This window comes from Streptomyces sp. NPDC059010 (genome assembly GCF_042740355.1).
In the GTDB taxonomy this organism is placed as follows: domain Bacteria; phylum Actinomycetota; class Actinomycetes; order Streptomycetales; family Streptomycetaceae; genus Streptomyces.
This window is the reverse complement of sequence record NZ_JBHYJA010000037.1, coordinates 1-104,749: the sequence shown is the minus strand read 5'-3', so window position 1 is coordinate 104,749 and position 104,749 is coordinate 1. Positions and strand designations below refer to the sequence as shown.

General features: G+C 69.8%; 104 protein-coding genes, 2 tRNA genes and 7 pseudogenes. 48 read left to right on the top strand and 65 right to left on the bottom strand.

The features are described 5' to 3' along the window. Positions 1-55: 55 nt before the first annotated feature. The 4 genes from ACFWYS_RS33135 to ACFWYS_RS33120 all read right to left on the bottom strand — a co-directional run bounded on the left by ACFWYS_RS33135 (position 56) and on the right by ACFWYS_RS33120 (position 1,867). Entirely contained in the window at positions 56-376 is a 321-nt protein-coding gene (locus ACFWYS_RS33135; RefSeq protein WP_384776718.1) for a hypothetical protein, read from the bottom strand. 61 nt (positions 377-437) lie between these two features. Further along, positions 438-758: a hypothetical protein gene (locus tag ACFWYS_RS33130; RefSeq protein WP_384776716.1), complete on the bottom strand. Its 321-nt coding sequence runs from the start codon at positions 756-758 to the stop codon at positions 438-440. 63 nt (positions 759-821) lie between these two features. Beyond that, positions 822-1,190, bottom strand: coding sequence for a hypothetical protein (locus ACFWYS_RS33125; protein WP_384776714.1), 369 nt, complete (start codon positions 1,188-1,190; stop codon positions 822-824). Positions 1,191-1,465: 275 nt separating this feature from the next. After that, a complete protein-coding gene (locus ACFWYS_RS33120) occupies positions 1,466-1,867 on the bottom strand; it encodes a hypothetical protein (RefSeq protein ID WP_384776712.1) in 402 nt (133 codons plus the stop codon). Between the two features lie 259 nt (positions 1,868-2,126). Between ACFWYS_RS33120 and ACFWYS_RS33115 the strand changes: the two genes are divergently transcribed. The 4 genes from ACFWYS_RS33115 to ACFWYS_RS33100 all read left to right on the top strand — a co-directional run bounded on the left by ACFWYS_RS33115 (position 2,127) and on the right by ACFWYS_RS33100 (position 4,895). Further along, positions 2,127-2,849, top strand: a complete 723-nt coding sequence (locus ACFWYS_RS33115; RefSeq protein ID WP_384776710.1) for a beta-glucanase — start codon at positions 2,127-2,129, stop codon at positions 2,847-2,849. Continuing rightward, positions 2,843-3,466, top strand: coding sequence for a vitamin K epoxide reductase family protein (locus ACFWYS_RS33110; RefSeq protein WP_384776709.1), 624 nt, complete (start codon positions 2,843-2,845; stop codon positions 3,464-3,466). The genes ACFWYS_RS33115 and ACFWYS_RS33110 overlap by 7 nt, the downstream gene beginning before the upstream one ends. 90 nt (positions 3,467-3,556) lie before the next feature. Then, a complete protein-coding gene (locus ACFWYS_RS33105; RefSeq protein ID WP_384776707.1) occupies positions 3,557-4,051 on the top strand; it encodes a tyrosinase family oxidase copper chaperone in 495 nt (164 codons plus the stop codon). Further along, complete coding sequence (locus ACFWYS_RS33100; protein ID WP_384776705.1) at positions 4,035-4,895, top strand: tyrosinase family protein; 861 nt, start codon at positions 4,035-4,037, stop codon at positions 4,893-4,895. The genes ACFWYS_RS33105 and ACFWYS_RS33100 overlap by 17 nt, the downstream gene beginning before the upstream one ends. A 45-nt stretch (positions 4,896-4,940) precedes the next feature. On the opposite strand, the gene ACFWYS_RS33095 is transcribed toward ACFWYS_RS33100, so the two are convergent. Further along, positions 4,941-5,900 carry a D-2-hydroxyacid dehydrogenase family protein gene (locus tag ACFWYS_RS33095; protein ID WP_384776703.1) on the bottom strand — a complete coding sequence of 320 codons (960 nt, stop codon included), beginning with the start codon at positions 5,898-5,900 and terminating at the stop codon, positions 4,941-4,943. A 49-nt stretch (positions 5,901-5,949) separates the two neighbouring features. Between ACFWYS_RS33095 and ACFWYS_RS33090 the strand changes: the two genes are divergently transcribed. Next, positions 5,950-6,921 (top strand): NAD-dependent epimerase/dehydratase family protein, encoded by a 972-nt coding sequence (locus ACFWYS_RS33090; protein WP_384776701.1) that lies wholly within the window; start codon positions 5,950-5,952, stop codon positions 6,919-6,921. A 68-nt stretch (positions 6,922-6,989) separates the two neighbouring features. After that, entirely contained in the window at positions 6,990-7,823 is an 834-nt protein-coding gene (locus ACFWYS_RS33085) for an SDR family oxidoreductase (protein ID WP_384776699.1), read from the top strand. A 25-nt stretch (positions 7,824-7,848) separates the two neighbouring features. On the opposite strand, the gene ACFWYS_RS33080 is transcribed toward ACFWYS_RS33085, so the two are convergent. Then, positions 7,849-8,508, bottom strand: a complete 660-nt coding sequence (locus ACFWYS_RS33080; protein WP_384776698.1) for a TetR/AcrR family transcriptional regulator — start codon at positions 8,506-8,508, stop codon at positions 7,849-7,851. Positions 8,509-8,604: 96 nt separating this feature from the next. On the opposite strand from ACFWYS_RS33080, the gene ACFWYS_RS33075 reads away from it, so the two are divergent. Together ACFWYS_RS33075 and ACFWYS_RS33070 are read left to right on the top strand one after the other, a co-directional pair. Continuing rightward, the gene (locus tag ACFWYS_RS33075; RefSeq protein WP_384776696.1) at positions 8,605-9,210 is read left to right on the top strand and encodes an NADPH-dependent FMN reductase; all 606 of its coding nucleotides are present in this window, start codon (positions 8,605-8,607) and stop codon (positions 9,208-9,210) included. Between the two features lie 101 nt (positions 9,211-9,311). Continuing rightward, a complete protein-coding gene (locus ACFWYS_RS33070) occupies positions 9,312-10,130 on the top strand; it encodes an SDR family NAD(P)-dependent oxidoreductase (RefSeq protein ID WP_384776694.1) in 819 nt (272 codons plus the stop codon). 153 nt (positions 10,131-10,283) lie between these two features. On the opposite strand, the gene ACFWYS_RS33065 is transcribed toward ACFWYS_RS33070, so the two are convergent. The 6 genes from ACFWYS_RS33065 to ACFWYS_RS33040 all read right to left on the bottom strand — a co-directional run bounded on the left by ACFWYS_RS33065 (position 10,284) and on the right by ACFWYS_RS33040 (position 16,673). Next, positions 10,284-10,493: a hypothetical protein gene (locus ACFWYS_RS33065; RefSeq protein ID WP_384776692.1), complete on the bottom strand. Its 210-nt coding sequence runs from the start codon at positions 10,491-10,493 to the stop codon at positions 10,284-10,286. 89 nt (positions 10,494-10,582) lie between these two features. Next, positions 10,583-11,086 carry a UTRA domain-containing protein gene (locus ACFWYS_RS33060; RefSeq protein ID WP_384776726.1) on the bottom strand — a complete coding sequence of 168 codons (504 nt, stop codon included), beginning with the start codon at positions 11,084-11,086 and terminating at the stop codon, positions 10,583-10,585. A gap of 219 nt (positions 11,087-11,305) precedes the next feature. Further along, a complete protein-coding gene (locus tag ACFWYS_RS33055) occupies positions 11,306-13,216 on the bottom strand; it encodes a TerD family protein (protein WP_384776690.1) in 1,911 nt (636 codons plus the stop codon). Positions 13,217-13,352: 136 nt separating this feature from the next. Continuing rightward, positions 13,353-14,459: a hypothetical protein gene (locus tag ACFWYS_RS33050; protein WP_384776688.1), complete on the bottom strand. Its 1,107-nt coding sequence runs from the start codon at positions 14,457-14,459 to the stop codon at positions 13,353-13,355. A 416-nt stretch (positions 14,460-14,875) separates the two neighbouring features. Beyond that, positions 14,876-14,951, bottom strand: a tRNA-Arg gene (locus ACFWYS_RS33045). Positions 14,952-15,134: 183 nt separating this feature from the next. Next, positions 15,135-16,673 carry an alanine/glycine:cation symporter family protein gene (locus tag ACFWYS_RS33040; RefSeq protein ID WP_384776686.1) on the bottom strand — a complete coding sequence of 513 codons (1,539 nt, stop codon included), beginning with the start codon at positions 16,671-16,673 and terminating at the stop codon, positions 15,135-15,137. A 461-nt stretch (positions 16,674-17,134) separates the two neighbouring features. Between ACFWYS_RS33040 and ACFWYS_RS33035 the strand changes: the two genes are divergently transcribed. Then, complete coding sequence (locus ACFWYS_RS33035; RefSeq protein ID WP_384776684.1) at positions 17,135-17,707, top strand: DM13 domain-containing protein; 573 nt, start codon at positions 17,135-17,137, stop codon at positions 17,705-17,707. A gap of 46 nt (positions 17,708-17,753) precedes the next feature. Here the strand turns inward: ACFWYS_RS33035 and ACFWYS_RS33030 are convergent, their stop codons facing one another. Continuing rightward, positions 17,754-18,812: a PucR family transcriptional regulator gene (locus ACFWYS_RS33030; protein ID WP_384776682.1), complete on the bottom strand. Its 1,059-nt coding sequence runs from the start codon at positions 18,810-18,812 to the stop codon at positions 17,754-17,756. A gap of 249 nt (positions 18,813-19,061) precedes the next feature. Between ACFWYS_RS33030 and ACFWYS_RS33025 the strand changes: the two genes are divergently transcribed. The 4 genes from ACFWYS_RS33025 (at position 19,062) to ACFWYS_RS33010 (ending at position 27,292) form a co-directional block, all read left to right on the top strand. Continuing rightward, positions 19,062-19,484 (top strand): hypothetical protein, encoded by a 423-nt coding sequence (locus ACFWYS_RS33025; protein WP_384776680.1) that lies wholly within the window; start codon positions 19,062-19,064, stop codon positions 19,482-19,484. 81 nt (positions 19,485-19,565) lie between these two features. Next, complete coding sequence (locus ACFWYS_RS33020; protein ID WP_384776678.1) at positions 19,566-21,602, top strand: SPFH domain-containing protein; 2,037 nt, start codon at positions 19,566-19,568, stop codon at positions 21,600-21,602. Between the two features lie 78 nt (positions 21,603-21,680). Then, entirely contained in the window at positions 21,681-26,600 is a 4,920-nt protein-coding gene (locus ACFWYS_RS33015; RefSeq protein WP_384776676.1) for a DNA repair ATPase, read from the top strand. Between the two features lie 197 nt (positions 26,601-26,797). Further along, positions 26,798-27,292: a hypothetical protein gene (locus ACFWYS_RS33010; protein WP_384776674.1), complete on the top strand. Its 495-nt coding sequence runs from the start codon at positions 26,798-26,800 to the stop codon at positions 27,290-27,292. A 9-nt stretch (positions 27,293-27,301) separates the two neighbouring features. Here ACFWYS_RS33010 and ACFWYS_RS33005 read toward each other — a convergent pair whose 3' ends face one another. Continuing rightward, positions 27,302-27,778, bottom strand: a complete 477-nt coding sequence (locus ACFWYS_RS33005) for a CBS domain-containing protein (protein WP_384776672.1) — start codon at positions 27,776-27,778, stop codon at positions 27,302-27,304. A 159-nt stretch (positions 27,779-27,937) separates the two neighbouring features. Here ACFWYS_RS33005 and ACFWYS_RS33000 point away from each other — a divergent pair, with 159 nt between their 5' ends. Beyond that, positions 27,938-28,513 (top strand): hypothetical protein, encoded by a 576-nt coding sequence (locus tag ACFWYS_RS33000; RefSeq protein ID WP_384776671.1) that lies wholly within the window; start codon positions 27,938-27,940, stop codon positions 28,511-28,513. 1 nt (position 28,514) lies between these two features. On the opposite strand, the gene ACFWYS_RS32995 is transcribed toward ACFWYS_RS33000, so the two are convergent. From ACFWYS_RS32995 to ACFWYS_RS32945, 11 genes are all read right to left on the bottom strand, one after another. Beyond that, entirely contained in the window at positions 28,515-28,889 is a 375-nt protein-coding gene (locus ACFWYS_RS32995; RefSeq protein WP_384776669.1) for a hypothetical protein, read from the bottom strand. 139 nt (positions 28,890-29,028) lie between these two features. Continuing rightward, complete coding sequence (locus tag ACFWYS_RS32990; RefSeq protein WP_384776667.1) at positions 29,029-30,975, bottom strand: NAD-binding protein; 1,947 nt, start codon at positions 30,973-30,975, stop codon at positions 29,029-29,031. Between the two features lie 19 nt (positions 30,976-30,994). Next, positions 30,995-32,293, bottom strand: a complete 1,299-nt coding sequence (locus ACFWYS_RS32985; protein ID WP_384776665.1) for an ArsB/NhaD family transporter — start codon at positions 32,291-32,293, stop codon at positions 30,995-30,997. After that, the gene (locus ACFWYS_RS32980; protein ID WP_384776663.1) at positions 32,290-32,748 is read right to left on the bottom strand and encodes a CBS domain-containing protein; all 459 of its coding nucleotides are present in this window, start codon (positions 32,746-32,748) and stop codon (positions 32,290-32,292) included. The genes ACFWYS_RS32985 and ACFWYS_RS32980 overlap by 4 nt, the downstream gene beginning before the upstream one ends. After that, positions 32,735-33,976, bottom strand: coding sequence for a cation:proton antiporter (locus ACFWYS_RS32975; protein ID WP_384776661.1), 1,242 nt, complete (start codon positions 33,974-33,976; stop codon positions 32,735-32,737). Before ACFWYS_RS32975 ends, ACFWYS_RS32980 begins: the two co-directional genes overlap by 14 nt. A 167-nt stretch (positions 33,977-34,143) precedes the next feature. Beyond that, on the bottom strand, positions 34,144-34,491 hold the full coding sequence (locus tag ACFWYS_RS32970; protein WP_384776659.1) for an STAS domain-containing protein: 348 nt from the start codon (positions 34,489-34,491) through the stop codon (positions 34,144-34,146). A gap of 299 nt (positions 34,492-34,790) precedes the next feature. Continuing rightward, a complete protein-coding gene (locus ACFWYS_RS32965; RefSeq protein ID WP_384776657.1) occupies positions 34,791-35,048 on the bottom strand; it encodes a hypothetical protein in 258 nt (85 codons plus the stop codon). Beyond that, positions 35,045-36,292, bottom strand: coding sequence for a cation:proton antiporter (locus ACFWYS_RS32960; RefSeq protein ID WP_384776655.1), 1,248 nt, complete (start codon positions 36,290-36,292; stop codon positions 35,045-35,047). The genes ACFWYS_RS32965 and ACFWYS_RS32960 overlap by 4 nt, the downstream gene beginning before the upstream one ends. Positions 36,293-36,298: 6 nt before the next feature. Then, positions 36,299-36,784 (bottom strand): cation:proton antiporter regulatory subunit, encoded by a 486-nt coding sequence (locus ACFWYS_RS32955; protein ID WP_384776653.1) that lies wholly within the window; start codon positions 36,782-36,784, stop codon positions 36,299-36,301. A gap of 176 nt (positions 36,785-36,960) precedes the next feature. After that, positions 36,961-37,329, bottom strand: a complete 369-nt coding sequence (locus tag ACFWYS_RS32950) for a hypothetical protein (RefSeq protein ID WP_384776651.1) — start codon at positions 37,327-37,329, stop codon at positions 36,961-36,963. Positions 37,330-38,072: 743 nt separating this feature from the next. Beyond that, positions 38,073-38,588: a nitroreductase family deazaflavin-dependent oxidoreductase gene (locus tag ACFWYS_RS32945; RefSeq protein WP_384776649.1), complete on the bottom strand. Its 516-nt coding sequence runs from the start codon at positions 38,586-38,588 to the stop codon at positions 38,073-38,075. 175 nt (positions 38,589-38,763) lie between these two features. Between ACFWYS_RS32945 and ACFWYS_RS32940 the strand changes: the two genes are divergently transcribed. The 3 genes from ACFWYS_RS32940 (at position 38,764) to ACFWYS_RS32930 (ending at position 41,356) form a co-directional block, all read left to right on the top strand. Then, entirely contained in the window at positions 38,764-39,852 is a 1,089-nt protein-coding gene (locus ACFWYS_RS32940; RefSeq protein ID WP_384776647.1) for a PP2C family protein-serine/threonine phosphatase, read from the top strand. 34 nt (positions 39,853-39,886) lie between these two features. Beyond that, entirely contained in the window at positions 39,887-40,423 is a 537-nt protein-coding gene (locus tag ACFWYS_RS32935) for a MarR family winged helix-turn-helix transcriptional regulator (protein WP_384776646.1), read from the top strand. 213 nt (positions 40,424-40,636) lie between these two features. Then, positions 40,637-41,356 carry a hypothetical protein gene (locus ACFWYS_RS32930; protein ID WP_384776644.1) on the top strand — a complete coding sequence of 240 codons (720 nt, stop codon included), beginning with the start codon at positions 40,637-40,639 and terminating at the stop codon, positions 41,354-41,356. 3 nt (positions 41,357-41,359) lie between these two features. Here the strand turns inward: ACFWYS_RS32930 and ACFWYS_RS32925 are convergent, their stop codons facing one another. After that, positions 41,360-42,100 (bottom strand): DUF4142 domain-containing protein, encoded by a 741-nt coding sequence (locus tag ACFWYS_RS32925; protein WP_384776642.1) that lies wholly within the window; start codon positions 42,098-42,100, stop codon positions 41,360-41,362. Between the two features lie 449 nt (positions 42,101-42,549). Here ACFWYS_RS32925 and ACFWYS_RS32920 point away from each other — a divergent pair, with 449 nt between their 5' ends. Next, entirely contained in the window at positions 42,550-42,771 is a 222-nt protein-coding gene (locus ACFWYS_RS32920) for a hypothetical protein (RefSeq protein WP_384776640.1), read from the top strand. 23 nt (positions 42,772-42,794) lie between these two features. Here the strand turns inward: ACFWYS_RS32920 and ACFWYS_RS32915 are convergent. Next, positions 42,795-43,016: pseudogene (locus ACFWYS_RS32915) on the bottom strand (transposase); the annotation flags it as partial. A gap of 271 nt (positions 43,017-43,287) precedes the next feature. On the opposite strand from ACFWYS_RS32915, the gene ACFWYS_RS32910 reads away from it, so the two are divergent. Continuing rightward, positions 43,288-44,763, top strand: a complete 1,476-nt coding sequence (locus ACFWYS_RS32910) for a SulP family inorganic anion transporter (protein WP_384776638.1) — start codon at positions 43,288-43,290, stop codon at positions 44,761-44,763. Positions 44,764-45,008: 245 nt separating this feature from the next. On the opposite strand, the pseudogene ACFWYS_RS32905 reads toward ACFWYS_RS32910, so the two are convergent. Further along, positions 45,009-45,257: pseudogene (locus ACFWYS_RS32905) on the bottom strand (PucR family transcriptional regulator); the annotation flags it as partial. Between ACFWYS_RS32905 and ACFWYS_RS32900 the strand changes: the two are divergent. After that, positions 45,243-45,461 (top strand): annotated as a pseudogene (locus tag ACFWYS_RS32900) (sodium:solute symporter); the annotation flags it as partial. The pseudogenes ACFWYS_RS32905 and ACFWYS_RS32900 sit on opposite strands and share 15 nt — an antisense overlap. Positions 45,462-45,529: 68 nt before the next feature. Here the strand turns inward: ACFWYS_RS32900 and ACFWYS_RS32895 are convergent. After that, complete coding sequence (locus ACFWYS_RS32895; protein ID WP_384776636.1) at positions 45,530-46,129, bottom strand: TetR/AcrR family transcriptional regulator; 600 nt, start codon at positions 46,127-46,129, stop codon at positions 45,530-45,532. Positions 46,130-46,295: 166 nt separating this feature from the next. On the opposite strand from ACFWYS_RS32895, the gene ACFWYS_RS32890 reads away from it, so the two are divergent. Both ACFWYS_RS32890 and ACFWYS_RS32885 read left to right on the top strand, forming a co-directional pair. Continuing rightward, positions 46,296-46,442 (top strand): hypothetical protein, encoded by a 147-nt coding sequence (locus ACFWYS_RS32890; RefSeq protein WP_384776634.1) that lies wholly within the window; start codon positions 46,296-46,298, stop codon positions 46,440-46,442. Between the two features lie 145 nt (positions 46,443-46,587). Further along, entirely contained in the window at positions 46,588-47,238 is a 651-nt protein-coding gene (locus ACFWYS_RS32885) for a peroxiredoxin-like family protein (RefSeq protein ID WP_384776632.1), read from the top strand. Positions 47,239-47,277: 39 nt separating this feature from the next. Here ACFWYS_RS32885 and ACFWYS_RS32880 read toward each other — a convergent pair. After that, positions 47,278-47,657, bottom strand: a pseudogene (locus tag ACFWYS_RS32880) (DM13 domain-containing protein). 362 nt (positions 47,658-48,019) lie between these two features. Here ACFWYS_RS32880 and ACFWYS_RS32875 point away from each other — a divergent pair. Beyond that, positions 48,020-48,670, top strand: a complete 651-nt coding sequence (locus tag ACFWYS_RS32875; RefSeq protein WP_384776630.1) for a hypothetical protein — start codon at positions 48,020-48,022, stop codon at positions 48,668-48,670. Positions 48,671-49,286: 616 nt separating this feature from the next. Continuing rightward, positions 49,287-50,783: a vanadium-dependent haloperoxidase gene (locus ACFWYS_RS32870; protein ID WP_384776628.1), complete on the top strand. Its 1,497-nt coding sequence runs from the start codon at positions 49,287-49,289 to the stop codon at positions 50,781-50,783. A gap of 132 nt (positions 50,784-50,915) precedes the next feature. On the opposite strand, the gene ACFWYS_RS32865 is transcribed toward ACFWYS_RS32870, so the two are convergent. From ACFWYS_RS32865 to ACFWYS_RS32855, 3 genes are all read right to left on the bottom strand, one after another. After that, entirely contained in the window at positions 50,916-51,809 is an 894-nt protein-coding gene (locus tag ACFWYS_RS32865; RefSeq protein ID WP_384776626.1) for a cytochrome c biogenesis CcdA family protein, read from the bottom strand. A gap of 7 nt (positions 51,810-51,816) precedes the next feature. After that, positions 51,817-52,392, bottom strand: a complete 576-nt coding sequence (locus ACFWYS_RS32860; RefSeq protein ID WP_384776624.1) for a redoxin family protein — start codon at positions 52,390-52,392, stop codon at positions 51,817-51,819. 184 nt (positions 52,393-52,576) lie between these two features. Then, positions 52,577-54,034 (bottom strand): hypothetical protein, encoded by a 1,458-nt coding sequence (locus ACFWYS_RS32855; protein ID WP_384776622.1) that lies wholly within the window; start codon positions 54,032-54,034, stop codon positions 52,577-52,579. Positions 54,035-54,147: 113 nt separating this feature from the next. Between ACFWYS_RS32855 and ACFWYS_RS32850 the strand changes: the two genes are divergently transcribed. Together ACFWYS_RS32850 and ACFWYS_RS32845 are read left to right on the top strand one after the other, a co-directional pair. Continuing rightward, entirely contained in the window at positions 54,148-55,413 is a 1,266-nt protein-coding gene (locus tag ACFWYS_RS32850; protein ID WP_384776620.1) for a molybdopterin-dependent oxidoreductase, read from the top strand. 11 nt (positions 55,414-55,424) lie between these two features. Next, on the top strand, positions 55,425-55,910 hold the full coding sequence (locus ACFWYS_RS32845; RefSeq protein ID WP_384776618.1) for a hypothetical protein: 486 nt from the start codon (positions 55,425-55,427) through the stop codon (positions 55,908-55,910). A 185-nt stretch (positions 55,911-56,095) separates the two neighbouring features. Here ACFWYS_RS32845 and ACFWYS_RS32840 read toward each other — a convergent pair. From ACFWYS_RS32840 to ACFWYS_RS32830, 3 genes and pseudogenes are all read right to left on the bottom strand, one after another. Further along, a pseudogene (locus ACFWYS_RS32840) lies at positions 56,096-56,545 on the bottom strand (class I SAM-dependent methyltransferase); the annotation flags it as partial. Beyond that, positions 56,542-57,165 (bottom strand): DUF2064 domain-containing protein, encoded by a 624-nt coding sequence (locus ACFWYS_RS32835; RefSeq protein ID WP_384776616.1) that lies wholly within the window; start codon positions 57,163-57,165, stop codon positions 56,542-56,544. The gene ACFWYS_RS32835 and the pseudogene ACFWYS_RS32840, both read right to left, overlap by 4 nt. Continuing rightward, positions 57,162-57,871, bottom strand: a pseudogene (locus tag ACFWYS_RS32830) (glycosyltransferase). Before ACFWYS_RS32830 ends, ACFWYS_RS32835 begins: the two are co-directional and overlap by 4 nt. Before the next feature lie 125 nt (positions 57,872-57,996). Between ACFWYS_RS32830 and ACFWYS_RS32825 the strand changes: the two are divergent. Further along, entirely contained in the window at positions 57,997-58,245 is a 249-nt protein-coding gene (locus ACFWYS_RS32825; RefSeq protein WP_384776614.1) for a hypothetical protein, read from the top strand. Then, positions 58,238-59,440: a glycosyltransferase gene (locus ACFWYS_RS32820; protein WP_384776612.1), complete on the top strand. Its 1,203-nt coding sequence runs from the start codon at positions 58,238-58,240 to the stop codon at positions 59,438-59,440. The genes ACFWYS_RS32825 and ACFWYS_RS32820 overlap by 8 nt, the downstream gene beginning before the upstream one ends. Here the strand turns inward: ACFWYS_RS32820 and ACFWYS_RS32815 are convergent. The 5 genes from ACFWYS_RS32815 to ACFWYS_RS32795 all read right to left on the bottom strand — a co-directional run bounded on the left by ACFWYS_RS32815 (position 59,422) and on the right by ACFWYS_RS32795 (position 63,444). Next, positions 59,422-59,859, bottom strand: a complete 438-nt coding sequence (locus tag ACFWYS_RS32815) for a low molecular weight protein-tyrosine-phosphatase (protein ID WP_384776610.1) — start codon at positions 59,857-59,859, stop codon at positions 59,422-59,424. The genes ACFWYS_RS32820 and ACFWYS_RS32815 overlap by 19 nt on opposite strands. Further along, entirely contained in the window at positions 59,856-60,974 is a 1,119-nt protein-coding gene (locus ACFWYS_RS32810) for a DegT/DnrJ/EryC1/StrS family aminotransferase (RefSeq protein ID WP_384776609.1), read from the bottom strand. Before ACFWYS_RS32810 ends, ACFWYS_RS32815 begins: the two co-directional genes overlap by 4 nt. Continuing rightward, positions 60,971-61,927: an ATP-grasp domain-containing protein gene (locus ACFWYS_RS32805; RefSeq protein WP_384776607.1), complete on the bottom strand. Its 957-nt coding sequence runs from the start codon at positions 61,925-61,927 to the stop codon at positions 60,971-60,973. The genes ACFWYS_RS32810 and ACFWYS_RS32805 overlap by 4 nt, the downstream gene beginning before the upstream one ends. 5 nt (positions 61,928-61,932) lie before the next feature. Next, positions 61,933-62,946, bottom strand: a complete 1,014-nt coding sequence (gene rfbB, locus ACFWYS_RS32800; protein WP_384776605.1) for a dTDP-glucose 4,6-dehydratase — start codon at positions 62,944-62,946, stop codon at positions 61,933-61,935. A 234-nt stretch (positions 62,947-63,180) separates the two neighbouring features. Continuing rightward, positions 63,181-63,444, bottom strand: coding sequence for a DUF6415 family natural product biosynthesis protein (locus ACFWYS_RS32795; RefSeq protein WP_384776724.1), 264 nt, complete (start codon positions 63,442-63,444; stop codon positions 63,181-63,183). Between ACFWYS_RS32795 and ACFWYS_RS32790 the strand changes: the two genes are divergently transcribed. After that, positions 63,340-63,552 carry a hypothetical protein gene (locus tag ACFWYS_RS32790; RefSeq protein WP_384776728.1) on the top strand — a complete coding sequence of 71 codons (213 nt, stop codon included), beginning with the start codon at positions 63,340-63,342 and terminating at the stop codon, positions 63,550-63,552. The genes ACFWYS_RS32795 and ACFWYS_RS32790 overlap by 105 nt on opposite strands. Positions 63,553-63,620: 68 nt before the next feature. Here the strand turns inward: ACFWYS_RS32790 and ACFWYS_RS32785 are convergent, their stop codons facing one another. Together ACFWYS_RS32785 and ACFWYS_RS32780 are read right to left on the bottom strand one after the other, a co-directional pair. After that, on the bottom strand, positions 63,621-64,040 hold the full coding sequence (locus tag ACFWYS_RS32785) for a hypothetical protein (protein WP_384776603.1): 420 nt from the start codon (positions 64,038-64,040) through the stop codon (positions 63,621-63,623). Between the two features lie 147 nt (positions 64,041-64,187). Then, positions 64,188-64,787: a hypothetical protein gene (locus ACFWYS_RS32780; RefSeq protein ID WP_384776601.1), complete on the bottom strand. Its 600-nt coding sequence runs from the start codon at positions 64,785-64,787 to the stop codon at positions 64,188-64,190. 222 nt (positions 64,788-65,009) lie between these two features. Here ACFWYS_RS32780 and ACFWYS_RS32775 point away from each other — a divergent pair, with 222 nt between their 5' ends. Then, a complete protein-coding gene (locus ACFWYS_RS32775) occupies positions 65,010-66,371 on the top strand; it encodes a hypothetical protein (protein ID WP_384776599.1) in 1,362 nt (453 codons plus the stop codon). Positions 66,372-66,381: 10 nt separating this feature from the next. Beyond that, positions 66,382-66,939: a GNAT family N-acetyltransferase gene (locus tag ACFWYS_RS32770; RefSeq protein WP_384776597.1), complete on the top strand. Its 558-nt coding sequence runs from the start codon at positions 66,382-66,384 to the stop codon at positions 66,937-66,939. Between the two features lie 432 nt (positions 66,940-67,371). Here ACFWYS_RS32770 and ACFWYS_RS32765 read toward each other — a convergent pair. The 3 genes and pseudogenes from ACFWYS_RS32765 to ACFWYS_RS32755 form a co-directional block, all read right to left on the bottom strand. Beyond that, a pseudogene (locus tag ACFWYS_RS32765) lies at positions 67,372-67,769 on the bottom strand (hypothetical protein). A 39-nt stretch (positions 67,770-67,808) separates the two neighbouring features. Further along, positions 67,809-68,111 carry a hypothetical protein gene (locus ACFWYS_RS32760; protein ID WP_037818656.1) on the bottom strand — a complete coding sequence of 101 codons (303 nt, stop codon included), beginning with the start codon at positions 68,109-68,111 and terminating at the stop codon, positions 67,809-67,811. 58 nt (positions 68,112-68,169) lie between these two features. Further along, the gene (locus tag ACFWYS_RS32755) at positions 68,170-68,505 is read right to left on the bottom strand and encodes a hypothetical protein (RefSeq protein WP_384776595.1); all 336 of its coding nucleotides are present in this window, start codon (positions 68,503-68,505) and stop codon (positions 68,170-68,172) included. Between the two features lie 199 nt (positions 68,506-68,704). Here ACFWYS_RS32755 and ACFWYS_RS32750 point away from each other — a divergent pair, with 199 nt between their 5' ends. The 3 genes from ACFWYS_RS32750 (at position 68,705) to ACFWYS_RS32740 (ending at position 71,511) form a co-directional block, all read left to right on the top strand. After that, positions 68,705-69,946: a hypothetical protein gene (locus ACFWYS_RS32750; RefSeq protein ID WP_384776593.1), complete on the top strand. Its 1,242-nt coding sequence runs from the start codon at positions 68,705-68,707 to the stop codon at positions 69,944-69,946. Positions 69,947-70,269: 323 nt separating this feature from the next. Continuing rightward, the gene (locus ACFWYS_RS32745) at positions 70,270-70,956 is read left to right on the top strand and encodes a DUF317 domain-containing protein (RefSeq protein WP_384776591.1); all 687 of its coding nucleotides are present in this window, start codon (positions 70,270-70,272) and stop codon (positions 70,954-70,956) included. 114 nt (positions 70,957-71,070) lie between these two features. Then, on the top strand, positions 71,071-71,511 hold the full coding sequence (locus ACFWYS_RS32740; RefSeq protein ID WP_384776589.1) for a hypothetical protein: 441 nt from the start codon (positions 71,071-71,073) through the stop codon (positions 71,509-71,511). A gap of 96 nt (positions 71,512-71,607) precedes the next feature. On the opposite strand, the gene ACFWYS_RS32735 is transcribed toward ACFWYS_RS32740, so the two are convergent. Next, positions 71,608-71,766: a hypothetical protein gene (locus tag ACFWYS_RS32735; protein ID WP_384776588.1), complete on the bottom strand. Its 159-nt coding sequence runs from the start codon at positions 71,764-71,766 to the stop codon at positions 71,608-71,610. 334 nt (positions 71,767-72,100) lie between these two features. After that, positions 72,101-72,835, bottom strand: a complete 735-nt coding sequence (locus ACFWYS_RS32730; protein ID WP_384776586.1) for a flavodoxin family protein — start codon at positions 72,833-72,835, stop codon at positions 72,101-72,103. 151 nt (positions 72,836-72,986) lie between these two features. On the opposite strand from ACFWYS_RS32730, the gene ACFWYS_RS32725 reads away from it, so the two are divergent. Further along, complete coding sequence (locus ACFWYS_RS32725) at positions 72,987-73,883, top strand: LysR substrate-binding domain-containing protein (protein ID WP_384776722.1); 897 nt, start codon at positions 72,987-72,989, stop codon at positions 73,881-73,883. Positions 73,884-73,903: 20 nt separating this feature from the next. Here ACFWYS_RS32725 and ACFWYS_RS32720 read toward each other — a convergent pair whose 3' ends face one another. Next, positions 73,904-75,082, bottom strand: coding sequence for a hypothetical protein (locus ACFWYS_RS32720; RefSeq protein ID WP_384776584.1), 1,179 nt, complete (start codon positions 75,080-75,082; stop codon positions 73,904-73,906). Between the two features lie 555 nt (positions 75,083-75,637). Between ACFWYS_RS32720 and ACFWYS_RS32715 the strand changes: the two genes are divergently transcribed. After that, positions 75,638-76,111, top strand: a complete 474-nt coding sequence (locus ACFWYS_RS32715; RefSeq protein ID WP_384776582.1) for a hypothetical protein — start codon at positions 75,638-75,640, stop codon at positions 76,109-76,111. A 309-nt stretch (positions 76,112-76,420) separates the two neighbouring features. Here ACFWYS_RS32715 and ACFWYS_RS32710 read toward each other — a convergent pair whose 3' ends face one another. Next, the gene (locus ACFWYS_RS32710) at positions 76,421-76,762 is read right to left on the bottom strand and encodes a helix-turn-helix domain-containing protein (protein ID WP_384776580.1); all 342 of its coding nucleotides are present in this window, start codon (positions 76,760-76,762) and stop codon (positions 76,421-76,423) included. A gap of 9 nt (positions 76,763-76,771) precedes the next feature. Then, the gene (locus tag ACFWYS_RS32705) at positions 76,772-77,863 is read right to left on the bottom strand and encodes a tyrosine-type recombinase/integrase (protein WP_384776578.1); all 1,092 of its coding nucleotides are present in this window, start codon (positions 77,861-77,863) and stop codon (positions 76,772-76,774) included. A 247-nt stretch (positions 77,864-78,110) separates the two neighbouring features. Between ACFWYS_RS32705 and ACFWYS_RS32700 the strand changes: the two genes are divergently transcribed. Continuing rightward, on the top strand, positions 78,111-78,314 hold the full coding sequence (locus tag ACFWYS_RS32700; RefSeq protein WP_384776576.1) for a hypothetical protein: 204 nt from the start codon (positions 78,111-78,113) through the stop codon (positions 78,312-78,314). A gap of 70 nt (positions 78,315-78,384) precedes the next feature. On the opposite strand, the gene ACFWYS_RS32695 is transcribed toward ACFWYS_RS32700, so the two are convergent. The 6 genes from ACFWYS_RS32695 to ACFWYS_RS32670 all read right to left on the bottom strand — a co-directional run bounded on the left by ACFWYS_RS32695 (position 78,385) and on the right by ACFWYS_RS32670 (position 84,188). Then, a complete protein-coding gene (locus ACFWYS_RS32695; protein ID WP_384776574.1) occupies positions 78,385-80,091 on the bottom strand; it encodes a relaxase/mobilization nuclease domain-containing protein in 1,707 nt (568 codons plus the stop codon). Continuing rightward, a complete protein-coding gene (locus ACFWYS_RS32690; RefSeq protein WP_384776572.1) occupies positions 80,088-80,579 on the bottom strand; it encodes a mobilization protein in 492 nt (163 codons plus the stop codon). The genes ACFWYS_RS32695 and ACFWYS_RS32690 overlap by 4 nt, the downstream gene beginning before the upstream one ends. Positions 80,580-80,955: 376 nt before the next feature. Then, complete coding sequence (locus ACFWYS_RS32685; protein WP_384776570.1) at positions 80,956-81,795, bottom strand: DUF2637 domain-containing protein; 840 nt, start codon at positions 81,793-81,795, stop codon at positions 80,956-80,958. 128 nt (positions 81,796-81,923) lie between these two features. Further along, the gene (locus ACFWYS_RS32680; protein ID WP_384776568.1) at positions 81,924-82,484 is read right to left on the bottom strand and encodes a hypothetical protein; all 561 of its coding nucleotides are present in this window, start codon (positions 82,482-82,484) and stop codon (positions 81,924-81,926) included. A gap of 91 nt (positions 82,485-82,575) precedes the next feature. After that, positions 82,576-83,271 (bottom strand): ATP-binding protein, encoded by a 696-nt coding sequence (locus ACFWYS_RS32675; protein WP_384776720.1) that lies wholly within the window; start codon positions 83,269-83,271, stop codon positions 82,576-82,578. Further along, on the bottom strand, positions 83,268-84,188 hold the full coding sequence (locus ACFWYS_RS32670; protein ID WP_384776566.1) for a hypothetical protein: 921 nt from the start codon (positions 84,186-84,188) through the stop codon (positions 83,268-83,270). The genes ACFWYS_RS32675 and ACFWYS_RS32670 overlap by 4 nt, the downstream gene beginning before the upstream one ends. A 536-nt stretch (positions 84,189-84,724) precedes the next feature. Between ACFWYS_RS32670 and ACFWYS_RS32665 the strand changes: the two genes are divergently transcribed. Further along, a complete protein-coding gene (locus ACFWYS_RS32665) occupies positions 84,725-84,925 on the top strand; it encodes an AlpA family transcriptional regulator (RefSeq protein ID WP_124442202.1) in 201 nt (66 codons plus the stop codon). Then, complete coding sequence (locus tag ACFWYS_RS32660) at positions 84,922-86,358, top strand: tyrosine-type recombinase/integrase (protein WP_384776564.1); 1,437 nt, start codon at positions 84,922-84,924, stop codon at positions 86,356-86,358. Before ACFWYS_RS32665 ends, ACFWYS_RS32660 begins: the two co-directional genes overlap by 4 nt. Before the next feature lie 45 nt (positions 86,359-86,403). Here the strand turns inward: ACFWYS_RS32660 and ACFWYS_RS32655 are convergent, their stop codons facing one another. From ACFWYS_RS32655 to ACFWYS_RS32645, 3 genes are all read right to left on the bottom strand, one after another. Then, positions 86,404-88,314, bottom strand: a complete 1,911-nt coding sequence (locus ACFWYS_RS32655; protein ID WP_384776562.1) for a TerD family protein — start codon at positions 88,312-88,314, stop codon at positions 86,404-86,406. A 136-nt stretch (positions 88,315-88,450) separates the two neighbouring features. Beyond that, entirely contained in the window at positions 88,451-89,560 is a 1,110-nt protein-coding gene (locus tag ACFWYS_RS32650; protein ID WP_384776560.1) for a hypothetical protein, read from the bottom strand. A gap of 411 nt (positions 89,561-89,971) precedes the next feature. Next, positions 89,972-90,044 (bottom strand) — tRNA-Arg (locus ACFWYS_RS32645). 321 nt (positions 90,045-90,365) lie between these two features. Here ACFWYS_RS32645 and ACFWYS_RS32640 point away from each other — a divergent pair. The 4 genes from ACFWYS_RS32640 (at position 90,366) to ACFWYS_RS32625 (ending at position 96,916) form a co-directional block, all read left to right on the top strand. Then, a complete protein-coding gene (locus ACFWYS_RS32640) occupies positions 90,366-91,973 on the top strand; it encodes a dynamin family protein (protein WP_384776558.1) in 1,608 nt (535 codons plus the stop codon). Between the two features lie 3 nt (positions 91,974-91,976). After that, positions 91,977-94,193 carry a GTPase gene (locus ACFWYS_RS32635; RefSeq protein WP_384776556.1) on the top strand — a complete coding sequence of 739 codons (2,217 nt, stop codon included), beginning with the start codon at positions 91,977-91,979 and terminating at the stop codon, positions 94,191-94,193. 532 nt (positions 94,194-94,725) lie between these two features. Continuing rightward, a complete protein-coding gene (locus tag ACFWYS_RS32630; RefSeq protein ID WP_384776554.1) occupies positions 94,726-95,190 on the top strand; it encodes a single-stranded DNA-binding protein in 465 nt (154 codons plus the stop codon). A gap of 307 nt (positions 95,191-95,497) precedes the next feature. Beyond that, positions 95,498-96,916, top strand: a complete 1,419-nt coding sequence (locus ACFWYS_RS32625) for a Cys-Gln thioester bond-forming surface protein (protein ID WP_384776552.1) — start codon at positions 95,498-95,500, stop codon at positions 96,914-96,916. Between the two features lie 293 nt (positions 96,917-97,209). Here the strand turns inward: ACFWYS_RS32625 and ACFWYS_RS32620 are convergent, their stop codons facing one another. The 3 genes from ACFWYS_RS32620 to ACFWYS_RS32610 form a co-directional block, all read right to left on the bottom strand. Then, positions 97,210-97,485, bottom strand: coding sequence for a hypothetical protein (locus ACFWYS_RS32620; RefSeq protein ID WP_384776550.1), 276 nt, complete (start codon positions 97,483-97,485; stop codon positions 97,210-97,212). 143 nt (positions 97,486-97,628) lie between these two features. Continuing rightward, positions 97,629-98,219 (bottom strand): GNAT family N-acetyltransferase, encoded by a 591-nt coding sequence (locus tag ACFWYS_RS32615; protein WP_384776548.1) that lies wholly within the window; start codon positions 98,217-98,219, stop codon positions 97,629-97,631. Next, a complete protein-coding gene (locus ACFWYS_RS32610; protein ID WP_384776546.1) occupies positions 98,216-99,160 on the bottom strand; it encodes a MerR family transcriptional regulator in 945 nt (314 codons plus the stop codon). Before ACFWYS_RS32610 ends, ACFWYS_RS32615 begins: the two co-directional genes overlap by 4 nt. Positions 99,161-99,372: 212 nt before the next feature. On the opposite strand from ACFWYS_RS32610, the gene ACFWYS_RS32605 reads away from it, so the two are divergent. The 4 genes from ACFWYS_RS32605 to ACFWYS_RS32590 all read left to right on the top strand — a co-directional run bounded on the left by ACFWYS_RS32605 (position 99,373) and on the right by ACFWYS_RS32590 (position 102,672). Continuing rightward, positions 99,373-99,687 carry a hypothetical protein gene (locus ACFWYS_RS32605; protein ID WP_384776544.1) on the top strand — a complete coding sequence of 105 codons (315 nt, stop codon included), beginning with the start codon at positions 99,373-99,375 and terminating at the stop codon, positions 99,685-99,687. Positions 99,688-99,892: 205 nt separating this feature from the next. After that, positions 99,893-101,557, top strand: a complete 1,665-nt coding sequence (gene ettA / locus ACFWYS_RS32600) for an energy-dependent translational throttle protein EttA (protein WP_384776542.1) — start codon at positions 99,893-99,895, stop codon at positions 101,555-101,557. 6 nt (positions 101,558-101,563) lie between these two features. After that, positions 101,564-102,007 carry an acyl-CoA thioesterase gene (locus ACFWYS_RS32595; RefSeq protein ID WP_384776540.1) on the top strand — a complete coding sequence of 148 codons (444 nt, stop codon included), beginning with the start codon at positions 101,564-101,566 and terminating at the stop codon, positions 102,005-102,007. Then, complete coding sequence (locus ACFWYS_RS32590) at positions 102,004-102,672, top strand: hypothetical protein (RefSeq protein ID WP_384776538.1); 669 nt, start codon at positions 102,004-102,006, stop codon at positions 102,670-102,672. The genes ACFWYS_RS32595 and ACFWYS_RS32590 overlap by 4 nt, the downstream gene beginning before the upstream one ends. A 56-nt stretch (positions 102,673-102,728) precedes the next feature. Here the strand turns inward: ACFWYS_RS32590 and ACFWYS_RS32585 are convergent, their stop codons facing one another. Next, a complete protein-coding gene (locus ACFWYS_RS32585) occupies positions 102,729-102,971 on the bottom strand; it encodes a hypothetical protein (protein ID WP_384776536.1) in 243 nt (80 codons plus the stop codon). A 125-nt stretch (positions 102,972-103,096) separates the two neighbouring features. Then, positions 103,097-103,510: a globin gene (locus ACFWYS_RS32580; RefSeq protein ID WP_384776534.1), complete on the bottom strand. Its 414-nt coding sequence runs from the start codon at positions 103,508-103,510 to the stop codon at positions 103,097-103,099. A gap of 160 nt (positions 103,511-103,670) precedes the next feature. On the opposite strand from ACFWYS_RS32580, the gene ACFWYS_RS32575 reads away from it, so the two are divergent. Next, entirely contained in the window at positions 103,671-104,657 is a 987-nt protein-coding gene (locus ACFWYS_RS32575) for a methyltransferase domain-containing protein (protein WP_384776532.1), read from the top strand. Positions 104,658-104,749 lie beyond the last annotated feature (92 nt).

Below are 104,749 nucleotides of genomic sequence, written 5' to 3'. Positions count from 1 at the left end.
CCCCGGGGGCGGCCCGCGGGACATCGGGCGGCCCGCCCTCGGCGTGAGGCACCGATCAGAACAGCAGGCCGCCGACGTACGGGGCGTTCTGCTGCTGGTTGACCGTGGCCGTGTCGCAAGCCGCGTAGTGCGAGTTCGGCGCGGCCACGCCGCCGAGGACGGCACCGTTGGACCACGGGGCCAGGCAGCGGGCGTCGAGGAGGGCGCCGTTGACGACGGCGATCCCCTGCTGCGGTTCGTTCACGACGACCGGGGCCGACGAGAAGCCGCTACCGCCCTTGACGGTGGTGGTGTCGTTGTCCGCGGCGGCGGTGCCGCCGGCCGCGAGGACGATACCCGCGGCGATGGCGGAAATGGCCGTAACCTTGTTACGCATGAGCTGAGCCTTTCCGGGCTGCGTATGGGGGTTACCTGCTCCGAATTGCTCGGATCAGGAGTCAGAACAGCAAGCCGCCCTTGTAACCGGCGTTCTGCTGCTGGTTGACAGTGGCGGTGTCGCACGCGGCGTAGTGCGAGTTCGGTGCGACGACGCCGGCGAGGACGGCCCCGTTCGACCACGGCGCGGCACAGCGGAGGTCTACGACCGTGCCGTTGGCGACGAGGAGCCCCTGCTGGGGGGCGTTCACGACGACAGGGGACTGCGAGAAGCCACTACCACCCTTCACGGTGGTGGTGTTGCTGTCCGCAGCGGCGGTACCACCAGCCGCGAGGGCGATACCGGCCGCGAGGGCAGAGATGGCCGTAACCTTGTTACGCATGTTTGCGCCTTTCAGGGCTGCGTTGGGGGATTAACCTGCTGCCGAATCACTCGGAGCAGAAGGTCAGAACAGCAGGCCGCCGACGTACGGGGCGTTCTGCTGCTGGTTGACCGTGGCCGTGTCGCACGCGGCGTAGTGCGAGTTGGGCGCGGGGACGCCGCCGAGGACGGCACCGTTGGACCACGGGGCCAGGCAACGACCGTCGACAAGGCTGCCGTTGAGGACGACAACACCCTGCTGGGGCTCGTTGACGACGACCGGAGCCGACGAGAAGCCAGTACCCCCGGTGACGGTGGTCTTGTTGCCACCGTTGGTGCCGGTGCCGCCGCCGTTGCCAGTTCCGCCGCCGTAGCCACCGGCGGAGGCGATGCCGGCGGTGCTGATGACGGTGCTGAGGGCGAGGGCCGTGATGACCGCGAACTTCCTGGGCAACTCGGTTCCTTCCTGAATTCACGGTTGCGCACGCTTACGAAAAGGAAACCCGTATATGCATGCATAAGTCACGGCGGGAACATTCAAACCTGGGCAGATTCCATCGGATGGCGCAACCTTACGTGCCCGAAATCCGTGTGGAGTTCCGGGGGAGACATGCATCCGGCCCACCGGCAGGGTGCGGGCCGGTGGGCCGGAGTGTGGTTCGCGGGTGCCGAGAACCGGATCAGAGTGTCAGAATTCTGGGGCCAGAGACTTGTACGGTTGCCGCGTCGTCACTGGGACTTGGGAAGGAAGGAGCCGATGCCGGACGCGGTCGGCGCCTTCAAAGGGTGGACCTGGACGGAACCGCTTCCGATCGCGTTCTTCACCGGAATCGTGGGCCGCTTGGCGGCATCCGGGTCCATTCCGTCCAGGTACACGCCGGACATTCCCACGGCACTCTTGCTGTTCTTGTCGAACGCGCTGCCCTTCGCGACCCCGCCATCGCGGGCCAGCCGCGTCACGGTGTCGGCCGCGGGCAGGATCGCCGGGCTCACCTTGGTCGGGGACATGAGCCCGAGCGGGCTGGTGGAGATTCCCGAACCTCCCGTGGCGGCCACCGCAGCCGCGGCGGAGCCGCCCACAAGACCCGCACCGATGGCCAATGCCGCAGTGGTGAAAACTGCCTTCTTCATGATTCACCTCGCTGGAAAGTACCTCTGATCCGACGGTTGGAGAACATAGCAGTCCAAGGCCCCTGTAAAAGCGACGCGTTGCTCCATACGTGTGAAAGTAGCGGGAGTGAAGAATGGAATGCACAGAGGCATTCGGAGGGATTGGCATCTGGTCGGCGAATCGATTGATCGTATGGTGCACCCGGCCCAATTCGATCGCCTGAACGAGCTGTATAGGGCATGAATTGGGAAATGTGGCAGGTGGCCTACCCTCGCCGCCATGACCATCGACACCGCCACGTACACGCCGACTTGGTCGGAGGAGTTCGACGCCCCGATCGCCTGGGGCGCCAAATGGGTCGGCGACCGGTCCAGCGCCTACCGCTACGGCGATCACAACCCGGACGACGACAAACTCGACTGGCTCGACCCCGCCTGTGTGACCGTCGCGAACGGGGTGGCCGTCTTCACCGCCACCCCGGCCGGCCGCACCCTTGAGAACGGCCGCCCCGCCTGGCGCACCGGGCTGCTCACCACCGAGTACTCCGCCGAGGGCTTCCAGGTGCGCACCGGCGACCACGTCGAGACCCGCGTCAGACTGCCCTCGGCCACCGGGGCCTGGCCGGCGCTGTGGACCTGGAAGGACGGCGCGAACGAGATCGACTCCTTCGAGTACCACCCGGACAACCCCGACCTGCTGGAGCTGTCCAACCACGTCACCTGCTCCCCGGCCTCCTCGGCGTACCACACCGACGCCGGCGCGATCGGCCCCGACCGGTGGGTGACCATCGGCACCCGCTACGGCGCCCGGTGCGTCGACTGGTACGTCAACGGCGACCACGTCCACTCCGACGGCACCGGCGTCGGCACCGACTGGTCGGCGTACCTGATCCTGAACCTGTCGCTCAGCGCCGGCGAACACCACCCGGCCCCCTGCGCCCCGGAGCCGGTCACGTTCGCCGTCGACCACCTCCGTGTCTACCGCGAGGCCGACCGATGGTGACCCCGACTCCGCCCCCGGACCCGGCCCCGACCCCGGCCCAGGACCCACCCCCATCCCGTGCCTTCGCCCTGCTGCTCGTCCTCACCGGGGCGGCCGGGCTGCTCGCCTCCTGGGTCATCACGCTCGACAAGTTCAAGCTCCTGGAGGACCCGGACTTCACCCCGGGCTGCAGCCTCAACCCGGTGCTGTCCTGCGGCAGCGTGATGGAGAGCGACCAGGCCGAGGCCTTCGGGTTCCCCAACCCGATGCTGGGTCTGGTGGCGTACGCCGTCGTGATCTGTGTCGGCGTCAGTCTGCTGGCCGGGGCCGCCTTTCCGCGCTGGTACTGGCTGACCTTCGAGGCCGGGTGTCTCTTCGGGATCGGGTTCGTGTCCTGGCTGCAGTTCGAGTCGCTGTACCGGATCAACGCCCTGTGCCTGTGGTGCTGTCTGGCCTGGATCGCGACGATCTTGCTGTTCTGGTACGTGACGTCCTTCGTCGTGCGCAGCGGCTTCCTGCCCGCGCCGGCCCCGGTGCGGACCTTCTTCGCGGAGTTCACCTGGATGCTGCCGGTGCTGCACATCGGGATCGTCGGGATGCTGATCCTGACCCGCTGGTGGGACTTCTGGACCAGTTGACGATTGCACCGTATGGGCGCTTGCGCGGTGACCGTGGGGAGCCCCGGACGGTTACTCGTACGAACAGCCGAACCGTACGAGGAGTGAGCGATGGCCGTCAGTGCAGACGGGATGTCGGTGGGTCCGGCGCAGGGGGCGGGCACCCCGAGGAGCGGTGAGCCGGAGCGGCGGACACGGCGGGAGCTGGCGCGGCTGCTGTTCGGCTCCGCGGCGGTGGCCCTCACGCCGGTGCTCGCCGCCTCCCGGCCCTCGGAGTCCGCGGACCGGCGGCCGCGCGACATCCCCTTCGACGAGACCTACCGCGGCCGCCGTATCCAGGGCACCCCGCTGCCCTTCGCGGGACTCACCGCCCTCGGCGCCGACTGGCGCGTCACCGTGGACGGCCACCCGCTGCATCTGATGCGGCGTGCCGACGGCACCTGGCTGAGCATGCTCGACCACTACAGCTGGTACCGGACCCCGCTGGAGGCGACCCGCGCGGCCGTCGACGAACTCGGACCCCGCAGGCGGCTGCGTGACTGGGCACCCGGGCCCTTCGACGGCGGGCACCCGCACAGGGAGGCGGAGTATGGCGTACGTGCGTAAGAACGTGAGCAGGCTGACGCGCACCGAGCGGCGGCGGTTCATCGAGGCGCTGCTGGAGGTCAAACGGCGCGGCGAGTACGACGAGTTCGTACGGCTGCACATCGTGCACTTCCGCGGCGACGGCGACCGGGGTCTGCGTGCCGCCCATATGACGCCCTCCTTCCTGCCCTGGCACCGGCAGTTCCTGCTGGACATGGAGAACGCCCTGCGCCGTGTCGACCCGTCGGTGACGGTGCCGTACTGGGACTGGACCCGGGACCGGACGGCCACCTCGCTGCCCTGGACCGACGATCTGCTCGGCGGCAACGGGCGGCGCGGGGACCGGCAGGTGATCACCGGGCCGTTCGCCCGCGCGGGCGGCCGGTGGACCCTCAGGGAGAGCATCACCGACGTCGACTTCCTCACCCGGGACCTGGGCCGCGCCCGGGACCCGATCTCCCTGCCCACCCGGAGCGATCTGGACTGGGCGCTGAGGGACCCCGTCTACGACGTCGCCCCCTGGGACTCGACGGTCACCAGGGGATTCCGCAACAAGATGGAGGGGTGGGGCAACGGCAGGATCCCCTGGTACAACCACAACCGGGTGCACCGCTGGGTCGGGGGCGCCATGCTCGGCGGCGCGTCCGTCAACGATCCCGTCTTCTGGCTGCATCACGCCTTCGTGGACATGCAGTGGCAGCGCTGGCAGCAGCGCCATCGCAACCACCGCTATCTGCCGGCCACCCCGCCCGGCCGGGGCAGCGCGCAGTACGGCCGGATCGTCTCCCGCCACGAGCCGATGCCGCCGTGGGACGTGACGCCGGACGAGCTGGAGGACCTGTCAGGGATCTACCGGTACGCCTGAGTCCACGGGTGCGACTGAATCTATGGGTATGCCTGAATCCGGCTCTCAGGGCAGCCTTCGTACCGGTGAACCCGCCAGGTACGCCTGGATGTCCTCGACCGCCTGGCCGTAGTACGTCGCGTAGTTGGCCTGCGAGACATAGCCCAGGTGGGGTGTGGCGAGCAGGCGGGGGGCCGTGCGCATCGGGTGGTCGGCGGGGAGGGGCTCGATGTCGAAGACGTCGACGCCGGCACCGGCGATACGGCCCTCGTGCAGGGCGGTGAGCAGGGCGTCCTGGTCGACGATCGCCGCGCGCGAGGTGTTGACCAGGTAGGCGGTCGGCTGGAGCAGGGCGAGTTCGGGTGCGCCGAGCAGGCCGCGGGTGCGGTCGCTCAGGGCGAGGTGGACGGAGACGTAGTCGCTCTCGGCGAGCAACTCCTCCTTGGATGCGGCCAGTTGGACGCCCACCTCGTCGGCGTACTCCTTGGTGAGGTTCTGGCTCCAGGCGCTGACGTGCATGCCGAAGGCGAGGCCGACCTGCGCCACCCGGCTGCCGATCTTGCCCAGGCCCAGCAGCCCGAGCCGGCGGCCGTGCAGGTCGGCGCCGACCGTGGACTGCCAGGGGCCGCCGCCGCGCAGGGCGTTGCTCTCCACGACGATGCCGCGGGCGAGGCCGAGCAGCAGGGCCCAGGTGAGCTCGACGGGCGGGGTCGAGGAGCTGGCCGTGCCGCAGACGGTGACGCCGTGCGCCTCGGCGGCGGCGTAGTCGATGGCCGAGTTGCGCATGCCGGAGGCGATCAGCAGCCGCAGCCGGGGGAGGCGGGCGATCAGGGAGGCGGGGAAGGGGACGCGTTCCCGCAGGGTGACGACGATGTCGAAGTCGGCGAGGGCCTCGGCGAGGGCGTCCTCGTCGGGGAAGTGGGTGGTGAAGGGGACGACCTCCACGTCGTCCGCGAGCGGCGACCAGTCCGCGACCTCGGTCGCCGCGTTCTGGAAGTCGTCGAGCACAGCACAGCGCAGCCGCACGGCAGTTCCTTTCCATGGCCGGGGAAACGACTTTACGTAACGTGCTCGCATGCGCGGAGCGCTGATCATCGGCCGAGAGAGAGGGCTCACCTTGCCACCACGCATCCTCGTCACCGGAGGCAGCGGCTTCATCGGCGGGCATGTCGCCGCCGCCCTGCGGGAACCCGGCGGCGTCATACCGTTCCGGGTCCGGCTCCTGCTGCGCAACCCGGTCGGCGCTGCCGCGGCGGCGGACGTCGTACGGGCGGACCTCGCCGACCCGGTCTCCCTGCGCGGTGTCTGCGACGGCGTCGACGTCGTCCTGCACTGCGCCTCCCACGTCGGCGACGACGAACGGCTCACCGAGACCGTCAACGACCACGGCACCCGCGCCCTGGTCGAGGAGGCGACCCGGGCCGGCGTGGCCCGCGTCGTGTACGTGAGCACGGCCGCCGTGTACGGCCGAGGGCCCTTCACCGACGCCCCCGCGGACGAGTTGCCGCTCGCGCCCGCCTCACCGACCAGCCGCTCCCGGGCCGCCGCCGAACGGTATGTGCTGGACGCGGGAGGGGCCGTACTGCGCCCGCACCTGGTGCTCGGGGCCGGGGACCGCTGGGTGGTGCCCGGGATGGCCGCCCTGACGGGAGCGCTGTCGGCACGTCTGAAGGGGTGCGCCGCCCGGCAGTCCGTGGTCGACGTACGGGCGTTGGCGCGCGCGGTCGTCGCCGCCGGGCTGTCGGAGCAGGCCCTCACGGGCGCGCATCACGTCAACCACCCTGAGCCGGTGGGGAGTTCGGACCTGATGGGCGCGGTGGCCGACCGGCTCGGCCTGCGGCTGCCGGACCCGCCCCGGGACCTGGACGAAGCCCGGACCCGGCTCGCCGCGAAGCCGCGCGCACTGCACCACCTCGGCATGCTCGCCGTGGACCACTGGTTCGCGGACGGCGGCTTCTGGGCGCGCGTGGGCGTCGATCCCGGGACGGGATTCGCGCGGAGCTTCGCACAGCACGCCCCGTGGTACCGGGAGTTCCTGGAGCGCTGACGGCGGGCAGGGGCGGGGTCGCGCACCTGCTCGTGCTCCTCCCGGCCCCTTTCGGTACACAGGTCATCGTGGATACCGAACGCGCACTGACGGACAAGATTGCACTGGTCACCGGGGCCGGCCGGGGCATCGGCAGAGGCATCGCCGAGCGACTCGCCCGGGACGGAGCGTTGGTCGGGGTCCACTACGGCCACAGCGCGGCCGCCGCGCTGGAAGTCGTCGCGGAGATACGCAAGAACGGCGGACGGGCCTTCCCGGTCTGGGCGGAGCTGGGGGTGCCCGGCGACGCCGACGCCGTGTTCGCCGCCTTCGACGCGGGGCTGCGGGAGCACGCGGAGGCGGAGACCGAGGCGGGGACGGCCGCGGCTGCGGTTGTGGAGGCGGCGTTCGGCGGCCGGCTCGGCTCGCTCGACATATTGGTGAACAACGCCGGGGTGAGCGGTTCGGGGCCGATCGGGGAGGCGGTGCCCGAGATCTTCGACCGCATGATCGCCGTAAATGCCAAGGCGCCGTTCTTCCTGACGCAGCGTGCGCTGCCGCGGATGCGGGACGGCGGGCGGATCATCAACATCTCCTCGCTCGCCTCCCGGCGCGCCTTCCCCGAGTCCGTCGCGTACGCCATGTCCAAGGGGGCGCTGGACACGATGACCCGGTGCCTGGCGAAGGAGCTCGGCGGGCGTGGCATCACGGTCAACACGGTCGGGCCGGGGTTCATCGAGACCGACATGAACGCCCGGCGCAGGAAGACCCCCGAGGCGGCCGCCGCCCTGGCCCGGCGCTCCCTCTTCAACCGCATCGGCCGGCCGTCCGACGTGGCGGACGTGGTGGCGTTCCTGGCCTCCGACGACTCCCGGTGGATCACGGGGCAGTACCTCGACGTCAGCGGCGGCACCGATATGTGACGAGTGACGGCCGGGGGTGGGCGGTTCAGGCGCGGGGCAGATGGCCGTACAGGAAGGTGTGCACGCCGGCCGCCGCGATCTCGTGGGTCTCGGCGTCGGAGAGCGCGCCGAAGCCCGTCCGCCCCCGGCCCCAGGTGTTGGTGACCAGCACCACGAAGTGCTGGGCGGCGAGTTCGGAGTCCGGCACCTGGAGCAGCCCGCGCTCGGCGAGCCGGGCCAGCCTGGCGGCGAGGGCGCGCTGTACGCGCAGGGGCCCGGCCTGCTGCCAGGCCTCGTGGAGGGCGGCGGGGAAGTTCTCGCCCTCGCTGTTGATCCGGGCGACGATCGCGACATGGTCGGCGAACTCCGGGCGCGGCCGCACCCAGTCCTCGGCGAGCCCCACCAGGTCGGCCTCCAGACCGGCGGCGCTCGACGTGCCGCCGAGGTGACGCTCGATCATCGCCTCGTGGGCAGCGGCGACCTGCTCCGAGCTCTCGATCAGCACGGTCGCGAAGAGCTGTTCCTTGTTCTCGAAGTGGTTGTAGATCGTGCGGGTCGACACAGAGGCCTCGGTGGCGATCACATCGATGCTCGCCCCCTGGTACCCCACCCGCCCGAAGACCTTCCGGGAGGCCCGCATGATGGCCTGCCGCTTCTCCGGGAACCCCTTGCGCGGCCGGTTCTGCCCGCTGTCCGACCTGGTCATCGTGGTACCTCCGCGTCGATTACAACGACCACTTTACTAGTTGCAATGCACGTTGTACTTTATCGGAACGGCCCCCTATTGGAGGAGCACCCCAGCATGTCCGCAACCCCCCTGAAGCTCGTCGTCATACTCGGTTCGGTCCGCGAGGGCCGGTTCGGTGAGGTGGTGGCGAACTGGTTCGCCGGGCCGGCGAAGGAGCACGGTGCCTTCGACGTCGAGGTCGTCGACCTCGCCGAGACGGAACTGCCGCTCGCCCTTCCGGCGACACCGCCCGCCATGGCGACCGAGGAACTGCGCCCGGCCGGGATGCTCCCGCTCTCCGCGAAGCTGGCCGCGGCCGACGCGTTCGTCGTGGTGACCCCCGAGTACAACCACAGCTTCCCCGCCTCCCTCAAGGCCCTCATCGACTGGCACTTCACCGAGTGGCAGGCCAAGCCGGTCGGCTTCGTCTCCTACGGCGCCCAGAGCGGCGGCCTGCGTGCCGTCGAGCAACTCCGCCAGGTCTTCGCCGAACTGCACGCCGTCACCGTCCGCGACGGGGTGGCCTTCCCGTTCTACTGGGAGGCGTTCGGCGAGGACGGCAGCCCGAACGACACCGACGGCACGAACGGCGCCGTCAAGGTGATGCTGGACGAACTGGCCTGGTGGGGGAGGGCGTTGCACGAGGCGCGGGCGAAGTCGCCGTACAGCCCGCAGGCCTGAACAGCAAGAACGCCGTCCCCCTTGTCTCAAAGTCGTCAAGGCAGGATCGATGAGTTCTAGGCTCGGGTGCGCCACGCGAACCCGAAGGAGCCAGAACAGCAGTGACGGACAAGCGAGTTGTCATCGTGACCGGCGGCGGCACGGGCATCGGGGCGGCCACCGTGCGGCTGCTGCGCGAGGGCGGACACCAGGTGGTCGCCTCCGGTCGGCGGAGCGAGCCGTTGCGGCGCCTCGAAGAGGAGACCGGGGCGCTCGCGTATCCGTCTGACGTGGGGGACCCCGAGGCCGCCGACGGTGTCGTCCGGGCGGCCCTGGACGCGTATGGACGACTCGACGGGCTGGTGCTCAACGCGGGCATCGGGCGCGGGGGGACCGTGGGCGACCTCTCCTTGGAGGACTGGGACGAGGTGATGCGCACCAACGTCACCGGCCCGCTGCTGCTCCTGCGCGCGGCGATCCCGCACCTGCTGGAGGCGCGCGGGGCGGTGGTCGCCGTCGCCTCGGTGGCCGCGCTGCGCAACGGCACGAGCAACGCCCCGTACGCCACGTCCAAGGCCGCCCTGCTCCAGCTCTGCCGTTCCGTCGCCGTCGACTACGGGCGGCAGGGGGTGCGGGCCAACATCGTGTGCCCGAGCTGGGTGAAGAGCGAGATGGCCGACCGGCGCATGGCGCGCTTCGCGGCGGAGGCGGACCTGCCGGGGGACGGCGTGGGAACCGCCTACGAGGAGGTGACCCGGGTCCTGCCCCTGGGGCGGCCGGGCGAGCCGCGTGAGATCGCGGAGGCGATCGGCTGGCTGCTGTCCCCGGCGGCGTCCTACATCAACGGCGCCGTACTCACCGCCGACGGCGGCGCGACGGCCCTCGACCCCGGGTCACTCGCCTTCGACTTCCATCTCGCGCCACGCCGCGACGACGGCTGACCGCAGGTTGGGCGCCCCGGGCAGGACTCGAACCTGCGGCCGGCACTTAGAAGGCGCTTGGTGGCACGAGTGCGGCGCCTCTCTGACCTGCCTCTTCTCCCGTGCTGCGCGCCTTACTGACCTGCCTTCGACACGCATTCGGCACGGCTCGGACTACTCGTACACCGTCGCCGCTTGTAGAGCTCGCGCGAAGAACGTCCAGTCACCGCCGGCGGGCAACTCCCGGGCGGTGTTGCTGTACCAGCCGTCCGCGCCGTCGATCCAGGCCGCCAAGGCCTCCAGGAAGCTCGGAAGGTCCGCGTTCTCCCATGAGCTTCCGTCCTCGGTGTGACGGCGATGCAGGGAACGAACGAAGGCTGCCAAGTCTTCTCTGCTGTCGACATGATCAGGAGAGGTGGTCATGGCTGGGGACCCTACTTGGCACATCAGTGTGAGTCGCCCTGTGCGCTGAGCTAGCCATTGATCGGGATCTCGTAGACGATCTCGCAATGAGCGGCGGGCACCACGATGTCCGCCGTCTCCACGGGCCGCCCGTCGTCGCTGTAGTACGTCCGCCGGATGTGCGTGACAAGCGCGGCCTTCTGGATGCCCAGGAGTGACGCCTCCTCGGCGGTCGCCTGCCTCGGCTCCGGCTGCTCCACGGCGTGGCTGACGGTGACGCCGATCGCGTCCATCCGATTCACAACGCCCGCCCCGGCGTGCGGCCCTCCCCCGGGGAGGACGATAAGCGTGCCGGCGGTGAGGTCGTACGGTTCCCAACTCGTCGACAGCTGCACCGGCCTGCCGTCGGCCAGGAACTCGTACGCGGTCCGGACGCATGGGTCGCCTTCGGCTGGAGGCGCCCACCCTCCGGTCCCGCACCGGGACCAGCGTGCCGTCCACGATCCACAACCGGTCCGCCGAGTCCGCCGGGCGGACCGCGGGCTCAATCGCGAGCAGCGGGCCCAGCCGACCAGGTCCTCGGTACTGTCCGCTACGGTTTCAGGACCTTCGACCATGACCCGGGCGCGGGGCCGGCTCGCCGAGCTCCAGCAGCGCATCGAAGGCCCCCAGCGACTGCCCGCCAGGCCGGCCCCGAGCATGCCGGTGCCCAAGCCTGGATCCACGCTCGCACCGCGTCGCCGAGCCGGAACCGGGCGCGGGGACGCGCAGATCTTCGCTCCCGGCGCCGGCGTTCAGTCGGCGATGTCGACGCCGTATCCGCGTGCGAGGGCGTCGAGGCCGTGGTTGTAGCCCTGGCCGACGGCGCGTAGGCGCCACACCGGACCTCTGCGGTAGATCTCCGCGAGCAGCATGGTGCGTTCGGTGGTGGCGGCGTCCAGGGTGGCGCGGGCGAGTGGTGCGCCGCTGCTTCCGGGGGCGGCACCGATCTGGATCGCACCGACCGTCCCGAAGGTGGCGGCGCCGTCGATGGCAGCGGCGACGACGACCTTGCGCGTCGCGGGCGGCAGGGAGGTCAGGTTGAGGGCGATGGTCTGTTCGGCAGGGCCGCCGGTGAGCAGTCGCACGGTTCCGGCGGGGCTCTCGGGAGCGCCGTAGAAGATGAAGTCCTCGTCGAAGGTGACCTGTTCGTCCTCGTCGAGGAGGAAGGCGACGACGTCGATCTCGTAGTCGGTCTGCGGGGCCCAGCCGGCGGTGACGTACCACTCCGGCGCGGGTCTGCCCTGTGGCATGGGCAGGTCGATGACACCGCCTCTCGGCATCACGTGCGGCTCCTGAGTCCGGAGGGCTGCCGCGGCCGGGGCGGTGGCGGTCGGAGCGGTGAGCCAGCGGAGGTCGTGCAGGGGGAGTTCGAGGGCGGTGATGCGGCTCATGCGCCGGTCGCCCTGCCCTCCCTCCAGGAGTACGACGTCGGTGACGCTGGCGGACAGGTTGATCGCCGCGGACCCGCCCAGTTCGACGATGCGGGTACGGGCCGCCGCGGCATCGGCATGGACACCACCGAGCACCAGCACGCGACGCCCCGCCAGAGGCTTGTCCAACGTGCCGACGGAGGGCTCCGGTCGACGCGGAGCCGGTACCCCCGCATCGGGTGCGGCCGTCGGGAGGGGTGCGGCTTCCGGGGCGGGTGCGGCAGAGGCCGTGGGGGGCGCCAACGCCGCGGGTCCGACGACTGGTTCTGCTTTCGGCTCGGCCACCGGGGCGACAGCGACGGCCGTCGCCTCATGCGCCGTCCCCGGCCGTACGTCGGCCAACAGCCGCAGGAAATCGTGCTCGTCGATGACCGGCACGCCCTCGGCGAGTGCGCGTCGGGCCTTCGCCGAACCGGACGCCGGTTCATTGGTGACCAGCACGCTCGTGTGCCGGCTGACGGAGGTCATCATGTTCAGCCCGGCGGCGACCGCCCGCCCGACCAGCTCCGCCCGGGCATGGGCGGTCTCACCGGTGATCGCGACCTTCATGCCCTGCTGGAGAGGTTCGCCGGGAGTCAGCCGTCCCGGATTGCGGTAGGCGCAGGGAGTCTTCGGCGGCTTCGGCGTGAACTGCGACTCTGCCCGGGGCGGGCAGGTCACCAGCGGCAAGGGCAGATCGAGCCGCGCCGCCTCGCGCAGTGAGGCCCGCAGGATCCCGGCCAGTACACGGGTGTCGTCCAGCGCATCGTGCGCACGTTGCTGGGGGATGCCGTAATGGGCGGCGAGGGTGCCGAGCTTCATGTCGTCCGTCGGCGGATCCACCTGGCGATTCAGCGCCAGGGTGCACAGCCGCTGCGACACCGGCAGCCACATCCGCGCACGGGCGAACTCGTAGGCCAGGAAGTCGTAGTCGAACTGGGCGTTGTGGGCGACCAGGACCCGGTCCTGAAGCATCGCTCCGATCCGCCCGGCGACCTGATCGAACGTCGGCGCACCGTGCAGTCGCTCGACGGTCAGCCCGTGCACCTCCACCGGTCCCGGATCGCAGCCCGGATTGAGCAGCGTCGAGAACTCCCCGGTCTGCTCGCCGTCCGGACCGATTGTGATCACCGCGACGGAGAGCACGCGATCTCGCCGGGCCATGAGGCCGGACGTCTCCACGTCGACCAGGGCCCAGTCGTAGGCGTAGTCGCCCATGTCGGGCACGTCGAAGGAGGTGGAGACGAGACTCATGACGGCAAGGATGATCGGATATCAAGCGCCCCTTCAACCCGTATGCCGATTTGCCATCGTTTCGAATACTGCAACGAGGCGGTCCTACGACGTCGACCGCTGAACCGGCGGGTGGCGCTGTTCGTTTGCCATACGGCTAGAAGACGCCGACCGATGCATCCTGCGTGAGGTTCTCAAGGATCGTGCGTATCCACGGGCTGCGAACGGCTGGTAGCCGGACCAAGGTGTGCTCGAACCTGCCCCGGTCGGCCCGGAACAGGTAGTTGGGGCGCGGCGGGAGCGGGTCGTCGCGGAGTACGTCCTGGGGTATGCCGCCCGACGCGGGAACAGGCAAGTACGGCTCGGGGGAGACCAGCCACAGCCACACCCCCAGCGGCAGGGGCACCGGGTATGCCGATGCCGCCGGGCCGGCGGGGATCCAGGTCTGACCCGTCTGGGGATGGACCGGTACGAGGAGGATGTCGACGCCCGCACCGGCGGAGGGTTCTCCCGGCCCGGCCAGGACGGCGTGCCGCGTTGGCGGGCCTGCGGGCAGCAAGGTGTCGAGCGCGCCTTGGAACACGTCCGCGGTCAGACCGCCCGGGACCTTCACCGGCTGCCCTTCGGAGGCCACCAAGAGGTGGGCGAGCGCCTGGCCGGCTGCCGCCTCCCATTGAGGACTCCACGACCAGTAGTGGCTCGACCCAGACCGTCCTCCCCACGTGCCAATCGGCTCGAACGGGGGCGTGCTCTCACCCCTCTCCACCAATTCCGTCCAGGAGAACGGCGCAGTGTGGACACCGTCGATGAGGACGCGGCGCACGGCGTCTGAGCTGAGCCGCACTGCCTGCCACAGCGAGCAGTCGTCGACCCTTGTTGCCACCGGCAGGTCGCACACCTCGCAGGCCATGTTGGGCCCCTCGGCCCCGTCGAGGCCACAGCAGGCACCGCCACGTTTCTCGGGAATCAGCCGGGTTCCGCGGATATCACCGGGAGCGATGACGATCGCCCCGGGCGTGCTGTCGGACAGGGCGTGGACCGGCGCGTAGATGCCGCGTGCCTCCGCCTCGCCCGGATCGACCTCGTCCCACATCCGCCATGGCCCTCCCCATGGGTCCGGGTCCACGGCAAACGTCCCTGCCTCCATGAGTACCGGTAGTTGGACCCCGTTCCCGTACTTCTGACGGGCATGGGACGGAAGGGAGACCTGGGACAAAGGGACTGTCAGCTCGACACCGCAGCGCGCACAACTGAAAACGAACAAAGGCACCCTCCGTAAGGGAAACAGCTGCATGGTCGCAGCTCGGAGGTGGCCCGCCAACGTGTTTTCATCCGTCTGGTCATGGCACCTGCCACCGTCAGGGAACGTCAACGCAGCGTGGGCGAGCGCCAGCCGCCGGCCATGGCGGCGGCCACCGTCTGCGTGGCCGAGGGCGATGCTTGTGGCCGACCACAGACCGTGGCGTCGGTGAGCGGTTCGACGGGAAGAGGCCACACCGAAACTTCGGGAAGTTTTCGGGGAGAGCACCCGCCGAGGGCCGGACGAAATCGTCTCCAGCCGGACACTCGCCGACTCCGCCCGAGGGCCCACCCGAACCTGCGAAGTTGCTCCGCCGAGCCCGATGAACGGCCTCTGACCAGTAAAAATGCCCTCCCGATGGGAGGGCGGAGACTGTGCGCCCCCGGCAGGACTCGAACCTGCGGCCAAGCGCTTAGAAGGCGCTTGGCGAGGGCGCGGCTGCTGTGCCTCTGACCTGCTCTTACGTGATGCCCTGACCGGCCGTCAGTGAATCTTCCGGCCTTTTCGGGAAGGATCCCGCTGTGCCGGACTACTACTGTGTCCGGCACAGCACCTCCGCAACCGACGTGAGCACGGGCCCGTACTCACCAAGGCGCGAGGTGAGTACGGGCCCGTGAAGGAGCCGGGCCGCGGGGGCGGTCAGACGGTGGTCTTCACCGGCTCCTGGTCTTCGTCGCCGTCGGTGGTCTCACCGGCGTTCCGGGCGCGGACGAACTCCAGGAAGGAGTTGAGTTCGCGCTTGACGACCGGGGCGAGCAGATACAGGCCGATGATGTTGATGACCGCGAGCATGAATAGCACCGCGTCGGCCATGTCGATGAGGGTCTGCAGCGTCAGCAGCGAACCGGTGATGGCGAACAGGGTGTAGACGACCTTGTACGTCAGCTCGCTGGCCTTGCTGCGGCCGAAGAGGTGGGTCCATGCCTTGAGGCCGTAGTAGCCCCAGGTCAGCACGGTGGAGATGGCGAACAGCATCACCGCGACGGTGAGGATGTACGGGAACCAGGGCAGGACCGTCTCGAAGGCGTCGGAGGTGATGGTGACGCCGGCGATGTCCTGGTTCCCGGCGCGGGCCTCGCGATAGCTGGCCGGGTTGGCGATGACGATGGTCAGCGCGGTCATCGTGCAGATGACGACGGTGTCGATGAACGGCTCCAGCAGGGCGACCAGGCCCTCGCTGGCGGGGTGCTTGGTCTTCACCGCGGAGTGGGCGATCGGCGCGGAGCCGAGCCCTGCCTCGTTGGAGAACGCGGCCCGCTTGAAGCCGATGATCAGGGCACCGAGCACACCACCCGCGACACCCTGCGGGTTGAACGCACGCTCGATGATTTCGCCGAATGCGGCGGGGACCTCGGTGACGTGGACCAGGATGACGACCAGGCAGGCCACGATGTAGATGCCGGCCATGGCGGGCACGAGCTTGCTGGTGACGTTGGCGATGGAGCGGATGCCGCCGAGCAGCACGATGCCGACGAGCGCGGCGATGAGGATGCCGAAGAACAGGGCGCCGGTGGAGGAGCCCATGAGGCCGTCCTCGCCGCCGGTGACGGAGACCAGCTGCGCGTACGACTGGTTGACCTGGAAGAGGTTGCCGCCGAAGAGGCCGAAGAACAGGATCATGAAGGAGGCGAGGACCGCGAGGACCTTGCCGAGGGTCTTGCCGTTCTTGCCGAAGCGGTCGGCGAGGCCCTTGGGCAGGTAGTGCATCGGGCCGCCGGAGACGGTGCCGTCGGCGTGTACCTCGCGGTACTTCACTCCGAGGGTGACCTCGACGAACTTGGTGGCCATGCCGAGCAGGCCGCACAGGATCATCCAGAACGTCGCGCCGGGGCCGCCGATGGAGACGGCGACGGCCACACCGGCGATGTTGCCGAGGCCGACCGTGCCGGAGACGGCCGCGGTCAGCGCCTGGAAGTGGTTGACCTCGCCGGCCGACCCCTTCTCGTCGTACTTCCCGCGCACCACGTCGACGGCGAGTCTGAACTTGCGCAGCTGCACGAACCCGAACCAGCCGGTGAACACCAGTCCGGCGACGACGAGCCAGGCGACGATGAGGGGCAGGTCCGTTCCGCCGACGGGAACGGCGTAGAAGACGACCTCCCCTAGCCACTTGGCTATGGGCTCGAAGAAATCGCTGACGGCTTCGTCGACGGACTGCGTGACGGAGTCGAGTGACACAGTGGCTACCTCGATGGTGCGGGCCCGGGACACGGGGGAGTGCCTCCGGCTGATGTGCGGTCTGTGAACGAACGGCGTTGTCCGATCGGCGACACTGGGCACGCGGTCCGTGGGCGCGGAACGTGAACACCCTGGTCGTGCTGCCGGTGCATGCCGACCGCTCCGGGCTGTGGCGATGAGCGGTGCCACCTGCGGAGTTGGGAAGTTTTATCACGCCCTTTACGCACTCTTTAGTGACGTGGGTCACTTGGTCTGCAGTTACCGTCCGAAGTGCCAGCAAGCGAGACCGGACCGTTATGCGGAGGTCGAGATCCGTTCACCGGACACCAATTGCACGTGCACACACATCTGTCATGGCCGCGGGGCCGTAAGCATTCCGTCATCTCTCATGGGGTGCATCACGCAGTCCCGGTCCGTTGAAATGGGGGCAACAGGAAGCTCTCAAGAAGCGAGGCGGGTCAATGGGGCGGGTGCGGAGGGTGCTGGGCGGGCCGCTGGTCATCGGTGTGCTGGTGGTGGCGGTCGCCGGTGTCGGCTTCGGGCTGTACTGGTTCCAGCCCTGGAAGCTGTGGCAGGACGAGACAGTCCAGGAAGCCCTGCCCGGTGCCGTGACCACCCCGGCGCCTCCCGCAGGCGCACCCTCCGCATCGTCCTCTCAGGCGCCGGAGGCGGAACCCGCGCCGCGGACGCTGGCAGCCGGCGACCTGATCAGTCACGAGCACTCCACGTCGGGCACTGTGAAGCTCGTACGGCTGGCCGACGGCTCCCATGTCGTACGGCTGGAGAACCTCGACACCAGCAACGGCCCCGACCTACGCGTCTGGCTGACCGACGCGCCGGTGAAGGAGGGCACGGCCGGTTGGCATGTCTTCGACGATGGTGAGTACGTCAGCCTGGGCAAGCTCAAGGGCAACAAGGGAAGCCAGAACTACACCGTGCCCGCCGAGGTGGACCCCTCCCGCTTCACCAGCGTGAGCATCTGGTGCGACCGCTTCGACGTGTCCTTCGGCGCCGCCGAGCTCGCCCGTACTTGACGCCGCCCGTCACGGTCGCCGGCCCGGGACAGGGCCGGCTGCGGTGTCAGAGTTCCTTGGCCGGCCAGTCCAGGAGCCGGGCGCCGATCACCGCGGTCTGGAGCATGTAGCGGTGGGCCGGATCGGCCGGGTTGGCGCCGGTGAGTTTCTGGATGCGTTCCAGCCGGTAGGTCAGGGCGCGCACGCTGAGGGAGAGGCGGCGGGCGGCCTCGGCGGCCACGCAGCCGGAGTCGAAGTAGGCGGTGAGGGTGTCCAGGAGTGGCTCGGCGCCGCCGCGGGCGGCGGTGAGCGGGCCGAGGGTGCTCACCACGAGGTCGGCCATGGCCTGCCGGTCGCGGGTCAGGACGGGGTAGACGAGCAGGTCGGCGGCGCGTAGGACCGGGTCCTCCAGCTCCAGGCGCTCGGCGAGTTCGAGGGCGTTCAGGGCTTCCTCGTACGAGTGGACGACTCCGCCGGGGCCGGGCTGGGGGCGGCCGATGGCGACGCGGCCGCCGTCGGTGGCGGCATGGGCCTGCTTGGCGAAGTGGGTCAGAACTTCGTCCTGGTGGCCGGGGGCGATGCACAGCAGCCGGCCGTCCTTGGTGGTGAGCAGGACATCACGGTTGCCGAAGCGGGCCAGGAGAGCCTGCTCCACCCCACGGGGCACGGGATCGCCCTCGTCGTACGCGGTGGGGCCCTGTGCGACGGCCACGGCGTGGGCTTGGGAGAGGCGCAGTCCGAAGCGTTCGGCGCGTTCGGCGAGGCGGCCCAGGTCGCTGCGGCCGTAGAGCAGGTCGTCGATGAACTCGCGGCGCGCTGCCTCTTCTTGGCGTACGGCGTGGCGCTGGGCGCGTTCGTAGCCTTCGGCGAAGGCGTCTATGACCTGGTGAATGGCCGCCAGGGCGCTGTCGGCCGAGCCGGGTGTGGCCGGCCATGCCGCGCGGGCGGCGGTCAGATGGGCGCTGACCAGGGCGCGCAGTCCGTGTCCGGCGTCGGCGGCCCGTTCCCCCAGGTCGCGGCGGGAGGTGAGTTCCTCCCGGGTGAGGCGCCGCCCCGTGGCAGAGACCTCGGCCAGAATCTGGGCACAGCCCTCCAGATACTGCTCGGGAATCTCCCGCTCCGCCACGTCGCCCCCAGGTTCTTGACGCGCCGGTGACGGTTTCTTAGCGGTTCACCGGCATGCAGACCCTAATGAACGCTGCCGGAATCCGGCAATGCGCGGGCGTGCGCCTGCCGTGCACCATGACGTGCGGGGAGCACTGCGGGGGATTACCGGTGCCGGACACCGGCAGGTGTCCGGCACCGGAACCCGGAGCGAGCGGTGTGCCACCGAACACGGCTGACGGGCACTGCGGGTGGAAAGGGGGGGCAAGCTGTGCGGACCTTCCTGACGGTCGCCACCGGCCTGCCCACGATCCTGCCGACCGCCGCCCTCGTCGTGGTGGTGTGCTTCTGGCTCCTCGTCGCCGCGGGCCTCACCTCAGTCGACAGTTTCGACGCTGACATCGACCTCCGTCCGTGGGGTCTGGTCGGCGTACCTGTCGCGGTCGTCATCTCCACGATGACCCTGCTCGCCTGGGCTCTGAGCGTCGGCGGGAACCTCCTACTGGCTCTGTACACGCCGTCGGGAGCCGCAACCGGGCTGCTACGCCTGACCGTTCCGGTGCTGGCGCTGCTCGTCGCCTGGCGGCTGACCTGCCTGTTCGTACGGCCCCTGCACCGGCTCTTCCCCGACGAACCCGGCCGACCCGAACTCGGAGGGGCGCGGGACCGCGATCACGCGGACCGGGCCGCCTGACTCACGTTCACAGTGCCACCGGGGTGCGGGCCGCCCTCCTTCGTCACGCTTCAACTCCCTTACGCCTCAAGGACGTATGCCATGACACTCATCATCGTGGGCGTCGGCGTGCTCATCGCCGTCACCCTGCTCGCCGTCCTCGTCGTCTCCCAGCTGTTCCGCAAGGTGGAGCAGGGCAAGGCGCTGATCGTCTCCAAGCTGCGCAAGGTCGACGTGACCTTCACCGGGCAGGTCGTGCTGCCAGTGCTGCACAAGGCCGAAGTGATGGACATCTCGGTGAAGGCCATCGAGATCACCCGGACCGGCAAGGACGGGCTGATCTGCCGGGACAACATACGGGCCGACATCCGGATCACGTTCTTCGTGAAGGTCAACAAGACGGTCGAGGACGTCATCAAGGTCGCCCAGGCGGTCGGGACCGCTCGTGCGAGTGACCGGGACACGTTGCAGGAGCTGTTCCACGCGAAGTTCTCCGAGGCGCTGAAGACCGTCGGCAAGCAGCTGGACTTCACCGACCTGTACACCAAGCGCGACGAGCTGCGGTACCGGATCATCGAGGTCATCGGCGTCGACCTGAACGGTTACCACCTGGAGGACGCGGCGATCGACTACCTGGAGCAGACGCCGCTGACCCAGCTCGACCCGGCCAACGTCCTCGACGCCCAGGGCATCCGCAAGATCACGGAGCTGACGGCCCTGGAGCACGTGCGCACCAACGAGGCCCAGCGCACCGAGGAGAAGGAGATCACGCGGCAGAACGTCGACGCCCGTGAGGCGATTCTGGAGCTGGAGCGGCGGCAGACCGACGCGGAGATCAAGCAGAGGCGGGAGATCGCGACCGTACGTGCCCGTGAGGAGGCCGAGACGGCGCGGGTGGTGGAGGAGGAGCGGCTGCGGGCCCAGGGCGCGTTCCTGGCCACCGAGGAGAAGCTCGGCGTGCAGCGTGAGAACCAGGCCCGGGAGGTCGCCGTCGCCGCGAAGAACCGCGAGCGGGTCATCGCCGTGGAGAACGAGCGCATCGAGAAGGACCGTCTCCTCGAAGCCATCGCCCGGGAGCGGGAGACGCAGCTGACGAAGATCGCCGCGGAGAAGGAGGTCGAGGCGGAGAAGCGGGAGATCGCCGAGGTCATCCGCGAGCGGGTCGCGGTGGACCGTACGGTCGCCGAGCAGGAGGAGTCCATCAAGAAGTTGCGGGCCGTGGAGGAGGCGGAGCGGCAGCGGCAGGCCGTGATCATCGCCGCCGAGGCGGAGGCGCAGGAGAAGCTGGTCAAGGACATCAAGGCCGCAGAGGCAGCCGAGCAGGCCGCCACGCACCGTGCGTCCGAGGAACTGACCCTGGCCGAGGCCCGGTTGAAGACGGCCGACCTCGACGCCCGCGCCAAGCTCCGACTCGCGGAGGGCGTCCAGGCAGAGGCGGCTGCGGAAGGGCTCGCGGCCGTCCAGGTCCGCGACAAGGAGGCCGAGGTCATCGAGAAGGCCGGGCGTGCGGAGGCCGAGGCGACGCAGGCCCGGATGAGGGCCGAGGCCGAAGGCGCCAAGGCGCAGGCCCTCGCCGAGGCCGAGGGCATCGGCGAGAAGCTCAAGGCCGAGGCGGCCGGGCTGACGGAGAAGGCGGCGGCGATGGCAGCGCTCGACGACGCGTCCCGTGGCCACGAGGAGTACCGGCTGCGCCTGGAGGCCGAGAAGGACATCCGGCTCGCGGGCCTGGACGTACAGCGGCAGGTCGCCGAGGCGCAGGCCACAGTGCTCGCCACCGGGCTGGAGAACGCCGACATCAACATCGTCGGCGGCGAGTCGGTCTTCTTCGACCGGCTGGTGTCCTCGATCGCGCTCGGCAAGGGCATCGACGGCTTCGTCCAGCACTCCGAGACCGCGCAGGCGCTGGCCGGGCCCTGGCTGAACGGCACCTCCAGCTTCACCGACGACCTGGGCCGCATCCTCGGCTCGGTCTCCACGGCCGATGTGCAGAACCTGACCGTGTCGGCGCTGCTGTTGAAGCTGATGGGGACTGGCGGGGCCGACTCGGGGCAGCTCCAGCAGCTGCTCGACAAGGCCGGCGAGCTGGGTCTGGCGGACAAGCCGCTCACCGCCCTCAACGGCAAGGCAGTCCACGCCTGACCCGCCACAGGTCCGGAGCCGCCGCACAGGGGACGGCGGCTCCGGACCGTGCCCCCCGACATCGCTGAGAGGGAATCCATGACCACCGGCCAGGACACCGGCACGCACCAGCCACTGGACCCAAGCAAGGGCGAGGTGCTGGACAGGGGCACGTACGAGGTGCTGCGCGACCGCCTCACCGCGCAGGCCGCCGAACTCGCCCGCCGCACCGAGGAGCTCAACGCCCGCCGTGGCGAGGAGTTCGGATCGACGCGGCTGGAACTCGCCGGCACCGAGCGGCTGCGCACCGAGCACGCCGCGGTGCCCCGCGACGTCGTCGCCGTGGGCGACGTGCTGCTCTTCGGCTACAACACCGTCCCTGGCCGTGAGGCGGACACCGGCGTCGGTGACGTCCTGGCCTTGTACGACCGCAACCTGGAGCGGGTGACCGGCGACGTGGCGCCCGGACTGCTCGACGACCCTGCCTTCGTCCGCGAGTTCATCGCCCTCCACCGCTACTACCGGCAGGCTCGCCTCCTGCGACTCCGCCGCATCGACGGCAAGTTGCTCGCCGTCTTCCAGACCGGTGAGAAGACGGACGACATCCGCGTCCTGCGCTGGGCGCTGTCCGACGACGGGCGGGCCACGTTCCTGGACGCGCGCGGCGACCGCGACCACGTCCTGCCGCCCCCACACGACATCCAGTGGACGCGGACGACCCGCGAGGACCACATCCTCGGCCGCCATCCACACGTCTCCATCGGCGGCGAGGTGTTCGTCTCCACCGTCGGCGGCACCCTCACCGTCAAGACCAACGACGACACCGAGACCGGCGAGGGCATCCACACAGAACCGGTCGATGAGCCGCTCCAGTCCCTCGCGGACGCCGACATCGCCTACGCGCGCGTGGGCGCACTGATCCTGCTGCGCATCCGCCCCTACAAGGAGAACACCGACCGCCACCTGGTGTTCAACACCCTCACCAGGAGCGTCGTCCGCCTCGACGACATCGGCCGCGCGTGCCGCCGCCTGCCCGAGGACCAGGGCATCGTCTTCCCCGGCGGCTACTGCCTGGCCGCCGGCACCCACAAGACGTACGAACTCGACACACAAGAGCTGGAATTCGAGCGGGAGATCCGCTCACCGAACGGCGAGGACGTGCTCTACGCCTTCCACGCGCGCGTGGAAGGCCGCAGCCTGCTCCTGCCGTACAACACGATCCGCAAGGAAATGGCCGCCCCGCTGTCCTGCCACGGCTGGGCGCTCTGCGGCGACGGCACCCTCGTGATCCTGCGCGCCGACAGCGCCGAACCGCAGCGCGTCCACCCCGCGCAGCTGTGGAACTCCCCGTACGTGTCCGACACCCACGCCGCCGCACAGCCCGTCGGCACCGGCCCACTGGCCCGCGTCGGCAACGCCGACCTCGTCCGCGGCATCTCCGACTGCCTGTCCCTCACCCGCGCCGTCGCCGAGACGACCCCCACCAGCGAGGTGTATGAGGCACTGGTGGCCTCCTGCGTCCGGGCGGCGGACACCCACCACTGGCTGGGCGAGGCAGAGCTCGGGGATCTGCTCGCGCCGCTCACGCAGATGCGGGCCACCGCCGAGCAGGTTCTGGCCGAGTTCGAGACCGTCCAGGCCCTGACCCGGCAGGCGGCCGAGGCGCTCGCCGAAGCGGCGGCCCGCATCGCCACGGTCGTACGACGGCTGCGCGGCGAGGCCCCGCGAGGCGCAGCCGCCTGGGTGTCGGGCCTGACCGACCTCAGGCAGGCGCAAGGGCATCTGCTCACCCTCAAGGACCTGCGGTACGCGGACGCCGCCCGCATCGACGACCTCGCCGCCGACGTCGAGTCGGACCTCGCGGCCTTCGGTCGGCGGGCCGTCGCCCACCTCGCTCGCGAGGACGCCTTCGCCGAGCACCACGCGGATGTCGGGCGACTCGCCCAGGAGGCCGAGGAGATCGGCACCGTCGCCGAGGCCGCGCCCGTCGCCGCCCGGCTCGACGAACTCGCCGACGGGTTGAGCACGGTGACCGAGGTGGTCGCCGGGCTCGACATCGCCGACGCCACGATCCGTACGTCCGTCCTGGAGCGGATCGCCGAGGTGCTCGGCGGCGTCAACCGCGCCCGTGCCACCCTCGACGGCCGTCGCCACGAGCTCCTCGACCGTGAGGGACGAGCCGAGTTCGCGGCCGAGTTCGCCCTGCTCGGCCAGTCCGTGACAGGCGCGCTCGCCGCCGCCGACAGCCCGGAAGCGTGCGACGAGCAGCTCGCCCGCATGCTCGTGCAAGTGGAGAACCTGGAGTCCCGGTTCGCCGAGCTCGACGACTTCCTCGGACCGCTCGCCGACAAGCGTGACGAGATCCACGAGGCGTTCGCCGCCCGCAAGCAGACCCTCGCCGACACCCGCGCCCGTCGCGCGGAGCGACTGACCGACTCGGCGACCCGCGTCCTGAAGACCATCACCCGCCGCGCCGCCACCCTCACCGACGCGGACGCCGCCGCCACGTACTTCACCTCCGACCCCATGCCCGCCAAGGTCCGCCGCATCGCCGACGAGCTTCGCGAACTCGGCGACCGGCCAAGGGCGGAGGAGCTCGAAGGCCACCTCAAGGCGGCCCGCCAAGAAGCGTTGCGCGCCCTGCGCGACCGCACCGACCTGTACGCCGACGACGGCCGCACCCTCCGCCTCGGCACCCACCGCTTCGCCGTCAACACCCAGCCCCTGGACCTGACACTGGTCCCGCACGACGAGGGCCTGGCCCTAGCCGTGACGGGCACCGACTACCGCGCGCAGGTCACCGATCCCGACTTCGCCGCAAACCGCCCGTACTGGAACCGCCCGCTGCCCTCGGAGTCGCCCGAGGTCTACCGCGCCGAACATCTCGCCACCCGGCTGCTGGACGAGTACGGACCGGCGGCCCTCACAGAGGCCGACCTGTCCGCCCTGGTGCGGAAGGCGGCGCAGGAGGCGTACGACGAGGGCTACGAGCGCGGCGTCCACGACCACGACGCGACCGCGATCCTCACCGCACTCCTGCGCCTGTACGAGGGCGCCGGCCTCCTGCGTCACGAGCCGGCCGCCCGCGCGGCCGCCCAGCTGTTCTGGGCCCACGACACGACCACCGAAGCCCGCGAGAGCATCCGGCGGCGTGCGACGTCGCTGGCCCGTGCGCGCGACACGTTCGGTCTGGCGCCCGCGATCGCCGACCTCCAGCGGGAGCTGGCGGAAGCGATCGGCTCCGAGGCCGCCGCCGCGTACCTCTTCGAGGAGCTGACGAGTGGCCCCGCAGGCTTCGTCATCAGCGCCGACACCCGGACACTGCTCGACAAGTTCCGCCGTACGGTGGGCTCTTCGGCCTACGACGACGATCTCACCGCCCTCGGTGACCTGCCCGCACGCCGGCAGCTCGTCGAGGCGTGGCTGACGTCGTACGCCGCCTCGACCGGCACGGATCTCTCCTCCGGCGACCTGGCCGAGGCGGTGGCCGCCGAACTCTGCCCGGACCTGGCCCGCTACGAGTCCGACGCGCCGCTGACCGCGACCGTCGAGGGACTGCTCGGCTCCCACCCGCGCCTCACCGGACGTACGCTCACCCTCCGCATCGACGAACTCCTCGTCCGTGTCCGGAGGTTCCGCGCCGACGAGGTACCCGCCCACCGCGCCTACCAGCGCCGCCGCACCGCGCTGGTGGCCGCCGCGCGCGCCCGCCTCCGCCTGGACGAGTACCGGCCCCGCGTGATGTCCGCGTTCGTACGCAGCAGGCTCATCGACGAGGTGTACTTGCCCCTGATCGGCGACAGCCTCGCCAAACAGCTCGGCACCACGGGCGAGTCCAAGCGCACCGACACCGGTGGCCTGCTCCTGCTCGTCTCCCCGCCCGGCTACGGCAAGACGACTCTCATGGAGTACGTCGCCGACCGGCTCGGCATGATGCTCGTGAAGGTCAGCGGGCCGGCCCTGGGACATGCCGTCACCTCGCTCGACCCGGCCGAGGCCCCCAACGCCACCGCCCGCCAGGAGATCGAGAAGATCAACTTCGCACTGGAGGCCGGCAACAACACCCTGCTCCACCTCGACGACATCCAGCACACCTCCTCCGAACTGCTGCAGAAATTCATCCCGCTGTGCGACGCCACCCGCCGCATCGAGGGCGTGCGGGACGGGGAACCGCGCACCTACGACCTGCGCGGCAAGCGGTTCGCCGTCTGCATGGCCGGCAACCCCTACACCGAGTCCGGCAGCCGCTTCCAGATCCCCGACATGCTCGCCAACCGTGCCGACGTGTGGAACCTCGGCGACGTCCTGACCGGCAAACAGGACGCCTTCGCGCTCAGCTTCATCGAGAACGCCCTCACCGCCAACCCGGTCCTGGCTCCGCTGGCCGACCGTGACCGCACCGACCTCGACCTGCTCATCCGCCTTGCGCAGGGTGACGCGTCGGCCCGCGCGGACCGCCTTACGCATCCGTACGCCCCCGCGGAACTGGAGCGGATCCTGGCCGTGCTGAGCCACCTGCTCACCGCCCGGGAGACGGTCGTGGCGGTGAACGCGGCGTACATCGCCGCGGCCGCCCAATCGGACACGACCCGCACGGAGCCGCCCTTCCAACTCCAAGGCTCCTACCGCAATATGAACAAGATCGCCCAGCGCATCCAGCCGGTCATGAACCACGCCGAGCTGGCCGCGCTGATCGACGACCACTACACGGCCGAGGCTCAGACCCTCACCACCCGCGCCGAGGCCAACCTGCTCAAGCTCGGCGAGCTACGGGGCACGCTCACGGACGAACAGACGCACCGCTGGGCAGAGTTGAAGGCAGCGTACGTTCGCACGCAGACCCTCGGCGGCCCCGACAACGACCCCGTGACCCGGGCTGTCGCCACGCTCGGCCTGCTCGCGGACCGGATCGCGGCGGTGGAGACGGCGATCAACCGAGCGGCCGACCCACGCCACTTGGTTGCGAATCCTCTGGCCCGGCACGCGATACGCCCGGCGCCGGACCCGGAGAGCCACTGAAGGAAGCAACTGAAGGAAGCAGTGGTGCTCAGGGCGTTTGAGTATCGGACGGCGGAGGCGTCGACCGGCCGGGCGCCACAAGTGGTTTGTCGAGGCCGAAGACACAACCCGATGCCGTGCCTAATGTGGCTCGTATGGGGCGGCGCATCAACAAGCGCGCCCAGTCAGGCGATGCTCCCCGGCTCGCTGCCACCTGCGTGGTTCACGACCGTTCCTGGGCTCGGGAACTGCGCTATGCAGTGGTCTGCGGTGTGATGCTCTTCGGGGTACTGGTGCTGCTCGACTGGGTGTTCAGGGACCTCACCGCTGGGCGGGCCGTGCTGTGGGCGGCGCTCGGCGTGCTATTGAGCACCCTGCTCACGCCCGCGCGTGTGACAGCGGAGCGCGGCGTACTCGACGCACGCGGGCTGCTGACGCGCCGGCGGGTGCGTACCGACCGGCTCGTGGCCGTGCGGATGTCCGAGGGAGTCGCGCAGCGGCTGGTCCTGACCGACACTTCCGGTGGGCGACTGGTGTTGGACCCACGGGTGCTGGCCGCCAACCCTCTGCTGTGGCACCACCTCGACGAAGGCGCCCGCCGATCCCGCAGGCGCGGCACGCTGCGATACGGCACGGCGGTGCTGGATCGGCTGGGCCGACGCATCGACAGCGAGGCGTGCCACGGGATCTTGCGGGCCTCCGGCCTGGAGTGACCCGTGCGCTCACGCCTGGCCGACCACGCCCGCGGCCCCGAGAAGTTCGTGCAGAAGGTGTGAGGCAGTGATCACGCCGAGCAGATGAGTACCGGCCTTGTCCCTCTGGGCGACCGCCACCAGCGGGCTGCGCACCCGTGCCATCAGCGCGGCCACCTCCAGCGCGGTGTCGTCGGGGTCCGCGATCGGCGGCGGCTCGGCCCTGCTGGACAGACAGTCGCCGACGCGTCGGCCGGCGAGCGCCTGGCACAGCCGGTCGGCGTGCTTCTCGTCGACCACGGCCGCGAGGGTCGGGTCCTCGACGACGTAGGAGGGCACCAGCACCTTGACCATCTGGGAGGCGGGCAGGATCGCCTTCGGCTCACCCCGCTCATCGAGCACCAGCAGGCCGGGCAGCCTGTGCTCGGCCATCAGCCGGGCTGCCTCCATGGCGTCGCTGTCGACGCTCACCGTCTCGTATCCGACCGCCAGGTCACGCGCGCGCACGGCGGGCTCCTCATCTGCTGAAAACGTCCCTGTACTCAGCGTCGTACACGTGTGGTGCACGGGCCAGGGCATTGACGCGAAACATACGCGCGGGGCCAGGCAGGGGGACACTGGAGGTGTGCTGTCGGTGCTCACGAGGGCCCGAGGGGGTGTCGGCCGATGGTGAGGTCTCGGCGGGTGCGGATGTGGCGGTGGCGGCGGAATCCGCTCAGACGCCGCAGCGATCTCATCGAGGCATGGGTCGTGCTCACCGGGTGGGCGCTCGTCTTCGTCGGCAGCATCCTTGCAGGGCTGACGTCGGCCGGCGCGTTCGAGCGGGACGCCGAGCGGAAACGGGCGGAGAGCCGCCGCGTCCCGGCCGTGCTCGTGGAGGACGCGCAGGACAGGGTTTCCATGCGGGGGACGAGCGACTACCGGGTATGGGCGACGGTGCGCTGGACGGCGACGGACGGCTCGACGCACACGGACGAGGCCAGGGTGCCGGTCAGGGCCCGGGCCGGGAGCACGGTGACCGTGTGGACGGACGGGAACGGCCGGATCACGGTCGACCCCCTGACTGAGGGCGAGGCCCGGCTGCACGCGGTTTTCGGAGGCGTGATGGTGGGGACGGGCGCGGGCGGTGTGGTCTGGGGAGCGGTGTGGGTGGTGCGACGAGGGCTGGAGCGGCGTCGTATGGCGCAGTGGGACACGGAGTGGGAGCGGATCGGCACGCGGTGGGGGTGGAAGGCGGGCTGAGTCAGCCGACGGACCGCGGACCCGGCGGTCCCCAGTCACCGCCCCGCGCCTCATCCGGCGTCCAGGACCGCATGGCTTGCCGACGGAACCGCTCACCGAGCTGCGAACCACACATGATTCCCGCCCCGAACAGCATCAGCCCGAACTGCGCCGGAAACGCGAAGAACGCGGTGTCCTCGGCATCGAGCCCACCCCACCGCGCGAGTGGAACGGCCAGTCCGCTCGCCCAGAACACCAGCAGCGCGACTGCGCGGACACGGATCTCCCACGGGGTGGCGTGCCGCCGGACCCGCTCGGGGGCCCAGCCCCGTAGCAGGGCGATCGCGAAAGGCAGGACGAGCACCGACCAACCGCACACCCAGAGCAAGTCGAACACGCGCACCCTCCTTGTCTGTCCGGGTGGCCGCCCATCGGCGGGCCTACCTGCCGCGGCGCCGTCGACCACCGCACGTGACGGTCCCACGGGGCGTTGCAGAGCGTCACTGCCTGGTTCCGGCAGTCTTCGCGGGGTTCTGCTACGTGCCGTGCCCGTGGCCGGACCGTGTTCCCAGTCCTGGCGCCCGTCCGAGGAGCTCGGCCAGCCCCTGTCGGGTGGCCGCCAGTACCACCCGGTCCTCGGCACGTAGCACGTAGCCGGGATGGAGGTCCCATACGAGGCCGGCGGCGCGGTCGGCGGTGTCGTGGGCCGGGGTGGCCGAGAGGTCGGGGAGGCGTTCGTCGGGCGCGGCGGTGTCCAAAGCGATGACGCGCCAGGCACCCGGTCGGAAGGACTCGGCGATCGTGCGGCCCTCCAGTTGCGGGTGGCCGGCGACGTTCAGGGCGGCGAAGAGCAGCACGCGGCGTTCGACCGGGATGGCGCCGAGGATCTGACGGCCCATCATGGCCCCGGCGAAGGCGGGTGCGGCGAGGGTGGAGACGCTGCGGCTGCGGGTGAGCGCGCGGGGGTGGGCGGCGCGCAGGGTGCGGTAGACGGCGGCGGCGAAGTCGTCGTCGTACAGCCGCAGCGCTGTGCGCAGGTCGGGCTTGACGGAGCGTGCGTACAGGGCCGCTTCGAGGTTGGTGGTGTCGCTGCTGGTGAGGGCGAGCAGGGAGTGCGCGCGGTTGATCCGGGCCGATTCGAGCACGCCTTCCTGTGTGGCATCCCCGATCACCACGGGCACCCGTATCCGCCGCGCGACGGGGATGCCGCGTGCCTCCGGGTCCTCCTCGACGCACACCACGGGTATGCCGAGTTCGTGCAGCCGGGACAGGACGCGGGTGCCGACCTTGCCGAGTCCGAGCAGGACGACGTGGCCGGACAGTCCGCGTGGCGGGCGGCGCAGAGTGGACGCGGTGCGGAAGGTACCGAACGCCTCAAGGGCGGCCGCGAGCAGCACGGGCAGAAACAGCAACCCGGCCAGCCCGGAGAGGAGTTGGAGTATCTGGCGGGAGGCCGGCTCGTCGAGTGCGGGATCGCCGATCGCGAAGAGGTCGAGCAGGGTGAGGTAGGAGGCGTGCAGCAGATGGGGCTCGCTGGTCAGCCAGGTCGCCACGGCCAGTGCCAGAACGCAGGCCACGAGACCGGCCAGCGACCAGCGAAGCCGGCGGGAGAAGAGTCGGCCGAGCGGCAGTCCGCGTCCTGCAAGGCGGTTCGGCGGGGGAGCCGATCCGGTGTGCGCGATGGCTTCCAGGACCACCGTGCCGCGGCCGGTGGCCGCGGCCACCGTCTCCTCGTCCGGCAGCAACTGGGGCCCCTCCCGGCCGCTGGCGTCCGAACCTTCCGCGCCCGCAGGGTCGACGGTCGTCGAGGACAGCAGCGCGAGCGTGCACAGACCGCGATCGGCGACGCGGCCCTGGCCCGGCGGGGTGCGTTCCACCGCGCGTAACAGCAGCCCGTCGGCCTGGACGACCTTGCTGGTGCCGGCCACGGCCGTGGCGGCGAGGGCGGGAGCCGCGGTGTCCGCGTCGGACAGGACCGTGGTGGAGGTGTCCAGGGCCTCCGGGTCCAAGCCGGGGACGGCGAGGGCGGCGGCCTGGTCGAGGAGTTCCTCCAGGTGCTGGCCGAGCTTGCGGTTGTAGAGCCGGATGACGAGCCGCAGGCGTGGGTTGAGGCGGCGGGCGGCCAGCGCGGCGTGGATGTTGGTCTCGTCGTCGTCATGAACCAGTGCCAGCGCGGCGGCCTCGCGCACGCCGGCCTCGGCCAGCGCGGCCTCGTCCAGCACGGGCGCCTCGACCACCTGGGGCACCCCGGTGTCCAGGGTGGCGGCGCGGTTCATCGCCGTCTGCACCCGGCCGAGGAGCGCGGAGGCTCTCGTCGGCGGCCCGCCGGGGTGGCTCCGGCTGGCGGGCACCACGAGGGTGATCCGCTCCCGGTAGACCGTGCCGAGTTCGGCGGCCAGCCGCTCGGCGAGCGCGTCGTCACCGGCGACGATCATGTGTCCCGGACGCGTGGACCCGCGTGTCTGCGGAGGGAGGACGACCATGCCTTACGACACCTCCGACTCAGGCGAGCGCGAAGTAGCGCAGCCACACGTACAGAGCGGACAGAGTCACCGTGACGACGGTGACGACGAGGCCGTACTTGGTGAACTGCCAGAAGGTGATGGGCTGCCGATTGCGTTCGGCGATGCCGAGAACGACCACGTTGGCGCTCGCGCCGATCGCGGTGGCGTTGCCGCCGAGGTCGGCGCCGATAGCCAGGGCCCACCACATGACGTGGTCGGGGTCCCCGCCCATGTTGTTCACCAGGTCGGCGGTGATCGGGGCCATGGTGGCGACGTAGGGGATGTTGTCGACGATGCCGGACAGCACGGCCGAGGCGCCCAGCAGCAGCATCGAGCCGCCGAGTTCGTTGTCGCCGATGGCGTCGGCGAGGGAGCGGGAGACCTCGCCGATGACGCCGGTCTCGATGAGGCCGCCGATCATGATGAAGAGTCCGGCGAAGAAGGCGAGGGTGGGCCACTCGACCTCGCCGAGTACGTCGCCGGTCTCCACTGCGGAGATCGCGATCAGCAGGCCGGCGCCGAGCAGGGCGACGACGCTGGGCTCGTAGTGCAGCACCGGGTGCAGCACGAACCCGGCGACGACCAGGACGAGCACGATCAGGCCCTGCACCAGCAGCCGAGGGTCCCTGATTGCTTCCTTCTCCTCCAGCGCCATGACCTCTTCGGCGCGCGTCTCGTCGTAGACGAAGGACTTGCGGAACAGGAACCGGCACAGCACGACCAGCACCACGGTCAGGATCGCGGACAGCGGGGCGAGGTGGACGAGGAAGTCGTTGAAGGTCAGGCCGGCCCGGCTGGCGATGATGATGTTGGGCGGGTCGCCGACCAGCGTGGCGGTGCCGCCGATGTTGGAGGCGAACACCTCGGCGATGAGGAAGGGGGCGGCGGGCAGCGCGAGCCGCTCGCACACCAGCAGGGTCACCGGGGCGACCAGAAGCACCGTGGTGACGTTGTCCAGCAGGGCCGAGGCGAGGGCCGTGATGACGACGAGCATCACCATCACCCGGAACGGCCGTGCCCGTGCCCGCTTCACGGCCCAGATGGCGAGGTACTCGAACATGCCCGTCTTCTTGAGCACGCCGACGATCATCATCATGCCCAGGAGCAGGAAGATGACGTTCCAGTCGATGCCGGAGTGCTCGGAGAAGAAGGCTGCCTTGTCATCGGTCGCCCCGATCGCCAGCATCAGCGCGGCGCCGCCCAGGGCCGCGCCGACGCGATGGATCTTCTCGCTGATGATCAGGCCGTATGTGATGACGAAGACGGCTATCGCGGCCCAGCTCTGCCAGCCGTTCACGATTCTCCGACCAGTCGCTGCATGAGGCGGGCGGCCGTGATGGCGCCCGCCAGGCGGATCTGGTCGCCGTCGTGTTCGACGACGGCGACCAGCGGCGTGTGGGTGCGGGCCATCAGTGCCGCGACGTGCATGACGCTCGTGTCCGGGCCGACTGCCGGCGGCTGGAACCTGCGGCGCGGAAGCCATTCGGCGACCGTGAGCGCGGCGAGCTTGCCTGGCACCTCCTCGAGTTCCCGGTCGTCGAGCCCGGCCGCGAGATGCGGGTCCTCCCGCGCGTACTCGGGCACGAGCTGCCCGATGAGCTGCGAGCCGGGCACGATGGCATACGGCTGCCCGTCGCGGTCCACGACCAGCAGCGCCGGCAGCTTCTGCTCGGCCAGCAGCCGGGCCGCGTCGGTGGCGTCGTCATCGGTGGACACGTGCGGGTAGGGCTCGGCGAGTTCACGCGCCGACATGGCCGGCCTCCTTGGCGGTACGGGGAGCAGGGGTGGTGCCGTCGCCGTCCACGCCGGCGATGTCCTCGACGTGGAAGAGGCGGGCGATCGGTACGTCGGTGGAGCTGTGCGCGATGATCGAGAAGGCGATGCACACGGCGATGAGTGTGAACGCCTCCTCGCCCTGCGGGATCCCGGCCTGCAGCACCAGCAGCCCGTACACCACCGAGGCGAAGCCCTTCGGCCCGAACCACGCCGCGACCAGCTTCTCCTGCCGGGTGAAGCGCGTCCCCAGCAGCGACAGCAGCAGCGAGGCCGGACGGATCAAAACGATCGCCAGGACCACGGCGACGTAGCCGCCGAAGGACAGATCGCCGAACAGCTGAGGCGTCAGCAGCGCGCCGAACACCAGCAGCGCCGCGAACTTCGCCAGCTCGGCCAGCGCCTCGCCCAGCGGCTCGAACGCCTCCTTCGCCTCCAGCGAGCGCGCGGTGAGCACCGCACCCGCCGAGAAGGCGGCGAGGTAGGGGTTGGCGTGGGTGAGGTGGCACAGGGCGTACAGGATCACACCGATCGCCAGCGGCAGAAGGGGCTGCAGCTTGGGCTCGGCGCCCAGCAGCCGGAAACGTACGAGCTCGATCACCACGAACGGGATGACGATGCCGAAGACAAGCCCGAGGACCAGCTCTAGTGCGATCTTCCCGAACTCGGCCTCGGCGTGCCCGGAGGTCGGCCCGGCCGCGGCGATCAGGATGAGGACGACCGGCAGGGCGAGCCCGTCGTTGATGCCGCTCTCCACGTTCAGCAACTGCCGCAGCTTTGCCGGGACTTCCTTGCGTCCGACGATCGCGGAGGCGAACACCGGGTCCGTCGGAGCGAGAACGGCACCGACCAGGAAGGACGTCGTCCAGTCCAGACCCACCAGGTAGTGCGTGATCAGCGCCATCCCGACGAACGCCAGCGGCATGCCGAGCCCGAGCGCGCGGGCCGGGTTCCTCCAGTTCTCCTTCAGCTTCGGGAAGGAGACGTGCATACCGTCGGTGAACAGCACCGCGAACAGCGCCAGGTCAGCTGTGACGGACACGATCTCGCTGTCCGGCGTGATGTGGATCAGCCCGAGAAAGCCGTCACTGACGAGAGCGCCGCCGACCAGGAAGAGAAAGGAGGTGGACAGCACGGTCCGGGCGGCCAGACCTGACAGCAGCACCGCGATGAGCAGCGCCACCCCGAAGACCACAACGAGCACCATGACCTGAACCCCCGATCGACGAAGAGATTTGTCCTCAAAACCGCCGACCAGGCTTCCCGGCACACCGCTGGGAACCCTACACGTTCTTTACGCGGCATTGACAGGTCCTTGACGCGCACCTTGGCGTGCCGCACATTGCCGGATCCCGGAAGCAAGGCGACCTCCCGTTACGAGCCATCGCTGTCTTCGCTCCACAGGGCGCGGGAGAGGCCGAGCTGGTACATGACCAACCGTGCGCGGTCGTTGGCGTGCGTCACGACCAGACGGGTGGTGCCGCGGGCCCGAGCGGCCCTGAGCGCCATGAAAAGAGCTTCGCAGCCATCCGGGCTGACGTACTTCACTTGCGCCAGGTCGACCTCCAGGACTTCCGGCCCGGTGTTGATGAGCCGCACGAGGCGCCGACCGGTCGCGGAGGCGTTGCGGGCGTCCAGTTCGCCGCGCAGCCGGACCACTTCACGCCCGCGCGGTTCCCCCGGCGCGTGCCGTGGCCGGTGCGGGAAGCGGAAGAGACGCATCGCGGACTCCGGGGTAGGCAGGCAAGGTGCTCGCCGACCAGGCTTCCCGGCACACCTGCTCGCAGCGTATCTGTGGGGTGGCGGTGGCGCTCGTCGCGATCGTTGCGCGGCGACGGAGTCCCGCTTCAAACGCGCTCGCTCAGGTCGCCGGCCGACGTCGCACGTGGTGACGGCTGGCAACGCAGGGGTCGAGAGAGTGCAGGTAGTAGGTCAGGCTCGCACGTCGAGTGTGAGGCTGTGGGCGAGGAGGGTGCAGGCTGCGAAAGGCAGCAGCTGTTCGGGCCTCGTCGGTCCGCAGGCTATCGATCGCTCAGCTGCGGAGCGATCCAACGGGCGTACTCCGCGATGGACCGCGGCTCCCGACCGGTCAGCCGTTGCACCCAGTCGGCGGTGTACGCATTCACGCCCGCGCGCAGCGACCGGAACGCCGCGACGATCTGTTCCGCGAGCCAGTCAGGAAGCCCCAGCCCGGTCAGCCCCGCAAGGGCCTCATCGTCCGGTATGGCCACATACGCGATCCGGTGCCCCACGGCGCTCGACAGTTCCTTCTCGGTCACGCATGGTCGACGGTGTCCTGGCTGTCGATGGTCTCGTACGGCGGTGCCGGGGCCGCATCCACAGCCGCCGGGGTCGGCGTCCGGCGGCGCCGTACCAGCATGCGTGTGGCCAGCGGTTCGGTGTAGCGCGCCGTGATGGGGCCGAGGAGGACGAGGATCAGGACGTAGGCCGTGGCCAGCGGGCCGAGTGAGGGTTCTATGCCGGCGGTGACGGCGAGCCCGGCGATGACGATGGAGAACTCGCCCCTGGCGACGAGGGTGCCCCCGGCACGCCAGCGGCCCTTGCGGCCGATTCCGGCGCGGCGGGCGGCCCAGTAGCCGGTGGCGATCTTCGTCAGGGTGGTGACGGTGGCGAGGGTGAGGGCGGGCAGGAGGACGGGCGGGATGGTGGCGGGGTCGGTGTTCAGGCCGAAGAAGACGAAGAACACCGCGGCGAACAGGTCCCGCAGCGGGGAGAGCAGGCTGTGGGCACCCTCGGCCACCTCGCCGGACAGGGCGATGCCGACCAGGAAAGCTCCCACGGCGGCGGAGACCTGCAGTCGCTGGGCGAGCCCGGCGATCACCAGGGTGAGGCCGAGGACGACGAGCAGCAGCTTCTCGGGGTCGTCGCTGGAGACGAAACGGGAGATGTGGCGGCCGTAGCGGACGGCCAGGACCAGTACGAGAGCAGCGGCACCCAGGGCGATGGCGAGGGTGATGCTTCCGGCCGCCCAGCCCGCGCCGACCAGCAGAGCGGTGACGATGGGCAGGTAGACCGCCATGGAGAGGTCCTCGAGGACGAGGATGCTTAGGATGGTCGGCGTCTCGCGGTTGCCGAGCCGCCCCAGATCGCCGAGCACCTTGGCGATGACGCCGGAGGAGGAGACCCAGGTGACGCCTGCCAGCACGACGGCGGCGACGGGTCCCCAGCCCAGTAGCAGGGCCAGTACCGCACCCGGCAGGGCATTGAGGACGGCGTCAACGATGCCGGCGGGATAGTGGGTTCTGAGATTGGTGACCAGATCGCTGGCGGTGTACTCCAGGCCCAGCATGAGGAGCAACAGGATGACGCCGATCTCGGCCCCGACGGCGACGAAGTCCTCGCTGGAGCCCAGCGGCAGCAGTCCGCCCTTGCCGAAGGCGAGCCCGGCCAGTAGGTACAGCGGTATCGGCGAGAAGCGCAGCCGCCCGGCGAGCCGGCCGAGCAGCCCGAGTCCGAGGATGAGGCAGCCGAACTCGATCAGGAAGACAGCGGATGAGTGCATGTCGGCTCACTCCCGCCCGAGTATCGCGGCGGCAGCCTCCACGCCCTCGCGGGTGCCGATCATGATGAGGGTGTCGCCGCCGGCCAGTCGGAAGTCGGGGGCGGGGGAGGGTATCGCCTCGGCCCGGCGCAGCACGGCCACGATCGAGGCTCCGGTGTCGGTGCGCATCCGGGTCTCGCCGAGCAGGCGCCCGTTCCAGTACGAGGTGCTGGACAGTTCGATCCGCTCGGCCACGAGCCCGAGGTCGGTCGTGGAGAGCAGGTTCGGCGTGTGGTGGGCGGGCATCAGGGCGTCGATGAGTGTCGCTGCCTCCTCCGCCGTCAGGCGCGCGGACAGGGAGCAGGCATCCGGGTCGTCGTTGTCGTACGCGCTGAACGTGCGATGGCCGTCGCGGTGGGCGATCACCGACAGGCGGCGGTTCTCCCGGGTCGTCAGGTCGTAGCGGACTCCGATACCCGGCAACGGCGTGCTGCTCAGGCGCGGTGCGCTCATGGCTGTCCCCCTTCTGACGGCGTCGGCGTGCACTTCTGCGGCTCGTCTGCGGGGGCCGCCCGGACGGGCGCCCAGGTCCGGCCTGTGACGCTCATCCTAGGCGGGCGGTAGGGGCGGGGCGCGTGGAGCGGGCCTGACCAGCCCGGTGCAGGCGTCACGTGAGCCCGCGTCAACGCTCACAACAGGGCCTCGATGCCGCGGAGTTCCTTGCGTGCGAGATCTGGATGCGCACGCTCGCGGTCGAGGACAAGGAGGAGGAAGAGCCCTTCGTGGGTCCGCCGGGTCAGCGGGCGGATGAGATGGAGTTCGCCGACGAAGGTGACCAGGATGTCCTCGATCTGCTGCGGCTTGCAGCCCGACTGGTTCAGAGCGGAGAGGTGGGCGCGCACGACGTCGGTGCAGCCGTGGGCGGCCCGGTTCATGTCGAGGTCCTGCCGACGGCTCAGCGAGCCGAGCGGCATCCGGCTGACGTAGTCGACGAGGACGGCGCCGAGAGCTCCTTCGACGCGCATCGCCCGGTCCAGCGCGACCTGGATGGTGGACACGGCCGTCCCCTCTCGGCACACGGTCTTCCTCCGTGCCGACCAGGCTTCCCGGCGCTCCAGCCCTGCCGCGTACCCATCGAGGGCAGTGAGCGGCGGGGCACTTTTGCATCGTGCCACGATTTGGAGCCGTCCGCCCCGCTCATGCGGAGTCTTGGTGGAGATGTGCGGTGGATCCGGCGGAAGTCATGGCCGACACCGATGCTTCCGAGGCGGCTGCGCAAGCTGTGGACCTTCCCCCGCGGCAGGTCCAATCCGGATCGGTGTTCCTCGGGCTCACGCTGCCGCCGCACGCCGGACAACGACCGAGCCGGCGTGGTGTACGACGAGGGCCCCGGGAGAGGCATGCACAGTGGGGAAGGCGCCACCGGCACTTTCGTCGGGAGCGTCCTCCGACCCTTCCCGGGTGATGTCGCCCTGTCCGTCTTGCGGAGTGCTCCCACTGGTGGCCAGCTGGGACCAGACGGTCAGGGGCGGCGCTATTGCGGCGGCCGTGGCGATCATGCTGCCGACCCGCCGGAGTCTGCCCCGGCTGTCCAGGTCCCGCCATGCCGGTCGGGAGCCCTCCGGCGGTGATTTCCCGGCCGCCATCGCGGGGTACGGCGATCTCGCCTTGGTCCTGAGTGCAGGTGGCGCAGGCGGCGTAAGGGCTTCCGGATCGCCGCCGACGGGCACGGAGGGTATCGCCGCGGTGTAAGGGAAAGCGGCCACCGCGGCCCGGCGCCCCGGACGCATTGTCCGGGGCGTCACGTGCGTCTGTGCCGGCGGTGTCCGCCGGCGCAGTCGAGCCGGACGAACGGGATGGCACGCCCGGCCTCGCGCAACGACGCCTCACCGCCGTCGACGGGAAAGCCCATGAAGCCGCACAGACGGCGAGCCGTTCGCGGGTGCCGCCGGGCGTAGTCAACCATGATCTCGGCGCCCTCGGGGGGTGGGAGGAAGCGGGCGGTGACGGCGTGCGGGCGGCTGCCGATCTGAGCGACGGTCTTCGGTTGGTGGCGCAGGTTCTGGTACCAGTCCGCCTTCGGCCCGAAGCCGGAGGCGACGATCCAGCTCTCGCCACCCGCATCTCGGGACACCACTTCCAGGACCACCTGGCGGTCGAGGTCGGTGACGCGGCCGACGTGGTGCAGCAGAAGCAGCCGGTTCCCGAGCAGCGGCCCCAGCCCCGCGCGGAACAGGAGGATCGGTGCCCGTACGGCCAAGCGCCGCCATCCGGTGGGGAGTCGAGGGCGGCCGGGTGCGGTGTCGCTGCGCGCCATGGTTGCCTTCCACAGGTGGTCGGGAATGTCGGCTCTTGGACTCGATTGGGTAAAAGACCCGGGGCAAAAGCCGTCTGGCGCGACCTACCTTTGCATAGCCTAAAGGTGAGGGGGAGGCGTGCCCGCGGAGCCGAGGGGCGACTCTCGAGCGCCTCGACACCGCTGGAGTACGCACATGATCGACACGAAACCGCCACCGACCTCGACGGTGCTGTCCTCCATGCCCGTTGTGGTGATGGCGGTGGTGGCGGCCGCGGACGTCGTCGCCGGCCCGGGTGTGGGCTTCCTGCCCCTGGTGTCGCTCGGACCCGCGTTCTCCGGCCTGGTCGGGGGGTGGCGTCGTACGGCGGTCTTCGGACTCGTGGCGCTGATGCTGGGTGTGGCACTCGGGCTGTACGACGGGCTGTTCGAGGAGCGTCGGGGATACATCGCGCTGGCCGCGGTGGCGGGCGTCACCGGCGTCGGCATCACGGCGGCCGTGATGCGCGAGCGCCGGGAGGCGGAACTGGCCAGTGTGCGGTCGATCGCCGAGGTCGCACAGCGGGTGCTGCTGCGGCCGGTGCCGTTGACCGCGGGCCCGCTGCAGGCGGCGGTGTCGTACACCTCGGCCGTCGCCGAGGCGCGGATCGGCGGCGACCTGTACGAGGTGGTGGCCTCGCCGCACGGCATCCGGGTGATCGTGGGGGACGTGCAGGGCAAGGGGCTGGCCGCGGTGGAAACGGCGGCGGTCGTCCTCGGCGCGTTCCGGGAAGCGGCGCACGACGAGCCAGACCTGGTGGGCTTGGGCGAGCGCTTGGAGCGCAGTGTGGCTCGGGAGCTGGAGGGCGAGAAGTTCGTCACCGCGATCCTGGCCGAGATCGGCTCCGACCAGGAGGCGGTCCTGCTGAACTACGGCCACCCGGCCCCGATGCTGGTGCGCCGGGACGGAACCGTCGACTTCCCGCACCCACCCTCCTTCGCTCTGCCGCTGGGCCTGGGCGCCCACGGTGGCGAGGGTCCGAAGCCGTACCGGGTGGACTTCGCTCCCGGCGAGCAGCTGCTGCTGTACACCGACGGTGTCACCGAGGCCCGTGACGAGCAGGGGAGTTTCTATCCGCTCGGCGATCGGGCGCACTTGCTGAAGGAGTTCGACGCGCACCGCGCCCTGGAGGCGGTGCGCGCGGACCTTGCCCAGCATGCGGCCGGGCCGCCTCGCGACGATGCCGCGATGCTCCTGTTGCGCTACCACGGTCATGGGGAAGGAAAATCTGTTCCCATGCCGTGAGTGAGCAGCGCCTTGGGCGCGGTAGAAAGGACGCATGGCGGAGCGCGCGACCCCTGACGGGGCCATGGACGATGTCGATGCGGTGACCCGGGCGGTGCTGACCGCGTCCCGGTTGCTGGTGGCGGTCTCCGCCCGCTCCCTTGCCGAGGTCGAGGAGAGAGTGACCCTCCCGCAGTTCCGCATGCTGGTGGTCCTGCACACCCGGGGGGCCACCAAACTGGTCGCGCTCGCCGACCTGCTCGGCGTGGCACCGTCCACCGCGATGCGCATGGTCGACAGGCTGATCGCTGCCGGACTCGCCGACCGGCAGACCAATCCCGCCAATCGGCGCGAGACCCTGCTCCGGCTCACTGAGGAGGGTCGCCGTACCGTCGCAAACGTCACGGCCCGGCGCCGGGCCGAGATCGCCGCGATCGTCGAACGGCTCACCCCGACGCAGCGGTTGGCCCTCATCGAGGCCCTGGCCGCCTTCAACGAAGCCGGGGGAGAGCCCCTCGCCCCAGCGCTCGACGACACCGAACCGCACCCGCTGGGCTGGGCGATGGACGTCGCGGCGGCGCGCGACGCCTGACCCACCCCTGGCCGACATCGGAATCAGGCCGAACTTTTCCAGCCCCGCCACGTTTTGCATAATGCAAGGGAACTGTGAAGGCGCCGCCAGGATGCCGGATCCCGGCAAGCCGACCCGCGTATGTGTGTCCGGCCGGGGGCAGTGTTGATCGCTTGCCCGTGACGCCAGGATGTCGCGGACGGACATGGACCAGGGCTGGAGGCGGAGAGGCGTATGCGCCGGGCGAGTCGACCCCTGCCCACCGGAGAACCGCACCTGATGGCCCACCTGCGCACCTCTGTGTGGGGGCCGGCGGAATTCGTCGGCCTGCCGCCGTGGTGGCTGGTCGGGGAGGGACTCCTCGCTGGAATGGTCGGGGCGGTGACCATCGCCGGCACCGCTCTCGTCGGCGCCTGGTACGGGCTGCCCGCGCTGGCGAACGGCGAGGCCGGGCTGGTCTGCGCCGTCGCACTCGTCCTCTATCTGGGCATGGTGCGTGCAGGCCGGGCACTGATCGGCCTCGTCGCCGTGCTGGGCGTGTGCCTTGCGCTCCAGGTCCCGCAGGCGGCCGCGGGCGTGGTGTTGGCGGACCGGGGGCGCGTGGAATCCGTGGTGGTGACCTCCGTCGAGGCTGGAGCGACGGGCGCAGCCACACGCGGCCGTTACCTGTGCTCGGTGGCCGACCAGGGCGGCGTCCCGCTCAGGGTCCGCATCTGGCGCGGTTGCGGGCAGACCACCCGGCCGGGTGACGCGCTCGCCGTGGTGTACGACCCGAAGGGGCACGTGCCGACACGGGGCGTGCAGGCCGAGGTGACAGCGGTGGGACCGCTGCGCGACGTGGCCGGCTGGGCCGCCGCACTGGTCGCCGCATGCCTGCTGGCAGTGGTCCGCTCCTACCGGCTGACCCACACCACGGCAGGCCCTGCGCACGGTACTGAGGCGGCCACACCCTGACGCTCAGCCCGCCGATGGGGAAGGCGAAGGTGAGGCCGTGTTCACGTCCAGGTCCGGGCGTGGGGTGAGAACCACGACCGGGGCGCCCGGCTGGGGCGCGGGCGGAGTGAGCTGCTCCTTGGGCAGCTTCGGCGGCGTGGTCTGCTGGAAGTTGACCTGATCGAAGTTGACCAGTCCGGTCTTCTCCAGAACCGTGATGTGGTCCAGCACGGTGTCGTTGGCCAGGTCGGCGAGCTGGCGCACCAGCGTGTTCTCGGTGCTCGCCCGGATCTTGGCGATGACCGGGAAGATCTGACCGTGGGTCACGCGCATGATGGCGACGGCGGTGGAGTCGAACTCCTTGCCCGACTTGGCGTCCACGGTGGCCACGAACTGTTGTTGCTGCGGGCTGGCCTGGTTGGGCAGCGTGATGTTCAGCTCGGGCGCGATCTTGCGGCACATCGCGTCGAGGCCGGCGTGCCCGACCACCAGGTGCTCGCCCGCCTCCTTCATCTCCTGCGTCGTACCGCGCTCCATGGACATCTCGCCCAGGGGGTACTCCCACAGACCGGCCGCGCGGACCTTGACCACGAAATCGCGGTCGGCCTCGGTGAGGGGACCGTACGGCGTGTTCGCGATGATGCGGGAGGTGTTCGTCGCCGTGTTCTCGATGCCCAGCATGGCGGGATAGGCGAGCGCGGAGAGGGTGAGAACCAGCGCTCCGCCCACGAAGACGGCACCGATCGTGTTTCGGGAGAGGGGCATGGAACCTCCTGATGTGAGCGGTCCTGGTGTCAGGAGGTACGGACACGTCATGTGGAGCCATCATTGCACTAGGTAAATTTTGCATCCTGCTCTGTGTCTTGCGTCACATTGGGGCGGGTTGTGGTCGCCGAGGGCGGAGCAACCTGTTCGGGACGGCGACGGCTATTTGCCGGCCGGGCAGAACGGGGGGCGTTTTGCCGCGCGCGGGCGGCGAGTGTCCGGGCGGGCGCCTTGGGTGATCCGCAGGGCGCAGTCCGCCTGCCATCGCTGGGCGAAGCCGGCCATGGCCGGGGCGGTGAGGGGGGGCGAGGGTGAGGAGAGCCGCAGCGTCGAGCCGAGTCTTGCGGATGGTGAGGTGTGCGGGACTCTGCGCCGTCGGGGGGTGCCCCTATGGGTTTGGTCAAGCGCGAGGCTCGATACTGGGCATCGAGCGTCTCTGTGGGGGATCGATGAGTGCGTGGGCGGAGCTCGTGTGGGGCCTGGTCTTCGGGGGCGCCATGTTGGTGGTGGCGTTCAACTATCGCGATGTTGCGTGGCGGATCCACGGCTTCATGTCGAACACGGTTGGTGCCAACCGGCTGCTGACGCCGGCGACGGTGAGGTTCGTTTGTGGCGTTCTGGCCACTGCTTCAGTGGTGAGCGTCGCGTTTGGGCTGGCCGGGTCCGAGTGACTGGCGACTTTCCAGCAGTTACTTGCGAAGAGCACGTCGGCCCGGCGTCGGGCGAGGCTGAGGATGGCCTGGCTGTGGTGCTTTCCCTGGGCGATCTTCTTGTCGTAGTAGGTGCGCGAGGTCGGGTCGGCCAGTGCGGCGAACGCGGAGAGGAAGAAGGCGCGTTTGAGCTGCTTGTTTCCTCTCCGTGAGGGCTGTTCGCCGCGGATGGAGGACCCGGAGCTCCGGGTCGCCGGGGCGAGGCCGCCGACCAGCCCTCCCTCGCCGGCGCGCCCATCCGCTCGCCCACGCGAACGCGAGCGCCCCGAGGTTGCGCCCGACTGAAGGCCCTCAGTGGCTGCTGACCGCGGAACGAGGTCGCTGATGGAATATCGGCTGATCCCTTCCGACAGACCTTGGTCTTGCCTTGATGGGTTCTATACGTATTCTTTACGCTCGGAGCGCCGGGAAGTCTGGTCGGCAACTCGCCCCGTCATGGGGTGAGTTCGCCATGCCGTCGACCCGAAACGGGGCCCCATGTTCCAGCGCATTGCGCGAGAGGTTCTCTCCGGCCTGACCGTGGCCATTGTGGCGCTGCCCCTGGCGATCGCGTTCGGGATCACCGCGACCGGCACGTCCGAGGGCGCGCTCGTCGGGCTGTATGGCGCTATCTTCGCGGGGTTCTTCGCGGCTCTGTTCGGCGGGACTCCCGGCCAGGTCACCGGTCCGACAGGTCCTATCACCGTCGTGGCCACCGGGGTCATCGCCGAGCACGGACTTGAGGGCGCTTTCCTCGCCTTCGTGATGGCCGGCGCGTTTCAGATCCTGTTCGGACTGTGCAGGCTCGGGTCGCTCATCCGCTACATCCCCCACCCTGTGGTGTCGGGTTTCATGGGCGGCATCGCTCTGATCATCATCCTGGGTGAGATCGACCAGGTGGAGAGAAGTTTCCTGGTGGTGGCGGGCACGATCGTGCTCATGCTGGTGTCCGGGCGAGTGATCAAATCGATTCCGGCCAGTCTGATCGCGCTCGTGGGCATGACGTTGGTCCTGCGGCCCGCGGACTCGTCCTTGCGGGACGTACGCATCGGTCCGGTTCCGCTCAACACGGCGATCGACTACATAGGCCGGATCCCGGAGTCGATCCCGTCGATCACCGTCCCCGAGCTCAGCGGGTCGCTGCTCCTCACCCTCCTGCTCCCGGCGCTGAGTATCGCGCTGCTGGGCTCCATCGACTCGCTGCTGACCTCGGTCGTCATGGACAACATCACCGGCAACCGGCACCGGAGCAACAAGGAACTCGTCGGCCAGGGGCTCGGCAACGCCGTCAGCGGACTGTTCGGGGGCCTGGCCAGCGCCGGTGCGACCGTCAGGTCTGTGGTCAACGTCAGAAGCGGCGGCCGTACGGCCGTGTCGGCGGCCACCCACAGCGTCATCCTTCTCGCTCTCGTGGTCGGCCTAGGGGCCGTGGTGCGGTACATCCCGCTCGCCGTGCTGTCCGGGATCCTGATTCTGACCGCGGTCGGCATGTTCGACTGGGAGAGCCTGCGCAAGGCCCACGTCTCTCCGCGGGGTGATGTCGTCGTGATGTTCGCGACGATGATCGTCACGGTCCTCGTCGACCTGACCGTGGCCGTCGCCGTCGGCGTCGCCCTGGCGCTCATCGTGCACGCGATGAAGTCGCGTCGGCGCAGGGCGTCGATCGTGCACGACGGCGCCGACGCCTACCGCATCGAGGGGCCACTGTCCTTCCTGTCGGTCGACCGCGTCTTCGCCGCGCTGCGCGACGAGCGGTCGAACCTGTCGCTGAGCCTGAAGGACGTCAGCTACATGGACATGTCCGGGGCGAAGGCGTTGCTGACCTTCGTCGACCACTCCCACAAGGCGGGCGTCGGGCTGGGCATCAAGGACGTGCCGCCACATGTCGCGGACCGGCTGATCGCGCTCGCGAACGAGGAACAGCGCGACAAGCTCGAAGCCATTGTCGAAGACCGTCTGACGGGGCTCCGTTAGAGGGCCGGGCCCAAACCGCCACTGACGAGCTCATGGAGGCCATCCGCCACGTGGGGCCATTTTCCAGCGCGGTGGCCCTGGCCCTTGGCCCCCGGGCTGGAGAGCACACCCAGAGCTCTCACGGTGGCGGGGCGCGTAGTCCGCCGAGTCGACGTCGACCGTGCTGTTGCGGAGCGGTACGTGCTGCGAGGGCCGTACGTCGTGTCGAGAGCCGTACGCAGTGTCGGCGGTCGCGCCGTTCAGGGTCAGTCGGCCGGCTGGAGGGGCTGGGACGGCCAGTTCAGCAGACGTGCGCCGAGCGCGGCGGTCTGCAGGATGTAGCGCTGGTCGGGGTCGGTGGGGTCGTGGCCGGTGAGCTGGCGGATGCGGCTGAGCCGGTAGGTGACCGTCCGCACGCTCATGCCCAGGCTGCGGGCGGTGGCGGTGTTCAGACAGCCGCTGGCGAAGTAGGCGGTGAGCGTGTCCAGCAGTGATTGCGGGCCCCCGCGTACGGCGTCGCCTCCCCGACCCAGAAGCACTTCGGCGGTTCCGCGAAGGAAACCCCCGGCATCGGCGAGATCGGCTACATCGGCCTCACGGCGTTCGTCCTGAACGTGGTGGTGACGGTGGTGCTGACCTTCGTCCTGAAGGCTGCGAAGGCACCCGAGGGCATCGATGCCACGTCTCCCGGGGACTACACGGCAGACGCGGAAGAGTAGGCCGCCTCCACGCTCCGTCCCAGCACTTCACCTGCAGCCAGCCCCAGTTGAGCCGCTTCCAGGCACCTCTATGCCGCCGCCCGGACGCCGATCGAGTCCAGGGCGGCGGTCACCGTCTTGCCCAGTGTCGCGGCATCCGCACCAGCACGGGAGCGCAGGTTGACGCCATAGGCGAGCAGCGCCAGCAGATCGGCGGAGGCTCCTGGGTCGGCGCCGGGGGCGAGCTGCCCGTCGCGGTCGGCGGTGACGAGGGCGGCGTACATCGCCTCGCGCAGCCCTCGGTGGTGCTGGTCCAGGACGGCGCGTACCTCAGGATCGCTGTTCTCAGCCCCTGCGTGCGCGTTGGAGACCATGCAGCCCCAGCGGGCGTACTCACCCGAGCAACGCGCCTCGATCAGGCCGTCGAAGAACTCGGAGATGGCGGGCAGGCCCCGCTCGTCCTCGGCCAGGCGCCGGAACATCGGCTCGGACCGCTGCTCCATGTAACGGCGCAGCGCAGCGAGGTAGAGCTGCTGCTTGCCGCCGAACGTGGCGTACAGGCTGGATCGGTTGAGCCCGGTCGCGGTCACCACGTCCTGGATCCCGGTCGAGGCCACGCCCTGCCGCCAGAACAGTCGCACCACGGTCTCCAAGGTGGCATCCGGATCGAAGTGCTTGATGTCCGGCATGTTTCACCCCGCCATCTTGAAATAGAAATTCCAAGATACTCCCCGTTCAGCACGCCGCAAAGGTGCTGACAGATACAGAGCGGGGCAGCTCGCCCACCAGCTCGAGGGCGTCCAGCTTCGTCCACGATCCGCCCGCTGGGCGCCCGCGCGCCGCGACCATGCCCCCATGAATCGCATACCAGCCCTCTGGGCGGCCGCGTACGGGTCGCAGTCACCCCGCCTCCGCCGCTTCGTCGCCCGCCGTGTGGTCCATCTCGGCGCCTTCATCCGGGCTCTCGCCCTGACCGACCATCGCCCCTTCACCAGTCTCTGACGCATCGGCACCTCCACACGGCTGGCGCGGGACTACGCATACCCTTATCTTGGAACGAACGTTTCAAGAATTGCTCGCGGGTACCGCTCGGATGCTCCGTCGCGTCCGGTCCCGTTCCAGTCGCCCACCAGGAGGAACGAGCACCATGACCACCCTCAACACCGAGCTGCGCACCTTCTACGAGGCGCGTCAGCAGCAGATCCCCGCCGAGATCCGGGAGATCATGCAGCGGGCCGGCCAGGAACTCGCCGACTCCGGCCAGGCCGACCGCGCCCTGACCGTGGGTGACAAGGCCCCGCACTTCAGCCTCCCCTCCGCGGCCGGGCAGACCCTCTCCCTGGACGCCCTGCTCGACGACGGCCCGGTGGTCCTGACCTTCTACCGCGGCGCCTGGTGCCCGTACTGCAACATCGCCCTGCGCTCCCTCCAGCAGCACCACGAGGCGATCACCGCACGCGGTGCCCGCCTGGTGGCCGTCTCCCCGCAGATCCCCGACGAGTCCCTCACCCTGACCGAGAAGCACGACCTCGCCTTCGACGTCCTGAGCGACCTCGGCTCCGACACCGCCAAGCAGTACGGCCTCGCCTTCGACCTCCCCGACGACCTCGCCGCCGTCTACGACAAGCTCGGCTTCGACCTCCAGCGCGTCAACGCCGGCCACCCGCGCACCCTGCCGCTGCCCGCCACGTACGTCATCGACCGCGAAGGCGTGATCCGCTGGGCATTCGTCAACACCGACTACACCACCCGCGCCGAACCGGCCGACATCCTCGCTGCTCTCGACGCGCTGGCCTGAAGCAGGCAGCCCGGTCGGCGTCAGTGCTGTCAGGGCCTGTCAGACACGGGAGAGTTCGGCAGCACCGAAGGAGACGTCGAACCGGTCGCACCAGATGCTGACGCCGCTGAACCGGGCCGGGTCGACGTCTTCGGCAGGACGAAGCTCTGGCTGCACTTGTTGCCCTTCAACTTGCCGAGGCTGACGTACTCGCCGTCGTCGAAGACCCCCAGGCCGGCCCGGCCATCTTTCACCGGAGCGTCCGTCAGCCACATGCGCAGATCCGGCCCGTTGCTGGTGTCAAGGTCCTCCAACCGCACGGCATGAGAGCCGTCGGCCAGTCGTACAAGCCTGAGCGTTCTGGACCGTCTCGTCCTGCCACAGCTTCCAGAGCTGGAACCAGTACAGCCCGAATCCGGCCCCGCAACAGCCAGCACCATCACCCCGATCACCCACGGCTTGACCAGCAAGGTCCGCACCCGCCCTATCCCGTCCCTCCGGAGATCCGTCCGTCGATAGCCCTCGTCTCCGCCACCCTGGGCTGGGAAGCCCCGCCACCGTCCGCGCCTTCGAAGAGGCGGCCAGGCCGCCGGAACCGGGGGACGGGTCTCCGCGGGTTCTGCCAAAGCCTCGGGCATGCCGACCATGAGGGAGTCGACTGGGCTCTGGAACGTGTGCGAGAGGCGCGGCCGCGCCTGGTCATGAGTGCAGGCGGCTGTCGTGTGAGGTTGTGGGCGGCCTGCGTCTTACGGAATCCTTACGCGGCCACATGAGGTGACGTCACGCGCCTACGCTCGCAGGCGTGTCGGTCATCCGAAGCATCACCCTCGTCACCGCCGCCCCTCTTGTTCTGGCTGTGGCGGGCATTGCGCATCCGCACGGGCTGTCCGCATCGACGGCCTCGGACTGGGCACGGTTGCACATCGCACTGCTGCCTGTCTTTCCCCTGCTCACGGTCGGTCTGTTGGTCCCTCTGTGGCATCGGCCCCGACTCGACCTCGCGGGCTTCGCCACCGTGGTGGCCTGGGCGGGTGCCTTCGTCTACGCGGCCTTCTATACCGGTCTCGACACGGTCGCCGGTATCGCGGCCGGGACCGCGGTCGAGCACGCCGACAAGACAGCGAACCTCGGGCCGATCAAACGACCGCTCTACGACACGGGCGAGGCGCTCGGGCAGGCCGGCGCCTACGCCCTCATCTGCGCCGTCGCCGCCACGGCGGTCGCGCTGCTTCCGAAACACGGCGCCCGAATCCTTCCCGGCACGATGGTGCTCCTCGCGGCCGGCTGGTCCTTCATCGACAGCCACATCTTCTGGCCACGCGGCGTATGGACGATGCTCGGCTTCGCCCTGGGCTTCGCACTGCTCGCCTGGGGGACCGGGAGGAGCGCCCCCACAGGGAAGACCGGCATGCTTCCGCGCCGCCATGCCGGCGGTCATGGCGCTGGACGGTGACCGGGCCCTGCTGAACGCCTGCAAGTCGCACCGCTGACCGCTGCCCACGCCGAGCAGGAAGCCCGGGGGTCCGGGCGGCCCCGGCGGCACACGCGCCGGGGAGTGCTGGATGCGGGCCGCTCGCGGCGTTGTCGTCAAGGCGACAGCGATTCGAACCGGGCCCGGCGAGGCCGGTCGTGGCTGAGGCGCCCGAGGCACGCTGCCGCCCGCGCTTCCCTCGGTCGGTTCATCCTCAATCTTGACCGGCCCTGGCGCGCGACGTGTTGGAGCCGGTCCTGCGCCGACGTCTCGTCGCACCACGCCTGCCCGTGGCGTCCGGTGTTTCCTGCAGGTCGCAGGTCCTCGGGGTCCTGAAGTCCTGGCTGCTGCCGGACAGGGGTACGGCGACATCATCCTGGCCGGCGAGTCTGTCCAGGGCCGCAGCCGAGCCAGAGCTCCAACGAAACAGGATGCTCCTCGGAGTTGCAGCTTCCGATTTGGGTCGATTCGGAAGCCTGCTTTTTATATGTGCAGATATTCGCGATTGCCCGTGTTCTGTGCAACGGTCCTGCGGCGCAGGATGTCTCATGGGATGTGGTGCGATTCGCACCTTTCACGGGGAGCACGGGGGATTCACATGAGTGATCGTCGTTTAGCCGCGCGCGACGCGCGGGTCCGGGCCGCCGAGGCCGAGTTCCAGCGCCATGTACCGGTTCTCGCAGCCAACGGGGAGGAGACGGACCACCCGTTCGTGGCCAACTACTCCAAGGCGCTGCCGCACAACAAGTTCGGCGAGGTCGACCCGGCCGCCTACCACCTGCTGCGCCGTGCGCTGGCCACCGGGAGCTACGAGGACTTCGAGCGGATCCCGCTCGGGGACACCCGCAAGCTGGTCAACCCGCAGGCCGGCGCCTCCTTCGACCTCCAGGGCCCGGACGGTCAGGCGCTGGCCATCCGGTCGGCCCCGCGCATCGACAGCGCGGAGAACTCCGCCGAGGCGGTGGAGCTGTACTGGATGGCGCTGTGCCGCGACGTGCTGTTCACGCGGTTCGGCGACAGTGAACTGGTCGCCGAGGCGGCCACCGAACTGAGCGGTCTGTCGGACTTCCGGGCGCCCAAGCAGAACGGCCAGGTCACCGCGCAGACCATCTTCCGCGGCGACACCCGGGGCGACCTGGTGGGGCCGTACCTCTCGCAGTTCCTGCTCAAGGACATCCCGTACGGCACGCTGCTGATCCCGCAGCGGCAGGACACGTTGGTTCGCCCGGTCGACCACCTGACCACCTGGGGCGACTGGCTGGAGGTGCAGAACGGCTCCGAACCCGAGCCGGACGAGCGGGACTTCGCCAGCCGTCGCTACATCCAGACCCCCCGCGACCTGGCGCACTACGTGCACTTCGACGCGCTGTACGAGGCGTACCTGAACGCCGCCCTGATCCTGCTGGGCATGAACGCGCCGGCGGATCCGGGCAACCCGTACAACTTCTCGCGCAACCAGATCGGTTTCGGGACGTACGGCGGCCCGCACATCCTCTCGCTCGTCACCGAGGTGGCCACCCGGGCGCTGAAGGCGGTGTGGTTCCAGAAGTGGTTCGTGCACCGGCGGTTGCGGCCGGAGGAGTTCGGCGGGCGGGTCCACCAGCAGCTGCGCGGGCAGCGCGAGTACCCGATCGACGGTGAGGTGCTGGACTCCGTCGCGGTCAAGCGGGTGTTCGAGAAGTACGGCAGCTACCTGTTGCCGCAGGCGTTCCCCGAGGGCAGCCCGACCCATCCCTCGTACGGGTCCGGCCACGCCACGGTGGCGGGGGCGTGCGTGACGATCCTGAAGGCGTGGTTCGACGAGTCGCACATCCTGGCCGACCCGGTCGTGCCCAGCACCGACGGCACCGCTCTGGAGCCGTACACCGGTCCGGACGCCGGGCGGCTCACGGTCGGCGGTGAGCTGAACAAGGTCGCCGCCAACATCGCCACGGGCCGCAACATGGCCGGTGTGCACTGGCGCACCGACTTCACGGAGGCGGTGCGGCTGGGCGAGGAGATCGCCATCGGCGTGCTGCGCGAGGCGAAGGAAGTCACCCTGGAAGACGCGGTGTTCACCCTGAGCCGGTTCGACGGCAGCACCCTCGCCGTCTGACGTTTCGGCCTTCCCGCCCGGGTCGGCTACGGCCCGGGAACAGCGCCTTGGGCCTGGGCTCGCGCAGCGGGTCCGGGCCCAAGCGGTGAGAAGGCCGGCCCTCCGGCGACCTTCCAGACGCCCGGGGCCGCGTCAAGAAGTGGGGCCGGGCGCCGGCCGACCACCGGTCTTCGTACCGCGTGACCGGCGGGTCCTCCGGCGGCGGGCGAGCGCTGCCGCCGTGACCAGCAGCCCCGCGAAGAGGACCGTGATCGTCGTGGGGCCGAGGGTGTCCAGGACCTCGGCGACGGTGCGCTGGACGGTGCCGGCGGCGTCGATGACCGGGTCCTGGGTGGTGGGGTCGCGCTGGACGCGGATCTCGTACCAGCCGTAGTACGCCACATACGCGCCCACGCAGACGAGCAGTGCGCCGCCGAGCCGGGGCGCGACGGCACCGAGACGGCGCAGGCGCGTGACCGCGGTGGTGCGGGTGAGGGCGACCGTCAGCGAGGCGGCACCGACGATCAGGCCCATCCCGCCCGCGTACGCGGCGAACAGGGCGATGCCCTCACCTGTTGAGCCGCTGCGGAAGGCGGAGACGACGATGGCGAGGAACGGGGCGATGGTGCAGCCCAGGGAGGCGGTTGCGTACGCCATCCCGAACAGGGCCATCGAGGGCAGCGAGCGGGTCACGGCCGGGGCGCGCCGCAGTTTCGGGGCCAGGACGGGCAGCTGACGTCCGGCGAGGAGCCAGGTTCCGGCGGCGGCCATGAGCAGCCCGAAGACGATGGTGAACCAGGGCAGATGCTCTTGAACCTGCCCCGCCACGGGCTGGACGGCCAGGCCGAAGACACCGAAGAGTGCGGCGAATCCGGCGGTCATGGCGACGGTGGCGATCAACGCCCGCCCGATGGCGGCCGCACGGCTGGGGGAGTCGTCGCCGAGGACGAGCAGGGACAGGTAGGCAGGGAGCAGGGCGAAGCCGCACGGGTTGACGGCGGCGAGCATGCCCGCGCTGAGCGCTAGGGCCAGGGGCAGGTCGGCCATGGCGCGTTCAGCCGGTGAGCCCGGCGACCTTCTCGGCCAGCCCCTCGCCCGCGGGCAGCACGCCCTCGTAGACGGTTTGGCCGTCCTTGTCGAGGATGACGTAGCGGCTCTGCTCGGTGACCCCGAACCGCTTCCACACGTCACCGGCCTCGTCGGAGAGGTGGGGGAAGTCCTGGGTGCCGGTCTGGGAGACGAAGTCCTTCATGGCGGCGTTCTTGTCGAGGCCGGCGACGCCGAGCACGTTGGCCTTGCCCTGGTAGGCGGCGGCTACCTTGGCGGTCTCGGCGGCCTGGGCACGGCACTTGGGGCACCACGGGGCCCAGAACCACAGCACCGCTGGCTTGCCCGCAAGCGTCTTGGCGTCGAACGCCTTGCCGTCCACCGTGGTGCCGGTGAACCGCAGTACCTCGGGAACCTGCGCAGCGCCGCTCTCGCCCGCGTCGGCGGACTCCTGCTCGGCAGATGCCGTCTGCGACGGTGGGACCTGTGCGGCACTGTCGGAGTCGGTACCACCGGACCCGCACGCCGTGGCGGCGAACAAAGCGGCGGCCAGGACGGCCGGGAGGAGAATGCGGGCACGCATGACGGCTCCTGTGAGTCGGGATCGGCTGTGACTGTAGAGCCGTCGGGCCCAGGGAGCACAGTGCGGCAGGCTTACGGATTGGTGACGTCAGCCGGCGGTGTTTTTGAGCAGTGGGTATTGCGGACGGTGGTGGAGATCTACGGGCTGGGGCTGACGGAACCTGTTACCTCTCATCACCAGCCGGTCACCAGCCGGTCATCAGCAGGTGATTGAGGAGCAGGGCGAGGACGGCCTGGGCGGTGAGCCAGGCACGGGGGCGGGTCAGGAACGCGCCTGCGGCCAGGAGCCACAGGGCGAACGGCAGCCAGATGCGCTCCGTCTCCGCCTTGCTCATCCCGGACAGGTCGGCGATGAGCAGAGCAGCGAACGCGGCGGCAACGAGCAGGGCGAGGCGGAGGTCGGGGGTGGTGCCCGGTGTGCCTGCCCGGGGCAGGACACGCTGGCGAAGGGCGGAGCGGATACCCGCGGAGGCGCCGTGACGGTCGGGTGTCCGGACGGGCACAGGTGCGTCGAGGGGAGGATGTGCCGTGAGCTGTGCCGTGGGCTGTGCCGGGATCTCAAGGAGCGTGGCGCCGGTGCGCCGCAGGGCCGCCACCGTTGCCGGGCCCACGATCAGGACGGTGCAGGCGAGGTTGGCCCACACCCAGTAGCCGTAGGGCCGGATGCCGCCGGCCCCTTGGTAGTAGCGCTCGACGAGCAGTCGGTACGCCTCCCACCAGTTGAAGCCGGCGAGGGTGAAGACGAGCGGGACGACGGTGACTCCGGCGAGGGCGTAGGGCAGGGGCGGGGTTCGTCGTGGCCCGAGCAACAGGACGGCGGCCGCGATCACGGCGAAGAGGGCGAGTCCGTAGGAGAGGTAGCAGGTGAGGCCGAAGAGGAGCCCGGAGGCGAAGCCGGTGAGCCGCAGCCGGTGTCCGGTCACCGCGAGGGCGAGGAACGCGATGCTCCAGGCGGCGACCGCGGCGAAGTAGCCGTCCGCGGACGTCCCCATCCACACCGCCGCCGGCGTCAGAACCAGGAACGGCGCCGCCCGGCGCGCGAGCGCCTCGTCCGCGAGCGCCCGCACGGCGACCAGTACCGCTACGTACGCCGATGCGCCGATGGTGATGCACCAGATTCCGGCCCAGGCCCCGCCGCCGAGCCCGGCCCGGTCGAGCAGGACGAACGTGAGAGGTGCCGCCGGAGGGTGGCCCGCCACATGTGCGGGCCAGTGGTCGGGGGAGCCGATCAGGATGTGCTGGGTGAAGTCCCGCAGCGTCGCGGGGATGTCCTGGAAGCGGTCGATGACCTGCAGGTACTCGTACTTGGTCGTTAGCCGCACCGCGATCCCGCGTTGCCAGCCGTCGATCAGCGCCAGGGACCAGGTCCATGCCATCGCCGCACCCCAGGCGGCGCCCAGCAGCGTGCGCCACGGCAGCTGGGCGGCCAGGCGTGGGCCGTACGCCACGACGGCGGCTGCCACGACGAGCGCGGCAGGGGTGCCGGGGCCGACGTGGGGGCCCCAGTTGGCGTACAGGGGTGGCCAGCTCACGTGCAGGTTGTCGTAGGTGAAGTGGAGGTGCCGGCCGACCAGGACGGCCGCCACGACGAGGAGGACGGCGGCCAGGACAGCGGCCAGATCGCGGAACAGGGGGCGGATCACACACGGAACGTTAGGGCGGAAGGGGGCGAGCAGGGTCGCCCGCGGTGCTGACGTCAGGGTTTCGTCATGGGTCGCGCACCCTGTAAGGGCAGGTTCCTGCCTAACGTCGGGACATGCCCGACCAACGCCTGCCTTCGTCCCCTGGTTTCTGGCGCAGTCCCCTGCGCGGTCCCTGGTTCACCTCGGTCCTCGGGGTCGTGCTGCTCGGCGGGATCACGGTGCTGTTCGTGACGGGGCTGGTGTCCTACGCCGCGTACAACCCGAACCTGTCTCCGGTGAACGACAAGACCCCGGACAAGGGGATCCTCGGCTTCTACCTCTTCTCCTGGCCGACCGACCCGCACTGGCTGTACCGGCTCAACCAGGGCGTCCACGTCACGCTCGGCATCACGCTCATCCCGGTCCTGCTGGCCAAGCTGTGGTCGGTGGTGCCGAAGCTGTTCGCGCTGCCGCCGGCCCGGTCGCTGGCCCACGCCCTGGAGCGGATCTCGCTGCTCCTGCTGGTCGGCGGCGTGCTCTTCGAGTTCGTCACCGGTGTGCTCAACATCCAGCTGGACTACATCTTCCCCGGCTCCTTCTACACCCTGCACTTCTACGGGGCGTGGGTCTTCTTCGCCGCGTTCGTCGTGCACGTGGTGCTGAGGGCACCGGCTGCCGTACGCAATCTGCGTCGCATGCGGGAGGGGACGGGCTCTCAGGAGGAGGCCGGCGTGGAGCCGGAGTTCCCGCTGGTCTCCCCTCGGCCCGCGGAGCCCACCGTGTCGCGGCGCGGGGCCCTGTGGTTCGTCGGTGGCGGCTCGCTGCTGCTGTTCGTGACCACGGTGGGACAGAACTTCGACGGTCCGTGGCGGCGCACGGCCCTCCTCGCCCCACACGGGGGTGCCGAGCCGGGCAGCGACCCGGGCGGCTTCCAGATCAACAAGACGGCCGCGTCCCGGGGGATCAGCGCCGCCGAGACGAGCGAGGAGGCGTGGCGGCTGGTCGTCAGGGGGCGCACCGGGACGGTCCGGTTGAGCCGGGCCGAGTTGCTGGCGCTTCCCCTGCACAGTGCGGCGTTGCCCATCGCCTGCGTGGAGGGCTGGTCGACCTCCGACCAGTGGTGGCGGGGCGTACGACTGCGAGATCTCGCCGCCCTGGTGGGATACGACGCGGACGCGGCGCCCGACGTCCTGGTGGAGTCCCTCCAGCGCCGAGGGGCGTTCCGCTCGGCGGCCCTGCGCGCCAACCAGGTACGTGACCCGCGCTCCCTGCTCGCCCTGGACGTCAACGGTGAGCCGCTGACCCCCGATCACGGCTACCCGGCCCGGATCATCGTGCCCGCCGCTCCCGGCGTGCTGAACACCAAGTGGGTGGCCCGGATGACGTTCGGCGACCTCTGAGAGGACTTGCGATGAGAGGAATTGCGAGGAGACCTGTGAGGCGACCCCGTGTGAAGGTGGGCAGCCCGCTGCAACTCCTGCTCCTGACCTGCTCGTTCGCGTTGGCCGGTTATGCGGGTGTGCGGCTGCTGGCGGACGACTGGTTCCAGGTGGCGCTGTGGTTCGTGGGGGCGGCCCTCCTCCACGACCTGGTGCTGCTGCCGCTCTACGCGGTGGCGGACCACGCGGTGGTGGGGTCGCTCGGCGCCGCCGGCCACCGGGAATGGGCCCTGTACGTCCGGGTACCGGCCGCCCTGTCCGGGCTGCTCCTGCTCGTGTGGTTCCCGCTCATCAGCGGCCGTGTGGCGGACCACTACCCGTCGGCGACCGGCCTGTCCGGGGACGGTTTCCTCGCCCGATGGCTGCTGATCACGGCCGTGCTCTTCGGCGGCTCGGCGCTGCTGCTGGTGCAGCGGCTGCGCAGGGCGACGAAGCAGCGGCCACCGGCCGACCACTGATCGACGGCATGCCAGCCCAGCGGGCGGGCGTACCGGAGCAGCGCCGGGGTGCCGAGCCGGGCCCAGGGGAACGGGGCGCCGGCGGTCCCCGGGGCATCGGTGCCGGGCACGATGCGGACATCGACGCGCTCGTCCACGTCCACCGGGACCGTCTCGGCGATCAACAGGCCACCCGGCAGCAGCAGTTCGGCGAGTCTGCGGAGCAGGGCGTGCGGGTCGCCGCCGATGCCGAGGTTCTCGTCCAGGATCAGGGCGGTGTTCCACCGCCCCTCGCCGGGCAGTGGTTCGAAGACCGACCGCCACAGGGCCCGCCCCCCGAGCCTTAGGGTGTGGGCGACGGCGGCCTCGCTGATGTCGATGCCGAGTACGGTCCGGCCACGGGCGGCAAGTTCCGCGACCAGTCGTCCCGGTCCGCAGCCGACGTCGAGCACGGCCCCCTCACACCGGTCCAGGATCTGCCGGTCCACGGCATCGGCGGGCGCGCACCACCGCTCGACGTTCAGGGGCAGCAGCCATCCGTCGCTGCGGCGCAGGAAGAGGGGCCCGTGGCCGGCCCGGAGGGCGTCTGTGTAGGGGGCGGCGCACCAGCTGTGCTCCGCGGTGTCCCGCGCTCCCACCTCGCGTGCCGTGCTCATCGGCGGGCGATCTGCTGGAGTCGGGCCAGCTCCGCGGCGAAACAGGTGTGCGGTGCTGTGGCGGCGACCGCTTCGGCGTCGGAGACGGTGTCGACGTCCCGAAGGCGCGGCATGTCGTGCACGCGCAGGCCCGAGGCGACGAGCCGGTCACGCTGTGCGGCACCGGTTGTGGGCGTCGACATCGGGACCCCGCGCAGCAGCTCAGGGTCCGGGTGGGCCAGCCCGAGCGCCCAGAAGCCGCCGTCCTCGGCCGGGCCGAAGCAGGCGTCATACCCACACCCGTCGAAGTCCACGGTGAGCAGCTCCGGTGTCACCTGCGGGGTGTCCATTCCGATCAGCAGGGCCGGACCGTTGCAGCGGGCGAAGGCATCCGCAAGCCGCTCGTCGAGACCGCCCGCGCACTGCGGTACGACGTCGAAGCCCGGCGGCAGCCAGGACCCGGCAGTCCCGTCGAGCACCAGGACCCGGCGCCGGGCCGGTGCGGCGGCCACTGCTCGCAGTGTGTCCGTGAGAGCCGCCTCGGCGAGCGCCGCGGCCTCCTCGGGCGTGAACGGCGGGGTGAGCCGGGTCTTCACCCGTCCCGGCCGGGGCTCCTTGGCGATGACGAGCAGGGTGGTCATCGGCAGGTTCCTCCTCGCGCCGCGGTCGCCGAGGGTGTGACGCGCTGCTCGGCCGGGACGCGGCTCATGTCCCGTACCGCCTGCCAGGTCCTACGCCGGGGCCGGTCACTTTCGAGGTACCGGAGCGCGGCAGACAGGGGACGTCGTGCTCGGCGACGCGCCAGCCCGCGTCGGCGGCCTGCACGACCGTCTGCAGAGGGCAGCCGCTGCGCCGGTCGGTCAGGCCGAGCAGCGCAGCGCTGCCGGCGGTCCACCGCGGGGCGAGGTCGTGCAGGCGCGGGCCGGTGCGGCGGCGCAGCATCCGGGCGAGTGCGATGTTGTCGGCCCGGGCGTGCGCGGGCCGGGCACCTTGGCCCAGAGGTCGGCGCCGCCCGAGCGCCAAGTCGACCTCGCCGTCTTGCCCTTCGCGCACGAACAGTACGAGGAGGGCCTGGGTCAGCGGGGCGTCGCGGTCACAGAAACACACGATCGCGGCCGTCGCGGCAGTCAGCCCCGCATGGCAGGCGGCTCCGAAGCCGCGGCGAGGTTCATGGACGACCGTCGAACCGAGTCGGCGGGCGATGTCCGGCGAGCCGTCGGTGAAACCGTTGCCCAGGACGAGGGCACACCAGCCGGGCAGGATACGGGCGAGGTCCCTTGGCAGGGCTTCGGCCTCGTTCAGACAGGGGAGGACGACTTCGACATCCGCAGGCTCGGAAGAGGTCATCACAGCTCTCACCCTACGAGCGCGAACCGTATATAACGGGCATCGGCTCCTTACGAAACACGAACGTCGGGGCCTGCGGGCGGCTGGAGGGTGAGGTCTACGGCGCGCGGAGCGAGACTGGCTGTATGCCACAGCAGCCGTACGACTCGCAGGCGGTCGCCTCCGTCGGCAGAGGGGGTGCCCCCGCGCGTGTCCTTGTCGGCTATGACGAGCCCACGGTCGCGGAGGCCGAACTCGGCCCCTCGCAATCGAACAGCTCGGTGACCTCCGCGAGCGCTTCCCGGGTGGTGAAGACCGCCAACTGGCTGACCCACCTCGACCTCGACCGTGCGACGTCGCTTTGGGAGGTCGCGCTAGTCTCCCGGAATGGCTGACTTCTTCCAGGGCGTTGGTACCAGCCCTGCGGCGCCCTTCCGCCTGATCGTCACCGGCGGCGGGACCGGCGGGCATACGTATCCGGCTCTCACCGCTGTGCGGACACTGCAGGCACGTCTGGCCACTGCGGGTAGGGCTCTCGATGTGCTCTGGGTGGGCACAGCGAGTGGGCTGGAGGCTCGTGTGGCCGCCGCCGAGGGCATCCCGTTCGTCGAGGTCGCCACGGGCAAGATCCGTCGTTCGAAGAATCCGTTGAAGCTGGTCTCGCCGGCCAACGTGAAGGACATGACGAACGTGCCGCGCGGTGTGAGTCAGGCGCGGAAGATCGTCGCTGATTTCCGGCCGGACGTCGTGCTCGCCACGGGTGGCTATGTGGCCGTGCCGGTGGGGCTGGCGGCGAAGATGTGCCGGCGTCCGCTGGTGGTGCACGAGCAGACCGTCCGTCTCGGCCTCGCCAACAAGGCTCTCGCGCGGGCTGCGGCCGTCTTCGCCGTGTCTTCGGAGTCCACACTTTCGCTGCTGCCGGAGGCGGCTCGTGCCGGCGCCGTGGTGACGGGTAATCCGGTGCGGCCGGAGGTGCTCGCGGGGCGGGCGGAGAAGGCTGTGGAGGCGCTGTCCCTGACGGGCTTCGACCGTTCCTTGCCGACCGTGTACGTCACCGGTGGCGCGCAGGGCTCGGCCCAGATCAACCAGACCGTCGGCGGGATCCTGCCGTGGCTGCTGGGCCACGCGAACGTCATCCACCAGTGCGGCGAGGCCAACCTGGCCGCCATGCGGGAGCTGGCGGCCACTCTGCCGCCCGCCCTGGCGGCCCGCTACTACCTGACCGGGTTCGTCGGCAGCGAGCTGCCGGACGTCCTGGCCTTGGCCGATGTGGTGATCTCCCGCAGCGGCGCAGGGACGATCGCCGAGATCACCGCCCTCGGCAAGGCCGCGGTGTTCATCCCCCTGGCGTCGTCGGCGGGCAACGAGCAGGCCCACAATGCTCGCCACTTGCAGGATGCCGGTGCCGCCGTCGCCCTGCTGGACGAGGTGTCACCGGCGAGCCTGCAGGCGGCTGTCGGTCCCCTGCTGACCGATGGGACGCGGCGCGCGAGTGTCGCCGAGCGGGCGCGCGCTCACGGCCGCCCCGATGCCGCGGAACGGCTTGTCGATGCGGTCCTGTCGGCCGTAGGTCAGCCGTCCGGGCGCTGAAGGTGACGGGCGGCGCCCGTGACGATCATCTCGATGCAGTCGTCGAACGCGCCGTCAGGCCGCCCGAACGGGTCGGGTACGTCGCGGTCGCCGAGGTAGAGCGCGAGTCGGCCGACCGTGCGCTCGTCGGCCAGCTCGTTCAGCGCTGCCAGGTTTGTGGCGTCCATGGCCAGGATGGTGTCGGCCCAGTGCATCAGGTCGCCGTCGACCTGGCGGGCTCGGTGTCCGCTGAGGTCGTAGCCGTGCTGTGCGGCGGCCTCGGCCATGGTGGGGTGGGCGGGTTTGCCGGTCCACTTGTCCCGGATGCCTGCGGACCGTACCTCGACTGTGTCTCCGCCGAGCTGGGCGAGTACGGCGGCTGCGAGCGGTGATCGGCAGATGTTGCCGTAGCACACGGTCAGAATGCGGCGGCGGCTCATCGCACCTCCTCCAGGGCCCCGTCCAGCAGCGATACGACGTCGGCCGCGTCCGTGGTGGTCATGGCCGGGTGGAACGGCAGGCTCAGGATTTCCCGGCCGAGTTGCTCGGTGGCGGGCAGGCTGCGCCGCCATGGGGCGAAGGCGGGCTGGAGGTGGTTGGGCGGGTAGTGCACGCCGGCTCCGACGCCCATGCTGGTCAGGATGGCGTGCACCTGATCGCGCTGCGGTATGCGGACGACGCAGTTGAACGGCACGGTTCGGTCGATATCGACGTCGACCACGTCCACGCCGATGCGGGCCAGGCCGGCCGCGTACGCTCGCCACAGCTCCTGGCGCCGCCAGGCGACGGCGGGGAACTGCTGGAGTTGGACGATCCCGACGGCGGCGTGTACGGCGGACAGGGTGGCGCGCAGTCCGTGGCGGGCGACGTCGTAGGTGGTGGTGCGAATGCGCTCGGCCTGCGATTGGGTGATGCCGAGGGTGCGTAATTCCCGTAGGGCGTCTGCTTCATCCGGGTTGCGCGGCACAACGGCGCCGCCCTCGACGCATGTCAGGTTCTTGATCGGGCCGAAGCTGAAGCAGGTCAGGTCGCCGGTGGCGCCCACGGGTCCGTCGCCCGTACGGGAGCCGAAGGCGTGTGCCGCGTCTTCGATGACGGTGATGCGCCGTTCCTGGAGGACGGGGCGGATGGCGGACAGGTCGACGGCCCGACCTCCATACAGGACTGGCAGGACGGCGCGGGTTGCCGGCGTGAGTGCGTCGCCTACCGCGCGGCCATCGACACACGACGTGCGGGGGCTGACCTCTACGAAGCGCGGGCTGGCGCCGACGGAGATGATGGCCTGGATGGTCGCGCAGAACGTCTGTGACGGCACGACCACCTCGTCGCCCGGTCCGACGTCGGCAACGAGCAGCGAGAGGTGAAGCGCGGCGGTGCACGAGGCAACCGCCACCACGTCGGGGACGCCGAGGTATCGCGCGAGTTCGGCTTCGAACCGTTCGGTGGTTTCGGAGTGCCCGTACTGGCCGACGCGCATGGCCTCGGCGGCGGCCTCGAATTCGGGGCCGTGCAGGTAGGGGCGTGCATTGCGGGTGATCTCGGCGGACAGCGTCATCGGGCATCCCTCTCGTGCAGGCTCAGCGTCTCGAAGCACTTCGTGAGGTACACGCCGGGCTTGAAGCTGAGCCGGTCGTGGTCGACGGGCCGTCCGAACAGGCCGTTGACGGCTTGCTCGACGAGCGCGGCACCGGCAGCTTCAGCGCACGGGAAGGCGCCTGCGATACGTGCGTTGATCTCGGTCAGGATGACCTGGTCGCCGGAGACGAAGCCCTGCACGCAGCACACGCCTTCCATGCCGACGGCCTCCAGCGCGTGTCTCACCTGGCCGATCACCGCCTGGTCTTCGAAGGTGGCCGACACCATCGACAGCCCAGCCTTCACCAACAGACGCCACCGTGGGATGACCGAGGCCCGGCCGACGCGGTCGATCAGGCAGTCGGCGGTGAACTCCCGCCCGGTGATGTGCTCTTGCACGATCGGGTCGGGTACCAGTTCGCACAGGATGCGGGCCTGCTGCCGCGTGTGGCAGACATGCACGTTCTTCGCGCCCTGCCCTCGGCGCGGCTTGACGACCAGCAGGCCGTCCGGCAGGTCGTCGATCGCCTCGGGACCGACGCTGCGGGGTGTGGGGATGCCGTGCTGGGTCATGACGTCGTGGAAGCGGGCCTTGTCCCCGCACGCCTGCACCGCACTGAGCCCAGGGAGCCAGGTACGGACGCCCAAGGCTCCGAGCGACGCTCGCAGGGTGAGCAGCATGGGCAGCTCCGCCTCGACGGTGGAGAGCAGTCCGTGGGGCCGCAGTGTGCGGCACAGGTGCAGCAGATGGGCTGCGTAGTCGGGGTGGCCGGCGGGCGGCAGGGTGCGGGTTGTGATGCCGTCCAGGGCGAGACCGTAGGCGAGGGGCTCGCTGTCGGTGCCGATCACCTTGTAGCCGAGCCGCATCAGACTGCGGGCGAGGTCGAAGCCGGGGGCGCCGCCGATGCCGGTGACGAGGATGCGTTGTGCCACCGGTCTCACGCTCCTTCGGGGGCAGGTACGCGGACCTGCGGTATCCGCGTCTGCGGATTGCGCAGGAGGGGCGCCCACCGGCCGGGGTTGGCTCGGTACCAGTCGGCGGTTGCTTCGAGTCCTTCGTTCAGAGCTCGGGTGGGCTGGTAGCCGAGTTCGCGTGTGATCTTCGAGCAGTCCATCGCGTAGCGCAGGTCGTTTGCCTGGCGGTCCGGCACGTACGCCACCGCGGTCCAGTCGGCGTCGCACACCCGCAGGATGTGTTGGGTCAGTTCCTTGTTCGTCAGATCAGTGCCGCCGGCGATGTTGTAGACCTCGCCGGGTACGCCTGCGCGGAGGACGAGCTCGATGCCGGCGCAGTTGTCCTCCACGTGGAGCCAGTTGCGTATGTGCTGGCCGCAGCCGTGGAGGGTGACCGGCTCGCCCTTCAGTAGACGGGTCACGAACAGGGGGATGATCTTCTCCGGGTGCTGGCATGGGCCGTAGTTGTTCGAGGAGCGTGTGATGCACACCGGCACCCCGTAGGTCTGGAAGTAGGACAGGGCCACCAGGTCACTGGCTGCTTTCGATGCCGCGTAGGGGATGCTCGGACGCAGTGGAGCCGACTCGTCGGCCATGCCCGTCAGCAGCGGCCCGTAGACCTCGTCGGTGGAGACGTGGACGAACTTGTCCACGCCCAGCCGAGAGGCGGCGTCCAGGAGGGTGCGAGTGCCGAGGACGTTCGTGGTGAGGAAGTTGCCGGCTTCGTAGAAGGAGCGGTCGACGTGGGACTCGGCGGCGAAGTGGACGATGTGGTTGTGCCGGGTGACGAGGTCGTTCACCAACTCGGTGTCCAGGATGTTCCCTTCGACGAAGTCCAGCTTCGGGTCGAGGAACGCCTCGCCGAGGTTCTCGATGTGACCGGCGTAGGTGAGTGCGTCGAGGACGGTGACCGCGGCCACGTCCTCGGAGCGCAGGAGACGTTTGGTGAAGTGCGAGCCGATGAAGCCCGCACCGCCTGTGACGAGCACTGTTCGCATAGTGCCTCTCCCAACGTAGGGATCGTCAGATCGTGTGCTCCTTTAGCGCCCGGAAGGGGATTTGGCGGGCGGTTGAGGAGGGGGCTCGGCGCCGAAGCTTGTGTCCGCCGTGTGGGAAGCGTTCGAAGGCCGAGCTTCCGGGCCAGGTACTGGTCCCGGTCGCGTGTCGTCTCCCTGGGAGCGCGGGCACAGCTACGGCATGATTCTGAGGTGGTGCTGTCGCAGAAGCGCTGATCAGGCCGCCTCCTTGAGGAAGCCCGTTTCGACCAGCCGCTCCAGCAGTTCGTTCACGGCCCAGCCCATCCGACGCAGGTGCCCCACGGCCTGCCGGTGGTCGACGGGCATGTCCTGGACGCGCATGGCGCTCGCGTGTTCGAGGAGCTGGGCCACCGGTTGGTCGCTTTGATCCGCTTCGGCTGCGACGGCGATGTCCACAAGTCGCGTGAGGTGACCGCGCAAGCGCTGGTCGAGTACTTCGACGTCCTCTCCGGAGGGCAGGGTGTCGTCGAGCACCTCGGCCACGTCGTCCAGCAGAGCGCCGCCGTCGAACGGCTGCCACGCGCGTACCTTCTCCAGGACGTGCTCCAGGGCCTGGCGATCCAGTGAAGGCGTCCAAACTTCCACGGGATGGCCCCAGATATCTGCTGGAGCGGTGAGGTGAGCAGATCCGGTGCTCACTCGCCCGGCTCCCCACACTCCGTTTCCGCCATGGATGCCCTCTCAAGGGCGGGGGCGAGGTCGTCGATCGCGGTGTGCTCGATTCCTTCGGTCGGTTCGATCACCCAGCGCAGCAGTCCGTCCCAGGCGGGAGGGGGCAGGACGACCCATGATCCGGCTCCGAGAGCGCGGGCGCCCTGCTCTCTCCAGCCGTCCGCCGTGCCCGGCGGGGTGAGGAAATATGTCCTGTCGCTGCACAGATCGTGGAGCACTGGTCCCACCGGAGTCCCGACTGCTTCGAGCAGCCGCACAGCGCGCACCCCCACGTCAGCCTCGACGCGGATGGCGTCCCAGTCCTCTCCGGCCGCAAGGAGTCTTGGCTCACTGAGGTTGCGTGCCCAGGCGGGTGCGGCGGGGGGTGTCTGGCGAGCCTGCATCAGAAGTGCTCCCTCATCGATCCGACTGGGACTTGGGTGGTGTTGAAGCCCGAGGAGTCACGGGAGCATCCCGTGCTCGTGCCAGTTGGTGCGGCGCTGAAGGCGCCATGTCCCGGGCAGCCGCACGGCGAGGAAGGCGTGCGTGGATCACGCGGACACCTCCGGCGTAGCCGGAAGCAGGACCTGAACGGTTTTCCCGATCGCCTTCCTGTCGCCGTCGTGCAAGACGGCGTAAGAGAGTCGGCCGCCGTAACGTCGAACCCACCACAAGCCGCAGGGAGGAACGTTTTCGTCCGTCGGCTTCCAGGAGATCGCCTCGGCGAAGCCCGGAAACTCTGGCGTCTGGTCGTCCACCTCGATGACGAGTTCGTTCGTGGGCAGGATGAACGCGCGCAGCGGGAACTTGCCGTCGTCGAACGGTTTCGCGTGACTTACCGCGTTGTCCACCACCTTGTCGGTGATCTGGGCGGCCGCGTCGATGTCTCCGCTCCATGCCGCCACGGACAGGCGCGGGCGGATACGCAGCCGTGCGTTGGGGCCGGCTCCGAGGGTCGCGACCAGGGCTGTCTTCCACGCCCAAGGGGGCTCGTCCGGAACGTGGATCGGGAGCGGAACGACCAGGCCCATCGCCGGCTCGTCGGCACTGGCGACCGATGCTTCATTGCCGTACGGGGAAAGGCGGGACTCGGTCGTGCGCGCGACCGCGGCGAAGGCGGGGGATGCGGAGCGCTGCATGGACGGGTTCACAAGGGGACTCCCTGGTTCACGATTGTGCTCGTACGGACACTCTCAGCGAGGGCTGCTACGAGCGTTCCAACCGTGTGCGGACGGCTCTACCCCCAACCCGACCTCGGGTTGTGGTGCGGAAGTTGACGGTTTTCCTCGCCCCGTCCTCGGACTTTCCTCGGAACCGCTAAGGCTCGTCTGTATGGGGCAACTTGATGAGGAGAGCGTTCTAACGTCATTTCAGTGACGTGCCAGACGGACGGGATAGGAGGCGCCGTGCTGTTCTTCCGGCACACCCTCGAAGCACGAGGCATACGAAGCCCTGAGGATTTCCTCCCGCGGTACCGGGAAGCCGCCGAGCGACTCGGCCTGAAGAACGCGGAACCGGCCCCCAAGACTGTCGAGGGGTGGATCTACCAAGGGCGTATGCCGCAGCGGGCTTTCCGGCCGGTCATCGTCGAGATGCTGGGCTACAGCATCGATGACCTTTGGACGGAAGTCCCCGAGGCTGCCGAGCCGGCGTTCGTCCCGCTGACCAGTGCGTCACCGACCGCACCCCACGCCGGTGTCGGTGTGGGCCTGACCGAGATGAAAAGGACGGGTGCGATGGCTGTGCAGCGCGCGAAGGAGTTCCTGCTGGGGAAGGACCGCGAGAGGGTGGGCGACGACACGCTCGGCCTCCTCGACGACGAGGTGTCGCGCCTGGTCGCCGCATACCCGCGTGAGCCCCTGTCGGCGCTCTGGGAAGACCTCCTGGAGACCCAGGACCAGGTCTTCCGCCTTCTCGACGGCAGCAGGGTCCGGCCGTCGCAACTGCGTGACCTGAACGTGAAAGCCGCCGTGCTGTCCTTTCTGGTGGCCAAGGGCTTCAACGACATGGAGGCGCCCCACCATGCGATGACCATGACGCGTGTAGCGGCCTCCTGCGCGAGGGACGCCGAACACGCCGGGCTGATTGCCCTCACCGACGGCCTCAAGTCACTGATCGCCTACTGGGCGGACAAGCCGGAAGACGCCTACCACTACGCCAGCCAGGGCGCCGAGACCGCCGCAAACCTCCGCGGCACCGTCGGCCTGTGGCTCCTCGGTCTCCAGGCCCGCGCTGGTGCCGTCCTGGGCGACGAGGAAACAGTGCGTGCCGCCAACCAACAGGCGGCCGATCGGCGAGAGCGGGTCGTCGCCGACGACCTCGACCAGCTCGGCGGCCTGTTCACCTACGCACCCGAGAAGCAGCTCTACTACACGGTCGAGTCCGAGGTGCTCCTCGGCCACGGCAATGCGGGGCTCGCCGCCCAGGCGGAGCAGGCCGTGCGGGGCTTCAGCGACCCCACGTCCGCGAACTGGGCATTCGGAGACCTCGCGGGATCCCAGTGCGATCTCGCGCTGGTCCGTCTCTTCAGCGGAGATGTGGACGGTACGGCCGAGGCCATCCGCCCTGTGCTGGACCTGCCGCTCTCGCACCGCAACAACGGCATCGTCGTGTCCGCGCAACGTGTCCGTCAGGCACTGATGCACAGCCCCGCGCGCACGGCTTCCGTCGCCCGGGACCTCCGTGCGGAGATCGAGGCGTTCCCGGCGAGCCGACCGGCGTTGCCCCGCGGGTAGAGTCCGGGGCATGTACCCGGTCAGCCGCTCCGGCCCCCGCCTCGATCTGCGCGAACTCACCGTGGAAGACGTGGACGCGGTGCTCGCCATCTATGGCAGCCCCGAGGCCACGGAGCACCTGTCCTTCGAACCGCGTACCCGCGAACAGGTCACGCAGATCGTGGCCCGGTCCATCGCCGCCGCCACCGCGACTCCCCGTACCGAGTACGCGTTCGCCGTCATCGAGCGGGGCACAGCCGAGCTGATCGGGTTCGGCCGCCTGGCCACCGACCCCCATCAGCAGCGTGGAGCCACCATGGGCTTCGCCCTGCGCCCCCAGTCCTGGGGTGTTGGCTATGGCCGGGAGACGGTGCGGTTGCTGCTGAGCGTCGGGTTCGACGACTTGGACCTGCACCGCGTCTGGGGAGCGAGGTCACCCCTCAACGAAGCGTCGGCGAAGACCATGGCGGCCGTCGGGATGGTCGAAGAAGGGGTGATTCGCGAACATGTCCTGAAGGCCGGGAAGTGGAGGGACTCGGTCGTGCATGCGATCCTCGACCGCGAATGGCGGTCGGTTGGCGTGATGTGAGGGCTTGAAGCATGTCCGCGGGTTCCTGCCCAGCCCGAGACTGGCGATATCCGCCCTGAGGGACCGGGGCCGTCGTCCTCAGCCGTTCGACAGGCTTTGACTGTGGTCATTGCCGCCTACCCATTGGCGATGTCACGGCGAGGGAGATTTGCCGAGCAGGCTGTCGGGCGTGGTCATCGTGCTGATCTTCTTCGAGGGTTCGACATCCCGAAAGGGTTTCATGTTCCGAAACGGAACGGCCGTGTTGTTCCGAAGCGGAACGGCCCTGATGTTCCGAAACGGAACGCGCCTCGATGTGTAGGTTCTCACTTTCGATGTCAGGCGCCGGCGCTATGACCTGGACGTTCCCCTCCAGTCTCACGACGTGTCGGCAAGCGGCTGTCTCAGATCGATGTCATTTCCTCAGACTGCCCAAGCCGGCTGCGCCGGACCTCATGAACCTGCATCGGCGGCCGTCCGTTCCATCCACTCCCGCACCTTCACTGCTTGCTCGATGCGGTTGACGATGTCCTTCTTGGACGCCGTGTCCAAGGTCTCCGAGATCTTGTCGAAGGTGTCGGGAAGGACATCGAGGAGACTCCAGATCTGCTCGCCGGTGCTGACGGTCAGCAGTTGCTGGCACCTCCACTGCAGCGGCACCTCGGGACGGTGCGTGAGCCGCTGCACGAGTGTCGGGAACAGGTAGTGCGTCGCTTCTGCGGCGAGGTGCTCTCGTAGCCAGTCGACCGGGAGCCGCGCTGGCTGAAGCCATGCATGGCGGCCTCCTGGGCCAGGTCCAGGAGCTGAGCGGTGTCGACGGCTCGGACAGTGCGGGGAAGGGTCGGGGTCATGTCGCGATGATGCCAAGAAGCCAGTGCGGCGCCGAGAGGTCAGCTGGGCCGGGATGCGATCTGCTGACGGGCAAGGCCCCAGACGTCCTCGAACTCCTCGAAGGTGAGTTGTTCGGGGTCGTGGCCTTCCCATTCCGAGACGGGCAGCTCGGCGGTGATCCCGAATCTGCTGTCGTAATCACCGAGGCGGCCTGCGTCGCGGGCCCGCTGCCACTCGGCGAGGGAAGCAGCTGCGATTGGGATCAGCTCTGGCCCTTCGAGTTCGACCTGCCGGATCACCCAGCCTTCGGCGTCGACCTCGAAGTAGAACCAGATGTCTTCCTCGTCCCAGTAGCAGCGCATCCATGTGGTCACCAGGCCATGATGCCGGGCCAGAGGCGCCGCCCTACTCCGCTCTGTCTCATGACTGGGCGATGAATCCTGCGGATCGGTCGAGCTGGAAAGGAGAACCGACCCGGGTTGGATCCCAGCCTTGATCCCGTGCCTCTCGAATGCTGGCAACAACGTGAGCCGGATGAATGGGCTCCGCCTCGACGCCCACCCAGTTGCTGGGATGGGCCTGGCCGCTGGTGACGATCAAGGTCGTGCCCGGCTGGCTGCCACTGGCTGCTTCAACCGCATAGGTCAGTGGTGTCCAGCAGAGGCCCTGCATGTAGGAGGGCTTCCTGCGGATCCGCCAGCGGTACTCGATCCCGTCAACGGTTATGCGCCGGGAACCCTTCTTGTTCAGCGCCATCTTCGCCTCCTCCGCTGTGGGACTCTGCTGTGTTGCCGCGGTCGCGAAAAGCAGGTTGCACGCGAACGTACCGAACGTTGTCGCCGACAAGCGTCTTCGGGACTACGGATGGGTTGATCAGCCCATAATTGGAGTCAGTGCCGAGCGACCCGGCGCATCGCACCCGCCCCGGGTGCACTCACCGCGATCGGAGAGCATCGTGAAGAACAGGGCGTTGTGGCGAGTGATTGACAACGAGAGTGGTAGCCAGTCCATTGTCAGCACGCCCTCCGAGGCGGTCGCGTTCGTCAACAGCCGGTTCGACACCGATGACGACGACGAGCCGTTCAGCATCACCGAGGTCGGTCCTCTCCTTCCGAAGCCGCTCGGGGTCATCACCGCATGGGCCGCCGAGAAGGACGGCGAGCGAACCGATGGGCGTACTGCCCCGATCACCATCAGGCCGGTTGTGACGGACAACGCCGGCGAGTGCGATGACGTAGTGCTCTGGCGCGACGTGTACGTCTCCTGGGACCACGACATGTACACCGTCGAGGAGCCGGACAGCTCCGAGTACAGCGAGGCTTACAGCGCAGCCGAGTTGAGCGCGATCCTCGACGAGTACGCCGACGACTACGAGTACGCGCCTGAAGGGCCCGACAGCCACAGATGGCCGAAACCGGAAGAGTTGATCACCTACGGCGCCCAGGAGTGCGCCAAGCGGTTCGGGCACCTCGACGACGACGCCCTGCTATGGCTCGCTGCCACCCGCATCACGCTCGCCGTGTGGCGCAACACACCCGTCGAGAACTGGCATGCCGGGAAGAGTCCGCTCCACGACGGCACAATGATGCGGATCAACACGGCAACCACCCGACTCGTGCGCTCGATGTTGTCGTTCGACCATGTCGACTGGATCGGTCTCGGTCTCGCGATCGTCAACCCGTCCCGGGTTCTACCGACCGGGCAGTCTGTTCTCGAGCTCGGGCTAGCCTGCCACAACCCTGACGACCCGGCACACGAGGCTGATCCGCGCGAAGAACTCGCGGAGATGGCACAGGACGCGATCGCTTGGGGGCGAGCGTACTGCCTTCGCGAGAAGACGTTCGGCCTGCGAACCCTGATCGAATTCTTCTGCGCGTCCGACAATGGCTGGTTCGGAACACCGAGTTGGGGGCGCATCGTCGATCGGTTCACTACGGCTGTCGACGACCGGGAGAATGGGCACTGGCACGTGCACCGAGACAAGCCTTGGTTCGACGAGTGGTTCACCAACCGCCCGGTCGACATTGCGGACACCACGGAACTTCGTCGGCTGCTCCATGCCGGGCCCGACCTGCTGTCCGAGGAGGCCGCCGAATGGTGCGTGGATGGTGCCATCGGCTACGTCTGCCGGGACGACCACGCGAACGGCTGCCTGCAGTGCGGCATCCCGCTGGCAACGGAGTCCCCCAACGAGTAAACGTGGGCACCAGCGTAGAAAAGCAGCAACCCACTGACCGCGCTCTCTCTTGCCTAATGCGACCTGCGAATCTCAGCATGGTGTCGGATCCGACTTCCATCCGACACCGACCGTGAGATTCCGACACGGAATTTGAGATCCCACACGATGGCATGGCGGCAAGTTCGCCTGGGGCAGACAGGAAAGAGCCCGAAAGGACTGGCGCGCTGGGGCAGGGCATGTCAACGTACAACACCCTGCTGGACCCTGGTCCCTGAGCCACGGAGGCGCCCCTGCACCCGCACCACCCCAGCGATCCTCTCCTCCCCGACTCGCCAGACCCGATGTACTGGGTCACCCCGCGGCACCTGGCCGGTGACGACGGCGTACTCGCCGAGCGGATCGGCGACACCTTGGCCGGCCTCGGCTGGCGCGTGTGGCCCACGGCCCGCAACACCCTGCTCCATGTGAGCCCTGACGGACTGCGTGGCGCCGAATGGATCCTCGCCAGCCACCCGTTCCAACTGGGTGGCCTGCCTGTTGCCTGGCAGCTGAGCGCACGCCCGCACGCGGCCTCCGCGATGGCGGAGTGGAACGCGTACTTCACCGCCGGCGTTCCGCACGAGGCGCTCTCCGACCTCCTCATCGCGCTCGATGCCCGCGAGGCGCCGGACACGGGCTTTGAACGGCCCGAGACGGTCCTCGACGCGCCCATCGCCCACGGCTGGATCCGCGACGTGGACCGCCCCCACACAGCCGCCACAGACCCCGGGCTCTCTGCCTGCATCTCCCTGGGGATGCTGCCGCCGCTCATCGAGGACGCCGACCCGCGCCCTGACCTGATGGGCTGGCAGGCGTGGGCTGAACCAGTTGTCGGCGCCCCGTATCTGTGGTGCGCGAGCTTCAGCGCCAGCGTCCCGCATGACCTGGTCGCTGCATTCGCCGCCTCACTCGCCTCACTGGTCCCGGTGCCCCGCCGCACCTTGCCCGAGAGCGCGCAGGGCCGACTCACCGTGGTCCGGCGAGGCTGAGGATCTCGTGGTCCGACGGTGCCTGCGGTGGTACTCGTTGCCGATTTCCCTGAGTTGCATGTCACCGGTGTGAGGCAGGTCCCGTGCCTGCTGTACGACAGAGAGGAAGAGTCCTTGTTCTTTCGACGCGCTCGCGCGGATCGCGCGTTCCGGGAAGCCCAGCTCGCGGGCTACGAGCTGCTTAAGACGCATGCCGAGTGGCCCCTGCCGGATCCCGCATCCGGCACGGAGACACCGGCAGCGCCACAGACGCCGACGTCTGACTTCCTGCCGCCGGACCTGCGGGTTCCCTCGCGTCAGGACGTGGCCGGTCTGATGATGCGCTGGCTGCAGCCGCTCGTCGTCGACGGGCAGATCCGTACGTGTCCCGAGTGCGGTGTGTACCGGGACTGGATCGTCCTGTGCCTGCGCGACGACTCGGTCTGGCTGCGCTGCCGGGCCGGCCACACGACGAAGGAGCCCGGCCTGGACGCGGCCTGGTACAACCGCCACTCCGGTCCGGCCGACCGGTTCCACCCCACCTTCGAAGAGGGCCTGCGCCACCTCGGCCACTGAACTCCCGCCCCCACGCTCCTTCTCCTGCCGGTGCCCGGAGGGCTGGCCTGGTCAACCTGTCCGTTTCGCAGGCCACTTAGGGGTTCAAATGCGCCTTCACACCACGACCGTCCTCAGTCTGAGCGTCCTCGCCGTCCTGGCCCTGGCTGGCTGCTCGATCGGCGGCAGCTCCTCCGCCGACCCGATGTCCGCCGCGACTGCGCCGTCCGAGAACGCTTTGGAGCCGACGCCGTTGTCCTCGGCTGCACTGGCCAAGTGGCTTCTGGGCGAGAGCGACCTGGGCGAGGGCTACACCCGCCTGCCGACGCGACCGGCGGCGCACGACGACGTGACCGTGATCGGCTGCCCGGAGCTGGAGAAGCTCGGCGCGGAGGCGGCGACCGGTGCCGGCCTCGGCTTCTCGCGCAAGGCGAAGGTGTCCTTCACCTATTCCGCCGGCGGGCTCCGAGGTGTCCGAGGAGTTGTACAGCGACACTGCTGCGAAGCTTTCCACGGGCATCGTATTGGTAAGCCCGGCTATCGGAAGCTGCGGAATGGCTCGGCCCGGCGGGTCAGGTGCCGTGCACTGCGGGCGGGGCGATCTGCGAGGTTAGGCGCCGGTCAGTGCTGCCGGTGCGTCGGCTGTCTCCCTGAGGGAGGCGGACAGGGCGCGGGCCTCGTGTTCGGTCATTCGGGGGGTCTCGTACGGCACGGCGTTGACCCAACGCTGAGTCAGCCGGGCGATCCGCTCGCCGTACCGCTCCGCGGTGATCAGGTCGCCGCGCGATCCGGCGTGCTCCGGCCCCAGGTCGGCGTGGCTCTGGCTCATCAGGCCCAGCCACGAGCCCAGCCGGTTCACATCGTCGCGGGAGCCACCGCTCCAGTTGTTGCCCGGCATGTCGCCCACGCCAATCCACTGCATGCCCATCTGCGCGCCGAAAACCGCCAGTTGCTCCAGTACCGCCAGCTTGTCGCCGCTCTGCGAGGCGGACATGGTGAACGCTCCGGCCAGCTTGTCCTTCCACGCCTGCCTGATGAAGGGCGTGAACGCCGCCTCCATGAACGCCTTGAACACCGCCGACACGCTGCCCATCAGCGTCGGGCTGCCGAAGACGATCGCGTCGGAGCGCTCGAGCAGCGCAAGGACCTCCGCGTCGTGCCAACGGCCCGCGATGACGTCCTCGGGCCGGATCTCGACGACATGCACCTGGGCGCCCGGCACCCGTCGCGCCCCGTCGGCGAGGTGCTCGGCCAGGACCCGGGTGTGCCCATGCACCGAGTGGTGGACCACCGTCACGGTGGCCGTCGGCGCATCCTGCTCACGGGCAACGTCATTGACTGTCATCTGCTCTTCACTGCTTCCGGTCGTGGGGGAATCCCTGCTTGCCCCTTGTCCAGCCATCACACCCCGCGTACGGCACGGCATCAACGCCGAACTCCGGCACCCAGCGATCGGTCGCACCGATCGATCACGTTAGCCTGGGCCCGTGGACAAGATGGAACTGGAAGCATTCGTCGCGGTTGCCGAAGAGCTCCACTTCGGCCGCGCCGCCGCGCGCCTGCACCGGGGCCAGCCCACCGTCAGCGACGCCGTCAGACGCCTGGAGAGCACCCTGGGCGGACGGCTGTTCCACCGCACCAGCCGCCGCGTGTCACTGACCGATCTCGGCGAAGCCCTGCTGCCCGACGCCCACGCGACCCTGGCCCAGCTGCGCCATTTCAAGGAGCGAGGACGCTCCCTGACCGCCGGCGACAAGGCCCGCACAACCCTCGTCGTCGCCCACGCCGAATACACCGGCCACCAGCTGCTGCTGCGCTGCCTGCCGCAACTGCGCGACCGGTTCCCCGACGTGGCGATCGTGCCGGAGTCCATGCCGACCACGGCCCAGCTCACCGCCCTGCGGGCACAGACGATCGGCCTTGGCATCGGCTGGGCGACCGGCGACGTCACCGGCGTACGCGCAAGGGTGCTCTCCACCGAGAGGTTCATGGCACTCGTACCCGCGACCCACCCCCTCGCCGGGCACGCCGAGCTGAGCGCGTCCGAACTGTCCACCACCGGCCTGCTCACCTGGCCCCACCAGATCAACAGCGGACTCTGCGACCGTCTCCTGTCAGCCTTCCGCATTGGCGGAGCCGACCTGCGCATCATCAGAACCGCCGACAGCGTGCACGCCATCGCCGCTCATGTCGCCGCGGGAACGGGCATCGGCATCACCGTCGAATCCGCACTCGACCACCAGCCACCCGGCCTGCGTATCATCCCCCTCACCGGCCCTTCGACCACCGTCGACCAGGTCGTCCTCACCCCCACCGAGCCGTCGGACACCGCCACGGCACTGCGCGACCTGTTGCTGCACGCCTCGGCAGAGCCGCCCTCCACCGCTCACTGAGCGGCGCATCGTGAAGTGGCTCAGCGGTAGGTGAGTTCCGCCGCGTAGGCGGCTCCGTAGCCCTGGTTGTCTCGTTGCCACTGGTCTGCGGTGGTCTGGTGGAAACCGAGCAGGCGACTGATGACGTAGGCAGGTAGTTCCGAGGCGAGCTCGATCAGGGCGGAGCGGCGTGCGACTCGGCAGCGGATGCCGAGGGCCTTCAGGCGTGCGGCCAGGGAGTAGGGGGTCAGGGGCTGGCCCGGGTAGGCGCCGGGGAAGAGCCATGGGGCCTCGTCGAGCGGGGCGGTGACCGCGCGGCCTTGGCGGCGGTGTACGAGTTGGCGGATGAAGTCGTCCAGGGGCGGTGGCAGGATGACCGGCTCGCTGCCGAGCTGGAGCGTCACGGTGGTGTCCCGGTCGGTGACTTGGTGGGTGGTGAGCTGTGTGATGCGGCTGGTGGGCTGGGCGAAGAGCAGTAGGAGGAGGCCGGCTGCCCGGTCCACGGTGTCCAGGGTGTCGTCGTGGATGAGGCGGCGGACCAACTTCCACCGATGATCCTGTGCGATGACGTCCTGTCCGAAGTCGGTGGTGTAGGCGGGTGCTTCCAGCGGGCGGGTGTGCCCGCGTCGGCTGGTCCAGAGCAGGAAGCTGCGGATGAGCGTCCTGTTGTGAGCGCCCTCGGCCAGCCAGGCATCGAGATGGTCCTGGGTGCACTCGCCCAGCGTGCTGCCTTGCTGGTGCAGCCACTGCACAAAGCGCACCGCATTCTTGATCTCGTGCCGGACGCCGATCGCCTGGCCGTAGGTGACCAGCTTGCTCGCAGATCGTCGGCGCAGACGGCGGAGTGGCCCCCAAGCGAGGTACGTCCGCAGGATCTTCCGCTCGTCGGGGGCCTCGACGCGGACGAGGATCTTCGACAGCCACTGCTCGAGTTGGGCGAGCTGTTCGTCCCGAGGCGGCAGGGCGCCGCCGGCGACCAGGGCGGCGCGCAGGTGCTGCACGGTCACAGTGGGTTGGTGGGCATCCAAGGTGTCGTGGGTGATCGGCCCGCTTCCCTCGGCCAAGGTCGTGAGGATTGCGTGGCGGGCAGCGGCGGGACGCATCCACCGCAGCAGGGCATGGGGCCGGGCTCGCATCAGCGCGGTGAAGACCGGCTCGATCTCCGGCCGCATGCTGGGGCGGGATCCGGTCAGGACACCGCGCAGGTGCTCGCGGGCCACGCAGGCGGCGCACCGGCCGCGCCTGTACGGGTTGTCCACGGTGCCGCACTCGGTGCAGGGCCTACGGGCTGCGGGATGTTTGCTCCAGCAGTGGCGGCACAGTGGTTCACCGTTCGGACTGCGGCTGGCGACGCGGCGTGGCTTGCCACAGCCGGAGCACGGCACCGGTTTCTGTCCGCAGTGTCCGCACAGCGGACGGCCGTCTACTGTACGGGAGTTGACGCGCCGCGCGGCGCCGCAGGCAGCGCACACTTCGCGCGGCTTCGCCTGCTCCCAACAAGACTCACACAGGGACGCCGGGCTCTTCGCGAAACGGCAGGGTGCCGTGCGGCCGCAGACCGAGCAGATGGATCGTGGCAGCTGGCGGCACCTGCCGCATAGGGCCCCGTGCTCCGTTCGTTCCACCGTGATCCGCACGGCGCCGCATTCGGTGCACGCTCTGTGGTTGAAGGGGTCGGTGTGGCGGCAGCTCGGGCACAATGGCGCACCGTCGTGGGTTCGGCCGCCCACCGGCCGGGATTTGCCGCACCGGGCGCACGGTTGGGGATGGGACTCGTGCCAGCATTTGATGCAGTAGCGCAGTCCGTCACGGACAGCCTCAAGCCGCACGGTCCGGTGGCAGACCGGGCACGCGGGGACAGTGACATCGACGGCTCCGCGATCTACGAGTGCCTGGGCCAGGGCGGCCGTCTTGGGTGGGCCCAGGGCGCCCTGGCCCTTCAGGAGATCGGGGATGTCTTCCAGAGCCCACTGCAGGCGGCGTTGGCCGTTGCGGCGGCGCTCCACCGAGAGGACCGCTTCGCGGATCACCGTGCGGTCGAGCCCGACTGGCAGAGCCTCGATCAGCGTGATGGTCGCCTCCAGCGGGTCACGCCCGTCGTCGGGCGGGTGGTTGCTGCAGCGTGGTCTGCCCTCGCGGTCGCGGCTGGCGAAGTCCTTGATGCCGCAGATGGCACAGGGGTTGGCGTGGTTAAGTCGGCGGCGCTGGCAGCGGGTGCAGATCCGCAGCCCGTCGCCCAGACCGGCTAAAGGGCGGTCCTTGTGGCAGTCCCCGCATCGCGGTAACTCCAGTCGTTCGGAGCCGTGTTCGCGTAAGGCACGGATCAGCCGCTCGACGGTCCGGGGTCCCTCGGGCCGGCCGGAGGTCAGCAGGCCGGGGTCGGTTTGCAGCACCCTTGCCAGGTCGCGGCGCTGTGGCCGCTTGCGGATCGCAGCCATCAGCACCGCCTCCACCTTGTGCGCGTCGAGTCCGAGCTCGAGTCGCCGCACGGTTTCGACGATGACCGCTTCGGGCTCGGTGGCGTACCGCGGAAGTTCCTGACTGTCCATGGCAGTTCCCTACTCGCGTACGATCCGGGCCCGGCGCGGGCGGAGATCACCGACCCCAGGATCATTGCCGGAAGACTGATCGCCTCCACCAGCTGCCGCTGTGCGGCGTCGCCCTGCGACAGGTACGGGTTCGATCAGTTCGTCCATCGCGCAGCCCAGAATGTCCAGGAGCGCCATCAACGTCTTCAGGCTGAGGCGTTCGGGTCGTTCCACCACCAGGCGGTAGGTCTGGCTGGGCGACAGGTCGATGCCCCGCTCGGCCAGCAGGGGACGCAGATCGGTGGTGGAGAACATTCCACGGGTGGCCATCACCTCCCGCAGATGCCAGCGGTAATCCAGCTTCGCCGTCACGTCATCTCCCTACTGGCCGCCCGCAAGGGCCCGGTCCAAGACCGTGCGCATCATCGTGTTCATGAAGTCTCCGCTGACCCCCGTGTAGATCGCGGTCGTGGAGGCATGGCGATGGCCCACCTGGCGTTGAACGAATGTCTCGTCCGCACCGTCCTCGATCTGATGGGTTACATGGCTGTGCCGCAGGCAGTGCGGCACCAGATCCTTGTCCAGCCCCAGCGCATCACGGTAGTTGGCGAACCGCTCCTCGATCTCCCGGGCCTGTAGTCGGCCTCCCCGCTCGGTTAACCACAGCGCTTGACTCTCCCGGGAAGCCGCATACCGTGGGCGCACGTTGGTCACGTAGTCCTCGACCGCCTCGACGGCCCAGGGCATGACGCTCAACACCATGCGCCGACGCGGTGGCGAGCCCTTGGTGCGCTTGCCGTAGCGGACCTGTAGCGAGCCGAAGCGGCCCAGTTCCGGCGCCTTCGGGCTGCGGTAGAAATCGGTGACGTCCAGACGGGAGGTCTCCGTGCACCGCAGCCCCCACCCGTAGATCACCTTGAACACCGTCGCGTCGCGATACGCCGCCAGGGCTCCCTTGCGGCCCAGCCGGATCGCCCGCTCCACCTGGTCGTCGGCGTGGTCGAGGAAGAGCTGGATCTCCTCACGCGTCATCGGGCGCCGATTCGCGTCGGCCTCGTAATCGACCAAGTGCGCGGCGGTGTTCCACTCGTGGCAGACCTGCACGGGATGAGTGCCGAAACGGGCCTCGCACTCCTGCGGCCACTGGTAGTGCGGCGAGGTGATGTAGTCGCAGAACAGGCGCACCGCCGTCTGATAGCTGCGGATCGTGGACTCAGCTCGCTTCAACTCCGCGATCAGGTACGTCGTCCACTCATCGACATCCCCCGCCGACCAGCACCACGGATAGGCATTGGCGAACGCACCGAAGGCCCGGACCACACTCTGCCGGTCCGAGATCGTCCTGAACTGGAGCCGACGCCCACCACGCTGCTGACGACTCCAGCCCTCCAACATCGCCTCAAACACGGCGTCTTCGGGGTGCAGCAACGCGACGCCGTCAAGCAGAACCAGCCGAGCCGAAGCATCACTCATTCCAGTCCGCACCATGCGCACCCCCGCTATCGAGTGCTCGAATCATGCATCAAATGCAAGTAGCCGCGCAAAGGAACAGGTCAAGGTCTCTTGGGTAGCAGTAAGTTGGAGGCATCGACGCTGCACGTCACCAGGTCGCGACTCCGGAGATCATGCAGCAAATGCAATTGCCCGGGGTTGGGAGATCTTCGATGCGATGGTCTCTTGTCCGGCGTACCAGGTGGTGTCGGGCAGCACCGTCATCGACATGGGCACTCACGAGGCGACGGCTCCTGATTTGGGGGACGAGCAGTGGAGTCAGCTGCTCACCTACTCGGTTGGCGGGCAGCGCCGCGTCGTCAAGCAGACGGCGGTCCGTACCGGCAACGTCGTGGTGGTGGTCTCCGGTTCGCCGGGGCTCGTGGATGCCAACCTGGAGAAGGCGCTGGCCAAGGTGCGGGCCGCCGACTGATACCGCCCTCAATTACGACGGTGCCCCTCTGCCTTGGTTTTGGCAGAGGGGCACCGTCGTATGTGCTGATTCACCGTGACTTGCGGAGTCGGTCGTCTCGGTTGGGCGAGGGCTGGGCGGCATTGCCGATGCCCCTGGTCGTGGCTGTGGTGGGGTGAGGCATCGCGGTCGCGTCGGCGGGTAGGTCGGCACTGCGGCGCAGTCGCCACACCAGCACGTCGCTGATCGAGTCCGCGGTCTGCAGCTCCCGCCGCCCAGCTGCCTCTGCCAGGAGCGCTGTCGGGGCGTATCCGGCGGCCTCGGCGTCGGCGAGTGTGGCGGCCAGCGCATACCAGCCGGGCTCGGCCAGGACCTGTTCTGCCAATTCCGGCACCGCCTGACGCAGATGGGTGGCCTGCTTCTGGCGCAGGGGCTGGGACAGATGTCGGCCCCGCTGGTACAGCATGGTCAGCGGGACGTCGGCGGCGGCCTGGTAGGCCGCACGCAGGTGCTCAGCGGCCTGGCGGGCGGCGGCTGCCTGCTGGGCGTGGTTCTTCCTGGCGTGCCAGTGGGCGGCGGCGGTGACGAGGAAGAACAGCATGTCGATCACCATCGCGGTGGTGGCGCCGTCCTCTCCGCGGCCTAATGCGGGTCCGCTGTAGACGAGGTCGCGGGCGGCCTGGCGCAGCGCGCGGTCATGCCCGCGTCCGGTTCTGATATGCGATCGCGTGGCCCGCTCGAACACGGAGGCGGCCTCACGCAGTTGGGCGCGGGTGTGGGCGGCGGAGGTCTTGGCGAGCGCGTCGAGGATCTCTCCCGCGTCGGCGATGTGCGCAGCCACCTGGGCGTCCTCACCGCCGTCGATGACCAGCACCGCCTGCCAGGCTGCTCCAGCCGCCCTCCGCCGCGCTGTTGCCGGACTGCTCGGGGCCGTGCCCGCCGCCTGGGCGGATGCCGTGCCGGTGTCGTCGGCCCAGCGTGCGCGGATGCGGGGCAGGGACAGGTCGGGGGCGAGGGTGGAGCCGGCGTAGTAGACCGGTTCCTTGTTGCCGTTGCGGTTGTCCGGGAGGGCGACTTTGTAGCCGAGCAGGTCGCCGGAGGGTGCAAGGCGCTTGCGGATCAGTAGGCCGGCGGCGGCCAGCCGGTCGAAGAACTCCTCCTCGCTCGTGGCTCCCGCCACTGCCCGCCGTACGGTCTCGCGCAGTTCCTCGCGCGCCGGTTGCTGCTTGCCTTCGCGTTCGGCCTTGTGGCGTTCGGCGCTGGTGGTGCGCTTGGCGGCGGTGCCGTCGCCGGGCGCGACCTGGTGTAGGCCGAGTTCCTTTTCGATCAGGCGGCATTCGGCCTGGGCGCGCTGGCCGGAGCGGTGGTGGTCGGGACGGCGGCCGTCCTCGCGGACAAGGGTGGCGATGATGTGGATGTGGTCGTCGGCGTGACGGACCGCGGCCCAGCGGCAGCCGGCGCCGTCGCCGGGGTCGATGCCGGTGGCGGCAACCATGCGGCGCGCGATATCGCCCCACTGCTCGTCGGAGAGGATTGGGTCGTCGGGGGCGGCGCGCACCGAGCAGTGCCAGACGTGCTTGTCGGGACGCTGGTCTGTGGGGAGGAGGGCGAGGGGCTGGTCAAGCAGGTGAGCGAGGTCCTTCTTCATCGCGGAAGGGTCGCGGCCGGGGTCGGGAGCCAAACCGTCGAAGGAGGCGACCAGGTGCGGGTCGACGTGTTCCTCGTGGGTGCCCTTGCCGTACAGGTAGCGCAGGAGCCCGAGGCTGTTGCTGCCCTGCTTGTGGATCCGAGGGATCAAGCCGCCTGATCCTCCTGCCGGTTGGCGACCCTGTCCGCCGCCCGCTGGACCGCCTGTGCGGCGCGCTGCAGATCGGCGAGGGCGGCGGCGAACTCCGGAGCGTCGGCACCGGAGTTAAGGGCCTTGGCGGCCTGGTTGACGTTGCTGCCCGCCCAGCCGAGCTGACGGCGCACACCGAACAGGGCGGTCAGGATGTCCCGTTCGGTGGCGATGGCGGCGGCGGTCCGCGACTGGTCCCGGGCGGCGGCCAGACCGGAGTGGGCCAGGAACCCGGCCACGCTCATGTCGACGTGGTCGGCACCGACCCTGATGATGGCGAGCTCTTGCTCGTTGAGGCGGACACTGTGGGCGGGGCGCTGCTTCTTGTCACGCGGACGCGCTTTCCCCTTCTTGGCCTTGCCTGTGCGGCTGGCCTTGCCCGGCAGCGGTCCGCCCTCGGGCGCAGCCTTCCCGTCCGACGCCCCCTGGCGACGGACAGGCCCCGCCACCCCCGGGGTGGGGCTGAGTTCGGACGCTCCCCCTGTGGGGGAGTGTCCGAACCTCCAACTTGCTCCGCCTGGGGCAGGGTTACTCGTCAGTGCATTCTCGGGGGTCGTGGGGTCTTCGCGGTGCTGGTCGGGCATGAAGTGTGTCTCCAGGGAGTGTGCGGAAAGTAGGCGTGTGTGGTTGTGGAGCCGGGTAGAAGTGCTGTTCGTCGCCCTGGTCAAGGGCCGTGAGGAAGAGCCGCGGCGTAGTTGGCCGAGCTGTCGGTGCAATCGAGTTGAAGAGCCGCCGAGTGGTGTGAGTAGAGGTGGCGGAGTGCGAGTGGCGGCGCCCGGCGTTGGCGGTGGCCTTCCGCCAACGCCGGGTATTCCGCCGTGGCGGTTATGCGGCAGCGCCGGTGTTGGCGATGGAGGAGAGTTCCGCCGTGGCAGCGTTGGCGATCTCCTTGGCGCGGTCCTTCTGGATCGTGTAGCCCTGGGCCCTGATCGCGGCCTCCAGAGTGGTGCGGGGCACTGTGCCGTGTTCGGCTCCGATGGCGCGGGCCGTTGACCATAGAACCTTGTCGGGAGCCGTGGTCTTGCGCTCGCCCTTCTTCCGATTCGCCTTCGCCGGTGGCGACTTGGTGATCGTGGCGTCTGCTTCGGGCTCGGGAGCGGCCTTGGCGGCAGGAGCGGTGGCGACGTCGTCCGCTTGCTCCTGGCGGATCGGGCAGTCGTCCCCTGGCGTGGCGGATGTGGCGGATGTGGCGGGCGGCGTAGCCGGGGACGCCTCCGCCATGGCGCCGCCAGCGGCGAGGTGGCGGTTCATCACGAGGTAGAGGTGGACGGCGCCGGCGAGGGCGAGCGGGGCTATGGCGGACAGAGCGCCCGCAGTGGCGTTGTTGAGGCGGAGGCGGGCTCCCTCGTTGAGGCCGACGGCGTGAACGACGTTGGCGGCGATGCTGGTCCCGGTGGCCACGCCGACGAGCATCCACACATAGCAGCGGGAGCGCCGCGGGGCGGTGCGGAGGATGAGCAGGGCGACGATGCCGATGGCGATGAAGCCGTCGATCACGAGCGGGAAGAGGTACGTGAGCAGGCCGCGTACGTGCCCGGCAACGGCCATCTGGCGCAGGGCATCGTAGGAGAGGGCGAAGGCTACGGCGGCGAGCAGGGCGATGCCGGCGCGGACGGTGCGGGCGCTGCGCGTGGCGGCCGGGGCATTCGGGGTGGGGGAGGGCAAGCCAGATCTCTCCGAGGTTGGTGCGGTGGGACTTGCGGTGAGGGGGCCAGGGGGGCGCAGGGGGACACGGGGCGGCGTGAGTGCGTGATCGCCACGGTGTTCACAGGACGGGGCGCAGGGGTGGACGCCTACGCGGGCTTGGCGGCGGGGGTGCGATGGCGCGGTTCGGTCCCGATGGCCAGGCGCCACATCGCTGCCGCCATCACGGGGCCGAAGAAGGCGTTCCAGGTACCGCCGACGAGGCCGTGCTCCGCGTACGAGGGGATGGTCAGCACGGCGGCGAGCACCCAGACGAGGACGGCGGGGAGACCGGCGGTCTGCCGTGGCCCGTGCAGGTTCTGGCGGGCCATCACCGCGCTGGCGACCATGGCGAGTTCCCCCATGGCGAAGAAGGCACAGCGCTCGACGGTGTTGTACATGTCCAGGTAGTCGGCGGCGAATCGCCAACTGGTACTGGCGCTGTAGGCGGTGCAGCCGACAGCAGCGATGGCGGCGACCCAACCTGCGGCGGTACCGCGTCGCCGCCCGTTGGCACGCTTTCGGACGCTCCGCCACAGCAGACATCCAACGGGAAGGGCGACGGGGACGAGCAGGAACACTAGGGCTGCCTCGTAGGAATTTAGCCAGTACGCCACGTACGACGTGGAGGTCGCTTCGGCGCTCACGGGCGTGGTGGTGCGAAGTGTCATGGGATGGGTTTCTCCGTGGGCTCGCGTGGTCGAGGGCATGCCTGTACGCGGGCGGGTGAAGTGGGGGTGGGAAGGGGAGGCGCGGCTGTCGTCAGACGGCGGGCGCGGCGCGGCGTCGGTCCGGGCCGGTGAGGATGACGCGTTCGGTCATCTCGGCGAGGCGGGAGGCGACGCGGTCGCCGAGCGCCGTGCGCAGCTCGGCGGTGGGGAGGTTGGTGGTGATGAGGGTGGGGAGCATGTGCTCGTACCGGTGGTTGATGAGCCGGTAGGTGAGCTCCTCGGTCCACTCGCTGGTCTTGGCCGCGCCGAGGTCGTCCAGGAGCAGCAGCGGGCAGCGTGCCAGCGTCTGCAGTTCCCGTTCGCCGTCGTGACCGGCACGGGGGCGGAGCCGCGCGTGCAGGTCGGCGCTGGTGGTGGCCTCCCAGCGCAGGCGGACGCCACGGCTGAGGAGGGCGCGAATGGCGCCGTACCCCTGGTGGGTCTTGCCGGTGCCGGTGGGGCCGGCGATCAGCAGCGAGGGGCCCTCGGCGATGCCGGGTCCGCCGGGCCCGGGGCGTCCTGCTCCGGCGATGTGGTCGGCCCAGGCGGTGATCTGCGGGTGGTCGGCCAGGGCACGGCGGTAGCGGGCTGGGATCCGGGCGTCCGCCAGTTCCAGTGCCGTGACGGGCTCGAGCGGTGGTTCCTCGGCTGTGACGCGGGGGTCGATACCGCGGGTGGCCAGGATCGTGTTGAGCCGGTTGGCGAGCGGCCCGACCTGGCGGGGCTCTCGGGTGAGGGTGGCGGTCAGAGGTCACCTCCGTAGGCGGCGTCGATGTCGCTGGGGTTCGTCCACGGCGTGTGGCCGACCGGCACGGGCGCGGCGTTCATGGCCTCGTGGACGAGACTCGGCAAGGTGCTGGGATGCAGGCCCTTGGCGCGGTGGCGGTCGAGTCCGGCCCGGATGTGGGCGGTGGCGATGCCCTCGTCGAGCATCTTGCGCACTTCCCGGCCGAGATGGTCCAGGACGCCGGCTGGTGGACGGTGGGCGCACGCAGCGACGTACTCGGCGATCAGCTGCCGGGCCGAGACGGTGTCGGGTGCGTGGGCGCTCGCGCCCCCCGAAGGGGTACTTCCTAGGTCCATGATCCTAGGTCCTAGATCCGTACCGTGAGGCATCACCGACGGCTCCGGGCGCCCTCCACGAGCCCTCACGGAGGACGCCGTGAACCCGTCCTGACCTGCAGATTCGCCATCGGTACCAGGATTCGGTGCGGGCTCGCGCATCTCGCGTGCGGCTTCACGGAGGGTTCCGTGAGGCGGCGGTGAGGGCTCCGTGTTGCCGACCCCCGTGGGGCTTGGCGTGACTCCGGCGGCCGGGGTGTCGTGGTGCGGGCAGGCGGGGAGGCGGCTCTTGCTAGGCCGGTTGATCTTCTGGTGCCGGCTCCAGGTGACGACGTGCAGGTACCGCTTGTCGTTGAGCCCCGTGTAGCGGCAGATCAGCCCGGCGTCGGCGAGCTGGGCGAGATCCTTCTCGACGTCCGAGGGCCCGTGTTCCGGGCGCAGTACCCACAGCTGTCCCGCGATGATCGCGGCGTGGTCGCGGTGGCGTCCTTGGTCGTCGGCCTGGGTGAGCAGGCCGAGGAAGGTGCGCTCGGCGGTCAGGGAGACGGCGGCCAGGGACTCGGAGACGAAGGCTTCGGGCTTGATGGTGCGGATTCGGGCCAAGAGGGGCGGTTCCTCACTCGGTTGCAGGCGGGCGGAGCCCACGGCTCACCGTTGTCGTGGCGGTACGGGCATCAGGGGTGGGGAGTTGACCGGCCGGCGGCGCGTGGCGCACTGGTGGCCGCTCGCGCTTTCCGGGGGTGCCGTCAACACATAGCCACACCCGGGCCGCGCAAGTCCAGCCCTATCCCGCGACATCTCTCACGGCAGAAGGGGTGCCGAAAAAGAAGGCGGTAGAAGGCGGTCCCAAAACTTTAGGGCACGATCGCCGGTTGACGAAATAGTCGATTGATGTGCCGGTTTTCGGTACTTCTCGCCCCTGGGAAACCGCTTCGCGGCGAGCCGCGCGAGCGCAATATAGACGACGATCGCCGGTTAGCGAAACCGGCGATTCTATGGATAGTTGTGGTGCCAATCGAGGTGCTGACCCTGCCCACGGATCCACGCCGCTATCGACTGGCAACTCCACAGTCCGCCTGCTTTCGCACCAACCCGGCGCAAACGCAGGACAGCCCCGCCCCCTGCCCAAGGAACACCGCTTGACGTCTCCGCCCCGCCGCCCCACCGACAAGCTCACGGTCGACGAGTTCTGCGACGACCTCCGCATCTCCCGCTCCACCTTCTACGACTGGCGCAAAAAGGGCACAGCCCCGCGCTGCATACGCATCCCCAACGGCGCTTTGCGCATCCGCCGCAGTGACTACGAGAACTGGCTGACCGACTGCGAGGACCACGCTTGAGCAACCGGTCCTACAAGGTCCGCTTCTACGACACGGAGATCTACAGGGGAAAGCGCAAGACCAGCTACACCGTCCGGTGGTCCGTCAACGGAAGGCGTCACGGCCAGAGCTATGCCACGAGCGCGCTCGCCGAATCCTTCCGTGCAACGCTGCGCGTCGCCGCGAACAACGGCGAACCGTTCGACCTGGACACCGGCCTGCCGGTCTCACACGCCACGTCGGCCGCCGAGGTCACCAGCTATGAATTCGCCCTCCAGTACGTCGACATGAAGTGGCCGCGCATCTCGGCCAACAACCGCAAGAACACCGCCAAGGCCCTCACCAAGGTCACCCTCGCATTGCTCCGCACTGAACTCCCGGACCGCTTCGACCCGATCGACGTACGCCGGGCCCTGCGCGAGTACGCCTTCAACAAGCTCCGACGCGACGAAGCGCCGCCCGAAGTCCGCACTGTCCTGTCGTGGATAGCCCGCAACTCCCTGCCCATGACGGCCTGGGAGGACACCAAACGCGTCGACGCCGTCCTGCATGCGCTCGACACACTTCTGGACGGCAGCCCGGCCGCCGCCAGCTCCGTCAAGCGCGAGCAGCGGATCCTCAACGTGGCGATGAAGTACGCCGTCCGGCAGAAGATCCTCACCGCCAACCCGCTCCCGAAGGGCAAGGAGGAGGGTGCCGCCCCCAAGGTGGCCGAGGCCGTCGACAAGCGGTCGCTGCTCAACCCGGGTCAGGTCGCCCGCCTCCTGGCCTGGATCGCCGACCGTCCCCGCACCGGCCACCGCCTCCACGCCTTCTTCGCCACCCTGTACTACGCCGGTCTGCGGCCGGAGGAGGCCGTAGCCCTCCGCGTCAGCGCCGCCACATTGCCCGCCGAGGGCTGGGGCGAGCTGCTCGTCCACACCGCCGAGCCCGAGGTCGGCAGTCAGTGGACCGACGACGGTCGCGTCCACGAGACCCGCGACCTCAAGGGCCGCGCCGAGGGCGACACCCGCCCCGTCCCCGCCCACCCAGCACTCGTCGCTGTCCTCCGCGACCTGATCAAAACGGACGGCCTCCAGCCGGGCGACCTCTTCTTCCCCGGCGAGAAGGGCGGACTGCTGGCCGGATCGGTCTTCCGCCGCGCCTGGAACAAGGCCCGCAAGGCGGTCCTGCCAGAGCACGAATACGAGTCACCCGTGGGCAAGCGCGTCTACGACCTGCGCCACACCTGCCTGACCACCTGGCTCAACCACGGCATCCCACCCGCCCAGGTCGCCGAGTGGGCCGGCAACGGCGTCCCCGTCCTGCTCGCCACCTACGCCCGCTGCATCACGGGCCAGCTCGCCGAGCTACAGCAGCGCATCGAAGGCCCCCAGCGACTGCCCGCCGGGCCGGCCCCGAGCATGCCGGTGCCCAAGCCTGGATCCACCCCCGCGCCGCGTCGCCGGGCCTGACCCAGATCCAGGGGCCCCACGGACCTCCGCCTCCGGCACCGTCGTTCAGTCGGCGATGTCGACGCCGTATCCGCGTGCGAGGGCGTCGAGGCCGTGGTTGTAGCCCTGGCCGACGGCGCGTAGGCGCCACACCGGACCTCTGCGGTAGATCTCCGCGAGGAGCATGGTGCGTTCGGTGGTGGCGGCGTCCAGGGTGGCGCGGGCGAGTGGTGCGCCGCTGCTTCCGGGGGCGGCACCGATCTGGATCGCACCGACCGTCCCGAAGGTGGCGGCGCCGTCGATGGCGGCAGCGACGACGACCTTGCGCGTCGCGGGTGGCAGGGAGGTCAGGTTGAGGGCGATGGTCTGTTCGGCAGGGCCGCCGGTGAGCAGTCGCACGGTTCCGGCGGGGCTCTCGGGAGCGCCGTAGAAGATGAAGTCCTCGTCGAAGGTGACCTGTTCGTCCTCGTCGAGGAGGAAGGCGACGACGTCGATCTCGTAGTCGGTCTGCGGGGCCCAGCCGGCGGTGACGTACCACTCCGGCGAGGGTCTGCCGTGCGGCACGGGCAGGTCGATGACACCTCCTCTGGGCATCACGTGCGGCTCCTGAGGGCGGAGCGTCGCCGTGGCCGGGGCGGTGGCGGTCGGAGCGGTGAGCCAGTGGAGGTCGTGCACGGGGAGTTCGAGGGCGGTGATGCGGCTCATGCGCCGGTCGCTCTGCCCTCCCTCCAGGAGTACGACGTCGGTGACGCTGGCGGACAGGTTGATCGCCGCGGACCCGCCCAGTTCGACGATGCGGGTACGGGCCGCCGCGGCATCGGCATGGACACCACCGAGCACCAGCACGCGATGCCCGGCCAGAGGCTTGTCCGACGTGCCGACGGAGGGCACCGGTCGGCGTGGAGCGGGTACCCCCGGACCGGGGGCGGCCGTGGGGAGGGCTGCTGCTTCCGGGACGGGTGCGGCAGGTGGTGTGGCGGGCGCGGACTCCACGGGGCCGACGACTGGTTCTGCTTTCGGCTCGGCCACCGGGGCGCCGGCGACGGCCGTCGTCTCATGCGCTGTCCCCGGTCGTACGTCGGCCAGCAGCCGCAGGAAGGTGTGCTCGTCGATGACCGGTACGCCTTCGGCGACTGCGCGTCGGGCCTTTGCCGAACCGGACGCCGGTTCATTGGTGACCAGCACGCTGGTGTGCCGGCTGACGGAGGTCATCATGTTCAGCCCGGCGGCAACTGCCCGCCCTGCCAACTCCGCCCGGGCGTGGGCGGTCTCGCCGGTGATCGCGACCTTCATCCCCTGCTGGAGAGGCCCGCCGGGTGCCAGCCGTCCCGGATTGCGGTAGGCGCAGGGAGTCTTCAGCGGCTTCGGCGTGAACTGCGATTCCGCCCGGGGTGGGCAGGTCACGAGCGGTAAGGGCAGATCGAGCCGCGCTGCCTCGCGCAGTGACGCCCGCAGGATCCCGGCCAGCACACGGGTGTCGTCCAGCGCATCGTGCGCACGCTGTTGGGGGACGCCGTAGTGGGCGGCGAGGGTGCCGAGCTTCATGTCGTCCGTCGGCGGATCCACCTGGCGGTTCAGAGCCAGGGTGCACAGCCGCTGCGACACCGGCAGCCACATCCGCGCCCGGGCGAACTCGTAGGCCAGGAAGTCATAGTCGAACTGGGCGTTGTGGGCGACCAGCACCCGGTCCTGGAGCATGGCCCCGATCCGCCCGGCGACCTGGTCGAAGGTCGGCGCCCCCAGCAGCCGCTCGACGGTCAGCCCGTGTACCTCCACCGGTCCCGGATCGCACCCCGGATTGAGCAGCGTCGAGAACTCCCCGGTCTGCTCGCCGTCCGGACCGATCGTGATCACCGCGACGGAGAGCACGCGATCTCGCCGGGCCATGAGGCCCGACGTCTCCACATCGACCAAGGCCCAGTCGTGTGCGTATTCGCCCATCGCGGGCACATCGAAGGAAGTGGAGACGAGACTCATGACGGCAAGGATGATCGGATATCAAGCGCCCCTTCAACCCGTATGCCGATTTGCCATCGTTTGGAAGGCTGCAACGAGGCGGTCCTGCGACGTCGACCGCTGAACCGGCGGGTGGCGCTGTTCGATTGCCATACGGCTAGTAGAAGATGTCGGCCGCCGTTTCCTGCGTGAGGTTCTCGAGGATCGTGCGTATCCACGGGCTGCGAACGGCTGGTAGCCGGACCAAGGTGTGCTCGAAACTGCCCCGGTCGGCCCAGAACAGGTGGTTGGGGCGCGGCGGGAGCGGGTCGTCACGGAGCACGTCTTGGGGTATGCCGCCCGACGCGGGAACAGGCAGGTACGGCTCGGGGGAGACCAGCCACAGCCACACCCCCAGCGGCAGGGGCACCGGGTATGCCGATGCGGCCGGGCCGGCGGGGGTCCAGGTCTGACCCGTCTGGGGATGGACCGGTACGAGGAGGATGTCGACGCCCGCACTGGCGGAGGGTTCTCCCGGTCCAGCCAGGACGGCGTGCCGCGTTGGCGGGCCTGCGGGCAGCAAGACGTCGAGTGCGCGTTGGAACACGTCCGCGGTCAGACCGCCCGGGACCTTCACCGGCTGCCCCTTGGAGGCCACCAACAGGTGGGCGAGCGCCTGGCCGGCTGCCGCCTCCCATTGGGGACTCCACGACCAGTAGTGGCTCGACCCAGCCGGTCCGCCCCACGTGCCAATGGGCTCGAACGGGGGTGTGCTCTCCGCCTTCTCCACCAACTCCGCCCAGGAGAACGGCGCAGTGTGGAGACCGTCGACGAGGACGCGGTGCACCGCGTCCGAGCTGAGCCGCACTGCCTGCCACAGGGAGCAGTCGTCGACCCTGGTTGCCACGGGCAGGTCGCACGCCTCGCAGGCCATGTTGGGCCCCTCGGCCCCGTCGAGGCCGCAGCAGGAGCCGCCACGCATCTCGGGAATCAGGCGGGTTCCGCGGACGTCACCGGGAGCGATGACAATCGCCCCGGGCGTGCTGTCGGACAGGGCGTGGACCGGCGCGTAGATGCCGCGCGCCTCCGCCTCGCCCGGATCGATCTCGTCCCAGATCCGCCACGGCCCTCCCCACGGGTCCGGGTCCACGGCAAACGTCCCTGACTCCATGAGCACCGGGAGTTGGACCCCATTCCCGTACTTCTGACGGGCATGCGAGGGAAGGGAGACCTGGGACAACGGGACTGTCAACTCGGCACCGCAGCGCACACAAACGAAAACGAACAACGGCACCCTCCATAAGGGAAACAGCGGCATGGTCGCAGCTCGGAGGCGGCCCGCCAACGTGTTTTCATCCGTCGAGGCAACGGCACCTGTCACCGTCAGGGAGCCTCAACGCAGCGTGGGCGAGTGCCAGCCGCCGTCCATGACGGCCGCCGTCTGCGCGGCCGAGGGCGATGCTTGTGGCCGACCACAGACCGTGGCATTGGTGAGCGGTTCGACGGCAAGAGACCACACCGAAACTTCGGGAAGTTTTCGGGAAGAACACCCGCCGAGGGCCGGACGAAATCGTCCCCAGCCGGACACCAGCAGACTCTGCCCGAGGGCCCACCCGCACTCGCGAAGCTGCCCCGCCGAGCCCGATAAACGGCCTCTGACCAGCAAAAACGCCCTCCCGATGGGATGGCGGAGTATGGGCGCCCCCGGCAGGACTCGAACCTGCGGCCAAGCGCTTAGAAGGCGCCTGCTCTATCCACTGAGCTACGGGGGCCGGTTGTGGTGGCCTCGTTCGTGGTGCCCGGGTGTGGGCTGATCCGTGACGTTGCCGGGGACAAGGATAGGGCTCCCGCATCCGTGTCCCTGTTGCTTCGCCTCCGTGGCTCGATGTGGAGGTTCGGTGAAGCGGTCCTGATAATCGCAGGCAGGTACGAATCGTGCACCGCTTTTGGCCTCTCGCGCCCCGGGTGTTGTGCACTCGTTATGCCTGGACTGTGTCTCTGTCCCAGTCGCCCCTTCCGCCCCTTGTGTCCCGTCGGCGCGCAGACATGCTCATATGCTTCAGAATTCCCCTAAAATTGGGCATTCTTCGCATGTGGTGACCTTGGACGTACGGCCTCAGCTGCTCGACGCGATCTCCGCCCTGCGCGACTGTGTCGCCGCCGCACGCTTCCCGCTGCCCCTGGCGGGGGCCCCACGCGCGCGTGCCAACCGCGACGAACTCCTCGCGCAGCTCGACGACTATTTGGTGCCCCGCCTGAGAGAGCCCGAAGCACCCTTGCTGGCCGTGGTGGGCGGATCCACCGGGGCCGGGAAGTCGACGCTCGTCAACTCCCTCGTGGGCAGACGCGTGACCGAGGCCGGCGTACTGCGGCCGACGACGCGGACTCCCGTGCTGGTCTGCCATCCGGAGGACCATCACTGGTTCAGCGGGATGCGCGTACTGCCCGACCTCACACGCGTGTGGGTCCCCGAACACGATCCCGCCGACGAACTGATGCTGCCCGGCGAGGATCCCCTGCGCGTGCTCCGACTGGAGACCGCCGACACACTGCCCCCCGGAATCGCCCTCCTCGACGCGCCCGACATCGACTCCCTGCTCGCCGACAACCGCGCCCTCGCCGCCCAACTGATCTGTGCGGCCGACATCTGGGTGATGGTCACGACGGCCGCCCGGTACGCCGACGCCGTCCCCTGGCACCTGCTGCGCACCGCCAAGGAGTACGACGCCACCCTCGTGACCGTCCTGGACCGGGTTCCCCACCAGGTCGTCTCCGAGGTGTCGCGGCAGTATGGCGCACTCCTCACCAAGGCCGGCCTCGGCGAGGTACCCCGCTTCACCGTGCCCGAACTGCCCGAGTCGGCCTGGGGCGGCGGGCTGCTCCCGGCGACGGCCGTCGCACAGCTGCGCAACTGGCTCGTCCACCAGGCCCAGGACCCGGTGGCACGCGAGCACGTCATGGCCCGTACGGCCAACGGGCTTCTCGACTCCCTCAAGGCCCGCATGCCCGAACTCGCCGCCGCGGCCTCCTCCCAGTACGCCGCCGCGCTGCGGCTCACCGCCGCCGTGGACTCGGCGTACGACACCGAGTACGCGCGCGTGCGCAGCCGTCTGCAGTCCGGCGCCGTGCTCGCCGGCGACGCCCTGAAGCGCTGGCGCGCCTTCCCGCTCGACTGCACCGCCGGAGAGCTGCTCGACTCGCTGGTGGAGAGCCTGAGCACCCTCCTGCTGTGCTCCGTCACCGCGGCCGACGAACGCGTCGACGACGTCTGGCGACGCGAACCGGCCGCCGAGGCACCCGAGCTGACGGGCCGGGACCTGAAGCCCGAGAGCGTCGAACACCGCATCGGTATGGCCGTACGGCGATGGCGGCGCGAGCTGGAGGAGTACGCCGAGGACGAGGTGAACGACGTCGAACGCGGCGTCGTCCAGGATCCCGAGGTCGTCGCCGCCCTCGTCGCCACGGCGCTGCTCGGCGCCCGCCGGGCACGGTCCGCGGGGGAGGGGCTCGCCGAGCGGATCGGGGCGCACGGGGCGCTGCGGCTGCGCGACCGGGCCGGGCGGCTGCTCGCCGAGCATCTGGACCGGGTCATGCACAACGAACGCGAGCGTCGGCTCGCCCCGCTGGACGGCCTGGAGGTCCATCCGGACCCCCAGGCAGAACTCATCGCCGCGCTGTCCGTACTGCAGAAGGAGAGGTGACCGGTGACTGCCGTCACTGACCAGGACCAAGCGGAGCAGGGCCGGACGCAACACCCCGATCGCCCGGAGGACAGCGTCACCACGAACGAGGACACCGCTCCCCGGACCGACGAGCACGAGGACGACGCCGTGGAGGCCCCCTTGGAGGGCGCTTCCGAGGGTTCCGACGGTGAGGACTCCGTCGCGGCCGACGCGAGGGAGTCCGGCGAGGGCGACGAGAGGGAGTCCGGCGAGGGCGACGGCTCCGCGGCGGTCGAGGAGCCGGAGAAGCGCAAGCTCTGGCGGAAACGGGGCAGGCGGGACGAGCCGCCGACCGACGGCCACGCGCGTGTGGAGGACGGTGACCGCCACGCGCGTGTGCGCAGCGGTGAAGGCCGCGGCTCCGCCGGTGCCAAGGACGGGGGCGCGTCCCGTCGTACGGCGGCCTCGGCCCGTAAGGAGGCACCTGTGCGCAAGGAGACGCGTCCGCGTAAGGACCCGGAGTCCCGCGCGGACACCGCCTCCGACGCGGAATCCTCGACCCCCTGGGACGACGGGCTGATCGCACGGCGCGTGAACGAGGGCGCCGGCACGGAGCAGCCCGTCGTGGAGAAGCGGGCCTCCACGCAGCAGCACCATGTGACACCGCTCGCCTACGACGGACCGCTGCGGTCCCGGCTCGACGCGCTGCGTGAGCTGGTCGGGCTCTCGCGCCCCCGGCTCGACAGCAAGACGCTCGCCGAGGCGGGCAAGGTGCTGGACGAGGCGGCGTCGCGGCGCAGGCTCTCCGGGCAGCACACGGTCGTCGCCATCGCCGGCGCCACCGGCAGCGGCAAGTCGCAGCTGTTCAACGCGCTCGCCGGGGTGACCATCTCGGAGACGGGCGTACGACGGCCGACGACGGCCTCGCCCCTGGTGTGCAGCTGGAGCGACGGCGCGGTCGGCCTGATCGACCGGCTCGGCATCCCGCCCCGCCTGCGGCGGCGTCCGGCGCAGAGCGCGGCCTCGGACGGGCAGCTGCGGGGGCTCGTCCTGGTCGACCTGCCCGACCACGACTCGGCGGCCGTGGCCCACCGTGAGCAGGTCGACCGGGTGCTGGCGCTGGTCGACGCGATCATCTGGGTCGTCGACCCGGAGAAGTACGCCGACGCGGTCCTGCACGAACGCTATCTGCGGCCCATGGCGGGCCACGCCGAGATCATGTTCGTCGTCCTCAACCAGACCGACCGGCTGCCCGGCGAGGCCACCGACCAGGTCCTGGACGATCTGCGGCGACTGCTCGACGAGGACGGAATCGCCCTGGGTGAGCACGGCGAACCGGGCGCGACGGTGCTCGCGCTGTCCGCGCTCACCGGGGACGGCGTCGGTGATCTGCGTGAGGCGCTCGGCCAGTTCGTGGCGCAGCGCGGGGCCGCGGCCCGCAGGATCTCGGCCGATGTGGAGGCCGCCGGGTGGCGGTTGCGGCCCGTGTACGCCGCGCGTCGGCGGACCGGGCTCAGCGAGGAGGACCGGGACGACTTCTCCGCCCGGCTCGCGGACGCCATCGGTGCCACCGCCGCGGGTGAGGCCGCCGAGCGGGCGTGGCTGCGCAACGCCAACCGCGCGTGCGGGACGCCGTGGCTGCGGCTGTGGCGCTGGTACCAGGACCGGGGCGAACCCCCGACGGGACGGCTGTCCCTGCGCGCCCAGACGGACATGGAGTCCACCGCGCGCCAGCGCGTCGAGCAGGCGGTGCGGACGGTGGCCGAGCAGGCCTCGGCCGGGCTCCCGGCGCCCTGGGCGCAGGCGGTGCGCGAGGCGGCCGTAAAGGGCGCCCAGGGGCTCTCCGAGGCGCTCGACGAGCTGGCCGCGCGGGCCGGCCTGCCGCCGGGGCGGCCACCGCGGCCGGGCTGGTGGCCGGCGGCCGTCCTGGCGCAGGCCGCCATGACGGTCCTTCAGGTCATCGGCGGGCTGTGGCTGGTGGCGCAGATCATCGGGGTCATGGCGCCGAACCTGGGCGTACCGGTGCTGCTCATGGTGGCCGGCATCGTCGGCGGTCCACTCGTCGAGTGGGGCTGCCGGATCGCGGCACGAGGACCGGCCCGGCGCTACGGCATGGACGCGGAACGGCGATTGCGGGAGGCAGCGGCCGGGTGTGGACGGGCCCGGGTACTGGATCCCGTGGCGGCCGAGCTGCTGCGCTATCGGGAGGTTCGCGAGCAGTACGGGCGGGTGATGGGGGTTGGGGGCAAGGTGAGGTGATCAGGCGGCCGGGGGGCGGTTTTTGACGGGGCGTTTGGGGCGACGGCGTGCAGGTGCCCTGGGTGGTGCGGCGTCCTGGGGCGGCGAGGAGGGTTCCGGGGCTGCCGGGTTCCGGGGCTGCCGGGTTCTGGGGCCGCGGGAGTGCTGGGACGGTTCGGGTCCTGGGACGGTCGGGGTTCTGGGACGGCGTGGGGGGCTTGGCCTGGTGGGGGTTCTGGTGCGGCTGGTCCCCGGGGCGGTGCCTGTGGGATCGCTCGTTCGGGTGGCGGAGATATCCCCAGGTGGGCGGTGGTCCACAGGGCTCAGCGGGATCGGGCCGGCGGAGGCAGTCTGGCTGCGCGGCGATCGCGACGGACGCGGTCGATCGCGGTGACGGCGGTGCACCGGCGCGGATCGGGGCGTACCCAGGACCAACGGGGGACGTCCGCGGGTGGGCCGGGGCGCGCGGCCGTCATGTCGGACGCAGCCGTACGGGACGGGCCCGTACGCGTATCCGCCCGGCCGGAGCGGCCGGGTGAGGGAGGGGTTCGAGATGAACGAGACGACCATCTGTGCGGTGGGCAACGTCGCCACACAGCCGGTGTACCGGGAATTCACGACGGGACCGTCCGCACGCTTCCGGCTGGCGGTGACCTCGCGCTATCTGGACCGGGGGAAGAACGAGTGGACCGACGGGCACACCAACTTCTTCACGGTGTGGGCCAATCGGCAGCTCGCGACGAACGCCGCCGGGTCGCTGAACGTGGGCGATCCCGTCGTGGTGCACGGCAGGCTGAAGGTGCGTTCGGACGTCCGCGAGGGGCAGAACTGGACCTCGGCCGACATCGACGCGGTGGCGATCGGCCACGACCTCGCCCGCGGCACCACGGCGTTCCGGCGCACCCCACGGCCGGAGGCGGGAGCCACCGCGGCACCGGACCGGCCCGAGCCGGACTGGGAGACACCGCCGTCGGGCGAAGGCTCCCAACAGGCCCCGGAACCAGTGGCAGTGACGTGACGTCAGTCACTCTCTGGCATTGGCTCCCGAGCTGGCTCCCGAGCTGATTCCGGAGCGTCTCCTGGGCTGACCGAAGTGCGGCTTATCGGCGAATGCGTTCCGAACTACCCCGGTGGATTTGTCGATAAGCCCTGCTCGCAGAGGATCTTGGCGATAACGATTCCGAGAAGGATCGGCCCTCTGCCGGGATCACGGGGAAGCGTGGTGCGCCGCGTCCTTAGGATGCCGGGCATAGCTCATGGGGTTTGTGATGCTGCTGGTGGGACCTTCCCCCCACGTCAACGGGTCCTGCTCGAAGGGGAATTCTGTGTTTGCTGCGTTCGCTGCGCTGTCGGTGCGAGGGCGAGGGATGGCCCGCCTCGCCGCCTCGACCCTGGTGTCCGGGCTCGTCGCCGCCTCGGTGATGGCCGGCGCCGGCCCGGCCGCAGCCGACGGCACGGCACCGAGCCAGGGCGGGGCGACCGCCACCATAGGTGGCCTCAAGACATACGGCGCGGCCGTCGTCCATGCCGACTCCGGGGACCAGCAGATCTCGGCGGGCCTGTTCGAGATGTCCGTCGACGGTGGCGGCACGCTGCAGACGTACTGCGTCGACATCCACAACCCCACCCAGCGCGACGCCAAGTACCACGAGACGCCCTGGAGCGGCACGTCGCTGGGCGCCAACAAGAACGCCGGCAAGATCCGCTGGATCCTGCAGAACTCCTACCCGCAGGTGAACGACCTCGCGGCACTCGCCGGCAAGGCGGGCGTCAAGGGCGGCCTCACCGAGCAGGACGCCGCGGCCGGTACGCAGGTGGCCATCTGGCGCTACTCGGACGGCGTGGCCGTCGACGCCCTCGACCCGCAGGCCGACCAACTCGCGGACTATCTGGAGAAGAGCGCGCGAGGCGTGGCGGAACCCCGGGCGTCGCTGACGCTCGACCCGCCCGCGGTCTCCGGTCACCCCGGTGAGCGGCTCGGCCCGGTGACGGTCCACACCGGCGCGGAGAGCGTGACGGTGACACCGCCGGCGGACGCGGCCACCAGCGGGGTGCGGATCGTGGACAAGGGCGGCAAGCGCGTCACGTCCGCCGCGGACGGCGGTCAGGTGTACTTCGAGGTGCCCGAGAAGGCCGCGGACGGCCAGGCCGAGCTGACGGTGCAGGCCTCGACGACCGTGCCGGTGGGGCGTGCCTTCGCCGCCGAGAGCCGTAGCCAGACGCAGATCCTGGCCGGCTCCAGCGAGTCGACCGTCTCGGCGACGGCGAGCGCGACCTGGGCCAAGACCGGTGCGATACCGGCACTGTCCGCGGTGGAGAACTGCGACAAGGGCGGCGTCGACATCACCGCGGCCAACGAGGGCGACGCGCCGTTCACCTTCGATCTGCTCGGCATCGAGTACACCATCCCGGCGGGCGAGTCGCGGACGGTGACGGTCCCGCTGCAGGAGGACCAGGCCTACGACTTCACCATCCAGGGCGCGGCCGGCTTCAAGAAGCGGTTCACCGGAGTGCTGGACTGCATGACGCAGGCGTCGGAGGCCGACGCGGCGGGCCCCACCACCCAGACCCTCAGCGAGCCCAGCCCCGCCACGGTCGGAACGGCGTCGGACGACACCAACCTCGCCGCGACCGGTGGCTCCGACATGACGCCCCTGATCACCGGCCTCGCCATCGGCCTGGTCCTGATCGGCGGCGCGGCCCTGGTCCTCGTGCGCAAGAAGGAAGCGCCGACACAGGACTGAGGGCCGAGGGGCTGAGAACTGCGTACCGGCGACTGCGTGCCGAGGACTGAGTACCGCGGACTGAGTACCGCGGACTGAGTACTGAGAACTGAGCGTCTGACGGGTCGCGGACGCCGGTCAGGGGCCTGACCCGCTTTCGTGGGTCAGGCCCCTGACGTCAGACACCGGTGCGTCGCATCGGCGGGACCCTGAGGCCGCTGCCACGGCCCGTACTCCACCGGTGGGTCCTGCCGTGGAGCACCGGTCCGCACCCGGCAGCCCTGTGTGGCGAGCGGCTGCCGATGAGATGCGGGCTAGAAGGCCCCGTTGTTGCAGCCCATCGACGAGCCGATGTGGGAGTCCTGGCCACCCGAGTTGCCCTCGCCGTTGAGCGCGTTGCCGAGCAGGCCGTTGAGCACGCCGACCTGGCCGAGGACATCGACGTTCAGGTCGTGCGACTTGCAGTTGGAGCTCTGCAGGACCGAGCTGCCGTGCCCGTCCATGCCCTGGGCGGTGGCCGTGCCAGTGGTCAGGAGGCCGACGCTGCCAAGGGCGGCGACCAGGACGGAAGCCTTACGAAGCTTGTGCATGCCATCTCCGGTGAGGTGAGGTGTGTTCGATCCGTGGCGAATCGACTCCGTACAGTCACACGAGAGGTAATATGAAAAGTAATGAAATGTCCCATAGGCGCGCCGCGAGTCGCCGTCAGTGCGACTAGGTGCACCCGGCTGGGTCAGTGACCGCGGGTCCGTACGTGCACATGGCCGGCGAGCGGGTAGGCGGGCGGCGCCGCGGGCAGGAGCGTGGCCAGGGGGTACCGGCACTTCTGTGCGACACGACATGACGCCGTGTTGTCGATCTGGTGCAGGAGTTCGAGGCGCGTCAGTGTGACATGGAGGAGAGCCGCGTCATCGGGGAAAGTGGTGAGGGCCCAGTCGGTCAGCGCCTGCAGTGCTCGGGGCGCGACGCCGCGACCGCGCGCCTGTGCCGCGGTCCAGTAGCCGACCTCGGCGGACGAAGCGCCGGGTGTGACGTTCTTCAGGACCACATGCCCCGTCAACTGGCCGCCGGTGCCGCAGATTTCGGGCTCGACGACGGCGAATCCGAAGCGATGCCCCGTCTCCCATCCCTGTTGCTGCTCCTGAATCGACCGCACGGCGTCGGCTTCGTCGTGCACGGCTGAGCTCGTCCATCGGCTCAGTGCGTCATCCCGGGCGTCATGCCGGCGGAGCTCGACCAGGGCGGGAGCGTCCGCGGGCTGCCAGGGGCGCAGCACGAGAGCCGGGGCGGATGGGGTGGCGGCTGCCTCCAGCTGTCGGGTCACCGGGCCGACCGTATCCGCAGAGCTGTGACGGACCAGTCGATCACCGGGGCGAGGCGTTCCGGTGGTGGCCAGTCGTTGATCAACGCGAGCAGCCGGAGGTAGTGGTCCCTGCGCGGATCGCTCGCGGCTTCCAGGCGGTGCAGCAGCCACTGGTGCGGCTCGGCGTCGTCGGGGCGGTCGGGGGCGAGCGCGCAGTGGGCGGTGAGGGCCGCGACGACGGGATCGGCCTCGGGTGACTCCGGGCTGATGCCGTCGGCCAGGGCCGGTCCCGCGAGGTCCCGGACTACGGCGACGATGTCCGGTCGCGGTGGCGTGGGTGCACCGTCGGGCAGCCCGGCCGCATGCTCCTCGGTCAGGCGCCGCACACTGGCGCGGAAATCCGGGTCCAGGGACAGCTCGGCCAGCTCCACCCACGCCCTGACCTGCTCGTCCGTGGGGCTGTCGGGGAGCTCGGGCGTCATGGAACGCCGGGCCGCGGCGTGCTGCGGGCCCCCGCCGCGGTGGAGGCCCTCGAAGACGGCGTCGAGGAAGCCGTCGATCAGGCGTCGGCGTTCGGCCGCGGACAGTGTGGCCAGCTGGTGCATGAGTTCCATCTCCTCCTGGGTGGGCTCTCGCTCGGCGGCGACCGACAGCACCGCCCGCCGCAGACGCAGGACGCCGATCTGCACGTCCAGCGCGGCGGCGTGCTCCGCGGCGACCTCGCCGAGGCTGAGCTCCTGATCCACGACCCGCCGGATCATGTCGAGGCCGAGTCCCAGTTCCCGCAGCGTCCGCACGAGGGCGAGGCGAGCCACGGCATCCGGGGCGTAGCGCCGGTAACCGGCGTCGGTGCGGTCGGCGGGCACCACGATGCCCCGATCGGAATAGAACCGGATCGTCTTGACCGCCAGCCCGGTGCGCCGGGCCAGCTCACCAATCGAGTAGAGGGTGTCGCCGTCCATGAGCCCACCTTCCGGTCTCCCCCTGCGGGAGACTCAAGTGTGCGCTCCGGCCAACGGCGAAACCGCAGGTCAGTCCTCTTCGGTTAGGCCCACCAGGGTCGCCCCACCACTAGTACGTGTCGTTGTTGGTCCCGTAGTCACGCCTGGTGGACCATCGCCAGATCTGCCGGCGGCGTAGCTCCACGGGTCGCTCACTGCGGCATGATCTGTCGATGGACGAGTACGCGTGGCCCACGGGCCCGGATCTGCCGGACGCGGACGTGGTTCTCGGGAGCTGGGCGGCGACCGTCGCAGCTCTCCCGGTGGGAACCCACGTCACTGGAGAGGTCATCGGCCGCCAGCCCTTTGGCGTCTTCATACGTATAGACGGCCTGCCCGACGTCGTGGCGCTGGCCGAGATCACGGCCATGCCGGCAGGGATGGAGCTGCCCGCTCTCGGTGCCACCGTCGAGGGGGAGGTCTTCTGGCACGCCCACAACCGTCAGGTGAGGGTCCGGCTGGACGAGTGGCGGACGTCTGCCGAGTGATCGTTTCCTGGACCGTCCCTGGGCGGTGCGAGGGCGCCCGAGGCGGACCGCCGGCGACCGGCATGGACAGCCGAGCCGGCGCCGCCAACAGGGAAGGCCCAGGTCAGGGCCGCCCAGTCATACGCGTTTCCCCCCAGGGGTAGCCGTCGGGCAAGATGGGGTGTATCTGCCCACTGCCTGATTTCAAGCTGCCGGACGGTTTCTCTTGGCTGAGTACATCTACACCATGCGCAAGACGCGCAAGGCAATCGGCGACAAGGTCATCCTTGACGACGTCTCGCTGAACTTCCTGCCCGGCGCGAAGATCGGTGTGGTCGGCCCGAACGGTGCCGGTAAGTCGACCATCCTGAAGATCATGGCAGGGCTGGAGCAGCCGTCGAACGGCGATGCCTTCCTGTCGCCGGGGTACACCGTCGGCATCCTGATGCAGGAGCCCAAGCTCAACGAGGACAAGACCGTCCTGGAGAACGTCCAGGAGGGCGTCTCCGAGGTCAAGGGCAAGCTCGACCGGTTCAACGAGATCGCCGAGCTGATGGCCACCGACTACTCCGACGCGCTGCTCGAAGAGATGGGCAAGCTCCAGGAGGACCTCGACCACTCCAACGCCTGGGACCTCGACGCCCAGCTTGAGCAGGCCATGGACGCGCTCGGGTGCCCGCCCGGCGACTGGCCCGTCGTCAACCTCTCCGGCGGTGAGAAGCGCCGCGTCGCGCTGTGCAAGCTGCTGCTGGAGGCCCCCGACCTGCTGCTTCTCGACGAGCCCACCAACCACCTCGACGCCGAGTCGGTGAACTGGCTGGAGCAGCACCTCGCCAAGTACGAGGGCACCATCGTGGCCGTGACCCACGACCGGTACTTCCTGGACAACGTCGCCGGCTGGATCTGCGAGGTCGACCGCGGCCGTCTGCACGGCTATGAGGGCAACTACTCCAAGTACCTGGAGACCAAGCAGACCCGTCTCAAGGTCGAGGGCGCGAAGGACGCCAAGCGCGCCAAGCGGCTCAAGGAAGAGCTTGAGTGGGTTCGGTCCAACGCCAAGGGGCGGCAGGCCAAGTCCAAGGCACGTCTGGCTCGCTACGAGGAGATGGCGGCCGAGGCCGACAAGATGCGGAAGCTGGACTTCGAGGAGATCCAGATCCCGCCGGGCCCGCGGCTCGGCAGCATCGTCGTCGAGGTCACCAACCTCACCAAGGGCTTCGGCGACAAGGTCCTCATCGACGACCTCAGCTTCACCCTGCCGCGCAACGGCATCGTGGGCGTCATCGGCCCCAACGGCGCCGGCAAGACCACCCTCTTCAAGATGATCCAGGGTCTGGAGAACCCGGACTCCGGCGACATCAAGGTCGGCGAGACCGTCAAGATCTCCTACGTCGACCAGAGCCGCGCGAACATCGACCCGAAGAAGACCCTGTGGGCCGTCGTGAGTGACGAGCTCGACTACATCAATGTCGGACAGGTCGAGATGCCCTCCCGGGCCTACGTCTCCGCCTTCGGCTTCAAGGGCCCCGACCAGCAGAAGCCGGCCGGCGTCCTCTCCGGCGGTGAGCGCAACCGCCTCAACCTGGCGCTCACCCTCAAGCAGGGCGGCAACCTGCTGCTCCTCGACGAGCCGACGAACGACCTCGACGTCGAGACGCTCTCCTCCCTGGAGAACGCGCTGCTGGAGTTCCCGGGCGCGGCCGTGGTCATCTCCCACGACCGTTGGTTCCTGGACCGGGTGGCCACGCACATCCTCGCCTACGAGGGTGACTCCAAGTGGTTCTGGTTCGAGGGCAACTTCGAGTCGTACGAGAAGAACAAGATCGAGCGCCTCGGTCCGGACGCAGCCCGTCCGCACCGCGCCACCTACAAGAAGCTGACCCGGGGCTGATCGGTCTTGCGCCACATCTACCGCTGCCCCCTGCGCTGGTCCGACATGGACGCGTACGGGCATGTCAACAACGCGGTCTTCGTCCGCTACCTGGAGGAAGCCCGTATCGACTTCCTGTTCCGTCCGGAGAAGGACTTCCGGCAGGGGTCGGTGGTGGCGCGGCACGAGATCGACTACAAGCGGCAGCTCGTCCACCGGCACGCGCCCGTGGACATAGAGCTGTGGATCACCGAGATCAGGGCCGCGTCCTTCACCATCACCTGCGAGGTGAAGGACGACGACGTCGTCTACGTCCGGGCCTCGACGGTGGTCGTCCCCTTCGACTTCGAGGCTGAGCGGCCGCGCCGCATCACCGCGGAGGAGAAGGAGTTCCTCAGCGAGTACATGGACATGGACGACGAACCCGGGAAATCCGGCGGGACCGAAGAGGAGGAGGCCGTCGCCGCATGACGGTGCTCCACCTCGCCGACGAGGGGGAGGCGGCGGATCTCGCGGCCTTCCTCTCCCGGCTGCTCCACTACGACCGCGGAGCCGCGGTGCGTCTGCAGGCGGCCGGCACCGCGCTCGCCGTCTTCGGCCGGCCGCCGTCCTTCGAGGTGCTGGCCATCCGTGCCGTACGGCTGGCGAAGCCGTACGAGAACGGGCTCGACGTCACGCTGGACGTGACCGTCTCCGCGGGCGAGCTGCTGGAGTCCGTCGACGAGTCGGCGGCCACCGCCGTCGTGCCGGACGCCGTGACCGGGCCGCCGTGGGCCGGGGTGCTCCCGCCGCGCGGCGGCTGGCGACCGGTGCCGGGGCTGCCCGCGCCCGACGCCCTGCGGGCGATGGTCGGTGCGGGGGTCGCCGAATTCCGGTCCCGTACCCAGGAGTTGGCGGAAGAGCGGCGTACCCGGGCCGAACTCGACCGGATCGGGCGGGAGATCTGGTCCCGGACCGTCGGGGACACCCATCTGCCGGTGCGGGCCGTGCACGCGGCCCAGTCGCTGGGATTCCTGCGCTCCACCGGGGAGTTGGCACTGCTCTCGTCCGGCGCGTGGCTACGGCTGCGCACGCCGTACGGGTCGATCGCCGTACGGCGTGCGGGACTCGGCGCGCTCGACGTCAGCGTCCGCTGACGCCCAGTCCGCCCGCAGGTCCGGTCGGCGTCACACCAGCGGCCGGAGCGCGGACCTCAGGCCGAAGCCGATGACACCCATCGTGGTCGTCGCGCTGGAGCAGCGGGAGTGAGGATGCCCGCCGTGGTGATCAGGGTGACGGTCGTGGAGCCCATGACGTTCGCGATGTGCGTGCGGTCCCGGCCGCGGCGGGCGCCCAGGAGGCAGGCGCACAGGGCGACGTCGATGAGCAGGGCGACCATCGGGGCGCCGGTCGCCGAGCGGCCGGTGGGCTCCTCGCCGTAGACCTCCGCGGGCACGGCAGGGCCCGGCGGGCGGGAAGCGGGTACGGCGGGTGCCGGAGCCACCGCACAGGGTGAGTGGCCGGCTGTGGCGGGTACCTCGGATAGCTGCGCCACCATTCCGTTCGGTCAGCGGTTAGCCCTCAGCCCGCCGTGTTCACCATCGACGCCGCCGCGTACGTCAGGTAGTTCCACAGCGTCCGCTCGTGCTCCTCGGAGAGGCCGAGCTCGTCCACGGCGACCCGCATGTGTTTCAGCCAGGCGTCGTGCGCCGCGCGGTCGACGGTGAAGGGGGCGTGGCGCATACGCAGACGGGGGTGGCCGCGGTTCTCGCTGTACGTGGTCGGGCCGCCCCAGTACTGGATCAGGAAGAAGGTCAGCCGCTCCTCGGCCGGGCCCAGGTCCTCCTCGGGGTACATGGGCCGCAGCAGCGGGTCCTCGGCGACACCCTCGTAGAAACGGTGGACGAGGCGGCGGAAGGTCTCCTCCCCGCCGACCTGCTCGTAGAAGGTCTGCTCCTGAAGCGTGCCGCGCCGAATCTCATTCACGCCCTCCATGCTCTCAGACGCGGAGACCGAGGACTCCAGGCTTAGGACCAGCCGACCAGCCGACCCGGCCGCTCGGCCCTCGCTCAGGGGCGGTCCGCCTTGAGCCACGCATTCCGGATAGTCCGGCGGGGCGCTCGCCTCCTACCGGCTCCCGCAGGACAGTGGACGTATGAGCGCGCACGCTGTCGACAGGGATCTGGAGGACCTCGCCGCCTCGGCGCGGGCCGCGCTGGTGCGCGAGATCGACCGGAGCGGGGCGTGGGACGACGACCCCGTGTGGCGGGATGCCTTCGCCGCCGTGCCGCGGCATCTGTTCGTGCCGTACTACTACGTCGGCGTCGCCGGCGGCTACGAGCGGCGCTGGGGCCAGAACCCCGAACCGGGAGCGCGCGAGCGCTGGGTGCGCGGGGCGTACGCCGACACCCCGCTGGCCACCCGGCTGCGCGACGGCGATCTGGTCTCCTCCAGCAGCCAGCCGTCCCTGATGGCGATGATGCTGGTCGCGCTGGAGGTGAAGGACGGCAACCGGGTCCTGGAGATCGGCGCGGGAACCGGCTACAACGCCGCCCTGCTCGCCCACCGGCTCGGTGACGACGGCCTCGTCACCACCGTCGACCTGGAGCCGGAGATCACCGAGTCGGCGCGGCAGCACCTGGCCGCCGCCGGATACCACCCCGCCGTCGTCACCGGCGACGGCGCACGCGGCGTACCCGAACGCGCCCCCTTCGACCGGGTCATCGCCACCTGCACGCTGCCGTCGATCCCGCGCGCCTGGCTCACCCAGTGCCGTCCCGGCGCCCGCATCCTGACCCCGCTCGCCACCGGCCTGGTCGCCCTCGCCGTACGGGACGCCGGGCACGCCGAAGGGAGCTTCCTGCACACGCCCGCCTACTTCGTGCCGCTGCGCGGCGGTACCCGCGCCGAGCCGGGGGCCGCCCATCTGGGCGGGCTGCCGCGCCGGGCCCGCGACCACGAACTGTTCCGCTTCCTGCTCGCCCTGACCCGCGGCAGCCTCGACCCGCAGGAGGCGTACGCCCTGTGGGAGCGTGAGGGGCAGCCGCAGCGGGAGCGGTACGGGATCACGGTGAGCGGCGAGCACGAGTGGGCCTGGCTGGACGACCCCGAGGGGCCGTACGCCTGGGCGCTGCCCGGCTGACGCAAGGGGGACCTCGAACGCCGGGAGGGGGGGGGTGGGGTGGTGGGGAGACTCGGAGCGCCTAGACCAGGCGCGCGCTCTGAGTGTGCGGG

Coding starts and splice junctions, on each gene's coding strand:
- ACFWYS_RS33135 (WP_384776718.1), bottom strand. CDS start 376: ATGCGTAACAAGGTTACGGCCATTTCCGCCATCGCCGCGGGTATCGTC.
- ACFWYS_RS33130 (WP_384776716.1), bottom strand. CDS start 758: ATGCGTAACAAGGTTACGGCCATCTCTGCCCTCGCGGCCGGTATCGCC.
- ACFWYS_RS33120 (WP_384776712.1), bottom strand. CDS start 1,867: ATGAAGAAGGCAGTTTTCACCACTGCGGCATTGGCCATCGGTGCGGGT.
- ACFWYS_RS33115 (WP_384776710.1), top strand. CDS start 2,127: ATGACCATCGACACCGCCACGTACACGCCGACTTGGTCGGAGGAGTTC.
- ACFWYS_RS33110 (WP_384776709.1), top strand. CDS start 2,843: ATGGTGACCCCGACTCCGCCCCCGGACCCGGCCCCGACCCCGGCCCAG.
- ACFWYS_RS33105 (WP_384776707.1), top strand. CDS start 3,557: ATGGCCGTCAGTGCAGACGGGATGTCGGTGGGTCCGGCGCAGGGGGCG.
- ACFWYS_RS33100 (WP_384776705.1), top strand. CDS start 4,035: ATGGCGTACGTGCGTAAGAACGTGAGCAGGCTGACGCGCACCGAGCGG.
- ACFWYS_RS33090 (WP_384776701.1), top strand. CDS start 5,950: ATGCGCGGAGCGCTGATCATCGGCCGAGAGAGAGGGCTCACCTTGCCA.
- ACFWYS_RS33080 (WP_384776698.1), bottom strand. CDS start 8,508: ATGACCAGGTCGGACAGCGGGCAGAACCGGCCGCGCAAGGGGTTCCCG.
- ACFWYS_RS33075 (WP_384776696.1), top strand. CDS start 8,605: ATGTCCGCAACCCCCCTGAAGCTCGTCGTCATACTCGGTTCGGTCCGC.
- ACFWYS_RS33055 (WP_384776690.1), bottom strand. CDS start 13,216: ATGAGTCTCGTCTCCACCTCCTTCGACGTGCCCGACATGGGCGACTAC.
- ACFWYS_RS33035 (WP_384776684.1), top strand. CDS start 17,135: ATGGGGCGGGTGCGGAGGGTGCTGGGCGGGCCGCTGGTCATCGGTGTG.
- ACFWYS_RS33020 (WP_384776678.1), top strand. CDS start 19,566: ATGACACTCATCATCGTGGGCGTCGGCGTGCTCATCGCCGTCACCCTG.
- ACFWYS_RS33015 (WP_384776676.1), top strand. CDS start 21,681: ATGACCACCGGCCAGGACACCGGCACGCACCAGCCACTGGACCCAAGC.
- ACFWYS_RS33000 (WP_384776671.1), top strand. CDS start 27,938: ATGGTGAGGTCTCGGCGGGTGCGGATGTGGCGGTGGCGGCGGAATCCG.
- ACFWYS_RS32990 (WP_384776667.1), bottom strand. CDS start 30,975: ATGGTCGTCCTCCCTCCGCAGACACGCGGGTCCACGCGTCCGGGACAC.
- ACFWYS_RS32980 (WP_384776663.1), bottom strand. CDS start 32,748: ATGTCGGCGCGTGAACTCGCCGAGCCCTACCCGCACGTGTCCACCGAT.
- ACFWYS_RS32975 (WP_384776661.1), bottom strand. CDS start 33,976: ATGGTGCTCGTTGTGGTCTTCGGGGTGGCGCTGCTCATCGCGGTGCTG.
- ACFWYS_RS32970 (WP_384776659.1), bottom strand. CDS start 34,491: ATGCGTCTCTTCCGCTTCCCGCACCGGCCACGGCACGCGCCGGGGGAA.
- ACFWYS_RS32960 (WP_384776655.1), bottom strand. CDS start 36,292: ATGCACTCATCCGCTGTCTTCCTGATCGAGTTCGGCTGCCTCATCCTC.
- ACFWYS_RS32955 (WP_384776653.1), bottom strand. CDS start 36,784: ATGAGCGCACCGCGCCTGAGCAGCACGCCGTTGCCGGGTATCGGAGTC.
- ACFWYS_RS32945 (WP_384776649.1), bottom strand. CDS start 38,588: ATGGCGCGCAGCGACACCGCACCCGGCCGCCCTCGACTCCCCACCGGA.
- ACFWYS_RS32940 (WP_384776647.1), top strand. CDS start 38,764: ATGATCGACACGAAACCGCCACCGACCTCGACGGTGCTGTCCTCCATG.
- ACFWYS_RS32935 (WP_384776646.1), top strand. CDS start 39,887: ATGGCGGAGCGCGCGACCCCTGACGGGGCCATGGACGATGTCGATGCG.
- ACFWYS_RS32930 (WP_384776644.1), top strand. CDS start 40,637: ATGCGCCGGGCGAGTCGACCCCTGCCCACCGGAGAACCGCACCTGATG.
- ACFWYS_RS32925 (WP_384776642.1), bottom strand. CDS start 42,100: ATGCCCCTCTCCCGAAACACGATCGGTGCCGTCTTCGTGGGCGGAGCG.
- ACFWYS_RS32920 (WP_384776640.1), top strand. CDS start 42,550: ATGAGTGCGTGGGCGGAGCTCGTGTGGGGCCTGGTCTTCGGGGGCGCC.
- ACFWYS_RS32910 (WP_384776638.1), top strand. CDS start 43,288: ATGTTCCAGCGCATTGCGCGAGAGGTTCTCTCCGGCCTGACCGTGGCC.
- ACFWYS_RS32895 (WP_384776636.1), bottom strand. CDS start 46,129: ATGCCGGACATCAAGCACTTCGATCCGGATGCCACCTTGGAGACCGTG.
- ACFWYS_RS32890 (WP_384776634.1), top strand. CDS start 46,296: ATGAATCGCATACCAGCCCTCTGGGCGGCCGCGTACGGGTCGCAGTCA.
- ACFWYS_RS32885 (WP_384776632.1), top strand. CDS start 46,588: ATGACCACCCTCAACACCGAGCTGCGCACCTTCTACGAGGCGCGTCAG.
- ACFWYS_RS32870 (WP_384776628.1), top strand. CDS start 49,287: ATGAGTGATCGTCGTTTAGCCGCGCGCGACGCGCGGGTCCGGGCCGCC.
- ACFWYS_RS32865 (WP_384776626.1), bottom strand. CDS start 51,809: ATGGCCGACCTGCCCCTGGCCCTAGCGCTCAGCGCGGGCATGCTCGCC.
- ACFWYS_RS32860 (WP_384776624.1), bottom strand. CDS start 52,392: ATGCGTGCCCGCATTCTCCTCCCGGCCGTCCTGGCCGCCGCTTTGTTC.
- ACFWYS_RS32850 (WP_384776620.1), top strand. CDS start 54,148: ATGCCCGACCAACGCCTGCCTTCGTCCCCTGGTTTCTGGCGCAGTCCC.
- ACFWYS_RS32845 (WP_384776618.1), top strand. CDS start 55,425: ATGAGAGGAATTGCGAGGAGACCTGTGAGGCGACCCCGTGTGAAGGTG.
- ACFWYS_RS32835 (WP_384776616.1), bottom strand. CDS start 57,165: ATGACCACCCTGCTCGTCATCGCCAAGGAGCCCCGGCCGGGACGGGTG.
- ACFWYS_RS32825 (WP_384776614.1), top strand. CDS start 57,997: ATGCCACAGCAGCCGTACGACTCGCAGGCGGTCGCCTCCGTCGGCAGA.
- ACFWYS_RS32820 (WP_384776612.1), top strand. CDS start 58,238: ATGGCTGACTTCTTCCAGGGCGTTGGTACCAGCCCTGCGGCGCCCTTC.
- ACFWYS_RS32815 (WP_384776610.1), bottom strand. CDS start 59,859: ATGAGCCGCCGCCGCATTCTGACCGTGTGCTACGGCAACATCTGCCGA.
- ACFWYS_RS32810 (WP_384776609.1), bottom strand. CDS start 60,974: ATGACGCTGTCCGCCGAGATCACCCGCAATGCACGCCCCTACCTGCAC.
- rfbB (WP_384776605.1), bottom strand. CDS start 62,946: ATGCGAACAGTGCTCGTCACAGGCGGTGCGGGCTTCATCGGCTCGCAC.
- ACFWYS_RS32785 (WP_384776603.1), bottom strand. CDS start 64,040: ATGCAGGCTCGCCAGACACCCCCCGCCGCACCCGCCTGGGCACGCAAC.
- ACFWYS_RS32770 (WP_384776597.1), top strand. CDS start 66,382: ATGTACCCGGTCAGCCGCTCCGGCCCCCGCCTCGATCTGCGCGAACTC.
- ACFWYS_RS32760 (WP_037818656.1), bottom strand. CDS start 68,111: ATGCGCTGCTACTGGGACGAGGAAGACATCTGGTTCTACTTCGAGGTC.
- ACFWYS_RS32755 (WP_384776595.1), bottom strand. CDS start 68,505: ATGGCGCTGAACAAGAAGGGTTCCCGGCGCATAACCGTTGACGGGATC.
- ACFWYS_RS32745 (WP_384776591.1), top strand. CDS start 70,270: ATGTACTGGGTCACCCCGCGGCACCTGGCCGGTGACGACGGCGTACTC.
- ACFWYS_RS32730 (WP_384776586.1), bottom strand. CDS start 72,835: ATGACAGTCAATGACGTTGCCCGTGAGCAGGATGCGCCGACGGCCACC.
- ACFWYS_RS32725 (WP_384776722.1), top strand. CDS start 72,987: ATGGAACTGGAAGCATTCGTCGCGGTTGCCGAAGAGCTCCACTTCGGC.
- ACFWYS_RS32705 (WP_384776578.1), bottom strand. CDS start 77,863: ATGAGTGATGCTTCGGCTCGGCTGGTTCTGCTTGACGGCGTCGCGTTG.
- ACFWYS_RS32700 (WP_384776576.1), top strand. CDS start 78,111: ATGGGCACTCACGAGGCGACGGCTCCTGATTTGGGGGACGAGCAGTGG.
- ACFWYS_RS32680 (WP_384776568.1), bottom strand. CDS start 82,484: ATGACACTTCGCACCACCACGCCCGTGAGCGCCGAAGCGACCTCCACG.
- ACFWYS_RS32655 (WP_384776562.1), bottom strand. CDS start 88,314: ATGAGTCTCGTCTCCACTTCCTTCGATGTGCCCGCGATGGGCGAATAC.
- ACFWYS_RS32630 (WP_384776554.1), top strand. CDS start 94,726: ATGAACGAGACGACCATCTGTGCGGTGGGCAACGTCGCCACACAGCCG.
- ACFWYS_RS32620 (WP_384776550.1), bottom strand. CDS start 97,485: ATGCACAAGCTTCGTAAGGCTTCCGTCCTGGTCGCCGCCCTTGGCAGC.
- ACFWYS_RS32610 (WP_384776546.1), bottom strand. CDS start 99,160: ATGGACGGCGACACCCTCTACTCGATTGGTGAGCTGGCCCGGCGCACC.
- ACFWYS_RS32605 (WP_384776544.1), top strand. CDS start 99,373: ATGGACGAGTACGCGTGGCCCACGGGCCCGGATCTGCCGGACGCGGAC.
- ACFWYS_RS32590 (WP_384776538.1), top strand. CDS start 102,004: ATGACGGTGCTCCACCTCGCCGACGAGGGGGAGGCGGCGGATCTCGCG.
- ACFWYS_RS32580 (WP_384776534.1), bottom strand. CDS start 103,510: ATGGAGGGCGTGAATGAGATTCGGCGCGGCACGCTTCAGGAGCAGACC.
- ACFWYS_RS32575 (WP_384776532.1), top strand. CDS start 103,671: ATGAGCGCGCACGCTGTCGACAGGGATCTGGAGGACCTCGCCGCCTCG.